Origin of the sequence: Campylobacter sp. RM5004, from assembly GCF_022369455.1 — a bacterium.
Lineage (GTDB): Bacteria > Campylobacterota > Campylobacteria > Campylobacterales > Campylobacteraceae > Campylobacter_E.
This window is the reverse complement of record NZ_CP059599.1, coordinates 115,344-230,686: the sequence shown is the minus strand read 5'-3', so window position 1 is coordinate 230,686 and position 115,343 is coordinate 115,344. Positions and strand designations below refer to the sequence as shown.

Annotated in this window: 111 protein-coding genes, 10 tRNA genes, 3 rRNA genes and 1 pseudogene (2 of these 125 cut by a window edge); 40 read left to right on the top strand and 85 right to left on the bottom strand. The window is 30.1% G+C overall.

The window, feature by feature from the left end; translation table 11 throughout:
- On the top strand, positions 1–772 hold the 3' portion of the coding sequence (locus AVANS_RS01160; protein WP_239817832.1) for an adenosylmethionine--8-amino-7-oxononanoate transaminase. It extends 515 nt beyond the left edge of the window; only the last 772 of its 1,287 coding nucleotides appear in the window; its start codon lies beyond the left edge, outside the window; its stop codon occupies positions 770–772.
- A gap of 13 nt (positions 773–785) precedes the next feature.
- On the opposite strand, the gene AVANS_RS01155 is transcribed toward AVANS_RS01160, so the two are convergent.
- The 3 genes from AVANS_RS01155 to AVANS_RS01145 all read right to left on the bottom strand — a co-directional run bounded on the left by AVANS_RS01155 (position 786) and on the right by AVANS_RS01145 (position 5,452).
- Positions 786–1,865 (bottom strand): FAD-dependent oxidoreductase, encoded by a 1,080-nt coding sequence (locus AVANS_RS01155; RefSeq protein ID WP_239817831.1) that lies wholly within the window; start codon positions 1,863–1,865, stop codon positions 786–788.
- 129 nt (positions 1,866–1,994) lie between these two features.
- Positions 1,995–3,287, bottom strand: coding sequence for an adenylosuccinate lyase (purB, locus tag AVANS_RS01150; protein ID WP_239817830.1), 1,293 nt, complete (start codon positions 3,285–3,287; stop codon positions 1,995–1,997).
- On the bottom strand, positions 3,284–5,452 hold the full coding sequence (locus AVANS_RS01145) for a hypothetical protein (protein ID WP_239817829.1): 2,169 nt from the start codon (positions 5,450–5,452) through the stop codon (positions 3,284–3,286). Before AVANS_RS01145 ends, purB begins: the two co-directional genes overlap by 4 nt.
- A 155-nt stretch (positions 5,453–5,607) precedes the next feature.
- Between AVANS_RS01145 and groES the strand changes: the two genes are divergently transcribed.
- Together groES and groL are read left to right on the top strand one after the other, a co-directional pair.
- Entirely contained in the window at positions 5,608–5,865 is a 258-nt protein-coding gene (gene groES / locus AVANS_RS01140; RefSeq protein ID WP_239817828.1) for a co-chaperone GroES, read from the top strand.
- Between the two features lie 10 nt (positions 5,866–5,875).
- The gene (groL, locus tag AVANS_RS01135) at positions 5,876–7,516 is read left to right on the top strand and encodes a chaperonin GroEL (RefSeq protein ID WP_239817827.1); all 1,641 of its coding nucleotides are present in this window, start codon (positions 5,876–5,878) and stop codon (positions 7,514–7,516) included.
- A 48-nt stretch (positions 7,517–7,564) separates the two neighbouring features.
- On the opposite strand, the gene AVANS_RS01130 is transcribed toward groL, so the two are convergent.
- From AVANS_RS01130 to typA, 7 genes are all read right to left on the bottom strand, one after another.
- Positions 7,565–8,830: an MFS transporter gene (locus AVANS_RS01130; RefSeq protein ID WP_239817826.1), complete on the bottom strand. Its 1,266-nt coding sequence runs from the start codon at positions 8,828–8,830 to the stop codon at positions 7,565–7,567.
- 80 nt (positions 8,831–8,910) lie between these two features.
- Positions 8,911–9,327, bottom strand: a complete 417-nt coding sequence (locus AVANS_RS01125) for a ribosome maturation factor (protein WP_239817825.1) — start codon at positions 9,325–9,327, stop codon at positions 8,911–8,913.
- A complete protein-coding gene (gene rbfA, locus AVANS_RS01120; RefSeq protein WP_239817824.1) occupies positions 9,327–9,686 on the bottom strand; it encodes a 30S ribosome-binding factor RbfA in 360 nt (119 codons plus the stop codon). The genes AVANS_RS01125 and rbfA overlap by 1 nt, the downstream gene beginning before the upstream one ends.
- A complete protein-coding gene (gene infB, locus AVANS_RS01115; protein ID WP_239817823.1) occupies positions 9,686–12,331 on the bottom strand; it encodes a translation initiation factor IF-2 in 2,646 nt (881 codons plus the stop codon). The genes rbfA and infB overlap by 1 nt, the downstream gene beginning before the upstream one ends.
- Positions 12,332–12,580 (bottom strand): DUF448 domain-containing protein, encoded by a 249-nt coding sequence (locus tag AVANS_RS01110; RefSeq protein WP_239817822.1) that lies wholly within the window; start codon positions 12,578–12,580, stop codon positions 12,332–12,334. It lies immediately after the preceding gene.
- Between the two features lie 118 nt (positions 12,581–12,698).
- On the bottom strand, positions 12,699–16,586 hold the full coding sequence (locus tag AVANS_RS01105) for an autotransporter outer membrane beta-barrel domain-containing protein (RefSeq protein ID WP_239817821.1): 3,888 nt from the start codon (positions 16,584–16,586) through the stop codon (positions 12,699–12,701).
- A 460-nt stretch (positions 16,587–17,046) separates the two neighbouring features.
- Positions 17,047–18,852 (bottom strand): translational GTPase TypA, encoded by a 1,806-nt coding sequence (gene typA / locus AVANS_RS01100; protein ID WP_275583448.1) that lies wholly within the window; start codon positions 18,850–18,852, stop codon positions 17,047–17,049.
- A gap of 120 nt (positions 18,853–18,972) precedes the next feature.
- Here typA and AVANS_RS01095 point away from each other — a divergent pair, with 120 nt between their 5' ends.
- Entirely contained in the window at positions 18,973–20,649 is a 1,677-nt protein-coding gene (locus AVANS_RS01095; protein ID WP_239817820.1) for a flagellar hook-length control protein FliK, read from the top strand.
- Between the two features lie 749 nt (positions 20,650–21,398).
- Here the strand turns inward: AVANS_RS01095 and AVANS_RS01090 are convergent.
- The 17 genes from AVANS_RS01090 to AVANS_RS01010 all read right to left on the bottom strand — a co-directional run bounded on the left by AVANS_RS01090 (position 21,399) and on the right by AVANS_RS01010 (position 33,689).
- Positions 21,399–23,993 carry a molybdopterin-dependent oxidoreductase gene (locus tag AVANS_RS01090; protein WP_239817819.1) on the bottom strand — a complete coding sequence of 865 codons (2,595 nt, stop codon included), beginning with the start codon at positions 23,991–23,993 and terminating at the stop codon, positions 21,399–21,401.
- 14 nt (positions 23,994–24,007) lie between these two features.
- Positions 24,008–24,574, bottom strand: a complete 567-nt coding sequence (locus AVANS_RS01085; RefSeq protein ID WP_239817818.1) for a cytochrome C — start codon at positions 24,572–24,574, stop codon at positions 24,008–24,010.
- A gap of 285 nt (positions 24,575–24,859) precedes the next feature.
- Positions 24,860–25,420, bottom strand: coding sequence for a dCTP deaminase (gene dcd / locus AVANS_RS01080; RefSeq protein WP_239817817.1), 561 nt, complete (start codon positions 25,418–25,420; stop codon positions 24,860–24,862).
- A gap of 92 nt (positions 25,421–25,512) precedes the next feature.
- A tRNA-Asp gene (locus AVANS_RS01075) sits at positions 25,513–25,589 on the bottom strand.
- 13 nt (positions 25,590–25,602) lie between these two features.
- A tRNA-Val gene (locus tag AVANS_RS01070) sits at positions 25,603–25,678 on the bottom strand.
- A 2-nt stretch (positions 25,679–25,680) separates the two neighbouring features.
- Positions 25,681–25,756, bottom strand: a tRNA-Glu gene (locus tag AVANS_RS01065).
- 20 nt (positions 25,757–25,776) lie between these two features.
- Positions 25,777–25,852: transfer RNA gene (locus AVANS_RS01060), tRNA-Lys, on the bottom strand.
- 194 nt (positions 25,853–26,046) lie between these two features.
- On the bottom strand, positions 26,047–27,033 hold the full coding sequence (locus AVANS_RS01055) for a beta-ketoacyl-ACP synthase III (protein WP_239817816.1): 987 nt from the start codon (positions 27,031–27,033) through the stop codon (positions 26,047–26,049).
- A complete protein-coding gene (gene plsX, locus AVANS_RS01050) occupies positions 27,011–28,000 on the bottom strand; it encodes a phosphate acyltransferase PlsX (protein WP_239817815.1) in 990 nt (329 codons plus the stop codon). The genes AVANS_RS01055 and plsX overlap by 23 nt, the downstream gene beginning before the upstream one ends.
- Before the next feature lie 5 nt (positions 28,001–28,005).
- The gene (gene rpmF, locus AVANS_RS01045; RefSeq protein WP_239817814.1) at positions 28,006–28,152 is read right to left on the bottom strand and encodes a 50S ribosomal protein L32; all 147 of its coding nucleotides are present in this window, start codon (positions 28,150–28,152) and stop codon (positions 28,006–28,008) included.
- A 10-nt stretch (positions 28,153–28,162) separates the two neighbouring features.
- Positions 28,163–28,513: a hypothetical protein gene (locus AVANS_RS01040; protein ID WP_239817813.1), complete on the bottom strand. Its 351-nt coding sequence runs from the start codon at positions 28,511–28,513 to the stop codon at positions 28,163–28,165.
- 1 nt (position 28,514) lies between these two features.
- Positions 28,515–28,928: a nucleoside-diphosphate kinase gene (gene ndk / locus AVANS_RS01035; RefSeq protein WP_214116937.1), complete on the bottom strand. Its 414-nt coding sequence runs from the start codon at positions 28,926–28,928 to the stop codon at positions 28,515–28,517.
- A 54-nt stretch (positions 28,929–28,982) separates the two neighbouring features.
- Entirely contained in the window at positions 28,983–30,599 is a 1,617-nt protein-coding gene (dsbD, locus tag AVANS_RS01030) for a protein-disulfide reductase DsbD (RefSeq protein WP_239817812.1), read from the bottom strand.
- A complete protein-coding gene (locus tag AVANS_RS01025) occupies positions 30,596–31,246 on the bottom strand; it encodes a cache domain-containing protein (RefSeq protein ID WP_239817811.1) in 651 nt (216 codons plus the stop codon). The genes dsbD and AVANS_RS01025 overlap by 4 nt, the downstream gene beginning before the upstream one ends.
- Positions 31,239–31,802, bottom strand: a complete 564-nt coding sequence (locus AVANS_RS01020; protein WP_239817810.1) for a recombination protein RecR — start codon at positions 31,800–31,802, stop codon at positions 31,239–31,241. The genes AVANS_RS01025 and AVANS_RS01020 overlap by 8 nt, the downstream gene beginning before the upstream one ends.
- Entirely contained in the window at positions 31,789–33,018 is a 1,230-nt protein-coding gene (locus AVANS_RS01015; protein ID WP_239817809.1) for an ArsS family sensor histidine kinase, read from the bottom strand. Before AVANS_RS01015 ends, AVANS_RS01020 begins: the two co-directional genes overlap by 14 nt.
- The gene (locus AVANS_RS01010) at positions 33,018–33,689 is read right to left on the bottom strand and encodes a response regulator transcription factor (RefSeq protein ID WP_239817808.1); all 672 of its coding nucleotides are present in this window, start codon (positions 33,687–33,689) and stop codon (positions 33,018–33,020) included. The genes AVANS_RS01015 and AVANS_RS01010 overlap by 1 nt, the downstream gene beginning before the upstream one ends.
- A gap of 78 nt (positions 33,690–33,767) precedes the next feature.
- On the opposite strand from AVANS_RS01010, the gene dnaJ reads away from it, so the two are divergent.
- The 4 genes from dnaJ to AVANS_RS00990 all read left to right on the top strand — a co-directional run bounded on the left by dnaJ (position 33,768) and on the right by AVANS_RS00990 (position 36,891).
- Entirely contained in the window at positions 33,768–34,853 is a 1,086-nt protein-coding gene (gene dnaJ / locus AVANS_RS01005; protein ID WP_239817807.1) for a molecular chaperone DnaJ, read from the top strand.
- A gap of 256 nt (positions 34,854–35,109) precedes the next feature.
- Positions 35,110–35,688 (top strand): hypothetical protein, encoded by a 579-nt coding sequence (locus tag AVANS_RS01000; RefSeq protein ID WP_239817806.1) that lies wholly within the window; start codon positions 35,110–35,112, stop codon positions 35,686–35,688.
- 15 nt (positions 35,689–35,703) lie between these two features.
- Complete coding sequence (locus AVANS_RS00995; protein WP_239817805.1) at positions 35,704–36,183, top strand: hypothetical protein; 480 nt, start codon at positions 35,704–35,706, stop codon at positions 36,181–36,183.
- Positions 36,184–36,201: 18 nt separating this feature from the next.
- The gene (locus AVANS_RS00990) at positions 36,202–36,891 is read left to right on the top strand and encodes a hypothetical protein (RefSeq protein ID WP_239817804.1); all 690 of its coding nucleotides are present in this window, start codon (positions 36,202–36,204) and stop codon (positions 36,889–36,891) included.
- Between the two features lie 1,062 nt (positions 36,892–37,953).
- Here AVANS_RS00990 and rrf read toward each other — a convergent pair.
- The 5 genes from rrf to AVANS_RS00965 form a co-directional block, all read right to left on the bottom strand.
- Positions 37,954–38,070 (bottom strand): 5S ribosomal RNA (gene rrf, locus AVANS_RS00985).
- Between the two features lie 116 nt (positions 38,071–38,186).
- Positions 38,187–41,097, bottom strand: a 23S ribosomal RNA gene (locus tag AVANS_RS00980).
- A gap of 364 nt (positions 41,098–41,461) precedes the next feature.
- Positions 41,462–41,537: transfer RNA gene (locus AVANS_RS00975), tRNA-Ala, on the bottom strand.
- Positions 41,538–41,637: 100 nt separating this feature from the next.
- A 16S ribosomal RNA gene (locus AVANS_RS00970) occupies positions 41,638–43,146 on the bottom strand.
- Together the 16S, 23S and 5S rRNA genes with 1 tRNA gene alongside form the textbook arrangement of a ribosomal RNA operon.
- A gap of 572 nt (positions 43,147–43,718) precedes the next feature.
- Positions 43,719–44,324, bottom strand: a complete 606-nt coding sequence (locus AVANS_RS00965; RefSeq protein ID WP_239817803.1) for a Crp/Fnr family transcriptional regulator — start codon at positions 44,322–44,324, stop codon at positions 43,719–43,721.
- A 63-nt stretch (positions 44,325–44,387) separates the two neighbouring features.
- Between AVANS_RS00965 and AVANS_RS00960 the strand changes: the two genes are divergently transcribed.
- From AVANS_RS00960 to AVANS_RS00950, 3 genes are all read left to right on the top strand, one after another.
- Positions 44,388–45,329, top strand: a complete 942-nt coding sequence (locus tag AVANS_RS00960) for a 4Fe-4S dicluster domain-containing protein (protein ID WP_239817802.1) — start codon at positions 44,388–44,390, stop codon at positions 45,327–45,329.
- Positions 45,319–45,987 (top strand): cytochrome b/b6 domain-containing protein, encoded by a 669-nt coding sequence (locus tag AVANS_RS00955; RefSeq protein ID WP_239817801.1) that lies wholly within the window; start codon positions 45,319–45,321, stop codon positions 45,985–45,987. Before AVANS_RS00960 ends, AVANS_RS00955 begins: the two co-directional genes overlap by 11 nt.
- Positions 45,988–46,160: 173 nt before the next feature.
- Positions 46,161–47,528 (top strand): MFS transporter, encoded by a 1,368-nt coding sequence (locus AVANS_RS00950; protein WP_239817800.1) that lies wholly within the window; start codon positions 46,161–46,163, stop codon positions 47,526–47,528.
- Positions 47,529–47,583: 55 nt separating this feature from the next.
- Here AVANS_RS00950 and AVANS_RS00945 read toward each other — a convergent pair whose 3' ends face one another.
- From AVANS_RS00945 to infA, 17 genes are all read right to left on the bottom strand, one after another.
- Positions 47,584–48,360 (bottom strand): hypothetical protein, encoded by a 777-nt coding sequence (locus AVANS_RS00945; RefSeq protein ID WP_239817799.1) that lies wholly within the window; start codon positions 48,358–48,360, stop codon positions 47,584–47,586.
- A 23-nt stretch (positions 48,361–48,383) separates the two neighbouring features.
- Positions 48,384–48,746: a hypothetical protein gene (locus AVANS_RS00940; protein ID WP_239817798.1), complete on the bottom strand. Its 363-nt coding sequence runs from the start codon at positions 48,744–48,746 to the stop codon at positions 48,384–48,386.
- A 2-nt stretch (positions 48,747–48,748) separates the two neighbouring features.
- The gene (locus AVANS_RS00935) at positions 48,749–49,180 is read right to left on the bottom strand and encodes a hypothetical protein (RefSeq protein WP_239817797.1); all 432 of its coding nucleotides are present in this window, start codon (positions 49,178–49,180) and stop codon (positions 48,749–48,751) included.
- Positions 49,181–49,212: 32 nt separating this feature from the next.
- Entirely contained in the window at positions 49,213–50,076 is an 864-nt protein-coding gene (locus AVANS_RS00930; protein ID WP_239817796.1) for a hypothetical protein, read from the bottom strand.
- A 51-nt stretch (positions 50,077–50,127) separates the two neighbouring features.
- Positions 50,128–51,495 (bottom strand): hypothetical protein, encoded by a 1,368-nt coding sequence (locus tag AVANS_RS00925; RefSeq protein WP_239817795.1) that lies wholly within the window; start codon positions 51,493–51,495, stop codon positions 50,128–50,130.
- A gap of 48 nt (positions 51,496–51,543) precedes the next feature.
- Positions 51,544–51,822, bottom strand: coding sequence for a hypothetical protein (locus AVANS_RS00920; RefSeq protein ID WP_239817794.1), 279 nt, complete (start codon positions 51,820–51,822; stop codon positions 51,544–51,546).
- A gap of 41 nt (positions 51,823–51,863) precedes the next feature.
- On the bottom strand, positions 51,864–53,585 hold the full coding sequence (locus AVANS_RS00915; RefSeq protein ID WP_239817793.1) for an aminopeptidase P family protein: 1,722 nt from the start codon (positions 53,583–53,585) through the stop codon (positions 51,864–51,866).
- Positions 53,586–53,594: 9 nt separating this feature from the next.
- A complete protein-coding gene (locus AVANS_RS00910) occupies positions 53,595–54,071 on the bottom strand; it encodes a cysteine permease (protein ID WP_239817792.1) in 477 nt (158 codons plus the stop codon).
- Positions 54,072–54,099: 28 nt separating this feature from the next.
- Positions 54,100–54,450, bottom strand: coding sequence for a 50S ribosomal protein L17 (rplQ, locus tag AVANS_RS00905; RefSeq protein WP_239817791.1), 351 nt, complete (start codon positions 54,448–54,450; stop codon positions 54,100–54,102).
- Positions 54,447–55,454, bottom strand: coding sequence for a DNA-directed RNA polymerase subunit alpha (locus tag AVANS_RS00900; RefSeq protein ID WP_239817790.1), 1,008 nt, complete (start codon positions 55,452–55,454; stop codon positions 54,447–54,449). Before AVANS_RS00900 ends, rplQ begins: the two co-directional genes overlap by 4 nt.
- A gap of 13 nt (positions 55,455–55,467) precedes the next feature.
- On the bottom strand, positions 55,468–56,094 hold the full coding sequence (gene rpsD, locus AVANS_RS00895) for a 30S ribosomal protein S4 (protein WP_239817789.1): 627 nt from the start codon (positions 56,092–56,094) through the stop codon (positions 55,468–55,470).
- A 30-nt stretch (positions 56,095–56,124) separates the two neighbouring features.
- The gene (gene rpsK, locus AVANS_RS00890; protein ID WP_239817788.1) at positions 56,125–56,517 is read right to left on the bottom strand and encodes a 30S ribosomal protein S11; all 393 of its coding nucleotides are present in this window, start codon (positions 56,515–56,517) and stop codon (positions 56,125–56,127) included.
- A 9-nt stretch (positions 56,518–56,526) separates the two neighbouring features.
- Positions 56,527–56,892: a 30S ribosomal protein S13 gene (gene rpsM, locus AVANS_RS00885; RefSeq protein WP_239817787.1), complete on the bottom strand. Its 366-nt coding sequence runs from the start codon at positions 56,890–56,892 to the stop codon at positions 56,527–56,529.
- A 3-nt stretch (positions 56,893–56,895) separates the two neighbouring features.
- Positions 56,896–57,009 carry a 50S ribosomal protein L36 gene (gene rpmJ, locus AVANS_RS00880; RefSeq protein WP_214117768.1) on the bottom strand — a complete coding sequence of 38 codons (114 nt, stop codon included), beginning with the start codon at positions 57,007–57,009 and terminating at the stop codon, positions 56,896–56,898.
- Positions 57,010–57,475: 466 nt separating this feature from the next.
- Complete coding sequence (locus AVANS_RS00875; protein ID WP_239817786.1) at positions 57,476–57,700, bottom strand: hypothetical protein; 225 nt, start codon at positions 57,698–57,700, stop codon at positions 57,476–57,478.
- A gap of 1 nt (position 57,701) precedes the next feature.
- A complete protein-coding gene (locus tag AVANS_RS00870) occupies positions 57,702–58,511 on the bottom strand; it encodes a hypothetical protein (RefSeq protein WP_239817785.1) in 810 nt (269 codons plus the stop codon).
- Between the two features lie 104 nt (positions 58,512–58,615).
- Positions 58,616–58,834, bottom strand: a complete 219-nt coding sequence (gene infA / locus AVANS_RS00865) for a translation initiation factor IF-1 (protein WP_214117771.1) — start codon at positions 58,832–58,834, stop codon at positions 58,616–58,618.
- Between the two features lie 118 nt (positions 58,835–58,952).
- Here infA and AVANS_RS00860 point away from each other — a divergent pair, with 118 nt between their 5' ends.
- From AVANS_RS00860 to AVANS_RS00850, 3 genes are read left to right on the top strand one after another with little or no spacing between them, the layout of a single operon-like run.
- The gene (locus AVANS_RS00860) at positions 58,953–60,020 is read left to right on the top strand and encodes a transglutaminase-like domain-containing protein (protein ID WP_239817784.1); all 1,068 of its coding nucleotides are present in this window, start codon (positions 58,953–58,955) and stop codon (positions 60,018–60,020) included.
- Positions 60,017–60,289 (top strand): hypothetical protein, encoded by a 273-nt coding sequence (locus AVANS_RS00855; RefSeq protein WP_239817783.1) that lies wholly within the window; start codon positions 60,017–60,019, stop codon positions 60,287–60,289. The genes AVANS_RS00860 and AVANS_RS00855 overlap by 4 nt, the downstream gene beginning before the upstream one ends.
- Positions 60,286–60,540 carry a heavy metal-associated domain-containing protein gene (locus AVANS_RS00850; protein WP_239817782.1) on the top strand — a complete coding sequence of 85 codons (255 nt, stop codon included), beginning with the start codon at positions 60,286–60,288 and terminating at the stop codon, positions 60,538–60,540. Before AVANS_RS00855 ends, AVANS_RS00850 begins: the two co-directional genes overlap by 4 nt.
- 39 nt (positions 60,541–60,579) lie before the next feature.
- On the opposite strand, the gene AVANS_RS00845 is transcribed toward AVANS_RS00850, so the two are convergent.
- From AVANS_RS00845 to gltX, 4 genes are read right to left on the bottom strand one after another with little or no spacing between them, the layout of a single operon-like run.
- On the bottom strand, positions 60,580–60,972 hold the full coding sequence (locus tag AVANS_RS00845; RefSeq protein ID WP_239817781.1) for a rhodanese-like domain-containing protein: 393 nt from the start codon (positions 60,970–60,972) through the stop codon (positions 60,580–60,582).
- A 1-nt stretch (position 60,973) separates the two neighbouring features.
- Positions 60,974–61,597, bottom strand: coding sequence for a uracil phosphoribosyltransferase (gene upp, locus AVANS_RS00840; protein ID WP_239817780.1), 624 nt, complete (start codon positions 61,595–61,597; stop codon positions 60,974–60,976).
- Positions 61,584–62,831 carry a malic enzyme-like NAD(P)-binding protein gene (locus AVANS_RS00835; RefSeq protein ID WP_239817779.1) on the bottom strand — a complete coding sequence of 416 codons (1,248 nt, stop codon included), beginning with the start codon at positions 62,829–62,831 and terminating at the stop codon, positions 61,584–61,586. The genes upp and AVANS_RS00835 overlap by 14 nt, the downstream gene beginning before the upstream one ends.
- Positions 62,828–64,207 (bottom strand): glutamate--tRNA ligase, encoded by a 1,380-nt coding sequence (gene gltX / locus AVANS_RS00830; protein WP_239817778.1) that lies wholly within the window; start codon positions 64,205–64,207, stop codon positions 62,828–62,830. Before gltX ends, AVANS_RS00835 begins: the two co-directional genes overlap by 4 nt.
- 63 nt (positions 64,208–64,270) lie before the next feature.
- Here gltX and AVANS_RS00825 point away from each other — a divergent pair, with 63 nt between their 5' ends.
- The 8 genes from AVANS_RS00825 (at position 64,271) to AVANS_RS00790 (ending at position 73,294) form a co-directional block, all read left to right on the top strand.
- Positions 64,271–64,837, top strand: a complete 567-nt coding sequence (locus AVANS_RS00825) for a hypothetical protein (RefSeq protein WP_239817777.1) — start codon at positions 64,271–64,273, stop codon at positions 64,835–64,837.
- 8 nt (positions 64,838–64,845) lie between these two features.
- A complete protein-coding gene (locus AVANS_RS00820) occupies positions 64,846–66,573 on the top strand; it encodes an EAL domain-containing protein (protein ID WP_239817776.1) in 1,728 nt (575 codons plus the stop codon).
- Positions 66,573–67,784 carry a hypothetical protein gene (locus AVANS_RS00815; protein ID WP_239817775.1) on the top strand — a complete coding sequence of 404 codons (1,212 nt, stop codon included), beginning with the start codon at positions 66,573–66,575 and terminating at the stop codon, positions 67,782–67,784. Before AVANS_RS00820 ends, AVANS_RS00815 begins: the two co-directional genes overlap by 1 nt.
- A 102-nt stretch (positions 67,785–67,886) precedes the next feature.
- A complete protein-coding gene (locus tag AVANS_RS00810) occupies positions 67,887–68,840 on the top strand; it encodes a hypothetical protein (RefSeq protein ID WP_239817774.1) in 954 nt (317 codons plus the stop codon).
- A 170-nt stretch (positions 68,841–69,010) separates the two neighbouring features.
- Entirely contained in the window at positions 69,011–69,988 is a 978-nt protein-coding gene (locus tag AVANS_RS00805) for a hypothetical protein (RefSeq protein WP_239817773.1), read from the top strand.
- A gap of 140 nt (positions 69,989–70,128) precedes the next feature.
- Positions 70,129–71,613, top strand: coding sequence for a BCCT family transporter (locus AVANS_RS00800; protein ID WP_239817772.1), 1,485 nt, complete (start codon positions 70,129–70,131; stop codon positions 71,611–71,613).
- Positions 71,610–71,759, top strand: a complete 150-nt coding sequence (locus AVANS_RS00795; RefSeq protein WP_239817771.1) for a hypothetical protein — start codon at positions 71,610–71,612, stop codon at positions 71,757–71,759. The genes AVANS_RS00800 and AVANS_RS00795 overlap by 4 nt, the downstream gene beginning before the upstream one ends.
- Positions 71,756–73,294, top strand: a complete 1,539-nt coding sequence (locus tag AVANS_RS00790; protein ID WP_239817770.1) for a choline/carnitine O-acyltransferase — start codon at positions 71,756–71,758, stop codon at positions 73,292–73,294. Before AVANS_RS00795 ends, AVANS_RS00790 begins: the two co-directional genes overlap by 4 nt.
- 70 nt (positions 73,295–73,364) lie before the next feature.
- On the opposite strand, the gene AVANS_RS00785 is transcribed toward AVANS_RS00790, so the two are convergent.
- Complete coding sequence (locus tag AVANS_RS00785) at positions 73,365–73,865, bottom strand: hypothetical protein (RefSeq protein ID WP_239817769.1); 501 nt, start codon at positions 73,863–73,865, stop codon at positions 73,365–73,367.
- A 93-nt stretch (positions 73,866–73,958) separates the two neighbouring features.
- Here AVANS_RS00785 and AVANS_RS00780 point away from each other — a divergent pair, with 93 nt between their 5' ends.
- The gene (locus AVANS_RS00780; protein WP_239817768.1) at positions 73,959–74,846 is read left to right on the top strand and encodes a hypothetical protein; all 888 of its coding nucleotides are present in this window, start codon (positions 73,959–73,961) and stop codon (positions 74,844–74,846) included.
- Positions 74,847–75,096: 250 nt separating this feature from the next.
- On the opposite strand, the gene AVANS_RS00775 is transcribed toward AVANS_RS00780, so the two are convergent.
- The 4 genes from AVANS_RS00775 to AVANS_RS00760 form a co-directional block, all read right to left on the bottom strand.
- On the bottom strand, positions 75,097–75,570 hold the full coding sequence (locus tag AVANS_RS00775; RefSeq protein ID WP_239817767.1) for a pyridoxamine 5'-phosphate oxidase family protein: 474 nt from the start codon (positions 75,568–75,570) through the stop codon (positions 75,097–75,099).
- Positions 75,571–75,635: 65 nt separating this feature from the next.
- A complete protein-coding gene (gene fdh3B / locus AVANS_RS00770; protein ID WP_239817766.1) occupies positions 75,636–76,211 on the bottom strand; it encodes a formate dehydrogenase FDH3 subunit beta in 576 nt (191 codons plus the stop codon).
- A 3-nt stretch (positions 76,212–76,214) separates the two neighbouring features.
- Positions 76,215–79,070 carry a molybdopterin-dependent oxidoreductase gene (locus AVANS_RS00765; protein WP_239817765.1) on the bottom strand — a complete coding sequence of 952 codons (2,856 nt, stop codon included), beginning with the start codon at positions 79,068–79,070 and terminating at the stop codon, positions 76,215–76,217.
- 19 nt (positions 79,071–79,089) lie between these two features.
- On the bottom strand, positions 79,090–79,287 hold the full coding sequence (locus tag AVANS_RS00760; protein ID WP_239817764.1) for a Tat pathway signal protein: 198 nt from the start codon (positions 79,285–79,287) through the stop codon (positions 79,090–79,092).
- Between the two features lie 125 nt (positions 79,288–79,412).
- On the opposite strand from AVANS_RS00760, the gene coaE reads away from it, so the two are divergent.
- The 5 genes from coaE to infC are packed head-to-tail and all read left to right on the top strand — an operon-like array spanning position 79,413 to position 83,814.
- Entirely contained in the window at positions 79,413–80,051 is a 639-nt protein-coding gene (gene coaE, locus AVANS_RS00755; protein WP_239817763.1) for a dephospho-CoA kinase, read from the top strand.
- On the top strand, positions 80,038–80,790 hold the full coding sequence (dapF, locus tag AVANS_RS00750; protein WP_239817762.1) for a diaminopimelate epimerase: 753 nt from the start codon (positions 80,038–80,040) through the stop codon (positions 80,788–80,790). Before coaE ends, dapF begins: the two co-directional genes overlap by 14 nt.
- Before the next feature lie 44 nt (positions 80,791–80,834).
- Complete coding sequence (locus AVANS_RS00745; protein ID WP_239817761.1) at positions 80,835–81,488, top strand: dUTP diphosphatase; 654 nt, start codon at positions 80,835–80,837, stop codon at positions 81,486–81,488.
- Positions 81,485–83,293, top strand: a complete 1,809-nt coding sequence (gene thrS, locus AVANS_RS00740; protein WP_239817760.1) for a threonine--tRNA ligase — start codon at positions 81,485–81,487, stop codon at positions 83,291–83,293. Before AVANS_RS00745 ends, thrS begins: the two co-directional genes overlap by 4 nt.
- Entirely contained in the window at positions 83,290–83,814 is a 525-nt protein-coding gene (gene infC, locus AVANS_RS00735; protein WP_239817759.1) for a translation initiation factor IF-3, read from the top strand. The genes thrS and infC overlap by 4 nt, the downstream gene beginning before the upstream one ends.
- 31 nt (positions 83,815–83,845) lie before the next feature.
- Here the strand turns inward: infC and AVANS_RS00730 are convergent, their stop codons facing one another.
- Complete coding sequence (locus AVANS_RS00730; protein WP_239817758.1) at positions 83,846–84,523, bottom strand: hypothetical protein; 678 nt, start codon at positions 84,521–84,523, stop codon at positions 83,846–83,848.
- Between the two features lie 397 nt (positions 84,524–84,920).
- Between AVANS_RS00730 and AVANS_RS00725 the strand changes: the two genes are divergently transcribed.
- Both AVANS_RS00725 and AVANS_RS00720 read left to right on the top strand, forming a co-directional pair.
- The gene (locus AVANS_RS00725; RefSeq protein ID WP_239817757.1) at positions 84,921–85,220 is read left to right on the top strand and encodes a hypothetical protein; all 300 of its coding nucleotides are present in this window, start codon (positions 84,921–84,923) and stop codon (positions 85,218–85,220) included.
- 416 nt (positions 85,221–85,636) lie between these two features.
- Entirely contained in the window at positions 85,637–86,410 is a 774-nt protein-coding gene (locus AVANS_RS00720; RefSeq protein ID WP_239817756.1) for a hypothetical protein, read from the top strand.
- Between the two features lie 77 nt (positions 86,411–86,487).
- On the opposite strand, the gene rpoC is transcribed toward AVANS_RS00720, so the two are convergent.
- From rpoC to AVANS_RS00645, 15 genes are all read right to left on the bottom strand, one after another.
- Positions 86,488–91,029: a DNA-directed RNA polymerase subunit beta' gene (rpoC, locus tag AVANS_RS00715; RefSeq protein WP_239817755.1), complete on the bottom strand. Its 4,542-nt coding sequence runs from the start codon at positions 91,027–91,029 to the stop codon at positions 86,488–86,490.
- The gene (gene rpoB, locus AVANS_RS00710; protein ID WP_239817754.1) at positions 91,016–95,146 is read right to left on the bottom strand and encodes a DNA-directed RNA polymerase subunit beta; all 4,131 of its coding nucleotides are present in this window, start codon (positions 95,144–95,146) and stop codon (positions 91,016–91,018) included. Before rpoB ends, rpoC begins: the two co-directional genes overlap by 14 nt.
- A gap of 89 nt (positions 95,147–95,235) precedes the next feature.
- On the bottom strand, positions 95,236–95,610 hold the full coding sequence (rplL, locus tag AVANS_RS00705) for a 50S ribosomal protein L7/L12 (protein WP_214118192.1): 375 nt from the start codon (positions 95,608–95,610) through the stop codon (positions 95,236–95,238).
- 18 nt (positions 95,611–95,628) lie between these two features.
- Positions 95,629–96,108 (bottom strand): 50S ribosomal protein L10, encoded by a 480-nt coding sequence (gene rplJ, locus AVANS_RS00700; protein WP_239817753.1) that lies wholly within the window; start codon positions 96,106–96,108, stop codon positions 95,629–95,631.
- Positions 96,109–96,293: 185 nt separating this feature from the next.
- Complete coding sequence (gene rplA / locus AVANS_RS00695; protein ID WP_239817752.1) at positions 96,294–96,995, bottom strand: 50S ribosomal protein L1; 702 nt, start codon at positions 96,993–96,995, stop codon at positions 96,294–96,296.
- Positions 96,996–97,053: 58 nt separating this feature from the next.
- Entirely contained in the window at positions 97,054–97,479 is a 426-nt protein-coding gene (rplK, locus tag AVANS_RS00690) for a 50S ribosomal protein L11 (RefSeq protein WP_214118198.1), read from the bottom strand.
- A gap of 13 nt (positions 97,480–97,492) precedes the next feature.
- Positions 97,493–98,026 (bottom strand): transcription termination/antitermination protein NusG, encoded by a 534-nt coding sequence (gene nusG / locus AVANS_RS00685; protein WP_239817751.1) that lies wholly within the window; start codon positions 98,024–98,026, stop codon positions 97,493–97,495.
- A 9-nt stretch (positions 98,027–98,035) separates the two neighbouring features.
- On the bottom strand, positions 98,036–98,215 hold the full coding sequence (secE, locus tag AVANS_RS00680; protein ID WP_239817750.1) for a preprotein translocase subunit SecE: 180 nt from the start codon (positions 98,213–98,215) through the stop codon (positions 98,036–98,038).
- A gap of 15 nt (positions 98,216–98,230) precedes the next feature.
- A tRNA-Trp gene (locus tag AVANS_RS00675) sits at positions 98,231–98,306 on the bottom strand.
- A gap of 4 nt (positions 98,307–98,310) precedes the next feature.
- On the bottom strand, positions 98,311–98,469 hold the full coding sequence (gene rpmG / locus AVANS_RS00670; protein ID WP_214118203.1) for a 50S ribosomal protein L33: 159 nt from the start codon (positions 98,467–98,469) through the stop codon (positions 98,311–98,313).
- 49 nt (positions 98,470–98,518) lie between these two features.
- Complete coding sequence (gene tuf / locus AVANS_RS00665; RefSeq protein WP_239817749.1) at positions 98,519–99,718, bottom strand: elongation factor Tu; 1,200 nt, start codon at positions 99,716–99,718, stop codon at positions 98,519–98,521.
- A 62-nt stretch (positions 99,719–99,780) separates the two neighbouring features.
- Positions 99,781–99,855 (bottom strand) — tRNA-Thr (locus tag AVANS_RS00660).
- A 111-nt stretch (positions 99,856–99,966) separates the two neighbouring features.
- Positions 99,967–100,043 (bottom strand) — tRNA-Gly (locus tag AVANS_RS00655).
- A 7-nt stretch (positions 100,044–100,050) separates the two neighbouring features.
- A tRNA-Tyr gene (locus AVANS_RS00650) sits at positions 100,051–100,135 on the bottom strand.
- Positions 100,136–100,182: 47 nt separating this feature from the next.
- A tRNA-Thr gene (locus tag AVANS_RS00645) sits at positions 100,183–100,258 on the bottom strand.
- An 89-nt stretch (positions 100,259–100,347) separates the two neighbouring features.
- On the opposite strand from AVANS_RS00645, the gene yaaA reads away from it, so the two are divergent.
- The 6 genes from yaaA to AVANS_RS00615 all read left to right on the top strand — a co-directional run bounded on the left by yaaA (position 100,348) and on the right by AVANS_RS00615 (position 103,375).
- Positions 100,348–101,082 (top strand): peroxide stress protein YaaA, encoded by a 735-nt coding sequence (yaaA, locus tag AVANS_RS00640; RefSeq protein ID WP_239817748.1) that lies wholly within the window; start codon positions 100,348–100,350, stop codon positions 101,080–101,082.
- Between the two features lies 1 nt (position 101,083).
- Entirely contained in the window at positions 101,084–101,305 is a 222-nt protein-coding gene (locus AVANS_RS00635) for a hypothetical protein (RefSeq protein WP_239817747.1), read from the top strand.
- Positions 101,305–101,901 carry a nitroreductase family protein gene (locus tag AVANS_RS00630; protein ID WP_239817746.1) on the top strand — a complete coding sequence of 199 codons (597 nt, stop codon included), beginning with the start codon at positions 101,305–101,307 and terminating at the stop codon, positions 101,899–101,901. The genes AVANS_RS00635 and AVANS_RS00630 overlap by 1 nt, the downstream gene beginning before the upstream one ends.
- A 138-nt stretch (positions 101,902–102,039) precedes the next feature.
- Entirely contained in the window at positions 102,040–102,201 is a 162-nt protein-coding gene (locus AVANS_RS00625) for a hypothetical protein (RefSeq protein WP_239817745.1), read from the top strand.
- Positions 102,202–102,515: 314 nt separating this feature from the next.
- Positions 102,516–102,827, top strand: coding sequence for a hypothetical protein (locus AVANS_RS00620; RefSeq protein WP_239817744.1), 312 nt, complete (start codon positions 102,516–102,518; stop codon positions 102,825–102,827).
- Between the two features lie 23 nt (positions 102,828–102,850).
- A complete protein-coding gene (locus AVANS_RS00615; RefSeq protein WP_239817743.1) occupies positions 102,851–103,375 on the top strand; it encodes a hypothetical protein in 525 nt (174 codons plus the stop codon).
- A 38-nt stretch (positions 103,376–103,413) separates the two neighbouring features.
- Here the strand turns inward: AVANS_RS00615 and AVANS_RS00610 are convergent, their stop codons facing one another.
- From AVANS_RS00610 to nspC, 7 genes and pseudogenes are all read right to left on the bottom strand, one after another.
- On the bottom strand, positions 103,414–104,067 hold the full coding sequence (locus AVANS_RS00610; RefSeq protein ID WP_239817742.1) for a hypothetical protein: 654 nt from the start codon (positions 104,065–104,067) through the stop codon (positions 103,414–103,416).
- A gap of 205 nt (positions 104,068–104,272) precedes the next feature.
- Positions 104,273–104,950 (bottom strand): restriction endonuclease, encoded by a 678-nt coding sequence (locus AVANS_RS00605; RefSeq protein ID WP_239817741.1) that lies wholly within the window; start codon positions 104,948–104,950, stop codon positions 104,273–104,275.
- 21 nt (positions 104,951–104,971) lie between these two features.
- Positions 104,972–105,940 (bottom strand): annotated as a pseudogene (selD, locus tag AVANS_RS00600) (selenide, water dikinase SelD); the annotation flags it as partial.
- Positions 105,941–105,984: 44 nt separating this feature from the next.
- Positions 105,985–106,530, bottom strand: coding sequence for a sulfurtransferase-like selenium metabolism protein YedF (yedF, locus tag AVANS_RS00595; protein WP_239817740.1), 546 nt, complete (start codon positions 106,528–106,530; stop codon positions 105,985–105,987).
- A 1-nt stretch (position 106,531) separates the two neighbouring features.
- Positions 106,532–106,873, bottom strand: coding sequence for a hypothetical protein (locus tag AVANS_RS00590; protein ID WP_239817739.1), 342 nt, complete (start codon positions 106,871–106,873; stop codon positions 106,532–106,534).
- Positions 106,863–107,750 carry a formate dehydrogenase subunit gamma gene (locus AVANS_RS00585; RefSeq protein WP_239817738.1) on the bottom strand — a complete coding sequence of 296 codons (888 nt, stop codon included), beginning with the start codon at positions 107,748–107,750 and terminating at the stop codon, positions 106,863–106,865. The genes AVANS_RS00590 and AVANS_RS00585 overlap by 11 nt, the downstream gene beginning before the upstream one ends.
- A gap of 48 nt (positions 107,751–107,798) precedes the next feature.
- Positions 107,799–108,965, bottom strand: a complete 1,167-nt coding sequence (gene nspC / locus AVANS_RS00580; RefSeq protein WP_239817737.1) for a carboxynorspermidine decarboxylase — start codon at positions 108,963–108,965, stop codon at positions 107,799–107,801.
- 71 nt (positions 108,966–109,036) lie between these two features.
- Between nspC and AVANS_RS00575 the strand changes: the two genes are divergently transcribed.
- From AVANS_RS00575 to AVANS_RS00560, 4 genes are read left to right on the top strand one after another with little or no spacing between them, the layout of a single operon-like run.
- Positions 109,037–111,400 carry a bifunctional diguanylate cyclase/phosphodiesterase gene (locus AVANS_RS00575; RefSeq protein WP_239817736.1) on the top strand — a complete coding sequence of 788 codons (2,364 nt, stop codon included), beginning with the start codon at positions 109,037–109,039 and terminating at the stop codon, positions 111,398–111,400.
- On the top strand, positions 111,387–111,608 hold the full coding sequence (locus tag AVANS_RS00570) for a MoaD/ThiS family protein (RefSeq protein ID WP_239817735.1): 222 nt from the start codon (positions 111,387–111,389) through the stop codon (positions 111,606–111,608). The genes AVANS_RS00575 and AVANS_RS00570 overlap by 14 nt, the downstream gene beginning before the upstream one ends.
- Before the next feature lie 2 nt (positions 111,609–111,610).
- Entirely contained in the window at positions 111,611–112,075 is a 465-nt protein-coding gene (locus AVANS_RS00565; protein WP_239817734.1) for a molybdenum cofactor biosynthesis protein MoaE, read from the top strand.
- On the top strand, positions 112,072–112,536 hold the full coding sequence (locus tag AVANS_RS00560) for a hypothetical protein (RefSeq protein WP_239817733.1): 465 nt from the start codon (positions 112,072–112,074) through the stop codon (positions 112,534–112,536). Before AVANS_RS00565 ends, AVANS_RS00560 begins: the two co-directional genes overlap by 4 nt.
- Here the strand turns inward: AVANS_RS00560 and AVANS_RS00555 are convergent.
- The 4 genes in view from AVANS_RS00555 to AVANS_RS00540 are tightly spaced (at most 1 nt apart) and all read right to left on the bottom strand, a layout consistent with a single transcriptional unit that may run on beyond the window.
- Positions 112,531–113,175 carry a response regulator transcription factor gene (locus tag AVANS_RS00555; RefSeq protein WP_239817732.1) on the bottom strand — a complete coding sequence of 215 codons (645 nt, stop codon included), beginning with the start codon at positions 113,173–113,175 and terminating at the stop codon, positions 112,531–112,533. The two genes, AVANS_RS00560 and AVANS_RS00555, sit on opposite strands and share 6 nt — an antisense overlap.
- Positions 113,175–114,365: a HAMP domain-containing sensor histidine kinase gene (locus tag AVANS_RS00550; RefSeq protein ID WP_239817731.1), complete on the bottom strand. Its 1,191-nt coding sequence runs from the start codon at positions 114,363–114,365 to the stop codon at positions 113,175–113,177. Before AVANS_RS00550 ends, AVANS_RS00555 begins: the two co-directional genes overlap by 1 nt.
- A 1-nt stretch (position 114,366) precedes the next feature.
- Positions 114,367–114,993 carry a sulfite exporter TauE/SafE family protein gene (locus tag AVANS_RS00545; protein WP_275583459.1) on the bottom strand — a complete coding sequence of 209 codons (627 nt, stop codon included), beginning with the start codon at positions 114,991–114,993 and terminating at the stop codon, positions 114,367–114,369.
- Positions 114,990–115,343, bottom strand: the 3' portion of a protein-coding gene (locus tag AVANS_RS00540; RefSeq protein ID WP_239817729.1) for a DUF507 family protein. The gene runs 198 nt beyond the window's last position; 354 of the gene's 552 nt are visible here — the last part of the coding sequence; its start codon lies off the right edge, out of view; it ends in the stop codon at positions 114,990–114,992. Before AVANS_RS00540 ends, AVANS_RS00545 begins: the two co-directional genes overlap by 4 nt.

Genomic DNA, 115,343 nt, shown 5'->3' with positions numbered 1-115,343 from the left:
ATGCTTAAATACCCCTGCACCAAGTGGAATGGAATATGAAAAAGAATTATTTGAGCTTGAAAACTTGCTTGAAAAAGAGCATAAAAATATAAACGCCTTTATCCTTGAGCCTTTAATTCAATGTGCGGGCTCTATGAATATGTATTCAGCTGAGTTTGTTAAAAAGGCTTGTCAGTTAGCAAAATCTTATGATATTGATATTATTTTTGATGAAATTGCTGTTGGGTTTGGAAGAAGCGGGACTATGTTTGCCCTGCAGCAATGCGAAATTGTGCCTGATTTTTTATGCCTTAGCAAAGGGCTTAGTGGTGGGTATTTGCCAATTAGTGTTGTTGTAACAAGCGATGAAATTTATAATGAATTTTATGCTCCATATAACGAATACAAAGCGTTTTTACATTCTCATAGCTACACAGGAAATGCACTTGCGTGTGCTGCTGCAAATGCGACTTTGGATATATTTAGTAAAGATAATGTTATAAACCAAAACAAAATTAAAAGCAAGTATATAAACTCACTTTGGCAAGGTTTTGCTGAGTTTAAAAGTGTAAAAAATATTAGGCATCAAGGAATGGTGTTTGCCTTTGACATAGAACATCCTAATCCTAGATTTGGGCTTGAGATTTATATAAAAGCGTTAGAATTTGGGCTACTTTTAAGACCGCTTGACAATACGATTTATTTTATGCCGCCGTATGTAATAAATAACGATGAAATAAATTATGTAATTAGCTCTATAAAAGAAATCTTAAGATTTAAGAATTTGAAATAGGAATTTCAAATTCCTATTTTAGCGTTTCGCTCCACTCTACTTCGGTTAATTTTTTAAGACTTTTTGCCATAAAATCACTATAAGTTTTGCCTAGAATAACACCTATTGCATAGTCTTTTCCGACCGAACAAATGCTACCTTTATCATTATATTTAAAAGCTTCGTTAAACTCAGTTCCTTCAAGCTTTGCATTTAGTCTTTTTGCTAGGTATTTTCCTTGCTTACAAGCAATTTGTGCAGTAGGTGCGTAATTTGAAACAATCGCCGAATCTCCTAAAACATAGCAATTATCAAAATTAGGCGCCATCAAATATTCATTTACTAAAACTCTATTATTTTTGTGATTAAAGCCACTATTTGCAATCACTTCACTACCCTTAACCCCAGCTGTAAAAATTATAGTTTTTGCTTCTATATAATTATTTTCATCGTTTAAAAATAATTTATCATCAACTTTTTTAATGATTTTGTGAGAGCTTAGAACTTTTACGCCTAGATTTTCTAAATAATTTCTAGCTTTTTTAGCTAAATCTTTAGCATAAACAGGCAAAATCTCATCCATTGCTTCAACCAAATATAAATTAATGCTAATTCCTAGATTTTTGCAAGTTGTAGCGATTGAGCCACAAAGCTCTACTCCGCTAAGCCCTGCACCGCAAATAATTACATTTTTATTTTCATAAAGCTCAAGATTTTTATAAAGTGTTTCAGCAGTATTTAAAGCGTTTTTATAATTTATTATATTTAAACACTCATCAAGCCCAGCAATGCCAAAGGTATTTACACTCGCACCAAGCCCAACATAAAGCTCATCATAATCATAATTTGCATTCTCGCAAACAACCTTGCCGTTTTCAATGCTTTTTACCTTATCGCAAATTAAAGTTACATCTTTAGGTAGTATGCTTTTTAGATTTATTACTATGTCTTTTTCGCTTTCTCTTGCTGCGATTTTGTGTAATTCTGTGGTTTTATAATGATAAGAATTATTGTTTATTAGTATAAATTCTGCTTTGCTTAGATTTTTCTTTTTAATCTTTTTAATTAGGCTTAAATTCGCATACCCAGCACCTAAAAATACAATTTTTTTCATGAACTCTCCTTTAAAATTATTTAATAAATTTTAAATAATTTTTACTTTAATTTACATTAAAATACACTAAATAAATTCTAAAAATTAAATGGAATTTGAAATAGGAATTTCAAATTCCGATTCTAAATTCTAAAGCCCTAAACGCTCGTAGATTTTATCAACATTTTTAAGATGATAATCGCTGTTAAATACGGCTTTTATTTCATCAGCGTTTAGTATATTTTTTATCTCTTCGTTTTCGTTGATAACATCACTAAATTGAAGTTTTTCACTCCATGCTTTTTTGGTTAGGCTTTGCACTAAATCATAAGCGTTTTCTCTTGAATAGCCTTTATTTATTAGCATTAATAATAATTGCTGAGAATAGATTAGCCCGTAAGAATTCTCTAAGTTTTTAAGCATTCGCTCAGGGTAAATTATGAGATTTTTTACAATGCCACTAAATCTTTTTAGCATATAATCAAGCAAAATTGTTACATCAGGAAGCATAATTCTCTCAGCACTTGAATGGCTAATATCGCGCTCATGCCATAGGTTTATATTTTCATACGCCGTAATTAAATACCCCCTAATCACACGGCTAAGACCACAAATATTCTCACTTCCTATTGGGTTTTTCTTATGTGGCATTGCTGAGCTGCCTTTTTGATTTTCACTAAAATATTCAAGCATTTCAAAGCATTCTGTTTTGGCAAGGTGTCTAATTTCAGTTGCAAATCGCTCAAGCGCACTTGCAATTAAGGCACACACGCTTATATAATTTGCGTGCAAATCACGTGGTAGTATTTGCGTGCTTATATTTGCTACTTTTAGCCCTAAACTTTCACAAATTAACTCTTCAATCTCCATTGGCACATTTGCATAAGTGCCAACTGCACCGCTAATTTTACCAACTCTAATCTCTTCACAAGCACTCTTAAAACGCTCGTAATTGCGTCTAATTTCTTCATAAAAATAAGCAAACTTAAGCCCAGCAGTAGTAAGCTCAGCATGAACGCCATGAGTTCTTCCTATTTCAATAGTATATTTATGCTCATTTGCTTTTGTCTTTAAAATATCAAGCAAAATTTCTAAGTCTTTAAGAATAATTTCATTAGCTTTTTTGAGTTGCAAGGCTTGTGCAGTATCTACAACATCAGTGCTTGTTAGCCCATAATGAACCCATTTTTTTTCTTCGCCTAAATTAAGCGATAATGCCCTTGTAAAGGCTATTACATCGTGCTTTGTTTGTTCTTCTATTTCTTTAATCTTTGCTATATCAAACTTAGCATTCTTAAGCAAATTTTCTAAATCTGTGCTTGGCACAACGCCTATTTTATTAAACGCCTTGCAAGCTGCAAGTTCAACTTCTAGCCAAGCATTAAATTTAGACTCTTCGCTCCAAATATTACTCATTTCATCATTGCTATATCTTGCTATCATCTTTTAAATAATCCTTTTAATAAATTTTCAGCAGGTTTTAGTGTTTCATTAAGTTTTTCGCTATTGTTTTTACCTGTTAGTTTATCTAGCACTTTTACTGCGTTTTCAACGGTGTTTTTTGCATCAGGGATGAATTTTACATCTTCATCTATACCTGCGATTTTTCCTTTTACTTCGTTATTGTTAAATGAAACTAAAATAGATGCATTTATAACTTTACTTAAAGTATTATAAGTTCCGTTGCTAACTGCGATTTTTGCATTTGTTGCGCTTATATTTGCATTATAATCAATTAGATTTTTATTTATATTTACTAAAACATCGCCTTTATCAAACACAACCTTAGTTACATCGGTATTTAAAATCGTATTAATTAGCTTAATAGTTTTGTGATATTTTAAATGACCTTTTCCAAGATTTGCTATTAGTTTTCCGCTAGCTTGTTTTAAATCATAATCTAAATTCCCATTCACATTAGCCTTATAAACATCTATTAAATCAAAAGATTTTGCTAAATTTTCTAAAGCTACATTAGATAAATTTGCATTAAATTTATCGCCATTTAGCTTAGCGTTTAATTTACCGCCAAAAAATTCATTTGAGTTTAGCGTAAGATTTAAAATCTTATCAAATACCAAATCACCTTGCACAGCGATATTTCCACTCATATTTTTATTAAGCATTTTATTAAAATTAGCTAGATTTGCACTTGCGTTATAATTTGCATTAACAATGCCTTTTTTATAAGTTCCATTAGCATTAAAGCTATCTACTAAATCTGTGATTAATTTCGCATCTAAAGTAATGTTTTCGGCACCACTAAGCTTAATATTTGCATTTGCATTTACTTTTGAATTAACATCTAAATCATAAGCTTTTTTAAAATAACTTGGAACTGTTTTACCGTTAATCTCAAGATTTGCATTTCCAACTAAGTTTTTTAAATCGCTTAATTTTGCATCGATATTAATGTCAGCATCAAGCATTTTATCTTGATTCAAAAGCCCTAATAAAGCTAATGATTTTAATCCTTTAATACTTGCATTTAAATCATTTTTACCTAATGTAATATTAGAATTTGCACCTAATAAAAGTCCTTTAATATCGGCATTTTCTAAGCCTGATTTACCTAATTTTGCATTAGCTACAAGATTTATTAATTCACCACCTTGAAGTCTAACTAGCTCAGCATTTGCCCTTAAATCGGTGCTAATTGTGGTATTTTCTTGATTTATGGTAACTTTTGTAAGCTTTGTATTTATATTTTTACCACTTAAAACTGAATTAATATTTGCAACTTTATCTTTATAAAGAATATCTGAAGTAATTTTTAAATTAGAATTTAAAGTAGGATTTATAAATGCTAATTCGCTTAAATTAGTAATTACTTGACCTTTAATAACTTGATTTGTTAGATTAATCGGCTCAAAATTACTTGTAAGATTTAAAATATTTGATTTTATTTGTAAATTAGGTGTAATTTCGTTTGCTTTATAAGTGTTTTTTGAATCAATTATAACCTTACCAAATCTTGAAATATCAATACCAAAATCTTTTGTAATGCTAGGTTTTAGTTTAAGTTCTGAATAAATGCTAATTAAAGCTTTTGCATCAAGCTTATCTTTATCAAATTCATTTACATTTGCATTAAGGTTTATAAAGCCACTTGCGTAATCAACCCCAGCAATTTTGCTTAATTTTTCTACATCTAAATTATTTGCATCAAGATTTAGCTTAGTTGGAAAATAATCCTTCACATTAGCATCAAGTGTAAGTGGGCTAGTAAATATCACGCCTTTTCCATCTATATTAAAATCACTAAAATTACCCTTGATATTACCTGCGATATTTAGCGGGTCAGTGATTTTTAGAAGTTCTAAATTTTTGCCATTTAGCTCATATTTTACATCAAGACTTTGAGATAATAATGAAAAATCACCATTTACCTTAGCTTCTAGCATAGCATTAACTAAAACTTTTAAATTAATTTTTGAAATTCCTAATTCAAATTCTTCAATTTTTATTGCTATATTTGAGTTTTCATTCAATTTCTTTTCTGCAATATTTTTTACAAAGTTATTTCCAAATCCTGTAAATAACACACAATAAATTCCGATAAAAAGCACTAAAACAAGTGCTAGTATTGAATACAATAGCTTTTTCATTTGATACCCTTTAAGATAAATTATCAATAAACTTGAGCTGTTATAACTAAAGTTTATTTAGTGTTTTTAACTCATTTTATGATTTGATTTACCAATCTTTATTATAATTTAGCACTCAAATATTTAGAGTGATAAATCACAAGAAAGGAAAGAAAATGAATTTTACTCCATTAAACAAGCGTGTGCTAATCAAATGTGCAAATGAAACAAAAACAACAGCTTCAGGAATTATTATACCTGACAATGCTAAAGAAAAACCACAACAAGGCGAAGTTATTGCAGTTGCAAAAGACATTAGCGATGTAAAAGTAGGCGATAAAGTAGTATTTGGTAAATATGCTGGAAGCGAATTGAAAATTGATAATGAAAACTATTTAATATTAAGTTTTGATGATATTTTAGGAATTTTATAAGGAGATTTAAATGGCAAAAGAAATTTTTTATTCAGATGAAGCAAGAAATAAACTATACGAAGGCGTTAGAAAATTAAGTGACGCTGTAAAAGTTACAATGGGACCACGCGGCAGAAACGTATTAATTCAAAAAAGTTTCGGTGCTCCAACAATTACAAAAGATGGCGTAAGCGTTGCAAAAGAAATTGAATTAAAAGATACTTTAGAAAATATGGGTGCAAGTTTAGTTCGTGAAGTTGCAAGCAAAACTGCTGATCAAGCAGGTGATGGAACAACTACAGCAACAGTTCTAGCTCATGCAATCTTTAAAGAAGGTTTAAGAAATATAACAGCTGGAGCAAATCCAATTGAAGTTAAGCGTGGTATGGATAAAGCTTGCGAAGCAATCATAGCTGAACTAAAAGCTTTAGCAAAGCCTGTTGCAGGAAATAGAAAGCAAATCGCACAAGTTGCTACAATTTCAGCCAATAGCGATGAAAAAATCGGACAATTAATCGCTGATGCAATGGAAAAAGTAGGTAAAGATGGCGTTATCACAGTTGAAGAAGCAAAATCAATCAATGATGAATTAAGCGTTGTTGAAGGTATGCAATTTGATAGAGGTTATTTAAGCCCATATTTTATTACAAATGCTGATAAAATGAATTGCGAATTAAGCAATCCTTTAATTTTATTATATGATAAAAAAATCACTAACTTAAAAGACATTTTACCTGTGCTTGAAACTGCACAAAAAAATGGTCGCCCACTTTTAATTATCGCTGAAGATATTGAAGGTGAAGCATTAGCAACTTTAGTTGTAAATAAATTAAGAGGTATTTTAAATATCGCTGCTGTTAAAGCTCCTGGTTTTGGCGATAGAAGAAAAGCAATGCTTGAAGATATTGCAATCTTAACAGGTGGAACAGTAATTTGCGAAGAAATGGGAAGAACTCTTGAGAGTGCAAATGCAGCTGACTTAGGAAGTGCAAGCTCAATCGTAATTGATAAAGACAATACTACAATCGTAAATGGCGCAGGTAGCAAAGATGCAATCAATGCAAGAATTAATCAAATAAAAGCTCAAATTGCTGAAACTACAAGCGATTATGATAGAGAAAAATTACAAGAGCGTTTAGCAAAATTAAGCGGTGGTGTTGCTGTTATCAAGGTTGGTGCTGCAACTGAAACTGAAATGAAAGAGAAAAAAGATAGAGTTGATGATGCGTTGAGTGCTACAAAAGCTGCTGTTGAAGAAGGTATAGTAATAGGTGGCGGTGCTGCATTAATTCATGCTACAAATAGAATTAATCTAAATCTTGAAGGAGATGAATTAATCGGTGCAAATATCGTTCGCAGAGCTATCAAAGCTCCAATTCGCCAAATCTCTGAAAACGCAGGATTTGATTCAGGTGTTATCGTAAATACAATTGAAACTTGCAAAGATGAAAATAGAGGCTTTGATGCTGCAAGTGGCGAGTATGTAGATATGTATGAAGCTGGAATTATTGACCCTGTTAAAGTTGAGCGCGTAGCATTACAAAATGCTGTAAGCGTTGCTTCAATGCTACTTACAACAGAAGCTACAATTAGCGATATTAAAGAAGATAAAGCTGATATGCCAGCTATGCCAATGGGTGGCGGAATGGGCGGAATGCCAGGAATGATGTAAAAAGCCCTAGCTTAAGGGCTTTTTCGTAAAGAATTTGAAATAGGAATTTCAAATTCTTTTATTTAATCTATCAAAATAAAAAGCACAAAAGATTGCTAAACAAGATATAAAAATCATATAATATCCACTTCCTATATTAAAGTGTTCGTGAGATTTAACAACGATAATAGGAGTTAAAAATCCAGCTATCGCATAAGCTAAATTATAAGAAAATCCTATACCTGTGTATCTTACATTAGCCTTATAAAGTTTGCACATAAATAAAGATGTAAAATTAACAATACCTGCAAAAAATGCCGCAAGAAAATAAAACACGCAAGTAATGATTAAATCTTTTAAAATATATAAAGAATAAAAATAACTAGCAACACTAATTCCTAATAAACAAGCAAAAATTATACAAACTAAACTAGGTTTAAAAGTATCTGCTAATTTTCCGCAAACAACAAGCCCTAACATCATACAAGCACTTGCAATTATTTGAATACTTGTGTTTAAAGTAGCTTTGATTTCTAAAATTTTCTTAGTAAAATTTGGCATCATAATTAGCAAAACAACGACACAAGCAGTAAGAACAAAGGTTAAAAGCATTGATAAAATTATTTCTTGCTTGTAGTCTTTTAATACAGCTTTTATAGGAAAATCATTTAACTTTTTTTCTGCTTTCATTTGTAAAAATACAGGTGTTTCTTGCAAAAATTTTCTTAAATATATACTAATTAGACCAAAAATTCCACCTACTAAGAAAGGAATTCTATAAGCATAATCTGATATTTCTTGCTCGGTATAGTTTAATTGAAGCAATAAAGCACTAAGAGCTCCTAAAGTAATACCACCACAAACGCCACTTGTTAAAACCCCTAAAAATAAAGCTTTATTATTTTCTTTGCTATGCTCGTATATAAAAGCCCATGCAGCAGGCAATTCTCCACCTATTGCAACTCCTTGAACTAATCTAATAAGTAGCAATATTGCGATGGCAAAATATCCAATTTGCTCGTAAGTTGGCATTATGGCAAAAATAAAAGTTGGAACAACCATTAAAATAATGCTTAGTAAAAACATATTCTTTCTTCCAAATTTATCACCAAAATGAGCCATAACAACTCCACCCAAAGGTCTTGCTAAATATCCGGCTGCAAAAGCTCCGTAAGTATTAAGTAATTTTATACTCTCATCAAGTTCAGCTGGAAAAAAATGATGAGTAAAATACGGCGTAAAAATCGCAAAAATGATAAAATCATAAAACTCTAATGTCCCACCCAACGCACTTAAAATAAGCGTTTTAGTATCTTTTTTATTAATAGTATTCATACTTTTCCTTTAAATTGTTTTGTCTTGTTTAAAATGGTTAAATTAATTTGAGTGTGAGAGTATATAGGTAAGGCTTGGCCTTACCAATAGATATAAGTTTTTGTAGATTTAATGTCTGCGTAATTTAAAATAGTGCCGTCTTCTAAAGTGATTTTTTCGTCATCTGCACTAAGTAATTTTGAAATGATTTCTTCTTTTTCTTTAGTTTTTACTTTTACAATTTCGCCTATGCTTAATTTAAAATGCTCTGGTTTTGTTAGCTTTCTCTCAAGTCCAGGAGAACTAACTTCTAAAAAGTATTTTTCATCTGTTGGCGGATTTAAATCTAATATAGGAGAGATTAATCTGCTAAATTTTTCGCAATCATCTAGGCTAACTGATTTATTACTAGAATTTTTCAAAATATAAATTCTGTAAATGAAATTGTCGCCTTCTTTTGCTAATTCAGTATCGTAAATAACTAAATTAAGCTGTTTAGCTAAATCATCTAGCTGCATTATTGCCTTTCTTTATTAATTTGTTTAAATAATTCTTCTATTCTATTGATTTTATCTAAACTATCGTCAAACTTAAAATGAAAATTTGGGCATCTATACATACCCAAAGCTCCCAAACAATGAGCTTGCAATACTTTGCTAACTTTTCTTAATTTTGACAAAACTAAATTTTGTTCATCTTTAGTTAGCCCCATTTTATCTAAATAAATAAAAGCATCATAGCGACCTTTCTTACAATCTACATCATTTACAAGCAAAGAATTAAGCATAGGATCATCTAAATTAGCTAAGGCTTCTCCTATTAATTCTTTTAATAAACTTTGAGTTCTAAGACGCTTGATTTGTGCTTTATCATTCATTATAGACTTACCTTACTTTGAACTTCTTTATAGCTTTCAATAAAATCACCTTCTCTCATATCGTTAAAGTTTGCGATACCAACGCCACATTCATAACCTTTACTAACTTCTTTAGCATCATCTTTAAAGCGTTTAAGAGAGCTAATTTCTCCTTCAAAAACAACAACACCTTCACGAATAACACGGATTTTTGCACCCCTTACAATGCTACCATCTGTTACCATACATCCTGCGATTTGCCCTACTTTTGGAACATTGATTACTTGTCTAATTTCCGCTTGTCCAAGTTGTTCTTCACTAATAATAGGACTCATTAAGCCACCTAAAATAGCTTTGATTTCATCAATTAGATTATAAATTACATTGTATGTTTTAATCTCTACTTTAGCTTCTTTTGCTTTTTCTTTAATATCACCTGTTGGGCGAACATTAAATCCTACTATCACACCGCCACTAGCTTGTGCTAAAGCAATATCTCCTTGAGAAATACCGCCAACACCACCTAAAACTATATCAACTTTTACTTCATCGTTTGATAGTTTTTCAAGGCTTCCTTTAATAGCTTCTAATGTTCCACCAACATCAGCTTTTAAAATCACAGGAAGAGATTTTAAATTGCCTTCTTTAATTTTTGCACTAAGTTCATCAAGACTTACTTTAGTTGATTTACTTAATTCTTTTTGTCTTAGATATTCATGGCGTTTTTGTGCATAATCTCTTGCTTCTTTATCAGTTGCCACGCTAATTAAAGTTTCGCCTGCTTCAGGTATTTCATTAAGACCCATAATCACACCGCACTCACCTGGTAAAATCTCTTTAAGTGCATTGCCTTTACTATCTGTAATACTTTTAATTCTTCCATAAGCAATACCTGCTACAACAGTATCTCCAACTTTTAGCGTTCCGTTTTCCATAATCACGGTTGTTACTACACCACGACCTTTTTGAAGTGAGCTTTCTACTATATTTGCTTTTGCTGCTGCGTTTTTATTAGCACGAAGTTCTAGGATTTCAGCTTGAAGTAAAATGATTTCAAGTAAATCTTCAATTCCTGTTCCTTTTAAAGCACTAATATGAACGAACTCATGACTTCCACCCCACTCTGTTGGCATAATATCAAGCTCTGCTAATTGAGTTTTTACTCTATCAGGATTTGCTGCTTCTTTATCTATTTTATTTACTGCGATAATGATTGGAACACCTGCTGCTTTTGCGTGTGAAATTGCTTCTTTTGTTTGTGGTTTTACACCATCATCAGCAGCTACTACAATGATTACTATATCAGTTACACTCGCACCCCTTGCACGCATTGCAGAGAAAGCCTCGTGACCTGGAGTATCGATAAAGGTAATGTTTTTACCATTTTTATTAACCATATAAGCACCTACGTGCTGAGTAATTCCACCAGCTTCACCACTTGCTACACGGCTATTTCTAATATAATCAAGTAAGCTTGTCTTACCATGATCAACGTGTCCCATGATAGTAACAACAGGAACTTTTATATCATTTAATTCTTCTTGATTTTCTTCATAATCAGCCACATAGTCAAATTGTGCAGTTTCATCAAAAAAGCTAATCTCAATTCCAAACTCAAGACCTAAAATCTCAATTGTTTCTTCATCTAAGAAATCATTCTTAGTTGTCATCATTCCTTGCATAAATAATTTTGAGATTAATTCGCTATCTTTTTTGCCTAGTTTTTCAGCTAATTCATATAATCTTATTTCTTTTGGAATTTTTACGCTAGTAATTTCTTCGTTATTTTGCTCTTTTTTGTAAGCTTTAGATTTTTTACGGCGAGATCTTGCTATTGAATTATTTGTAAATTGATTGATTTGATTATTAAATGCACTTCTTAAAGAATTTTGAGCTTTTGCTGGTTTTTCTTCTTCTTTTTTCTCATTAAATGAAAAATCAGGCATTACAACCATATCATCTTCATCATCATTAATTTCTGCAAAATTAGTATCAAAATCCATTTTAGATGAGCTTTCTTTTTTAGCTGCAGGAACTATTTTTTTTGCTTTTTTCTTTTTTAAACTCTCATCTGTGCTAAAAATTGATGCAAAAGAAACAGGTTCTTGAGATTTTGCTTTAGGTTTAATCTCTTCTTTTGGCTCTTCTTTTACTGCATTTTTTTTCTTAATAATTACTAATCCACGGCGTTTTTCAAGACCACTTTTTGCAAGACTCATAGGCTCTTCTTTAGGTTGCTCTTTTTTTTCTACTTCATTAGTTTTCATTTCTTCTTTAACTTCTACCTTAGTGATTTTTTCTTCTACTATTATTTCTTCTTTTTTTTCTTCTTTAGGTTCTTGTTTAACTTCTGCTTTTACTTCCTTTTGTTTGGTTTCAGTTTTTTTTGTTTTTTCAACCTTTTCAGTTTTAGTTTTAGAATTTTTAGTAGTAGTTGCTTTTGTGTTAGATTTTTTAACGCTTTTTGTAGATTTTGCAACCTCATCTTTTAATACTTGTTGAATTGTGCCATTTTTTAAATATTCATAAATTGCACCTGCAATCTCTTCATTAACTGCTTTTTGAACCGATTTAAATTCAAATCCTAATTCATTGATTTTTTCTAAAGTTTCTTTATTTGAAAACCCTAATTCTGTTGCAATTTCACTAATTTTTACATTCGCCATTTATAAAAACCTTTCTTTTATTTTACTAGCAAGTTCTTTTTTGTCTATGTTATTTTTAACAACCTTATGCAAAGATTTTAAAAATTCATTATCATCTTTAGCTAAGCAAATATCACATAAATACATACTTCTTCCGCTATTAAAGCTAAATAATACTTCATTTGAAAGTATTTGAAAACGCTTTAATTCGCTTTGATTTTTTCTATTCTTACAGATGATACACATTCTAATAGGTTTTGCTTTTTTCATAATGTTTTAATTTTAATTGTTTTTGCTTAACAGAAGTTGTTAAGCTTATGTTTTGTAATTCCTATTTCAAATTCTTTAATTTAAATATCGCCCCTTAATTTAAAAAAGGAGCGATTGGTTAAAATTGATATCTTAAGTTTAAATTAAAATTATAATTTACTTTAAAATCTCCACCAAATACTCTTTCAGCTTCAAGATTAATTCTTGTATTATTATTTAATTTATAAGAACCAAATAAATTAGCATAAGCTCTACTATCTTTACCGGTTCTAGTATCTTTAGTACCAAAAATATCTTTAATTTCATATTTTACTTTACTATCATTTAAGTCAAATATTTCACCAACACCGGCTCTTAATTCAATTTTATCATTAGGCTTAACTATAGCATTAACGCCTGTTTTAATATTAACAAGTACATAAGATTTTGATTTCATAACTAATTTATCACTCTTAATTTCATTACTTGGAATATAACCTGTAATTAACTCAGCTTGTGGTTCTATAATTAGTTTTTCACCTACAGGCATCCTGTATCCTGCTTCTATGCTTGCTAACATAGCATGTTGAGTTTTTGAGCTTAATTTCTTATCATTACTATTGCCTAATAATTCATTTTCATATTTACCTTTTGAATTTAGATACTTAATTACTCCATCCAAATAAAGTCCGCTATTATACAACTTTGAAGCATAAGCACTAAGCACAAAAGTATCTTGTTTACCACTTATTTCTTTACTTAAATCTTGTCTATTGTAACCTAAACTAACTCCAAATAAGGTATCATCACTAATGTATTTGTCGGCACCCATTGTAAATGAATAATACTTAATATCTTGATAATCTTTATAAGAACCTTTTCCAGCATAGCTTCTAAACCATACTCCTTGCTCTCCTTCTAAATCCCTAATTTCACCAAGCCTTTTTGTCATATTGTTAATTTCTAAATTATATGCAAATCTTGCTTGATTTAGTGCTGTATGAGCTAAATTAATAGCTGCTTGATTTTGCTTTGTTTCGCTTAAAGTATAGCTAGGTGCATTTTCTTTTATTAAATTTTCAAAAGTATTAGTGTTGTCTACTACTACACTTCCATCCTCTTTAATAGTTAGCACACCACTTGCTGTTAGGCTATCTACTAAAGTTTTATCAGCACTTTCTGAGATTTTTAAATCACTTGTTAAAATACCTTTATCAACTAAAATTGCTTGTTCTATACTTGCTCCATTTTCTAAAGCTTTAGCAACTTCTGAGTTTTTACTAGGATTTACGATATAAGATACAGTTCCATCTGCTAATGTTTTAACACTTACTTCACTAGTAGTAGCCGCTGCTAATCTTACTACTTGTTCTGCTTGAATGCTAATATCTTCTTTACCAAACTTACCATTTAAATTTTTAATAATTATAATAGTAGCAAATTTATTACTTGCATTTACCTTAAGATTATTTATAGTAGCACCGTCTAAAGCTGTTATTATTGTATCTTTTGTAGCCATAGTTGTATCAATTGTAACATTATCTAAATTTAGTTTGTTTGAAGCTAAGTTTTCTGTTTTAATAACAGCATTTTTGATATTTAACTCATTTGATTTAATGCTATTGTTTTCGATATTTACAAGCTTATTAGTTTGTCCTTCGATATTTAATTTACCAAAAGTTTTATCCATAAATAAATTGGTTTTTTCACTTGCTTTTGAACTATTTAAATCAAAACCTTTAATATTGCTTGTGATATTTAAATTCTTAGCTTCTAGCGTTGTAGCTATTAATCCTGCTCCTGCTTCTAGTGGTTTATTTAAAGTAACATCAGCGTAAGAGATACCAGTGTTTTTATCTTTTGAATTTGCAATGCTATCTAAAAAGCTTTGATCAATTACTTCTGAAGTAATTTTTTTAGTATTATGTACCCCACCTAAAGCACCTAAATTAATATTACCGTCACTATCTATCGCACCTTTACTTGCTAGTAATTTATAAAATTCTGTATCGGTTTTAAGCTTGCCATTAGTTGCATAAAAATCATTTGATGAAAATCCACCTTCACCTAAAGCAATTGCAAGAGCATTTATTTTAAGGCTTCCATCAGTATCAGTAATACTCTTTACCCATTCATCATTACCAATTGCAAATACTTTAAAGCCATCTTTTGCAATGCCTTTAATACCTGCTGGAGTGATACTTGAAATACCTGCATTTGTAGAAGCAATCTTAAAGAAATCATCGGCACCTTCTTTAATAAGTGCTATTGAAATAGGATCTTCTTTATTTACGTTTGCAATTGCTTTTGCACTTGCACTTAAAGTATTTTGCCCACCAGTTGCTCTGCCATAAACAATAGCACCACCATCAGTAATATTTAATTTTGTAGCATTTAATTGATTTGCAAAAATCACACTAGTATTTAAATCAACATCATAAATATTAATAGTATCTGCTCTAGCTTCTGCATTTAATAATCTTGAATTAATTAAATTTATAGTGCCTTTTCCTGTCTTTAAAGCATCTTTAAATACATAATCACCACTAGTATCGCTTATACTAAGTTGCTCGCCACTTCTTAGATTTAGACCATTTAAAGTAGAGTTTAAAACATTTATCGAATTAGTGCTAGCAAACTCAGGAAAATATTGAGAATTATTTGTAATATTTGTAGCTTTAATTGTAATATCGCTTAGTTTTGGATTTGAAATATTTGAGCTTGCTATTTTGCCATCTTCGTAATTTTTATATACCTTAGGTGCTTCATACATAGCATTATATAAAGCTTCTTCATTGCTATCTTTTACAAAGCCATCTACATTAGAATTATCCTTAAATGTCATATTTGCTAAACTATCAAGTTTCATTGATGTGCCACTTATTACATCAGTAACTTTAGGGATATTTATACTAGTTGAAATAGGCTTTGCAGGTGTTAAATCTTCCCAAGGTTTGCTTTCTGGTTTAGGATTTGGTTTAGTATTAGGATTTTCGGGTTTAGTTTCTGGAAGTATTGGAAGATTACTATTAGTGCCTGTAGCTATTTCTTCTAAATTTTGTAATTTCTCAAAAAATTTACTCTCTATAAAATAATCATTCTCATCAATAATCCCTAACTCTTTAAACACTTTGTATTCTTTAGCATCTTTTGATACTTTACCATCATCGGTAAACTCTAAATGATACATTATTTGTTGCAATGACTCCAAATACGATGCCTCAAGTATTTTTTGAGTTTCTAAACTTTTTGCTGAATTATCAAAAATCGTATATCCATCTTTTGATTTAACGTAAACTAATGCAGGTGTTATAGAGCTTATACCTTCATCATTTGCTTTGATATTGAAAAAACTTTTAGGAACATCGCCTTTTAAAAGAATAAATAAATTATTTTCGTCGTTCATAATCAAATCATTATTACTTCCTGTAGTTTTAACAAATACTTTTAAAAAACCACCATTACTAGCATCAAAAACAGAATTACTTACATTTAACTCGTTTGTATTGATATTAAAATTAGCTAAAGTAGAATTATTCATATTTAATTTATTCAAATGAATCCTAGCCCTATTAATCTTTGAATTATTAATAGTAGCTATAGCTTTATTATTATATTGCTTTGCTAAAAAAGTCCTATAATAAGCACCATTTGAAGATTTTAAATAAACATCATTGCCTAAATCCAAAAGCAAATTATCAATATCTGCATAATCTATTGAAACATTATTTCCAAAAACCGCAAAAGTATTTGTTGGCTTAATGTTAAAAATATTTTCTTTGCTTCCATAAATATTAACATCATCTTTTTGAACATAAGTTGGCATGGCTAATTCTCCGGTAGCAAAATCATAAGCAATAATATTATATTGCTTAATAATCTGAGAACCTAATAAAGCAGAATTAGTATAATTCGTAACTATCTTTGTAACAAAATCATCTAAACTATCAGAATTAGTAAAATTAATAGTAGCAGCATGAATACTACTTGCCGCAACAAGACTTAAAAATAAAGATTTTTTTCTCATTACAAGTTTTCCTTTCTTAAAAAATAAACTTCATTCTACTTAAAAATGGGGGGGGGTAGTCAAGGAATTTTATAAATATTTTAAAAAATATTTATTTTTTGTAACATTAATTTATATTTATTTTGTGAAAATAAAAAATTATTAAATTTAAAGCATTGATTAAGTTTGCAAATACTAAAAAATGAAAGTTATTAATGATTTGAAAATACTAATTCAAATTCCTTGAAAATATCTTTGAAATTTAAAGGAATTTAAAATAAGAATTTAAAAATTCTAAAATCAAATTCCGAATTCAAATTCTTTCAAATTTCAAACACTTTTTAGGTAAAAACACGAAATATTTTGAAGTAGTTTTGTTGTGTAAAAGTATGATTAAAAATTTAATTTTAGATTTAAGATGAAGATTTGTAAACTAAAAAATCATCCTATTTCAAAAAGAATTTGAAATAGGAATTTAAAATTAAGATTTAGATTTTTCCATACGGCGTCTTACCGTTGGATCTAAATAACGCTTTCTAATACGAATATTTTGTGGAGTAACTTCTACTAATTCATCTTCTTCAATCCATTCCATAGCACGCTCAAGATTTAGCTTTCTAGGTGGAACAAGCTTAATAGCTTCATCACTTCCACTAGCACGAACGTTAGTTAAGTTCTTTCCTTTAATAGGATTTACATCAAGATCATTCGGACGACTATGCTCTCCTATAATCATTCCTATATAAGTTTTTGCTTGTGGGTCTATAAATAACACTCCTCTATCTTGAAGATTCCATAATGAATAAGCAAGCGCAACTCCGTTTTCCATACTTACAAGCGCTCCATTTTGGCGTTTTTCAACGCTACCTACAAATGGTCTAAAGTCTAAAAAGCTATGATTCATTACACCTTCGCCTTTAGTATCAGTTAAAAATTGACTTCTAAAGCCAATAAGACCACGAGCAGGGATTTCAAACTCAAGTCTAGTTTGTCCATCACCTGTTGGAACCATGCTCTTCATTTCTGCTCTTCTTCTTCCAAGTTTTTCAATAACCGTTCCACTAAACTCATCAGGCACATCTATTACTAAGTTTTCAAATGGCTCAGTTTTTACACCATTTTCAACTTTAACAATAACTTCAGGTCTTCCTAAACAAAACTCAAAGCCTTCTCTTCTCATATTTTCAGCTAAAATTGTGATTTGTAACTCACCACGACCACTTACTTTAAACTTACCTTCGCCGATATTTTCATATCTCATCGCAATATTTGTTTTCATTTCTGCTTCAAGTCTTTCAGCGATTTTATTACTTGTAACATGCTTTCCTTCAGTTCCTGCTAAAGGACCATCATTTACGCTAAATACAACGCTTAAAGTTGGCTCTTCTATATGAAGTGGATCAAGTGGCACAGGATTAGCAGGATCAACAATACTATCTCCAACATCTAAAGCATCAAAACCTGCAATCGCTACGATATCTCCAGTGCTTGCATTATCAATATCCATTTTTTCTAAGCCCATAAAGCCTATTAGTTTTGAAATTCTTCCTGTTTGCTTGCTTCCATCAGCTTTTGCTAACATTACATTTTGATTTTTTGTAATAGTTCCGTTAAAAATCCTTGCGATACCGATTTTACCTACGAAGTTATCATAACCTAATGTGAAAACTTGTAATTGTAAAGGATTGTCATTGCTACCACTTGGAGCTGGAACATGCTCAATAATCTTGTCAAATAGTGGTTGCATATCTTTACTATCATCATCTAATTCTTTTTTTGCAATTCCTTCTTTACCTATTGCATAAATAACAGGGAAATCTAATTGCTCATCAGTTGCATCAAGTGCTGCAAAAAGGTCAAATACTTCATTAATAACCCTATCAGGATCAGCTGCTTGTTTGTCTATTTTATTTACAACAACTATTGGTCTTAAACCTAATGCTAAAGCTTTTTTAACAACGAATTTTGTTTGTGGCATAACACCTTCTTGAGCATCAACGATTAATAAAACCCCATCAATCATCTTTAAAACACGCTCAACTTCTCCACCAAAATCTGCGTGGCCTGGAGTGTCTATAATATTTATCTTTGTGCCTTTGTAATTAATAGCTGTGTTTTTTGAAAGAATGGTAATACCACGCTCCTTCTCAATGTCATTACTATCCATTACACGATCATCAATTTGCTCTCTTTCGCTAAAAGTTCCTGATTGTTTTAATAATTGATCAACCATTGTAGTCTTGCCGTGATCTACGTGTGCAATTACTGCTATATTTCTAATACTCAATGTTTTCTCCTTAATTTAAAGTTAAAGTTTAATTAAATTAAGTTAATTTTTAGATATATAAATACAAAAAATTGGAACGGATTTTGCTAATTCTTGTGAAGTTTTAAACTAAGGATAAAAATGAAAGATTTATTAATTTTACAAGATGTAAAAAACCTAAGTGCAAAAAAAGGTAAAGGTTCAAAAAAATCAGGTGGGGAAGGCTTTGCTGATTTATTATTTAATCAAACAGATGCTAAAAATACTAAAAATAATTTATTAGTTATGCAAAATGTCTTTAAGGCAAAAAATGAGATAAAATACAAAGATTTAAAGCAAGCAAACACTGAAATAAATCTAGCATCATCATTACTTAATGAAAAGCCTAGCAATAAAGAACCTAATTTATTAGCAAATCTTTTACAAAATCCAAAAAATTTAAATGAAAAAGTATCGCAAATTGTAAAAAATGCAAAAGAAGTTAATGAATTTTTGCCTGAAAGATTGCAAATTAGCGAAGCTGAAATAATGCAAGATATACAAAAATCTATGCAAGATTTTGAATATGGAAAAGAATTATTTGATGACTTAAATTTCGTTCAAATATTAGACTTTTTAACCATATTAAAACAAGATAGTAAAAATGCTGAGCTTAATAACTTTTCTAGTTTAAAAAACATAGTAAATAATAAAATAAACCTTGAAACTTTTGCAAATACTACAAGCGTTCATTCTCTTGTTGAACTTGCTAAAGAACATAAATTAGGTCTTAGCAATATAACTTATGAAAAAATCAAAAACAATGAATATAACGAGCAAATTTTTGCTAAGCCATATCCGAAATTATATGAGCAAAACTTCTTCTCACATGCTTTAAATAAAGAGCCTAAAAGCACTAAATTAGAAGATGTAAAAAAAATCAATCTTGAAAATATACTAAATCAAAAAGAAGTAAAACTAGATAATAAAACAACAGAAAAAATAATAACAAACAATCAACAACAAAAAAACATTGAAAGCACTCTAAAAACTGGGGCTTTAAATGAGCTTTTAAGTAAAATTTCAAAAGATACAAACGAAGTAAAACCAAGTAAGGAATTAAGAGCTGAGATTTTAAAAGTAATATCAAACGAAAACGATACGCCTAAACAAAATATAAAAGAAGCTCCTATTACCCTAAAAGATAATAAAGAAATAGCAAAAGATTTCATAAAACCACAAATGCAAACTCAAATTCAAGCAGAAAAACCTATCCAAAATGAGTTGCCAAAAATAGAAAATGAAATAATTATGCCAACTGAAGAAAGTTTTGAAGAGCTAGTTCAAAGTGATGATAAAATAGAAATAAATAAAGAAAAAATAAGCTTACCAGAGAGCTTAAAGCTTGATTTCTTAAATCCTAATAAAGAACTTAGCAAAGAACAAACAAAATTAGTAATTGATAATTTTACAAGAGATTTTAAAGAAGAAATAGAAAAATTTAAAGCTCCAAGCCACAAAGTTAGCATTAATTTAAATCCTAAAGAATTAGGAGAAATTAATGTAACAATGGTTGCTAGAGGAAATAATTTACATATTAACTTAAACTCAAACAACCAAAACACCTTAAACCTATTTATAGCTAACCAGCAAGAGTTTAAAAACAGCCTTGTAAATATGGGCTTTACTGGACTTGCTATGAACTTTGGTGATAAAAAAGATGGACAAAGAGAACAAGAGCAACAAAAAGCTCGTAAAAAATACGAAGAGATAGAAGAACTAGAAGCTACAAGCGATATGCCAAGTGGAATTAACGCTGTGCTTTATAAATATTTTTAAAGGGGTAAAAAATGTTAGTTTCTTTAGTGTCAATAATGTTAATAGGAACAATGATAATTTTAGCAGTAGGTTTTGCAGCCAGGCTATATTTTAAAGATACTTAATAGATTTTCGCTTACTTAATTCCTATTTCAAATTCTTTTAGGTGCTTTATTAATGCTATATGAAAAATAAGTTTATTATGAGAGTTCACTTATTCTAATAATACATTTTTCATACTTTATTTAGAAGAAAAAGATGAGATTAGTAGAAATTTATAGTGATGAGTTTTGCAATTTTGCAAAAGATGTACAAAAAACTTTTCAAATAAGTTTAAAGATAAAACAAATGAAAATGTAATTACAATTGATGAGATTTTAAAATCTCTAAAGAACAAAAAGGCTAAATTTTTATGTATATGATAATGATATAAAGGTCGGTAGAGTTTGTTTATTAATAGATGAAAATACTCAAAATAATAGCCTTGAATTATTTTATATACTTGAAAAATTTCATAGCAAGGGTTATGACTTGACAAATAATAGAAAAAACCTTTCCTAAAACTAAAGTTTAAAGCACAATTACGCCTTATTTTGAAATAAGAAATATTCATTTTTATATTAATAAATGTGGTTTTAAAATAGTTTAATTATCAAATTTATCCGATAAATTTAATAATCTTAAAGAGTTAGAATGGTTCTTTGAGTTTGAAAAAATAATGAATAATTAAATTCCTATTTCAAATTCTTTAGGGGCAAATGCCCCTATTATTATGCTTTTACAGGTTCAGTGAATACTACAATTTCAGGTGCTTTACCTTCAAATTTCTTAATATTTACTAGTGCTGTATGAGAGATATTTCCGTTTGCAAGCTCACTTGTAGGAATATCAATTGTTAGCACGTTTGCACAACCATATTTGCAATCGCCGTTATTGTCAGGATCATACCAGCCACCTTCTTGTAATACAACAACGCCAGCCATTACATCATCGCTAACTTTTGCACCAGCAATTACCTTACCACGAGCATTATACACTTCTACTAAATCGCCATCTTTAATACCCTTAGCTTTTGCATCTTTAGTATTAATTAAGATTGGCTCATGTCCATTTACAGCATAAGTTTCTCTTAAACTTGTATGGCAAAGTTGTGAGTGTAAGCGGCTTGTTGGGTGTGGGCTTACCATGTGAAACTCTGCAGGTTTATCTTTCATACCTAACCACTCGATTGGCTCCATCCAAGTTGGGTGAGCTTTGCAGTCTTTATAACCCATTTTTTCAATAGTTTCGCTATAAATCTCTATAAGTCCACTTGGAGTTCCTAGTGGATTTAAGATAGGATCTTCTACGAAATCTTTAAAGCGAACGAATTCATAAGCACTTTGGTCAGCTTCAAATTCTAATGCCTTGTTTGCTTCCCAGAAATCTTTAAAGCTTGGCATTTCTACGCTTGAGCTTGATTTTGCAGCGTTATAGTATTTTTCTACCATTTCAAACGGAGTTTGATTTTCGCAATATGCGTTATATAATTTATTTGCTAAAGCAGCTGCATCTTTTGCTTTACCACCCTTACTTAATACACAATATTCTCCATAAACTTTTATAAGCTCAGCAAATATGCTAAAGTCATCTTTACTCTCACCTACCGGAGCAACTGCAGCTTTCATAGGAACTATATGCATATTTGAATAATCCCCACTCATAGAAATATCATCTCTTTCATATTGGCTAGTTGCAGGAAGTAAAATATCAGCCATTCTAGCTGTTGGAGTCCAGTAAATCTCATTTACTACTATTGTTTTTGGCTTTTGCCATGCTTTTACTAAAGTTTTTAAATCTTGGTGATGAACGAATGGATTACCTCCTACCCAGTAAATATAATCTATATCACTATAAGTAATCTTCTTACCATTGTGATCAATTGTCTTACCTGGGTTTAGTAGCATATCAGCAATTCTAGCTACTGGAATAGCTTTATCTGTTGTTTTTTGTAACCAGCTTTGACCTGTATTTTTCTCATTATTGTTATCTTTTGATTCAACCAAATGTCCGTTACTATCAAATGTAGCACCAACTACACCTTTAAACTCGCCTTTATCCCACATGCCAACAAGGTTTGCATTAACACCGCCTACGATTGGAGCATTTGTGGTTGCAACACCACCATTTGAATAATGATAGCTTAGACCAAATCCACCACCATCTTTACCAATGTGTCCTAGCATTGCACATAAAGTTACAAGCATCCAGTGAGGTTGCTCTCCGTGATGAGCTCTTTGCATACCCCAACCACTCATTACTAAGCTTAGATTTTCTCTTAATTCTTTTGCTAAATTCTCAATAACACTTGCTTTTACGCCGCAAATCTTCTCAGCCCATTTGCTATCTTTTTTAACGCCATCAGTTTTACCCATTAAGTAGTCTTTAAATTTATCAAATCCTACCGTATAGTTTTCCATAAATTCAGCATCATAAAGCTTCTTATCGATTAGATATGTAGCCATACCCATCATCATAGCCACGTCAGTATTTGGTCTTGGTTTTATCCAATCACCTTTGCCTTCAAAAAACTTAACCGTATTGCTTGCTCTTGGGTCAATGCAAATTACTTTGATTTTGCTTTCTTTGATTTTTTCCATATAAGCACGACCTTCGCCATCGGTTACAGTCCATGCAATTTTTAGTGTATCAATAGGGTTTGCTCCCCAAATAACAATAACTTTTGTATTTTCTAATACCAAATCATAATTGGTTTGTTGCTCATAAACTTCAATTGAACCTACAACATGTGGCATAATAACTTGTGATGCACCAGTTGAATAATCTCCTAATGAACCAACAAATCCACCAGTTAAGTTCATAAATCTATGAAGTAATGTTCTTGAGTTATGAACGTTACCGCTTGATTTCCAACCATAACTACCAGCAAAAATTCCATCAGCACCTTTTTCATCATAAGTTCTTTTTAAACCTTCAGCTACAAGCTTTAAAGCCTTATCCCAGCTTACACGAACCCACTCATCTTTACCACGAAGCTCAGGTTTATTATCTAGTGGATTTTCTAAGAAACTCTTTCTAACATAAGGATATTTTACACGATTAGCATACACTAAATCAGGTGTGTAGTGTTGTAAATCATTTGTTAAAGTCTTTGTTTGTTTTGCGTTAAATGGTTCGCTTTTTACAACTTTACCATCTTTTATAGTTAATTTTAAAATACCCCAGTGAGCACCTGTTACAACTTCGCCATTTTTTACTAAACCACTAGCAACTGCTTTGCTTTCAGCTCCAAGTAAATTAATAGGAGCAAAACTCATAGCACCAACTGCTGCTGAACCTTTTAAAAAACTTCTTCTATTTAACATAATTTCTCCTTTCGTTATTTCATATCTTTTGCATGTTTTTGTAGATATTGCACTACTAATTGTCTGTCTTCTTTATCAATTCCTGTTCTTGTTTCCATTGCTTTGAATGTTGCAGGCCATTGGTTTGCACTAAACTCAGTTACAGGATGAAGTGGATGGCAAATTCCGCAATTTTCTTCAAACATAGCCTTACCTTTTTCAAGAAGTGGCTTAGCTGAACTTTCTAAATCAACTAATTCTTCTTTTTTTGCATAAACTTTAATTGAAGCTATGCTAAAACCATTTTTTAATTCTTTTTCAACCTTAAAATCTACTTTAGAATTTTTACCAAATGCAGCAACTAATATTCTATTTTTGTCATTGAAATATAAAATATTTCCTGAATTAGGATTGTAATATCCTTTAATTGTAAGCTCTGCCATATCGCCATCTTTTGTAATTTCAAAAGCATTTGTTGGAAGTAACTTTCCTTCAGCTTTTTTAGCATCTACTGAAGTGTAAAGATTAATAATCTTACCGCTAAATTGCTCAGCAGCAAACATAGAAGCCACTAAAGCACAGCTTAGAAAAATCTTTTTCATAAATCTCCTTAAATAAAAATTAATTTTTAAAACTTGTTAAAAATTATAAAATTATTGCACTTATTAGTAAATATTTTTATCTTATGAATAATTTATTGAATATTTAATGATGTGTGTAAATTAGATATATTAAGTATGATTTTTAAAATATAAAATAATTAGAAGAATAATATATTATTTGCAAAATAATTTTGAAATTCCTATTTCAAATTCTTTGAAAATTATTAGAAATTCTGTGTAAAAAAGTAAAGAATTTGAAATAGGAATTTCAAATTCTTTAAAAGATTATTTTAATACTTTAGGAAGTGTTATTCCTGTTTGGTTTTGATACTTACCTTTTTTGTCAGCATAAGATGTAATGCAAGGCTCATCACCTTGTAAAAATAAAACCTGTGCTATTCCTTCATTTGCATAAATTTTAGCTGGTAGTGGAGTTGTGTTGCTAATCTCAATAGTAATATGACCACAAAAACCTGGCTCAAACGGTGTTACATTTACAATGATCCCACATCTTGCATATGTGCTTTTACCAAGACAAATTGCTAAAACATCTCTAGGCATTTTAAAATACTCAACCGTTCTAGCAAGTGCAAATGAGTTTGCAGGAACTATACATTCATCGCCTACAAAATCAACCACATTTTTATCGTTAAAATCTTTAGGGTCAATCATTGTGCTATTTACATTTGTAAAAATTTTAAACTCACGACCTACACGAATATCATATCCATAACTTGAAAGCCCATAACTAACTACATTTTTTCCTACATTTTCTTCGCAAAACGGAGTTATCATTTCGTGTTTTAATGCCATTTCTTTTATCCAAACATCGCTTTTAAGTCCCATTATTTATCCTTTATATGATTTTTACCTATTATTGCATTTTTAATTAATCTAAGTGTAAAGTTAAAATGTAAAAGTGATTGTTAAAAAGAAGATGGCGCGGCGGACGGGGCTCGAACCCGCGACCTCCGGCGTGACAGGCCGATATTCTAACCAGCTGAACTACCGCCGCACCGATATTAAAATGGTGGTCGCTATAAGACTCGAACTTATGACATCCACCTTGTAAGGGTGGCGCTCTACCAACTGAGCTAAGCGACCGATGGCGACCCTTGAAAGATTTGAACTCTCGTTTCCAAACGGAGAGAATGGCGTCCTGGGCCACTAGACGAAAGGGTCAAACCTGGATCAAAAATAAATGGTGTCCTGTGCTGGATTCGAACCAGCGGCCCCCTCATTAAAAGTGAGATGCTCTACCTGCTGAGCTAACAAGACTTAAAATAAAAATAAGTTTGGATTATACAATCTAAAACTTAAATTAAAATTAATATTTTAAAAAATTAATTCTTTTTAAAAAGTTTTAGCTTATTTTAGAATATAAGTTATATTTTTTATTATTTTTAAAGAAAACAAATTCCTAATTCAAATTCCTTGAAAATTTTAAAGAATTTGAATTAGGAATTTTAAACTTATAAATCTTTATAATTAATACCGTCAAAATAAGCTAAAGCACTACCCCAAGTAAAGCCACCACCAAAAGCATCTAAAAGCATTAATTTTCCATTAGTCAAACGACCTTGTTCATAAGCTTCATTTATTGCAATCGGAATTGATGCTGCTGAAGTATTGCCAAACTTATCAACACATACAACGCATTGCTCATCACTTAAGCCAAGCTTTTCTTGAACATAGCTTATTATTCTTAAATTAGCTTGATGTGGTATAAATAAATCAATTTCATCTTTTTTAAGATTATTTTTTTCAAGTAAATAAGCAACATCATCGGCTAATGTTTTTACGGCTACTTTAAATACTTCGTTGCCTTTCATCTCAAGTTTTAAAGGTTCTGCTTGCTTTGTTTTATTAGAGCGTTTTGTGCATAATAAATCTTTAAATTCCCCATCACTTCCTGTATGAGTATCTACGATGCCTAAGCCATTGCTAGCGCTTATTACACAAGCACCTGCACCATCTCCAAATAAAACACAAGTTGTTCTATCCGTATAATCAAGCACTGAAGAAATCTTTTCTGCACCTATAATTAAAACATTCTTTTTAGCACCACTTTCTATCATAGCACGAGCAAGCTCAAGCATATAAATAAATCCTGAGCAAGCCGCACTTATATCAAAAGCACTAACACCCTTTAAACCAAGCTTATTTGCTACTATTGTAGCAGTTGATGGCATTGTAAAATAATCAGGGCTTAAAGTTGCTACTATAACCAAATCTATATCTTTAGCATCAATTTTTGCCCTTTTAATAGCTAATAACCCTGCTTTATATGCCAAATCACTTGTGTTTTCATTATCTTCTGCGATATATCTTTGTTTAATACCTGTTCTTTTGATTATCCATTCGTCACTTGTGTCTAAAAAATTTTCAAAATCTTTATTTGTTAATGTTTTACTAGGTAGATAAGAAGCAATACTTCTAATGCAAGCTTTTAATTTCATCTTCAATCACTTTATTTACATTTGAATTAGCAAATTTTAAAGCTTGAAAAATAGCATTTTTTATAGCTTCTTCATTGCTCTTTCCGTGGCTTATAATAGTACAACCATCAACTCCTAATAAAGGAGCACCTCCATATTGGTCATAATCTAAATGCTGTTTTAGTGCATCAAATGCACCTTTGCTAAGCATATAACCTACTTTAGCTAATGATGATTTTTTAATTTCACTTTTTAATAGCTTAGCAAAAATGCCCACAGCACCTTCTGCTGTTTTTAATAAAATATTTCCAGTAAAACCATCACAAACAACAACATCACACTCACCTGCAAAAATCTGACCACCTTCTACATTGCCTATAAAATTACTTAGATGTTCTCTTAATAATTTATGAGTATCTTTTGTAAGTTTATTACCTTTGCAGTCTTCTTCACCATTTGATAATAGTGCTATTTTAGGATTTTTGATATTCATTACTTCTTTTGCATAAGCTTCGCCCATAATTGCAAATTGTAATAAATTTTCTTCTTCGCAATCAACATTAGCACCAACGTCTAATACTAAAACCCTACCATTAAATGTAGGCATTAAAGTAGCGATCGCAGGTCTTAACACACCTTTTACTCTTCCTATTCTAAGAGTAGCAAGGCTCATTGTAGCTCCACTATGTCCTGCAGAAACTACAGCGTTTGCTTCATGATTTCTTACTAATTCTACAGCTTTATAAATACTGCTGTCTTTGCGTTTTAAAACATCAGTAGAGTTCTCATCCATATCAAATACATCAGTAGTATGTAAATACTCTACTCTATTTGATAATTCTTGTGGAATTTGATTTCGGATTTTCTCTTCATCTCCAACTAAAATAACGCTAAAATTATCTTTTTCTTTTAACGCTTTAACTACTCCACTAACAATTGGGGTGAAAGAAAAATCTCCACCCATAGCATCAACAGCAACTTTTATCATAGGTATTAATATTCACCTGTTGTTGGATTAATTCTGTGTGGTAATTTCCAGCTTCCGTCTTTATCTTTTACTGGTCTTACTAACTCAATTTTATAATGAGTGCGTCTTTTCGCTGCTCTTGTTTTACTAACTCTTCTCTTTGGAACTGCCATGTTATTCTCCTTATTTACAATTTTGACAATAAAAATAATCGCTTAAATATAAAGATAATTCGCTTTTTAAAACTTCAATTAAGTCTATTTCACCATCATAAAATTCCATAGTATCACTTAATTCATTTTCTTTATCTTTAAATACACCATCGCTTAAATCTAAGTTGATTTTTTCATTAACTTCAACTTCTAATTCAGCAGCACAACTATCACAATAATGTATAACATTACCAACTAAAGTTGCATCTAGTGTAACCAACTTATTATCTTTTCTTTTTAAAAAGCCTTCTAAAACTAAATTATCAAAATCTAGTTTAAAAGGGTATTTTACCGAATTAATTTTACTAAAAGCAATTTTCATTTTAATTTATTTCAAGTTTATTAAAGAAAAACTCTATTTCAATTTTAGCATTTTCTAAACTATCACTACCATGAACTGCATTTGCATCAATACTTTCAGCAAAATCTGCTCTTATTGTTCCTTTTGCTGCTTCTTTAGGATTTGTTGCTCCCATTAATTCACGATTTTTAGCAACTGCATTTTCACCTTCTAACACAGACACAACAACAGGACCACTAGTCATAAACTCAACTAAATCTTTATAAAATGGTCTTTCTTTATGAACTGCGTAAAATTCTCCTGCTTGCTCTTTTGTTAAATATAGTTTTTTAATAGCTGCAATTCTTAAGCCATTAGCTTCAAAACGACTTAAAATTTGACCTATTACACCCTTTTTAACAGCATCAGGCTTTATGATCGATAAAGTTCTTTGCATTAAATCTCCTTAAAATAAAAGCTCATATTATACAAAAATAAATTAATTTTAGCTTTAAAAATTAAGTTCTTTTAATAAAGTTTTTGCATCAACTAAACCAACTATTCTTTTTATCACTTCTGCTTTATCGTTTAAAACTAGTAAAACAGGTGGTCCGAATATCTTGTATTTTTCAGCCATTTCTTGCTCAAATTTATTTGGATTACTAAGGTCAATTTTAATTAAATTATAGTGATTTAAGGCGTTTATTACATCTTTATCTTTAAAAGTTGTTTTTTGCATAACCTTGCAATTTTCACACCAACTAGCAGTAAAATATACTATATTTTTTGATGATAACTCTAATTTATTTGTAGCTTGAATAAATTCTAATTTTTCTTCTACAATTTCATATTTTTCATAATTTCCAAAAACATTATTTAATAAAATAAATGAAAACACTAAAATTAATACTAAAAAAACTTTAAAAAATAACATAATTTTATTTTTTGAGCTCTCAAATAAACCAAAAAATACACAAAAACAAATTCCTAAAATTGCATATAGGATATTAGTTATCGTTTCATCAAACAATCTTTCTAAGAAATATATAGCAATTGTTAACAAGACAAAACCAAAAAATTTATTAACATATTGCATCCAAGCACCAGTTATAAATCTAAAACCAAAACCTATTGCAATAAGTGGAATTCCCATTCCTATACTCATAGCAAATAAAGCACTAGCACCTAAAACAACATCATTACTATTTGCAATATAAATTAAAATTCCAGCAAGCGGTGCTGCAACACAAGGACCTACAATTAAAGCGCTTAAAGCACCCATTAAAAATATCCCTATAACACCACTTAAATTTGTGCTTTTTTGATTAATTTTATTTACTAAAAAATTAGGCATTTTTAATTCATATAGCCCAAACATTGATAAAGATAAAAAAACAAAAATCAAAGAAAAAATAATAATTACAATAGGACTTTGAAAAAACGCCTGAACTCCACTTCCTAAAAGTGCCGCAACAACTCCTGCGATAGTATAGCTAAGAGCCATTCCTAATACATAAACTATGCTTGAAAATACAGGTTTTTTACCACTGCTTTTAGCTAAAATACTAGAAATTATAGGAACCATAGGCAATGTGCAAGGCGTAAGAGATAGCAATAAACCTGATATAAAAAATGTTAAAATATTAATCAAAAATGAAGAATTTAAAAGCTGAATTTCATATTCACTTTTAGCATTTTGTTCTTCTTTTTTTAGTTTAATTGCTTCTTTGTTTGCATATTCTAAACTAAAAGAATTGTTAAGATAATTAAAAGAAGCAACTAATGGCTGATAACATAAACCTTCAGTTGAACATCCTAAATAAAATATTTTTACATTATCATTATCTTTTAAAATAAAATTAGGCAAATTAAACTCAATTTGATTTAAAAATACTTCAACATTATCTTTTAAGATAGGCTTTTTTAAATCAATATCTTTTGTAATATCATTGTTATTATGAGTAATTTTTAATTCGTCTTTATATAAATATACACTAGAATCTAGGTTTAATTTAATTGTTTTTATGGCAGGAGAATTTGAAATCTGAAATTGAAAAACTTCATTAGGTGGTAAAGCTTCTGCAAATAAAATAACACTTAATAATAAAATTTTAATAATTATTTTCATACTTTTCTCCGTTTTTTATATTGATAAAAGCTAAAAAATAAAATCATAATAATTACTATAAAACTACTGATTAATATTAAATTATTTTCATTTCTAGTGATTTTTTTATTTTCTTTATTTATTTTAAAAATATCTAAATCCATTGTGCAACCATAATAAATATTTAGGTTTTCATCTTTTTTAATATAAGTAATTATGTGTCTTATTGAATGATTAGTCCAAAAAATACTAGCTTCTGTAAAACCTTCATTATTAATTTTATCAACTAAGTCTTTTACATACAATTTATTATTAATATCTGTTTCTTGTAATATATTTTGGTTTTCATAATCTTTTGAATAATGTGCTACATAAAAGCCTAAACTATCAAAAGCATAAGCCTTTTCTTGATATTTATTAAAATTGATTTTATTAATTTCTTTTTTAATTAATTCTAATTTTTCATTATGATTTACAGAAGGTAATAAAGTATTTGAATATTTTTCTATCTCATCTACTATTGTTTTTGCTTGTTTTATAACTTCGCTTTTTACATCTTTATTTTCTTGTAATTCATAAGCATTATTGAGCATATTATAAACATTAACGCTATTAACAATAACGCTAAAGCACGCAAGTAAAGTAAAAAATACAATAACCCTAAGCATCAAAATTAACCTTATTTACAATAGCACTGGTTAAAGAATTAATATCAATATCTTGTATCTTAATTCCATTAGGAACACCTTGAGCGATTTTGCTAATTTTCATATTGTAATTCTTAAAATAATCTTCTAAATAAAAACAAAGAGTATCCGTGCTAACGCTTGGTGTATAAGCTAATAATAATTCTTTAATATCAAACTTAATTATCATTTGTTCTAATTTTTTTAAATAATATTCATTCATTTTTGAAAGTATGAAATATCTTCCTTCATATACATTACATTCATCAATAAAAAACACATCTTTAGGGCTTTCTACTAGACAAATAATCTCATCAAGCTCTAAATTAACACAATAATCACATAATTCATTTTCACTTAAACATCCACAAATTGAGCACTCTTTTATATTTTTTTTAGCGTTTTCTAAAGAATTTACTAATTCTTCTAAAAGATTTTTATTTTCATAACACAAATAATAAGCCATTTTTAAAGAAGTTTTTTTGCCTATTCCTTGAATTTTTCCTATGCTTTTGCATAAATTATTAAAATGTATCAAGCGTTACCTTAAAATTATGATATTCATTAGTATAAAAATACTCTATCTTATAACCTTGAGTATCACAAATATATTTAATCAAATAAAGACCTAAACCAAAACTATTTGCAGTATTTTTACCTCTTATAAAAGGCTTAAAATATTCATTAACATCAAAATCTTGTTCTTCGCCTTTATTTCTAACTATTATCTCATTTGCAAAGAATTCTATAATACACTTACGCTCACTTGAATACTTTAAAGCATTATCTAATAGATTTTTAATCAAAATAACTAATAAAGAACTATCTACTAAAATCTTTTTATTAACATGCATTTTTACATCAACTACACTTAAATCATCTAAATATAAAGCATTAAGAGATTCTTCTAGTAAGGTTGAATAAGTTTTTTCTTCTAAAACCACATCATGATTGCTTGATAAGATTTCTTCTAGATTTTTTAGTTCATTAATTAAACTATTCATATTCTTAAAAACATTTAACAATATTTCTTTATTTTTTTCATTTTCTGGCATACTTGCTGCAAACATTCCCTTAGCAATAGGAGTTTTTAGCTCATGCATAATTGCTCTTAAGAAAAATCTTCTAGCTACTGTTAATTCATTATTTTTTTTAATAGCTTTATTAAATTCTTTATATAAAATTCCTATTTCATTGTTTTTTTCATATACAAAATTACTAGGTCTATTGTTTAATAAATTAATTATGTGATTTTTTAAATGATGCAGCGGTTCTATTAAAAAATAACAAAACAATAAAGATAATATAAAAAGACCTACCATACAAAAAGTTAAAACCAAAACATTATTACTTGTTATATTGCTATCGTGGGTATTTTCATAAACTCTTGTTGTATTGTTTTTAATATTATTAATCTTTAAAAAATATCTATTATCATAAACTATACCACTTACTAAACCAAAATTTGTCTTAATATCAATAGGCTTATCCGTGCTTGTATATATCTCGTTAATAAAATCTTCATCATTAATTTCTTCAAAATCAATGTCTAATAAGTATTTATTTATTTGAGAAGCAACGCCACTAGAATAAAGCTTATCAAGCGTTAAAATCGCAAAATAAAGCCTACTTTCATTCTCTAATCTTAATGCTGTTTGCGTATATTTTAAAATAGTTGCTGAAATTATAGAAGTTAGCAACACACTAACTATAAAAATGGTTACTAACTTTGCTCTAATTGAAGTAAATCGCATTAGCCAATAAGCTTATAGCCTATGCCACGAACTGAAAATATATGTTTAGGATCTTTTGAACTATCGCCTATTTTATTTCTTAATCTTCCGATAATTACATCTAAACTTTTACTGTCTTTTTCCCTTAAAGATCTACAGCTACTAGCTAATTCTTCCCTTGAAACCGAATAGCTATGTCTTTTTACTAAATAACTTAAAATATCGTATTCAGCAGGTGTTAAGCTAAGTGGTTTTTTATCATAATAAATTTCATGTTTTTCATGCTCTACTTTAAATAAAGTGCTCACCTCTTCTTCAGGTGGTAATATAGCTTTTTTATATCTTCTTACAAGTGATGAAACTCTAGCTTGTAATTCAGTAGGCTCATAAGGTTTTGGTAAATAATCATCAGCTCCTAATCCAAGTCCTAAAACCTTATCACTTGTATCACCTCTAGCACTAGAAATAATAACAGGAATATCATATTTTTTACGAATTTCTTTACATACCTCAAGCCCATCCATTCCTGGTAGAGTTAAGTCTAATATTAAACAATCAAATTGACTAATATCTGCTGCTAAACCTTCTGCAGGAGTACTAAAATTAGTCACTTTAATGTTAAACTTTGCCAAAAACTCAGTAATAAGACCAGCATATTCTACTTCGTCTTCAATCATCATTACATTAATCATTTTTTCACCTTTATTTATTAAAGTCTTTTCATTCTAACAATATTTAATTTATAAACGATAAATTGCAAAAGGAAAACAATGCGTGATTTTTATGAAATTCTAGGAGTTAGCAAAAACGCTAGTCCTGATGAAATCAAAAAAGCTTATAGAAAACTAGCCTTAAAATATCATCCTGATAGAAATCAAGGCGATAAAGATGCAGAAGAAAAATTCAAAGAAATAAATGTAGCTTACGAAACACTAAGCGATGATGCTAAGCGTGCTAGATATGATAGATACGGAGAAGCTGGGATTAACGGCGGTGGTGCTGGTGGATTTGATTTCGGTGGATTTTCAAATTTTAGTGATATTTTTGGCGATATTTTTGGTGGTTTTGGTGATAGTGATGATGAAATTGATGAAGATTTATTTATAACTCTTGAATTAAGCTTTAAAGAAGCAATATTTGGCTGCAAAAAGAAAATCAATTATTCATACAAAACAAGTTGCGTAAAATGCGATGGCACAGGTTCTGCAAGTAAAACAACTCATACTTGCTCAAGATGTAATGGTAAAGGCAAAGTAGCTATTAGACAAGGATTTTTCCAAATGGTTAGCACTTGCGATGCTTGTGGGGGCAAAGGTAAGGTTATAAAAGATAAATGCTCAAGCTGTCAAGGAAGCGGACAAGAAAGCAAAAAAGAAGAGCTAGAAGTAACAATTCCTGAAGGAGTAGATAACGGAGTTACTCTAAAGTGTGCTAATAAAGGCAATGAAATTGGCAAAAACGAACGCTCTGATTTATATATAAAATTAAGAGTTGCGAGAGATGATAGATTTATTAGAAAAGGCGATGATATTTATATTGATGTGCCAATATTATTTACTCAAGCAGCGCTAGGCTCTAGCATAATTGTGCCTACAATTAGAGGCGAAGCAACCATTCAAATACCATTTGGCTTAAGCGATAAACAACTTGTAAAAATTAGTGGCGAAGGTGTAAAAAATCATCACACAAGAAGAACAGGCGATCAATTCGTTCAACTTAGCATTATGTATCCAAAACATATAAACGCAGAACAAAAAGAATTATTAGAAAAACTAAACGAGAGTTTTGGTATCAAAAACGATGCGAAAGAACAACAACACGGCATATTTGATACTATAAAATCATGGTTTAAATAATTTCAATTTCCTAATTCAAATTCTGTGAAAATTTTTTTTAGAATTTGAATTAGGAATTATAAAATTTTAACTATACGTTTTATGCAATAACAAATTAAACTAATAAAAAAACTATAACAATAACTGCGATTAACCACAAACTGATTTGTTCTATTCTGCTAAATAACTCTATAAAATCAAAATAAATACTAATATTATTTAAGCAAATTTTAAGAATGGGGGGGGGTATTATACTGATTTTAAATAAAGGATTTTTATGTGTGAAATATCAAAAAATATTTTTGAGAAAATTAAAACAGATGGCTTATATGCGTATAATAAAACTGATTTGTATGATTATCTTATATACCTACTAGATAAAGAAGAAAGACTACTAAACAAATCAAACGACGAATTATCAAGGCTTTTAAAGATAAGCTCTAGTAAAGTAAATGCCTTAAGGGCAAATATAAGCGTTAAATTTATGAATGTTAGTGAATACGAAAGCTTATTTTTAGACTTTTTATCACAGCTTTCAAGTAAAAATATAAAAGAAGACGAAACTCACTATATATTTACCATAGAAAATAAAGCTATAAGAAACTTCATAGAAGCAAAACTAAAAAAGCATTGTAATGATACAGCCGACTACACACTTAATAAAGAAAAAATAAAAATCTTAAAAAGTGATTTCATAACACTTTTAGAAAAGGAGGGTAGCGAAAAAGAAAATATACAAAAATTAGCTCAAAAGCTAAAAACAACAAAAACTCTAGATAAAACTATAGATATTATCGCTGAGTTTTTCCCAGTTTTAAAAAAACTAAAAAATACTTATCAAATCGCACAAAAATAATTTAAGGAGATTTAAATGAAATTAAACAAAATATTATTAGGTTGCCTTTTATTTGCTTGTATTGCAAACTCTGGAGAACTTAAACTTGAAAGCACAACTGGTGGAAATTATTTAACAGTAAAAGATGGTGATTGCTTTACGACTGGATATAATCCAGAAATCGCGGTTGTAAACAATAATATAATAATGAACGATTATTCTATATGTGAGTTTAGTATAACAGCTAAAGAAAAAATAGAAATTTTAAATTTAGAAGTAAATAAAAATATACCAAAAGAAGTAGCTAATTGCACGTCAGATGCCAGACAAATTTATGAAAAATCACCAAATCAAGGTGTTTTAAAAGCAGGAGAAACTAGATGGTATAAGATTAAATGTCTTAATCTAGAAATGAAAGCGGGATTAAAAAGCATAACAATTACCACAGATAAAAATAAAGCAACTTACAAAAATCCTAAAAAATATGTAGATGAAGATTATTTTATAAGAAACTGAAAAAAATAAGGAGATTTTATGAAAAAAATAATGTTATTTATGGCACTAGGGTTAAGTTTATTTGCTTTTGACATAAAGCAAATTGAGCCTACTTGTAAAAATTCAAATAAACAAACAGAATGTCTTGATAAAATATTTGATGCCTGGAATAAAAAATTAATAAATTCTAATCATTTTAATACAGTTAAAAATTTATGTCTTAAATCAAATAGTGCTGGTGCTTGTGCTGGAGCTACTATTTTAGCAGACTATGGAAGTGAAGAAGAATTTAGAAAAATTGGCATGATTGATATTATGTATAAAGTGTGCAATCTAAAACCATTTACAAATCAATCCGGAGTGAGTAGTTATTATGCATGTTTTGAATCAGCAAACTTAGCCCTTATGTTAAAAGATAAAAAGAGTGCAATCAACTTTAGCAATAAAGCTTGTAAGGCTGGCAGGCAAGATGGTTGTGCTTTATATAAAAAATTAACACAAGCTCCACAAGCAAAACAATCAAAACAAGCAAGAATTAAAGAATTAAAAGCTAAAGCCGCAGAACTTGAAAAAAGAGCAAATGCTGCTGGTAATCCTCAAGCCTATCACGATTTAAAAGAGCAAGCAAGCGATTATCGTGCAAGAGCTATAGCATTAGAAATTGGTGGTGAAAACGCAGAAGCTAGTGAAGATATAATAAGAGCACTAGAACAAACTTTTGGTGGCTAATAAAATAGCATAATTTATATACCTACTTTACAAAAAAAATAAACGAAATTTAATTTTTAAATTTCGTTTATTAAATTTATACTTTAATAACTTGTTATTTGAATTAAATAAAAAAATATATAAAAATTGATTATATTTTCATAAAGTCTAAATCCTATATGTTTATCACTATCTCTCAAGAATCAAAATTGCTAAATATAAACATTTAAAAAGTTAACCATTAAATTTACTATATTTTTATAAATGATAGTTTTATTATAACAATTTATAAGATTACTACTAATTTCATATATAAAATCAAAAATACATGAATTATTTTTTAATATATCATATTATTTAATAAAATTATATAGATTTTGAAAATATTGTATATAGTTTTATTTTCATAAATACACTAAACACTAAAACTCATTTAACTTCTTTAGCTTTTATTATTCTTTATTGTATTTAAATATTATTGTGTGATTTATTTGTTTTTTTAACTTAATTTGATTGCAATGATTTTAATTAATAACTTTATTTTTAATAGTTTATTTCTTTTGATATTAGTTATTAATTACTTATATATAATTAACGTCAAACTAATTAAAATAACTTACCCTATTTAATTAGCTTTTTATATGTTATTACCAAACCTCTAAACCATACCTAAATTATTTTATATATCGCTCATCTAACTGATTTTCTTCCTTTGCCTTTTTTATAGCAAAAAACCTTTTTCTAGCTTTCTCATCTTTAAATGCCATTTTATTTCCCTTATATAACTTTTTACTAATTATAATCTCTATAATTTACTATCAAAAACTAATCCATATAAATTCTTAAAGCATAATTTAGCACTCACCACCAACCTTTTAAAAAGATAGTAGCTAAATTAAAAAATTAAATTAAAAAAAGAATTCAATAAAAACAACAACCATAAAAACCAGAAAAATGCAATAAAAACACCTTCTAGCCCTATCCCGTTTTTAAAAAAATAAATAAATATAAAATTGATTTAAAAAAATAAATATGTAAAATTAATTATTATTAAAAAGAAAGGAGTTAAAAAAGATTTTAACAAGTCCGCAACGAGCTACTTTCCCCATACCAGTAAGGTGCAGTATCATCGCCCACAATGTGCTTAGCTTCTTGGTTCGGGATGGGACAAGGCGTTACCACATTTGTATAATCACGGACATTGTTATTTAAATCTATTAGTTTTTAATAAACTTAAATAACAATGTTAAAAGCAAGTAATTTAAACTCTTAAACTTACTAAAGTAATAAACCTTAGCAAGGAAGTAATGCTTATTTAAAGTAAGCGGACGGTCTATTAGTATTGGTCAGCTAAATGGCTTTCACCACTTACACACCCAACCTATCAAGCAGCTAGTCTTGCTGCGACCTTAAGAGAAGATTCATCTTAGAGTTGGCTTCGAGCTTAGATGCTTTCAGCTCTTATCACATCCGAACTTAGCTACGCTGCGATGCTCTTGGCAGAACAACAGCTACACCAGTGGTTCGTTCAACCCGGTCCTCTCGTACTAGGGTCAAATCTCTTCAATCTTCTTACGCCCACGGCAGATAGGGACCGAACTGTCTCACGACGTTCTGAACCCAGCTCGCGTACCGCTTTAAATGGCGAACAGCCATACCCTTGGGACCTGCTCCAGCCCCAGGATGCGATGAGCCGACATCGAGGTGCCAAACCTCCCCGTCGATGTGAGCTCTTGGGGGAGATCAGCCTGTTATCCCCGGGGTACCTTTTATCCTTTGAGCGATGGCCCTTCCACACAGAACCACCGGATCACTAAGACCGACTTTCGTCTCTGCTTGACGTGTTTGTCTTGCAGTTAAGCTGGTTTATGCCTTTATACTCTACAAACGATTTCCAACCGTTTTGAACCAACCTTTGTAAGCCTCCGTTATTTTTTGGGAGGCGACCGCCCCAGTCAAACTACCCACCAGACATTGTCCTACGTGAGGATAACTCACGCTAGTTAGCTACCCGAATAAGAAAGAGTGGTATCTCAACGATGGCTCATTATAAACTGGCGTCTATAACTCAAAGCCTCCCACCTATCCTGCACATTCTTATCCAAGTAGCAGTGTCAAGCTGTAGTAAAGGTCCACGGGGTCTTTCCGTCTTGCCGCGGGTAGGAGGAATTTTCACCTCCACTACAATTTCACTGGATCCCTCTTTGAGACAGCTCCCATCTCGTTACGCCATTCATGCAGGTCGATATTTAATCGACAAGGAATTTCGCTACCTTAGGACCGTTATAGTTACGGCCGCCGTTTACTCGGGCTTCGATCAAGAGCTTCGCATTGCTGCTGACCCCATCAATTAACCTTCGAGCACCGGGCAGGCGTCACACCCTATACATCCACTTACGTGTTAGCAGAGTGCTGTGTTTTTGGTAAACAGTCGGGAGGGACTCTTTGTTGTAAGTTTCCTTGCTTTCGGAGTAAATCCTAATACAAGGCTAACCACACCTTATACCGAAGATACGGTGCTATTTTGCAGAGTTCCTTAAAGAGAGTTCTTCCACGCGCCTTAGAATACTCATCCCACCCACCTGTGTCGGTTTACGGTACGGGCAACATTATCTAAACTTAGAAACTTTTCTTGGCTCGACGGCATCAGCAATTCTTCCTTCCATCCGAAGACTTCAGAAAGCCTTTCAGTTCTCGGTCTAACGTTACACGGATTTGCCTGTATAACAACCTACGACCTTAGACTAGCACTTCCATCAGCTAGCTTGCTTAGCCCTAAGCGTCCTTCCATCGCACAATAATGTTGGTATTGGAATATTAACCAATTTTCCATCGCATACCCCTTTCGGACTTTGCTTAGGACCCGACTAACCCTACGATGACGAGCATCGCGTAGGAAACCTTGGGTTTACGGCGTTAATGATTCTCACATTAATTATCGCTACTCATGCCTGCATGCTCACTTCTATACGCTCCAACGCTCCTTACCGGTACATCTTCAACGCCTATAGAACGCTCTCCTACCACTTAGTAAAAACTAAGTCTACAGCTTCGGTACTTATTTTAGCCCCGTTATATTTTCCGCGCAAAATCACTAGACCAGTGAGCTATTACGCTTTCTTTAAAGGATGGCTGCTTCTAAGCCAACCTCCTGGTTGTTAAAGTAACTTCACATCGTTTTCCACTCAAATAAGATTTAGGGACCTTAGCTGGTAGTCTGGGTTGTTCCCCTCTCGACGACGGATTTTATCACTCGCCGCCTGACTGCTGTGATTACACTATAAGTATTCGGAGTTTGATAGGGTTTGGTACATTGGTGTATGCCCTAGCCCATTCAGTGCTCTACCCCTTATAGCTACTACACAACGCTATACCTAAATATATTTCGGAGAGAACCAGCTATCACGAAGTTTGATTGGCCTTTCACCCCTATCCACAAGTCATCCGGAGCCGTTTCAATGGCCGTCGGTTGGGTCCTCCACTAGCTCTTACACTAGCTTCAACCTGCTCATGGATAGATCACTTCGTTTCGGGTCTGCAGCATCTGACTTATCGCCCTATTAAGACTCGCTTTCGCTACGGCTTCACGTTAGCTTAACCTTGCCAGACACCACAACTCGCAGGCTCATTATGCAAAAGGCAGTCCATCACACTGTATTGCTACATAGTGCTCTGAATGATTGTAAGCAAATGGTTTCAGGTTCTATTTCACTCTGATCACCTCAGTTCTTTTCACCTTTCCCTCACGGTACTTGTACACTATCGGTCAGACATTAGTATTTAGGGTTGGATCGTGGTCGACCCAGCTTCAGACAAGATTTCACGTGTCTCGCCCTACTCAGGATACTGCTAAGTAAAGTAAAGATTTTATGTACGGGAGTATCACCCTCTACGCTCAAGCTTTCCAACTTGTTCTACTATCTTTGCTTAGTCTTTATTGCAGTCCTACAACCCCACTAGTAAACTAGTGGTTTGCCCTCTTACGCTTTCGCTCGCCGCTACTAGCGTAATCTCTATTGATTTCTTTTCCTGTTGGTACTAAGATGTTTCAATTCCCAACGTTCGCTCCATATATGGTAATACATATCTCTATGTATTGGGTTGCCCCATTCGGAAATCTACGAATTAATGCCCCTTGACGGCTCCTCGTAGCTTATCGCAGTCTAGTACGTCCTTCATCGCCTCTGTCTGCCAAGGCATCCGCCATTCGCTCTTATTAGCTTACCTTTATTAATAATGTTAAATATTATTACAATTAAAATTGAAATATATTTGCATGCATTATTGTTATTGTTTTTAGTATTACTAAAACGCATTACTTCCTTGCTAAAGTTTTTATGTAATCATTCTTAACCTTCAAGACGGAAAGCGTCTAAGCTGTGATGCTTAAAAACTTTTTCTTAATATTTAAGAAAGAGATTAAGACTTAATTACCTTTAACAAGCTTATGAAATTGTTTTATATTACTTGCTTGTGACTCTTAACATTGATAAATAAAATAACACTAGGTTAAAACTATATATAAAAATAGAATTAAATTAAATAAAACCTAGAAAGAACATTTGCTTAAATGCTCTGTTTAAGTTTTAAATGGTGGAGAATAGCGGGATCGAACCGCTGACCTCCTGCGTGCAAGGCAGGCGCTCTCCCAGCTGAGCTAATTCCCCATATCAATACTCATTTCAACCTTTGATATCCAAACAAGCTCTCAAGAGCTAGTTAATTATTATCTACTCTTTAGTGTGAGTTAAAGAGTGTGTACTCTAGAAAGGAGGTGATCCAACCGCAGGTTCTCCTACGGTTACCTTGTTACGACTTCACCCCAGTCGCTGATTTTGCTGTGGGCGGTAACTAGTTTAGTATTCCGACTTAAAGCACAATCAACTCCCATGGTGTGACGGGCGGTGAGTACAAGACCCGGGAACGTATTCACCGTAACATAGCTGATTTACGATTACTAGCGATTCCGGCTTCATGCTCTCGAGTTGCAGAGAACAATCCGAACTAAGACATATTTTATAGATTTGCTCCACCTCGCGGTATTGCTTCTCATTGTATATGCCATTGTAGCACGTGTGTAGCCCTGGGCATAAGGGCCATGATGACTTGACGTCGTCCACACCTTCCTCCTCCTTGCGAAGGCAGTCTATTTAGAGTGCTCAGCCGAACTGTTAGCAACTAAATACGTGGGTTGCGCTCGTTGCGGGACTTAACCCAACATCTCACGACACGAGCTGACGACAGCCGTGCAGCACCTGTCTCTAAGTTCTAGCAAGCTAGCACCCTCTTATCTCTAAAAGGTTCTTAGGATATCAAGCCCAGGTAAGGTTCTTCGCGTATCTTCGAATTAAACCACATGCTCCACCGCTTGTGCGGGTCCCCGTCTATTCCTTTGAGTTTTAATCTTGCGACCGTACTCCCCAGGCGGTATGCTTAATCCGTTAGGTGCATTACTAAAATGACTAGCATTCTAATAACTAGCATACATCGTTTAGGGCGTGGACTACCAGGGTATCTAATCCTGTTTGCTCCCCACGCTTTCGCGCCTTAGCGTCAGTTAAGTTCTAGCAGATCGCTTTCGCAATTGGCATTCTTAGTAATATCTACGGATTTTACCCCTACACTACTAATTCCATCTGCCTCTCCCTTACTCTAGAATAGCAGTTTTGAATGCAGTTTAATGGTTAAGCCATTAGATTTCACATCCAACTTACTACTCCGCCTACGCGCCCTTTACGCCCAGTGATTCCGAGTAACGCTTGCACCCTCCGTATTACCGCGGCTGCTGGCACGGAGTTAGCCGGTGCTTATTCTTACAATACAGTCAGTATTCTTCTTGTAAAAAAGGAGTTTACGCTCCGAAAAGTGTCATCCTCCACGCGGCGTTGCTGCTTCAGGGTTTCCCCCATTGAGCAATATTCCCCACTGCTGCCTCCCGTAGGAGTCTGGACCGTGTCTCAGTTCCAGTGTGTCTGATCATCCTCTAAGACCAGATATGCGTCATAGCCTTGGTAAGCCATTACCTTACCAACTAGCTGATACAATATAGCCCTATCCCTTACCGAAAAACTTTCCCGCCCTAACTTATGTTAGAGCGGAGTATAGAGTATTAGCAGTCGTTTCCAACTGTTGTCCTCTTGTAAGGGGCAAGTTAGCTATACATTACTCACCCGTGCGCCACTAATCCGTCTAGCAAGCTAGACTTCATCGTTCGACTTGCATGTGTTAGGCACGCCGCCAGCGTTCACTCTGAGCCAGGATCAAACTCTCCATAATTTAAATGATTATTTTTTAATTTTAAAAAATTAAAAAATAAATAAAATAATGAAGTGAATGATTTAAAACTTAATATAAATATTTAAAAGTTTTAAATGGCTCTTGATCACTTGTTTAGATATCAAAGATTGACGTTGAAATAATTGATATATTTAAAATTAACAATAAAACTATTTAAAAATAACAAGTTTGATAACCTGAAGTTATGCAAACGAAAGCCTGAATTATATACATCAAAACTTAAAGTATTCTTAAACATAGAAAAAATTTTTAAAAAAATTGAAAAAAATGAAAATTAGTGAAAAAGTTTTTAACTTATTTGAAATGGACTAGTGGTAATTGATTGTTGAAAATACTTGGGAAATAAGGGTTTAGTGGGGTTTATAGTCGGTAGGGATTTATATGTGAAGTTTATAATATAAATAATTATGAAAAATTAAATTCCTGTTTTAAATTCTTTTAGATAGTTTTATTTTTAGTGGTGTGGTTAGAAAAATGGTTTATGTTTAAAGAATTTGGGATAGGAATTTAGATTTTAAATCTAACATTATCAAGGCCTTATTTCAAATTCTTTAATCACAAATCCTAATAATTCCCCTTTGCATTGTGATTTTATTTTCACTTTTTAATTCTTTTAATATTTTTGTTACAACTTCTCTTGAGCTACCGACAGCTCTTGCTAATTCTTCATGAGTAATTTTTAATTCATTATTGTTTGCATTATCCTTTATGTATCTTAAAACACGATTTGCAAGTGGCATAAAAGCAAAATCTTCTAAAAATCTCATAATTTCACTAAGTCTTTTTGAAACAATATCTAATTTTAATTGCTTAAATTCTAAATATTTCTCGCTTAATTCTTCTAAATCTTTGCTAGGAATTAGCCATACACTAGTGTTTTTTACAAACTCAATATTCACATCAAAACTAATATTATTTAACACGCAAGAAGCAGACAATAAACAATATTCATCGTTTGATAAATTAAAAATATCAATCTTTCTAATGCCATTATCAATAAATATTTTGATACTTCCATCAATAATAAATATAAGCCCTTGGCATTGCCATAAATCATCGCCCTTTTTATAGGTCTTAAACAAGCCTTTTTCTAAACACTTTTTAATTAGCTCATCGTTTGTAAATATAGAATTTAAAAAATTTTCAACTTTCTTCATTGTAACTTTATCACATACATAATTTTTAAAAATATTTATACTTTATCAAAAACAAGGAATATTATGAGTTTAGATAGAAGAAATTTTTTAAAAATAGCAGGAATTGCTAGTGTAAGCAAGGTTTTTGCAAATACAAATCAAGAAAAAAAGGCAAAACTAATTGATTTAAGCCTTTGCGATGGTTGTGCTGATTTTAAAACACCTTTATGCGTAAGCGCTTGTAAGACAAAAAATAAAGATGTCTTTCCTAAACCAATAAGCAATATACCAAACTATTATCCACAAAAATTTTATGAAGATTATCAAGACAAAAAAGATGAGATAAATAGACTAAATCCTTATAATTTCATCTATGTTGAAAAATTAAACATAGATAATAAAAACATAAATATCCCAAGACATTGCATGCATTGTGATGAGCCAACTTGCCTTAAAATATGTCCGTTTGGAGCAATTAGCAAAGATAATTCAGCTGTTAAAATTAACCCTAATGTTTGTTTTGGTGGAGCAAAATGCAAAGATGTTTGCCCTTGGCACATACCACAAAGACAAGCAGGAGTTGGAGCTTATCTTAAAATAGCGCCCAAATTAGCAGGTGGTGGGGTTATGTATAAATGCGATTTATGTGCTGATATTAGCACCCCTGCTTGTGTGAGTGCTTGTCCTAAAAACGCAATGATATATGCAAATAAAGAAGAAATAAAATTACTAGCCTTAAAAAAAGCACAAGAATACAAAGAATTAGCTAAAGATAATGGCACATATATTTATGGAGATAAACAAAACGGAGGAACTGCTACTTTTTATGTATCGCCGATTTCGTTTGAAAAAATTCAAGAAGCAATAAGCAAAAAACACGCAAACAACACTCAAGGAATAGCACATATGAAAGTAGATGTAAATAACAAAATAACCAGTAATGACAAAATAATTAAAAGTGTTTTATTAAGCCCTATTGCAGGGGTTTTAGCAGGTGTTTTACTAAGGAAGAAAAATGAAAATTAAAAGACAAAGTATATTTAATCAAATAACACATTTAGGAATAATGATTAGTGTTTTTGCATTGATTTTTAGTGGTATTTTGCAAATGCCTGTCGCAAAAAGATATATGATTTACAAGCTACCTTTAATGTCATGGAGCACGGATTATTATATTAGCTTGATGGTTCATTATATTTTTAGCATTAGCTTGATGTTTTTTGTGTTTTTGCATATTACTTTTTATATTTTACGCAAAGATTTTTCAATGCTTCCAAAAAAAGGCGATATTAAAAAAAGCATAAAATTAATCTATGCAATAATTTTTAATAAAGAAGAAGAACCTTGCGAAAAATATCTACCAGAGCAACGCCTTGCATATTTAGGACTTGTAATTATTATGGCTATTATAATAATCACAGGGCTTATTAAAACTTATAAAAATTTAGCAGGGGTTTTGATTAGCGAAAACTCTTTATTTTTGATAGCATTACTACACAATATAGGAATGTTTTTGATAATTTTTTGGATATTTATACATTTATTTGCTTTTGTTTTTAAGGCTAATAGAGCGCTTTTAGGTGCTATGTTTGGTGGAAAAGTTGATGCTAAATATGTATTAAAAAGGCATAAATTATGGCAAGAAGGTGTGAAAGCTGCTAAGAAAGTTTTAAAACTTTCTTAATCTTGCTTATAAAATATACAAACCAAATTCCTATTTTAAATTCTTGTGTCTAAAACAACATAAAAACAACCCAATATTAATAAAAAATTTTTTTAAAGGTAAATCTATAAATTTTATTTTTCTTTAAAAAAACTTGAAATAAAATTATTAAAATTTTATTAAAAGGATTTACTATGTTATCTTTTTTAAAACCTGTCAAAAAAGATAGAAAAATCAAAGATGAAGAGTTGTTAAGCACCTACTATAAATATAGAAAACTTTCTTTAAGTGGTGTTTTTGTTGGTTATATGGGATATTATTTAGTAAGAAACAATATCACCTTATCAACCCCATTAATCAAAAACGATTTAGCAGTTAGCAATACAGAAATAGGACTTATAACAGGCTCGATGCTTATAGCATACGGGATTAGCAAAGGCGTTATGAGTGCTTTAAGTGATAAGGCTGACCCTAAAAGATATATGGCATTAGGTCTTATTTTATGTGCTTTAATCAATGTAATATTAGGTTTTTGCAATGCTCTTTATGCTTATGTTGCAGCAGTAATTGCTCTTGGAGTATTTCAAGGAATGGGAGTTGGCCCAAGCTTTATCACTTTAGCTAATTGGTATCCAAAAAAAGAGCGTGGAATTTATACTGCTATATGGAACATAAGCCATAATATAGGCGGAGGCTTAGTAGCTCCTATAATTTCTAAATCTATTTTAGTTTTATCTCCTGTATTAGGAATAGCCGCTGCTGATTTTAATGCAAATTATTGGAAAATAAATCATTTTTATGTCCCTGCAATCTTGGCAATATTAATTAGTATTTATGTTTTATATGCCGTAAAAGGTAGCCCAGCAAATGAAGGTTTAAAAGAATTAAGCGAAATCAATAAAATGCGTGGCTATGAAGAAGATATTAAAAATCAAGCTTCAAGCACCAACCTTAGTAGCCGTGAAATCTTTGTGCAATATGTATTAAAAAACCCTAATGCTTGGTATGTTGCTTGGATGGATACTTTTGTTTATATGATTAGATTTGGACTTATTAATTGGCTTCCTATATACCTTTTATCTGTAAAAGGTTTTAGCAAAGAGCAAATGCATACTGCATTTTTATTCTTTGAATGGGCTGCGATACCATCTACAATGCTAGCAGGTATTATTTCTGATAAATTATTCAAAGGTCATAGAATGCCACCTGCAATTTTAGCTGTATCAATTATATTTTTTATGATTATTGGATATTTTACAAGCGATAATATTTATTACACGATATTTTTTGCAGCTGCTGCAGGGTGCTTAATATATGTTCCGCAATTCTTAGCAAGTGTTCAAACAATGGAAGTGGTTCCTGCCTTTGCTGTGGGTTCTTGTGTTGGACTTCGTGGCTTTATGAGTTATGTTGTTGGAGCCTCATTAGGAACTATGGTTTTAGGAAAAATTGTTGATGCATTTGGCTGGAATGCTGGTCTTTATATGCTTTTATTTGCTTGTGTTATGTGTATAATTTTTTCATTATTATGCCATTTTGGAAGTTTAAATAAAAAATTCTAATATCTAATTTCCTATTTTAAATTCCTTAAAAAATTCGTGGAATTTGAAATAGGAATTAGCTTTTATTATTTAATCTGTTATAAACAATAATAATCACAAATATACTTAACATAACGGCTAAATGTTTTAATGGCTCTATAACGCCTTCACTACTTGTAAAATAACCATGTGCAAACTCTATAAAATAATGAAATATCAAAGGCATTAATAATAAAAGCAAATAAATACTTCTAAGCCTTATGCAAACTGAAATTATAAGTAAAATCAAAAAAGAAACTAAAATATAAAAAATATCTATTAATTCATAAAGAAGTAATGAGCAAGTAAGATATAAAATAATGCTAAAAAAATAATGCATATTTTCTTTAGAAATTATAAATAACAATATAGATATAAAAACAAACGCTATTAAACAAATAAAGAAAAGTTCATTAGATTGAGTAGCCAAACTTAGGGGATAAAGTATGCTAAAACAAATATGAATACATATTGCAAAGCCTAGAAAAAAATCTTTTAACACATAAGCAAAATTAATTTTATCTTTATCAATTAATAAGTTAAATAAAACCACTATAAAAGATGGGATAAATACCACTAAAAAAATAATTTGAAGTCCTACAAAAGGAATTAATAAAAATATATCTTTATATATTGCTTTTTCATCTATAAATACACGAAATATTTTAGCGATATCATCAGGTTTTATAAGCAAGTATAAAACAAAAAATAAATAATAATAAATATTTAATTTTTTAATAGAAAAAGAAAAAGCTATGAAAGATTTTTCATTTGATTTAATCTCACTTATTAGCCAGTTTAAAAAAGTCTTCATAGCTATCCTTTATTATAAATAAATTATTTTTTAGAAAATCTATCTTTCATTAAAGTTAAGTTTGCAAAAATTAGCAAATCCAAATAACGCTGAATAATAGAAAATACAAAAGATAAAATCAAAAAACTAAGAAAAAATACACAAATAGCTAAACCATCATCACGCACAAAATCCCTAGCTATCAAAAAGGCAATGCTAAAACCTAAAGCACCAAAAATAAAACTTACTATCTCGCTAGTTTTTAATCTTGAGATTTTGCCTTTTAGAATATACGAAGCCTTACAATTAGGGCATTGTAAGGTATGAATGCCTAAGTCTTTTTTATAAGAAAATGATTTTAGTTTTGAAATCTTATAAGAGCAAAGCTCACATTCTTTATAAAACATTTTCATCTTTTTACAAGCTTTATGAAAAAATCTTTCAATTTATTTAATCTAGTTTTTTTAACTTCTAATTTCTCATTATCATCAATTAAGACAAATTTAGAAAATATAAATAAATTTAAATAATGTTCAAGCATACTAAGAAAAAGCCCAATACCTAGAAAAGATACAAGCCATACAAAGATTAAAAAGACAACATTCTTACTCACAAAATCACTACACAAAAACACGCAAAAAAACGGAAGTAAAAACGCAGCCCATCCAAAAATCTCGCTAACAATAGCATATATCATCACAAAAGATATTTTAGGCTTTAATCCATAAGAAGCCTTACAATTAGGACATTGCAAGGTGTAAATTCCTAAATCCTTTTTATAACTATATAGTTTTAATTTTGAAATCTTACAAGAGCAAAGCTCACATTCTTTATAAAACATTTTCATCCTTTCTTGTATTGCAAAAACGCTCTTTATTTAATATTTTCACCGAATTCTCCTTTTAATTTATTTAAATAATTTGTATAAACATCATTAGAGCAATCACTTATATAATTATCTAAACTAAGATAATAGTTATCAATAAATAGTCTAGTAAAAGAATCATAAATTCTATCAAGATTAGGGCTAAAATTTGAACTAAAATTATATAAAATTGTTACTGCATAGCTACAAGGTTTATAATAACCATAAATATCATAATTTATTAATTTATCTTTGCTAAGTCTAGTTGGTAATTTTGAAGCTTCTTCTTCAAAAAAGTTTTTCATATTTTTATTATCTTCATATAATTGCACTTCTTTATCAACTATCAACTTTACACTTTTAAAAAACTTACCATCTATCGTATAGTTTTGCTTTTCAATTGTGCTTAATAATAAGGTATTTGGTTTTTTAAGTTCTGTTACTTCGTGCTTTGGACTTTGATGTAAATTAAAATGACTTATTAATAATATTCCGTGAAAAGCAATCATTAAAAATGAGAAAAAATAAAATATAACTTTAATAAATTTTTGATTTTGTTTCATTACTAACCTATAAAACCACCAAATTAATAATGAAAATATAATTGGTAGTAATAGTTGTAAAAGTGCAAATTCCACACCGATAGCTTTACCAACAAGTTCAGCTCTTATAGTCAAATAAAAAAATAAAATATATAAAGCTATTATAAATCTAGGATAAAGGTTCATTCCTATAAAAAATGTAAGGGCAAAAAGCATAGAATAAGCAATAAAACCTCCATATGGTATAGGAATTAAAATACTAATAATCCCACCAGCTAAATCATGTAAATTATCTAAAAAATATGCTAGATATATTAAAAACTCATTCATATCCTGCCTTTAAAATAAAGTTCATTTAATAATAACACGTTTTTTACTACACTAAATCAAACCAAAAATCTTAAGCAAAACAACAGCCAGTCTAAAAACAACATAAACACAAGCTAACTGCAAACCAAATATAACAACTTTCATAAAAGGATTGTAATATTTGTTAAAAAACTTAAAAGCTTTATCGTAGTATTTATAAAAAAATCTAAAAGTTTTAAAACCACGCATGCCGTATTTTTGATGTATTGATAATTGTTTTAAAAGTAGCTCTGTTTCTTTTATATGCTCCCTAAAAAACTCTTTCTCGCGTCTAAAAGCATCAAGCAAATCCTCATAATACCACGCATACCTGTGATAAAACTTCTTTGGTATATCATTTATCATAGTTATATTTTCATTTTTCATAATCTCACCACAAACTGCATGAACAAAATTATAACTAGGATTATCGCCTACTATAACGCGAACTGCGCCTGATGTCTCTTTTACAAAACGCCTTAAAATAGTTATATGCATAACCTCAAACTCAACACAAGCTTTGTATTCTTTTGTATCATGTAATTCTTTGTTTAAGCGAGAGCTAAACTCATCATAGATATTAACATGCTTAAACATATCGCTTTTTAAAGCTTTTAACAAACTTTGCTCATCTATATCAAAAACCCTTATAAAAGCATTTTTAAGACTTATATTTGTATCAATATCCAAAAACTTTAAAGCGATAGTTTTATCAATACTTCTTGTATCTTTTATATCATTTACCCCTTCGCAAAAAACGGTGTATTTGTTAAAAACTCCAAGATATCTTAAGTCTAAATGCTTTGCTATATAATCAAAATACCTTGTATCATCAGCAATATCCAAAATCTCATTTGCTTCATCTAGCGATAGTTTTGTTCGCTCTAGCTTTTGTTTAGTTATCTCATCTAAAACATATACTTTTTCTCCGTAGCCTTTACAAGCTAACAAAGCATCTTTTACTACGCTAAAGATTTCATCTTTGCTAAGCGGTGATTTCTCCCTAATGTCTAAAACATTACATATATAATCATAACTTATTACATTAAAGCCTTCTTTGTTATCTTTAGTGGTAGCATCAAGCACTTTTATATCTAAAATCTCATAGATATAATCATACATCACGCCTTCAATCATCTCATAAAAATCATAATCTATCACAAGCTCTATAAAGGTATTTTGATACCACATCATATATACAGCCTTGCTAAGATAAAAGTGGTTTAGCTCTGGGTCTTCATAGTGATAGCACTCAAGCAAAAAACACTCTTTATCACTATCAAGTAAAATTTCTGTTCCTTTTGGTATAGCTTGATACCTTCTGTTATAAATATTAAAGATTTTAGATAATTTGTATTTCTCATCAAGTTCTTTTGTAATTACTACATTTTTAAAAGCCATTTGCTTACCCCGTTTTAACCTAAATTCCGATTTTAAATTCTTAAAACATCAATATATTAGCATAAAAAATAAGCCAAATATACCGCAATACAAAAGCAAATATATAAGAGTAAGTAATAAAAACTTAAAGCAATAAATAAAGTTTTCAATAAAATTATATAGCTTGTGATTTTTATCCTTTGGCTTGTATTCTTTTAAGAGTAGTTTATAATAATAAAAACAAAAGATAAATTTTAAAAACAACTTAAATCTGTATTTTTTATATGGATACGCTTCAACTAATAATGCTAATGCAAACACAATCATAGCGATAAATAAATATTTCATTTCGCTCCTAAATTAAAATCAAATTCCTAATTCAAATTCTTTTAAAAATTCGTGGAATTTAAAATAGGAATTTCACGACATTTGTAAGCTAGAAAGTTCTTTAAGTAATCATCTAAATAAGGGTTTAAGGTATTAAAAACTCTTAAATGATAATCATTTAGCCACTTAATTTCATCAGTATTTAGCATATTTAAATCAATTAAACTAAGCTCAAATGGATACAAAGTAACTATATCAAATCTTAAAAAATCTCCATATTCACTACTCATCGCAAACTCACTTATAGCAAGGTTTTCAAGCCTTATTCCGTATTTGTTAGCGTGATACAATCCTGGTTCTATTGATGTTAGCATTCCTCTTTTTACTCTTGTATGCTCGCTAGCATTTGCATTAAGTGATAATACTTGCGGACCTTCATGAACATTTAAAAAATACCCTACCCCATGACCCGTGCCATGCAAATAATCAAGCCCATACTGCCAAAGCTCTTTTCTAGCTATACTATCAAGTAATGGCATTTTGATATTTTCTGGATAAAGTATTTTTGAGATTGCAATATTTGATTTTAGCACTAGGGTGTAATCTCTAATTTGCTCTTTGCTAGCTTTATTTATCTTAAAAACTCTAGTAATATCGGTAGTTCCACACTCATATTGTGCTCCACTATCAAGGAGTAATAAGCCATTTTCATTTAAAAATTTTGCATTATTTTTCTTAGCTTTATAGTGAATTATGGCTCCGTTTTCATTAAATCCTGCAATAGTATCAAAAGAATTGCTTATAAAATACTCATTATCCGCTCTATAATTTGTCAAAACTTCATCAATCTTGCACTCATCAACGCTTGATAAATCAGTATTTTCAAGCCAGTGATTAAACTTACAAAGTGCGATGCCATCTAACAAATGAGCGTATTTTAAATGCTTAATTTCATTAGCGCTTTTGCATGCTTTTTGCATTGTGCTTGGCAAAATCTCATTTATTATATTTGCTTTTATTTGGCTTATAATTTTTGCGTTAGTATTAGAAAAATCACAAATTATATTGCCTTTTAGGGTCTTTAAATCATCGTAAAAGTCAAAATAATCTTTATAAATCAAATCTTCATCTTTAATAATTTCGCTTAATTTATTTTCATCAATATAAAAATAAGCCTTTGTTTTAGAAACAATCAAATAGCTTAAAAAAACGGGGTTGTATTCTACATCTTTTCCACGAAGATTTGTAAGATATGCAATATCACTAAGGCTTGAAATTACACAATAATCTATGTTTTTTTCGCTTAGTTCATTTTGCAATCTTTTTATTTTATTAATGTTATCAACAAATTTAGGATTTTGATAAAATACTTTATCATTTGGCAAAGTTCTTGAATGAAAATCATTGTAATTTATTGTAAAATCAACTATTTTTGCAACTTCGCTTAATTTTAAATAATTTGTATAAGAGATTGTTCTTAAGTCTAATAAAGCAGTTTTATTGTTAAAATTATCTTTAATATAGCTAATGTAATCAGGACTTTTTATTAGCTTAAAATCTTGTTTTAGCTCATTTTCGGCTTGTAAAAAATATCTACCATCAGTAAATAAAAATGCTTCGTTTTTACTAATTAGCAAAGTTCCTGCCGAACCACAAAAACCACTTAAAATTTCTTTAAGTTTAAAATACTCGTTAATATACTCGCTTAGATGAAAATCTGCAGTAAAAATCAGCATAAAATCAGCGTTAAATTCATTTAAAATATTTCTTATTTTTGTAAGCATAGTTAATCCTTAATAATATCCTAAACATAAAGTATTAGTTAATTTGATTTTTTTCTCAAATGGTTCAGGTGCGAAATAACAACATTTTTCAATATAAATATGAGAGTTTTTAGGGATATTTAATTTTTTGAAAAAGTCTTCTAAATCTATAAACTTTATCCCTGAAATTTCTACAAGTTTTATTATTTCTAATAGATTTGAATTATTGTTTGGGTTTAAATGTGATGGGGCTAAATTACTCATAGAACAAAAAGCACTTGCTAAAACCAAACCACTTAAATTAGAACATTCCGAAATCAAATTCTCATATTTTTTTGCGATAGTGCTTTTATCCAAAAATACAATTCTAGAATTAGGATATTGAGCGTATTTGATATTTTTCCAAAATTTATAAACATTTTGTGAAATATTTGCTAATTCGTAAAGCTCTTTGTTGAGTATGTAGTTTTCTAAAGTTTGATTATAAGGAAGTGTGATTTTATTCATAATACTTGAGTGCCGAAGCACTCAATAATTATACTAGCTCAATATAAGCCATTGTAGCCGCATCACCACGGCGAGTTCTTGTTTTGATAATTCTTGTATAGCCACCATTTCTTTCTTTGTAGTTTGGTGCTATTTCTGTAACTAATTTATTTGTGCATTCTTTATCTTGTAAAGCTGCGAATACTGCTCTGTGAGCGTTAAAATCTCCAACTCTAGCACGAGTGATTAATTTCTCAATATAAGATCTTAATTCTTTAGCTTTTTCTAAAGTTGTTTCAATTTTACCATTTTTGATAATTGCAATACTTAAATTTTTTAATAAAGCTGCACGATGAGTGCTAGTGCGACCTAGCTTTCTGTATCCGTGTCCGTGTCTCATTTATTATCCTTTATTTCTTTTATTTTTTCAATAAGTTTATCTTTATAAGCCTCAACAGAGTTAGAACCTATTGGATAGCCTATTTCTTTCATAGCATTTAAAATTTCTTCTACTGATTTCTTACCAACATTCTTTAAATTATTTACATCGTTTTCGCTCATTAAAGCTAATTCGCCTATAAATTCAATGCCAGCTTTTTCTAAACCATTGTTACTTCTTACGCTTAAACCAAGTTCTTTAACACTCTTAAGTAAAGCAGAGAAATCAAACTCTTCTGTATCTTCTTCGCCAATTAATCTTGGGCTTGTAGTTGCTATTTTGTTAAATACCATCATTTGTTGATACATAGCATCTAAAGCATTCTTAAACGCATCTTCAGGAGTTATTTGACCATCAGTTGTTATTTCAAATACAATTTTTTCATAGTCAGGATTATCTTCATGTAAAACCTTTTCTATTGAATAGTTTGCATTTCTAACTGGTGTAAAAAACGCATCAAGAGCTATAAAACTACTATCAGTTTTCTCTCTTAAATCTTCGCTTGCTACATAGCCAATACCTTTTTCAATAACTAATGTAAAATCTAACTCAGTATCTTCATTTATAGTAGCAATGTAGTTATCAGGATTTACAACTTCAATTACATTATTAGCTAAATCACTACCTTTAATTTCTCTTGGCCCTTTAAAGCTAAAGCTTACTTCTTCTCTCTTACTATCTTCGTTTTTAATTTTAAAACGCATATTTTTAATATTGATAATAAATAAAGAAATATCTTCTACCATACCTCTTTTGCTATCAAACTCATGACTTACACCATCAATTTTAATAGCAGTTGCTGCATAGCCAATTGCACTAAGGCGTAAAAGCCTGTGCAGTGGATGTGCTAATGTAATGCCAAAACCAATTTCAAAAGGCCAAGCACTTATGCGTGCTTTGTTTTCGCCGATATTTTCAATAGTAAATTCATTTGGCATATGAGCTGTTGTAACTACTTTTCTCATGTGCTACTCCTTATTACTTAGAGTATAGCTCTACTATGAATCTTTCCTCAACAGGAATGACAACTTCTTCTCTCTCAGGTTTTCTTGTGAAAATTCCGTATTTTTTATCTTTTTCAACATCTACCCACTCAACAATACCTGTTTGATTTGTAAGTTCTACTGCTCTTACGATTTGAGGATTGTTTTTGCTCTTCTCTACAACTTCAACTTTAGCACCTGGCAATACTCTATAACTTGGAATATCTACTCTTTTACCATTTACTAAAATATGTCCGTGAGTTACAAGTTGTCTTGCAAAACGGCGAGTTGTAGCAAATCCCATTCTATAAACTACGTTATCTAGTCTTTGCTCTAAGAATTGAATTAAAATAGCACCTGTGTTGCCATCTTTTCTTGCAGCTTCTTGGAATAATTTTCTAAATTGCTTTTCGCTTACACCATACATGAATTTAGCTTTTTGCTTTTCTCTTAATTGTAAGCCGTATTCGCTAATTTTACCTCTTCTTTGACCATGCTGACCTGGTGCATAAGGTCTTTTATCTAAAGCACTCTTACCAGCTAGTCTTCTTTCACCCTTCATTGCAAGGCTAACGCCTAATCTTCTTTCAATTTTCTCTACTGGTCCAGTATATCTTGCCATACTATTTTCTCCTATATTCCTATACTTATATTATACACGACGGCGTTTTGGTGGTCTGCAACCATTATGTGCTAATGGTGTAATGTCTTTTAAGAAAGTAACTTTAATACCTTCAACTGCACCAACACTCTTAACAGCAGTTTCTCTACCGCTACCAGGACCTTGAACACGAATACCTACTTCTTTAATTCCGTGTTCTTTAGCTTTATTTAAAGCATCTTCAACAGCTTGTTGTGCTGCGAATGGAGTTGATTTTTTAGAACCTTTAAAACCTAATCCACCTGCACTACTCCATGCTATCGCATTTCCCATTTCATCAGTAACTGTTACCATTGTATTGTTAAAAGTTGCACTAATATATACTACACCTTTTGCAATATTCTTTTTAACTAATTTTTTCTTAACTACTTTTCTCTTAGCCATTATCTATCCTTACGCTTTTGCACCAACGGTTTTTCTCTTACCCTTGCGAGTTCTAGCATTTGTCTTAGTCTTTTGACCACGCACTGGTAAACCTTTTCTATGTCTTAAACCACGATATGAACCTAAATCCATTAAAGCTTTAATGTCCATAGCAACTTGTTTTCTTAAATCACCCTCAACTAAATAATGTTCTTGGATTTCTTTACGAATAGTTGCTGCCTCATCTTCGCTTAGTTCATAAACACGCTTGTTTGGATCAATACCAACAGCAGCTAAAATTTTGCGTGAAGTAAATAAACCTATACCATAGATATAAGTTAAGCCATATTCAATTCTTTTTTTCTTTGGTAAATCAACACCTGCAATACGAGCCATACCTTATCCTTGTCTTTGTTTGTGTTTTGGATTTTCGCAAATAATACGAACAACGCCTTTTCTCATAACGACTTTACATTTGTCGCACATTTTCTTAACAGATGGTCTTACTTTCATCTTGTCTCCTAAAAAATAATTTGCTTTCCACTTTTTTACAATCTGCATTTTTAGGTATCACGAATTACCAACTAATATTTAAACGGTGGAAAATTCACTTAAATATTACTTCTTCACACAGATAAATTGCAAAAATGTTGATGATATCACAACAAAATTAATATAAGTTTAAATATTAGATTTATTTGTATTTCCGAATTCAAATTCTAAAGATTTTTTAGCAATTTAAAATCAAGATATAATTTAAAAAAGTATTTTGAAATTTTACTTTGATCATAAGCTTTTATAATGAATGAAAAATGAAAAAGACCAAGAAAATTATAAGCGATTACAAAATAAGTGTTTAAGTAGAATGTCCTAATATAAATGAAGTTTCAAAAATACTAGCTAAAAATAAAATAGAGCATATTATAAAAATAATCTAGCACTAAAAAATGCTAGATTGCTTAAAGTTTGTAGTTTTTTACTAAAACAAAAAATGACCAATAAGATATAAAACTGGATAAATTACCAGTGATTTAAGAGTTAAATTTTTTGCTTTCTCAAAACAAGTCTTTGGTCTAGCCATGTTGATTAATACATTTTTATCGGTTATATTTGTATTGTTTTCAAAAATCATTTTATGAAACGCTACACAAAATTCACCTTCTTTAAACTCTGAAACATTATTTATAACTTCTAAACTATTCATTTTAATCTCCTATGTGTTTAATTGTTGCATATGGAATAGAATTATAAACAGCTACTAATTCACTACCATAATTACTTGCAAGGTTTTTGAAATTTGTCTCATATTCTAACAAAGCTCTCTTTTGTAAGTCTATTTTTCTATCTGCTGATTTAGAATTCCATACAGCAATCAACCATATAGGAATGCTTATAAATTTTACAAATGATAAAAACCCAATTACAAATGATAAAAAAGTAGCAAACCCTGCACCTACTATAATTAAAAAAACAGTTCCATATTCACTTTCTATGGTTTCTTCTAACTCGTAGTTAATATTATAAACCTGATAAGCCGCATATACACATTCTAAAATTATTTCATCCTTTTTTGATAGCTCATCTACATCTATGCTTTCACCATTAGGATTTGGCTTACCAATAATTGCAAGAGTACCTTTTATATTAAAGCAATTATTTACTTGAGTTTCTGAATTAATTGTGGTTTCTGCATCAATTTTAGAATAATTATTATAAGAGCCAAACAAACCTTTACTAATCTTACCATCTATACTACCTTCTGTACGTGCAGACCCAAAAGTTTCCGTACTTTCAACATAATTATCTCTTACTATGTTTAAAACACAGTTGTAACCCAAAGAACTAGCCACATCTTTAAGTGATTGCTCTGCATCTTTGTAGCTAACACTAGAAGTAACCGTAATTTCAAGTTCGCTAATATGAATTAAACTATATTTCGTTACAGCACCAACATCTACTAATAAAACACCCTTAAACAAATCATATTTGTTTTCATTTGTTGTTAAATCACTCATTTAATCTCCTTTCAAAAGAGCAATTATGCCCCCCCCCAAGATAAATAAATGGTAAATAAAATGAAAAAATAAATTAGAAGTTTAGCACCATAAAAAGTGCTAAATTATTTGTGTCTATAAGTAATACGACCTTTATCAAGACTATAAGGAGTTAATTCCACTCTTACTCTATCTCCTGGCATAATCTTAATATAATGCATTCTCATTTTACCTGCAATGTGGCATAAAATTACATGCTTGTTATCAAGCTCAACCTTAAAAGTAGCGTTAGGAAGTGCTTCAATAACTTCGCCATCAATTTCTATTACATCATCTTTAGCCATAATTTTCCTTTAAAAAAATGTAAAAAATCAATAATAACATAAAAACTATTAAAAAACTAAATTTATTATTAAATAAAACAATTTAAAATTAAACTTTATTTCACACAAGGATAAAGTTATGAAAAGAAGAACATTTTTAACTTTATCGTCTGCAGTTGCAGCAAACACTTTACTAAGTGCGAATGAAACCACTTCAATAAATTGTAATCAAGCAACAAAAGACGATAGTAAAGAATACTCAGTATGTTTAAAGCATAATCTAAATGAATCAGGCGAAGTTAGCAAAATCTGGCTTCCATTACCAAAGTCACGCCCCTATCAACACCTTACGAGTGATATTATAAATAGTGGTAATTACAATGAAATTTATTTAAGTGATTTTGAAACAAATAGTTTATATGCAAGTTTTTCTAATGTAAAAGCCGAGTTAATTACAAAATTTAATATTAAAACTCACGATAGAATTACTGATTTTTCAAAAGTCAATTTTAACGAAAACGAAAAGCTAGACGAAAGCATAGCAAAATATTTAAAACCAAGCGAACATATTTTCACTAGCGGAATAGTAAAAGAATACGCTCTAAAAATTACAAAAGGAATAAAAGGTGATTTAGAAAAAGCAAGAGCGATTTATAATTGGGTAGCGCTTAATTTTACTCGTGATGAAAGCGTAATTGGATGTGGAATTGGCGATGCTAAAGCTATTTTAGAAAGTAAAAAGCTTTATGGAAAATGCACTGATATTAGCTCGGTATTCGTAGCACTTTTAAGAAGTGTAAATATACCTGCTAGAGAATGCTTTGGAATTCGTTTGGGCGAAAGTAGATTTTACGCTGCAATGGGTAGTAAAGAAAACATCACAAAAGCTCAACATTGTAGAGCGGAATTTTATCTAAAAGGCTATGGCTGGATTCCATGCGATCCTGCTGATGTAGCTAAGGTTAAATTATCACTCAAACTAGATAATAACGATAGCCAAATACAAAAATTAATAGAATTTCAATTCGGAAATTGGGAAATGTGTTGGTGTGAATTTAATACGCAAAGAGATTTTGTACTAACTCCACGCCCAGCTCAAGCACCACTTAATAATTTTGGCTATGTATATGCTGAAGTTGATTCAAATACGCTAGATTATTATTCACCTAGCGAATTTGTTTATGAATACACTTCAAAACAAATATGAAAAAATATTTAATTTCAATATTTTTATTGGCTATTAGCTCTAGCCTTTGTTGTGTTGGAGCTATTAGCTTTTTAATATTTGGGGTAAGCCTTGTTAATTTTGATTTTTTAGCACCTTTGAGATTTTATTTAGGTATTGCTACTTGCGTGCTTTACTTTGTATTTTTATACAAAAAGCTAAACAAAAACAATAAAACAAAACTATTTGTAATAGGAATAATTTTATTATTAATTGTATTTTATCCTGAAATTATAGGAGCAATGATTTGAAAAAATTAATATTTTTAAGCTTATTTTTTAGCATTTTAAATGCCTATGAATACACACTAGAAGTTCCTAAAATGCATTGTCCATTATGCACTGCAATTGTAAGAAAGGCACTACTAAAAATTGATGGCGTAACAAAAGTAAATGTGAGTTTAGATACAAAAAATGCAATAATTAAAAGCGATAAAGAACTTAATGAAAGCATGATAAATCAAGCCCTTTTTGACACGGGCTATCAAGGAATACTTAAATAAGCTCCTATTTCAAAAAGAATTTGAAATAGGAATTAAGAATTAGTTTTTATAAGGAACTAATTTTATATTAGTTTTAAGTAGCTCGTTCATTCCGCCGTCAAGATTTAAAATATCATTAAAGCCGTTTTTTTCAAGCATTTTAGCAGCTGCTAAACTTCTTTTACCGCTTCTGCACATAATGGCAATTTTGCTATCTTTAGAATAGTTTTTCGCTACCTCATCTATAAATTCAGCATTTATAGTGCCATCTTCTTTTAAAAATGTGATTAATTTAGCACCATCTACTACACCTGTTGCAGCGTATTCGCTAGGCATTCTAACATCAATTAAAGCATAATCTTTATTAGAAAAATCATACTCGCTAATATTCATAGTAACAATATCAGCATTTAAAAACGAAAATAAACCTAAACTTAACAATAACTTTTTCATATTAGTCCTTTAAAGTATTAAATATTCTATCTCCAGCATCGCCTAAACCTGGAACAATATAGCCTTTTTCATTAAGCCCTTTATCAAGACAAGCAGTAATTAAAGCCACATCAGGGTGAACTGCTTTCATCTTATCTCTTGCTTCAGGTGCTGCAATAATACTTGCAAAAATTATCTTTTTTACACCTATTGACTTTAATCTATTTACCGCTGCAATCGCACTTCCACCCGTTGCAAACATAGGATCAATTATAATTGCAGTTTTATTTTGCATATCTTGTGGATATTTTTCAAAGAAAAACTCAGGCTCAAGCGTTTCTTCATTGCGTTGAATTCCTAAAAATCCCACACTAGCTTTACCTAATAAATCAAGTGCAATATCACTCATACCAAGTGCAGCCCTTAAAATAGGAACTATTACAATATCATCACTTATTACATCGCATTCGCAAGGCATTAACGGAGTTTGAACTACTACTTTTTCAGTTGCTAAAAACTCACAAGCTTCATAAATCACAAAACCACTAAGCTTTTTGATATGCTCACGAAAATCCCTGCAAGATGTGTTTTTATCCCTAATTTTCGCTAGATAAGTTGAAACTAAAGTATTTTTAATTACCTTCATTTAAAAGCCTTTCAAAATACGCTTTCTCATCAAAATCTTTAACTAAAGCTATTCCTTCATCAACCGCAGCCTTTGCAACTGCTGTGCTAACATAAGCTTTTACCCTATCATCAAAAGGTTTTGGAATTATTAAATCTTTTCCATATTTTAAATCTTTGCCATATAATTTTTTTGTTTTTTCACTAACTTCAAGTCTTCCTAATTCGCTTAAAGCCCTTACAGCAGCAATTTTCATAGCCATAGAAATCTTTCTAGCTCTAACATCTAAAGCTCCACGGAAAATATATGGAAAGCCTAAAACATTGTTAATTTGGTTATCATAATCGCTTCTTCCTGTTGCAATAATTACATCAGGGCGAACCTTTTTTGCAAGCTCAGGTAAAATCTCAGGATCAGGATTTGCTAAAGCAAATACGATAGGATCTTTTGCCATAGTTTTTAGCATTTCTTCGCTTAAAGCTCCTGCTTTGCTAAGTCCTAAGAAAACATCAGCACCTTTGATAACTTCGGCTAAAGTATCTTCATCACATTCTCTTACGAATTCTAATTTATGCTCGTTTAAATCAGTTCTTTTTGTATTGCAAACGCCTTTTGAATCTACTAAGAAAATCTTATTAACACCTAAAGTTTTGTATATTTTAGCACTTGCAATTCCTGCTGCACCTGCTCCACAAACAACTACTTTTAAATCTTCTAATTTTTTACCTATTAAATCACAAGCATTTATAAGACCTGCAGCACTAATAATCGCAGTTCCATGCTGATCGTCATGCATTACAGGAATTCCTAAATCTTGAAGTCTTGCTTCAATCTCAAAGCATTTAGGAGCTGCTATATCTTCAAGATTTATTCCACCAAAACTAGGAGCAATCGCTTTAACTGCTGCTATTATTTCTTCGGTATCTTGAGTGCTAAGCTCAATATCATAAGCATCAACGCCTGCAAATTTTTTAAACAAACACGCCTTGCCTTCCATAACAGGCTTACCTGCAATACCACCGATATTGCCAAGACCTAAAACAGCCGAACCATCGCTAATAACTGCTACTAAATTACCTTTGCTAGTGTATTTGTAAGCTAAATCCGCATCACGAGCAATCTCTTCGCATGGATATGCAACCCCTGGAGAATACGCTAAACTTAAGCTTTCGTATTCTTTCATAGGCGTTTTTATCGCCGTTGCTAACTTACCACCTAAGTGATACTCTAATGCTCTTTCTTTTAAATTATTCATACAATCTCCTTTAAAAATTTATTAAATCTTGCCTTTATTTCTTCATTTCCTAAAAATTCCATCATAGCATAAATACTAGGACTTACAGTAGTTCCTGTTAATGCTAATCTTATTAATTGAGCTATGTCTTTTAGTTTAGCGTTATTGTTTTCTAAAAATTCTTTAATTCCTAATTCAAATTCCGCTTCAGTTTTTGCATCTTTAAACTCATTTACAAACTTAGCAAATAATGCTTTGCTATTCTCATTTACAAATTTTGCAACTCCACTTTCTTCATAAGTACTAGGAGCATTTACTATAATCTTTGCACTATTAATTAATTCTATTAAAGTCTTTGCTCTTTCTCTTAACATAGTTAATAAAAACGAATAATTTTTAATACTTGAAAAGTCAAATCCTAAGTCCTTACAAGCATTCACTAATCTTTCATCGCTTAAAGTCTTTATATAATGAGCGTTTATCCATTCTAGCTTTTGTGCGTTATATGTGCTTGCACCTTTGCTTACATTATCAAAAGTAAAGCAATCTAGCATTTCTTGCATAGAAAAAATCTCTTGGTCTTTATTAGAAAAACCAAGTCTAAGTAAGAAATTAAGCAATGCTTCAGGCAAATACCCCATAGCTTTGTATTCCATAACATCGGTTGCTCCGTGTCTTTTACTAAGCTTTTTGCCATCTTCTCCATTTATCATTGCTAAATGATAAAAATTAGGAACTTTAAAGCCTAATGCTTCATATATAATTATTTGTTTAGGAGTATTAGAAAGATGGTCATCTCCACGAATTACATCAGTTACACCCATTAAAGCATCATCAACAACCACAACGAAATTATAAGTAGGTGTGCCATCAGCACGAGCGATTACAAAATCATCTAAAATATCAGCAGCATTAAATCTTATTTCGCCTTTTACACCATCATTTACGATAATTTCTCCATCAAGTGGTGCTTTAATTCTAACAACAGGTTTAATTCCTGCTGGTGGCTCTCCTTTAAAATCTCTATATCTTCCATCATATTTAGGGCGTTCTTTTCTAGCTTCTTGCTCTGCTCTTAGCGAGTTTAATTCGTCTTCACTCATATAACAATAATAAGCATTTCCGCTATCAAGTAATTTTTGAATGTATTCTTTATAAATATCCATTCTTTTACTTTGATATGTGATTTCTCCATCAACTTTTAAATCAACCCATTTAAACGCTTCTAAAATAGCCTTTGTTGCCTCTTCGCTATTTCTTGCCATATCTGTATCTTCAATACGAAGAATAAACTTACCATTATTTCTTTTAGCATAAAGATAAGAAAAAAGTGCAGTTCTAAGCCCACCAATGTGTAAAAACCCCGTTGGAGAGGGTGCAAATCTAGTAACTATCATTATTATTAGCCTTTTGTGAATTTTTTGTAGTTATAATCACTTAAAATCACTTAAAGGTAAATAATGAGAAAAATTTTATATGTGCTAATTATTAGTGCATTTTTAAAAGCAAATCCTATTGCTTCAATAATTGCTAGCGTAAATAATGAACCTATTACAAACATTGATATATTAGAAGTTTCACAATATATGAATATAGACCAAAACGAAGCTTTAAAACTTTTAATTCAAAATAAAATATGCACTTCACTTGCTAAAAATTTTAAATTAGGAGTAAATCAAATAGAAATAAACGAAGAATTATCAAAAATAGCAGCAGCAAATAATGTAAGTTTAGACACTTTCATAGAACATAATCAAGATAAGATAAAAATCTTAAGTGATAATATAAAAGATGAGATTTTAAAGAGAAAATTATTTGATTTAATCGCACAAAATTATATGAAAGATGTAAGCGATGATGAAATTATAAGATTTTATAACCTAAATAAGGATAAAATGAACGGCGCATCTTATGAAATGGCAAAAGAACAAATAAAAAATTATTTAATAAATAAAAACGCTCAAGAGTCAGTTCGTAATTATATGGAAAAAGAAGAAGCAAAGGCGTCAATAAAAATGTTTAGGTAGGGTAAGGTATGAAAAAAACACGCTCAATTTTATCTAATTCTTTTAAAAATTTTGTTGTTACAACTTTTTTGTTAGTTGAGATTGCGGGAGCAGTTTTTGGGACTTTTAGATATTTTAGCGAAGTTAAAAGAATTGAAGAGCATCATAGAGTGCATAATATAAGCAATGAAAGCCTAAAAATTAGATTACAACAAAACAAAGACCAAACCTTATTTCAATTTTTTGTATTCACTATAACCGTTTTTGTAGCAGCCTTAGCAAGTAATAGAATATATCAAAGAAGACTAAGAAAAGTAAAAAAAGATTTTGATAATTTCGCTGAGCTTTTGGCAAATTCTGTTAAAAAACATAAACCATTAAACCTATCAAAAGACTTAACATATAGCGAATTTCAAAAAATCGCTGATTCTTTAAATGAAGTTTTAAACGATATATATTATCAAGAAAATTACAATTCTTTAACCAAATTACCAAAAAAACAAAAATTCTTATTAGATATTTTAGAGCTTTACGAAAAATCAGATTGCCCTATAATAGTAAGCTATATTTATCTAAAAGACTATCAAAACCTATTAAAAAGTAGAAGTTTTAATCTAGCCGATAAGATTATTTTAGAATTAGCAAATAGATTTTCTAGCTTTTCAACCACATTAACGGATTCAAAAATTGCAAAAATTAGCGGTAATGGAGATTTCTTATTAGCATTCCCTTGTGCGAATGAAGTTCAAAAATGTTTTGATACTATGGCAGTTAAACTACACGAATGCTTTAGCGAAAGCATTAATTTTGGAAGTGATGGAATATATGAGCAAAGCGTAGGGATTGGCTTTAGCATACTAACAAGCGATAATTATAGTCAAATAATAAATGATACTTATAAAGCTGCACTACTTTCAAGCGTTCAAAAGGATAAATTATATTGCAATTATTCAGAAGAAGTAAAAGCTCAAATTGATAGTGAAGCTAAATTAGAAAACGATTTAAAAAGAGCTTTAGAAAAAGGCGAGCTTGATGTATTTTATCAAGCAAAAATCGGAGCTAATGACAATCTAGTAAAAGGTGCAGAAGCTTTAATTCGCTGGAAGAGAAATGATAAATTTGAAAATACAGAAAAATTCATAAGAATTGCAGAAAAAACCGACCTAATTATAAAGCTTGAAAAATTTGTAATCGCAAGAGTATTTCAAGATTTAAAATATTTACAAACTATCGGAATAAATATTCCTATTAGCATAAATATTTCAGCAAAACATCTTCATCATAAAGATATGATAAATTATCTAGTAGCAAATATGAAAAAATACAACATTTGCCCTAGCCTAATAGATATAGAAATTACTGAAAGATATAGATTAAGAGAAAATAGCGAAACGATATTAGAAAAATTAAAAGCGATAGGATTTTTAATAAGTATTGATGATTTTGGTAAAGATTATAGTTCTTTATCTTATATTAATAATCTTCCTATTGATACTATTAAAATTGATAAAAGTTTTATAGATGGATTAAATACTAAAGATTGTGATTTGATAAACGAAAACTCAAAAGCAATCATAATAGGGATTATAAAAATCGCAAAAACTATGAATAAAAGAGTTGTAGCTGAAGGCGTTGAAACAATTGAGCAAGTAAATTGTCTAAAAGAATTAGGCTGCGATGAATTACAAGGATTTTATTATCATAAAGGTGCAACACCTATGAATGAGTTTTTACAAATATATAAAAACAGATTTTAATGAAATTACATATAGATTTTGATAGCTATTTTGTAAATGCCGAAAGACTTATAAACGAAGAATTACGCAATGTTCCTTGCGTAATTTATGCAGGAAGTAATGAAGATTTTTTCACACAAGATGCAAAATATGTAGAAAACAAAATCGCTTTTATGACTTCAATAGAAGTTAATAAAACCCCCATAAAAAATATTGATTACAAGCATTTTACAGCCATTGCAGTATCTTATGAAGCTAAAAAATACGGAATAAAAGTAGGAGATAAATTAAATATCGCTTATCAAAAATGCCCTAATTTAAAAATCGCAAGAAGCAATATAAGGCATTATAAAGAACTAAGCTTTAAGGTAAAGACTTTTTTAGAAAGCAAAATCCCTGTAATTGAGCAATTTAGCATTGATGAGTTTTTTGGAGATTTAGAAGGCTTTAAAAAAGATACCGAAGCACTAGATTATGCAAAATATTTGCAAAAAGAACTCTTAGAAAAATTTGGCTTACCAGCTAGTATAGGGATAAATCATAGCAAATGGGGTGCGAAATTTTTAACAGATTTAGCAAAACCATTCGGCATTAGAATGGAATACGATATGCAAAACGCAATTAAAGGCATTGATATAAAAGACTTTGCTGGAATTGGTAAAGAAATTCAAAAATATCTAAGAGCTTATGGTATAAATACTTTAGATGAATTATTGCAAAAAGAATATTTATTAGATAAATACGGCAAACACGGCAAAAAAATCATCGCTAGAATTAAAGGCATTGATAATGAAAAAGTAGAAGAGATAAAAGATATTAAAAGCCACGCAATATCAAAAAGTTTTAAACCTATAAGTGATTATGAAGAGCTAAGGCGTAGGATAAAAATCCTTGCTAGATATTTAAGCGTTTGGATAAGCAAAAACGGCTTTCATCCTAGAAAAATTGATGTAAGCATAAAATACGGAGCTAATTACGAGCATACAAGCCTAAACCTCATCCAACCTTTTAGCGAAAAAAACCTACTAGAAAACTCATTAAAAGGCTTTGAAATACTAATGAAAAACGCTAAAAACAACAATATTTATTATCTTGGAATAAGTGCAAATAGTCTTGATAAAACTTATTGTGAAGATATTTTCAATACTAATGAAAAAAGCAAAAAATTAAACGAAACCTTATCAAAAATAAGAGATAAATTCGGAATAAACTGCATAAAATACGGAGATTAAATTCCTATTTCAAATTCCATGAAAATTTATAAGAATTACGAAATAGGAATTAAGATTTTTGTAATCTAGCCGATTTAAAGCAATAAACATTAAGGATTATTTATGATACACGATATAAGTGCTAGTAAAAATATGCCGGTAGCTTGGAAAATTGATGTTAAAAAGCACGAGTTAAATGAGGTTGAGCTAAAAGATTTAAATTATCATATAGAAAAAAATAATTTTGAGATTAAAACAAATAAAGAGCAAGATTATAATGTATTTTTTAGATTTGATAAAGATAATATCGGTGTAAAAATAAATGAAAAAAATCTAAATAGATTAAAAGAATTTTTTGATAGTGATAATTTCATTGAAAACGACAAAGGCACCATCTTAGATAAAGATGCAGCTAGCTTTGTAGCTGGGTGGTTTAGTGATATTGCATATAGAAGAAATCTTCTAGCAGCTGATATGAATAATGATGGAGAATTAAGGGGCAAGGAATTTAAATATACATTTACGGTATTTAGTGAAGCTTCCGAAATAGTAATAAACGAAAAAACACTTGAAGAAGAACTAATTTCATATGCTATAGTAGGTACATATTTACCTAGTATGGTAGCTTTGCCAGAAGGTGAGAGTATGGATATTAGCAAGGCTTTAGATATAAGCTTAAATGATGATAAAAACCTTGATGGAGTGATAACATTTGGCGAATATTTAGGAGCTGATGGTAAAAATAAAATTCATACATACATAGCTGATTGCAAATCTAGTGATGAGCGAATTGAAATTGGCAATATTTATAAAATTATGAATATAGATAAATTAAAAGAAAAAGAATTAGAAGAATTAAAAAAGTTAGCAGCCTTAGCAAAGCTAAAAAATCAAGGCTTAGAAAGTCTTACAAATGATGAAAAGAAACTCTTAAAAGATTTTTCTATAAATCTTAAAATAAGCGAAGATAAATTAAAGGATTTGATTAATAACGATAAGCTAGGAGATTTTATATCTTATACAAAAGACTTTATAAATGAACTTAGCGAAACAAAATTGCTTGATATTAAAGCTTAATTCCTATTTCAAATTCTTTACAAATTTTAAAAGAATTTGAAATAGGAAATAGCTAATAGTTACTTATAGTTACAAACTAATTGTTTTTTAAACAAAATTTCAATATGATTTACTTAAACTAGTTTTAATAATTTAAATCAAAATAATTATTGATAATTTTCGGAGATTTTATGAGAATTAGTGGCTTTGATGTGGATATTTCAAAAGTTTATGATAAAAGTTACCACAAAACAAACTTAAATAATTTTCAAAATCTTAGCAATGATAAAATTAATACCATAAAAGATGATATAACAAATCATAATTATTCTTTAAAAACAAGCGATAAAGATAATATAAATATAGTTTTTTGCCTTGATAACAATACTCATGGGCTAAGTCTAAGCAAAACAACAATAGAGCAATTAATGGCTCATTTTGATAAAGATAATTTCATTATTAGTGATGATAAGATTATTCTAAACAAAGACGCTGCTAATTTTGTATCAAGCTGGTTTAAAGAAATCGCCTATGATTTAGGACTTGCTGATGCTGATAGCAATCAAGACGGCAGAATAAATAATGATGAGCTAAGCAAAGCAAGGCTTGAGGTTGGTATTTATGGCGAGTTTGATGGGTATCTTTATGTAGTAAATAAATTAAGCGATGAAAGATTTATAAACACCAAAAATTACGATGCAATAAGGCTAGAAATTGGCACAAGTATTAGCGAATATTTAGATTATGTAATATCTAGTGATAGAGATTTTAATGGCGAGCTTAGTTTTGCTGAGCTTAATTTTACTAATGCTAATGAAGAACAAGAGTATAAAAGTGAGCTTAAAGAAAAATACGCAGATATTAAACGCTACAAAAGTGATTTTAAAAGAGCATTTGAGTATCACACCAAAGAAGGACAAAGCGCCGAAGAGATTAAAAACAAACAAAAAGAAAAAGAATTAGAGCAAGCCGAGCTTTTAGCAAAACTTATGCAAATAACTTTAAAAATCAAAAAATTAGGTGCAAGCTCTCTTACAAACGATGAAAATAAAGTCTTAGAAAAATTAGGCAAAAATGCAAATGCAATAGAAACTTCTGTAGCATTAGAACTTAGCTCAAGCTTAGTAAAAGACATTGTAAGTAACAAGCACTTAGATATAAAAATCTAATTCAAATCTTAAAGAATTTGAATTAGGAATTACAAAACTTTTATATTTCAAAATATATAAATTAATTTTAGTTTATGGATAAAGTTATATAATCTTAATATAATTTTAAAAAAATTATTTAATTAAAAGAAAGGAAAGTTATGGAAAAGAATAAGCTTTTTCTAATTTGTGCTCCGATAGTAATTATCATTGCTATTTTTGCAATTATTTTTCCAAAGGAGCTTACGAATTTTATTATTTCAAGCACTCAATTTTTTTACGTTGTGTTTGATTGGTTTATTATTTGGTTGCCTTTGCTTGGGCTTGGGCTTGGATTTTATTTTGCATTTTCAAAATACGGCAAAATAAAGCTAGGAGATGCCGAACCTGAATATTCTACATATTCATGGATGAGTATGCTCTTTACTGCTGGAATTGGTGTTGGGATTGTGTTTTATGGACCACTTGAAGCTCTTTGGCATTATCAAAGTGCTCCTATTGGAATAAATGGCAATTTTGACCAGCAACAAGCTATGGAAAATGCTATGAGTATTTCTTTATTTGTTTGGGGCTTACCTGCTTGGGCTTTATATACTTTTGGCGGTGTAGTTGTTGCTTATTTTGCTTATAGACACGGCGGTTCTTTTAGCCCTGATTCTTGCGTTAGAATTGGTTTTAAAGATAAAAAATTTGCTAAACCACTTGCTATATTTATTTTAGTTTTTGCTATTGTTGGTATTGCTTTATCGGTTACTGCAAGTATTGCAATGGCTACAGGACAAATTAGTAGTGGTTTAAAAATTATCACAGATGGTGGCGATTTTACTTCAATGACTTGGAAAATGGCTATCATGATAGCTTTATTTGCTGCATTTACGCTTGCTGCTATTTTGCCGATTGCAAAAGGTATGAAATTCTTAGGCGATTGGACTATGATTTTTGCTATTGCTTTATTATTATTTGTATTCTTTACAGGACCAACGCATTATTTTGTAAGCGTTATTACAACTTTAATAGGAAAAATCATAACAGATACTATCCCACATAGTTTTGAATTATATATATTCAAAAGCCGTGATTGGCTTGTATGGTATCCATTAAGCTATATTGTTTGGTGGATTGGTTGGACTCCTTTTGTTGGGGTTTTCTTAGCAAAGATTTCAAGGGGTAGAACTTTAAAAGAATTTATTCTTTGCTCAACTTTAATTCCAACGGGCTTTATGGTTGTTTGGTTTAGCGTATTTAGTGGATATGGTTTATTAGATGAAGTTCAAATGAGTAAAGAAATAGTAGCAATGGCAAACTCAAACGGCTATGAAGGCACAATTTATAGAATATTGCAAGACTTTCCATTTACAAAACTTACTCAAATAATTACCGTATTTTTATTCGTATCATTCGTAATTACAACTATTACTTCAGCAGCAATTTCGCTTGGAATTATGACAAACGATGGTAAGAATGAAAGCAAAGTAAAAGCTGCATTTTGGTGCATAATAATGGCTATTGTTGCTTCTGCTGTTGTAATTACAGGTAAGATTGAAGGAATTAAAGCTATGGGTTCATTTACTGGCTTTCCTTTTGTGTATTTATTGTTTATTATGGGTGCTGCATTTATTAAGCAGATTAGAAAGGATAACAAATGAATAATTTTGTAAAAATTCTTGATGAAAAATCTATGTTTTATTATGTAAATACTGATATTAGCTCTAATTTAATTGAAAGCTCTCTTATTACTTTAACTATTATTTTTATTGTATGGAGCATAAAGCTAGCAATGGAGAAAGAATGAAAAAGTTAAATATTCCTAGCCTTGAGATTACCAAGGCTAATTTTATTAAGCACGCTAAAGCTTATGATGATTTTAATGAAGATTTATGCGATAAGTTTTTTGCAAATGATGCTATTGTTTTACAAGAAAAATTACTTGAATACGATGAATTAATGCAAAGCTCTTATCTTGAACGCAACTGGACTAAATCATATCTTAGCACTAGAGCGCCGCTTGCAATTGCAAGTAATTTTTGCTTTAAATTACCTAAACAATATGATTTAAATGATTTTATTTGCACATTTTCAAATCTAATAATAGCTTATGAAGAAGGTAAATTAGAGTATAAAACAGCTCGTGGAGATGAGATTTTTCCTAGACAATTTGATATTTTAAAAGGTGGAGCTAGAATTCCTAAGCCTTTAAGTGATGAATTTAGGCTAAATTATAAAAATACAAGATTTTTTAGCGTTCTTCATAATAATAATTTATACAAGGTAGATATTTGCAAAAATACAGGACTTAAAAATAATTTTAAAGATATTACAAAACCTATAAGTTTTGCTCATCTTAGTTTATTAAATAGTGATGATGCTGCAAAGCTTTATCAAAAATACGAAGATTATAATCCATTTTTTGAAGTGATAGAAAACTCAAGATTTAATATTTGTATTATCAATAAAGACTTTAATAGCATTAACGAAGAAGTTCATTATATGCAATATCACGCACCTTGCTATCATTATAAAACTCTTAATTTTATTTATAATGAAAAAAACAAGAATATTTATATAAATGCCGAACATAGTTTCTTAGATGGTGGCACAATTGCATATATTTTAGAATATATTGATACAAATCTAATAAGTCCAAATGAATTAAAAGAGCCTTATTTTGTGGAGCAATATTTTGATGATGAATATATAAAAAGCATTCAAGAAGGCTTAAAAGCTTATAACAATTTAAGCTTTAATGCTAATTTTAGCTTTGATTTAGCAAAGGATTTTGGCTTTTCAAAAGATTTTATTTTGCAAGCTGCAATTGTAAATGCAAGCAAAAATGCTTATAAAAAATACGTATGTCAATACGAAGCTGTTGATATGAGAGATTATGATTATGGTAGGACTGAGTGCGTAAGAGCTATTAGCCTTGAACTACAAGCTGCTTTAAAAAGCTTTAATAAAGATGATTTTGTTAAGGCAAATAATGAGCATAAAACTCGCATAAAAGACTGCAAAAAAGCTTGCGGAATTGATAGACATTTATTAGGATTAAAAACTCTCATTCCTTGCATTGAAAACAAATACGCAAAAGAATTTTTTAATTCTAAAATGTATAAAAATACTTGCGAAACCATTGTTTCAACAAGCTCATTAGGTAAATCAAACTTCGTTGATGTTTTTTATTTTCATCCTGTTTGTGAAAATGGAATAGGCGTTTCTTATGCTTATTATGAAGGCAAATGCTATTTCACGCTTACATATTTTGATGAAAAGATTTTAAATGGCTTTAAGGACGGCTTAGCTGAGTTTTTTGATAAATTTAATAATCTATAAACACTAAAAATCCTAATTCAAATTCTCTAATAATTAATGTGGAATTTGAATTAGGAATTACAAAACTTACTTATTTAATAATTTTTTGTAATTGTTCGTATTTTTTGCAACCTATATTAGAATTAGCATCACAAGCTTTTTTATAATAATTCAAGGCTTTTTGTGGATTTGCTTCTAAGCCGTAATCTTTAGCATCTTTTAAGAACATTCCATCGCCTGCTAAAACGCAAAATTTTTCATGAGATGATACACCTTGTGCTATTACAGCAGGCAATTCGCATAATTTACTTATAGCTTTTTGAGCATCAACATAAGCTTCTTTAGTATCAATTGCTTGTGTTTGTATTAATTTTACATTTGCAGTAGCTGTCATTAAACAAGCACTAAAATTATCTTTAGCACATAAATCTTTTGAATATTGATAACAAGCTTTTAAATCTTCTTTGCAAAAGTTCGCAAGCTCGGCAGCGCAAGTTGATTGGTCTTGACTTTTGCAAGCTTTATCAACACTATTAATATCAACAGCAAATAAACCCGAAATTAAAGCTAAACTTAATAATATCTTTTTCATAAACTCTCCTTAAAATAAATATTTAAATTATATATTTTTTTTATCAATTTTTTATCAAATTAACCGATATAAGTTAAATAAAGGAGAATAAAAATGGATTTAAGTATTTGCGATATGGGAGGGTTCTTAAACTCTAGCCTACATAAAATAAAAAATGTAAATAGCACTATTAATCTAAGCCAAATAAGACAAGATATAAAAACAAATAATTTTGAATATAAAACAAGTGATAAAGAATTAAATGTATTTTTTAGCCTTGATAATAAAAGCGTAGGAATTAGCTTAGATAAAGATATTTTAAAAGATTTAAAAAGCTTTTTTAATAAAAATGATTTTTTAGAAGAAAATGGAAAAACTATTTTAAAAGGCGATGCGGCTAATTATGTAGCGGGTTGGTTTAGTGAAATTGCATTTGATTTAAATTATCTTGAAAGTGATAGTGATAATAATGGGGTTTTAAATAGTGAAGAGTTGATGAATACTTTAATTGATGTCTGTTATTTTGATGAGAATAAAGATGGGATTTATGTCTTAAGCGAGATTGTGAAAAAAGACAAAATATTAGAAGAAGACATTAATGAATTTGGCGAAAAAAACATAAACACTATTTCAAAAATGATTAATAATAGAATATTTTTTGATAAAGATAAAGATGGAGAAATATTAGTAAAAGAACAATATATTGAAGATGAAAACGAATACTTTAAAAACTTAAATCAAGCAAAAGAAGAATTAAAAGATAAAAAAGAAAAAATAGAAATTAATCCAAAGCTAAAAGAATACGCAATAAATGAAGAAAATAATCACATAAGAAAACTAAAGCAAGATATAAAACTATTTAAAAACTCAAATGCTTTAAAAATAAATGAAGATAAAGAAAAAGAATTAAAAGATAAAAATACTTTAGAAGATTTTTGCGAGTTTAGTATAAAGCTAATTGATGAGCTTAAAGATTATAAACTGCTAGATTTAAAAGCCTAATTAGTTTTATAAATAAATGATTTATATAATAATTTTTAATATTCTCTATTGCTGGTTTATCTATTAATAAAATACAAGCAATGAAAATTGCAATTTAGTGAAAATATAAAAAAACAAAATAAGCACATGGTTTTTAATTGAGTTTTTGGGTATTCAAAATACTAGTATGTTAAGGTAATAATTAAACAAAAAAAGCGTTTTATAAGTGCAAATATTAATTCAGAAGTTGAAATTCCTATTTCAAATTCTTTTAATTTTTTGCTGTTTTATGAGGGGTATTTACTAGACTTAAATTATTGAAAGTATCAATATCATAAGCTTTGCCAAAGCCTTTTACAAATCTTCCGCTTTTAATTTTAAGCTTTATAAAGTGAAAATCTAGCATGGTTTTAAACACTTCTACTTCATTTCCATGAACTTCTTTTAATGCTTCAAATAATTCTTCTTTTCTGTCATCAACTATCGTTGCATTAACTTGATAGCTTAGTCTTTTTCTAGCAAATATGCTTGCAGCTTTGCATTCATCTTCTAAGAACATTATTTCTACATTGTTAGGGTTATTTTTAATATTTGCAAAATGTTTTGCAACTTCGCTTATGAAAATAAACATTTCATTGTTTTTAAAAATTATTGGAGCATAAGAGCAAAGGACTTTATTATCAATGCTAAGACTTGAGATATTTACGCTTTTAAAAGTTTTTATAAATTCTTGTAATTCATTCATTGTATTCCTTCATAAATATAAAAGAATTTGAAATAGGAATTAGCCCCTAAAAAAGGGGCTAAAGTTTAAATAAACATATTGCTTAGATTAACATTTGCGTTTTTAGTTAAAACACGCTTTCTATAAACGTTAGAAACTTCACTCTCATCTCCAACTAAAAGTGCGTTTGTAGCACATACAGCAGCACAAATCGGCACTCTTCCTTCGCTTATGCGGTTTTGTCCATAAAGCTCTCTTTCAGCTTCGCTGTTAGTTTCTTCAGGACCACCAGCACACATTGTACATTTATCCATTTCGCCTTTAATTCCAAATGCACCATCTCTTGGGAATTGTGGTGCGCCAAATGGACAAGCGTATAAGCAGTATCCACAGCCTATACATACTTTTTTATCATGTAATACAATACCATCTTCACGGATATAAAAGCACTTAACCGGACAAACTTGCGCGCAAGGTGCATCTGTGCAGTGCTGGCAAGCAATAGTCATTGATACTTCTTTGCCTTCAATTCCGTCATTTAGGGTAATTACTTTTCTTCTTTTAATTCCAACAGGAACTTCGTGTCCGCTTGAACATGCAACTTGACAAGCAAAACAACCAATACAGCGATTTTTATCTACAAAAAACTTCATTCTAGCCATTTATTAAGCCCTCTCAATTCTGCAAAGTCCAGCGTTGTATTCGCTAATTTGCGTATTTGGGTCAAACCCGTAGTTTGTTACTGTGTTTGACATTTCGCCTATTGCATAAGGCTTTGTTCCTTCTGGATAGTTATGGCTTAAGTCCACACCTTGTAAAACACCCGAGAAGTTATAAGGTAAGCATATTCTATCAGGAGTTACGCTTCTATTATGCACGCATTTTACTTTAATCTTAGTGCCTTGTGGAGAATGTATCCACATCATTTCACCATCACCAATATTATGCTTCATAGCAAGTTCAGGATGCACATTGGCAAACATTTCAGGTGTAATATCAGCTAGGTATTTACTTGTTCTTTCAAGCATACCAGCACCACTTAAATTCACTAAACGCATTGAGCTAATAATAACAGGGAAGTCCTTGCTCCAGTCTTGTCTTTGTTGCTCGCTCTTATACATTGTAGTAACACGGAAATTTGGAGTTGTTTGATCATCAAAGCTAGGATATTTTTGAACTAAATCCCATCTTGGTGAGTGAATTGGCTCTCTGTGTTTTGGAATTGGGTCGCTAAATTCCCAAACTATTGTTCTAGCTCTTGCATTACCTAAACAACAAGCACTTTTCTCACGGCATTTTTCTAGGATAATTCCTGAAATATCAGTGCTCCATGAGCCACCCATTAATTCTTTTTCTTTATCGCTTAATTTGATTCCGAAAACTTTTTCTATATTATTTTTATCAATTTGTGGGAAACCTCCCTTAACTTTAGAACCAACAGGAGTAAAGTTACTATCTGCTAATTGACTAACGCCATTATGCTCAAGTCCAAATCTATTTCTAAAGCCCATTCCACCTCTTTCATAAGGCACATTTGGGTTCCATAAAATTGGAGTTCCTGGGTGTTGTTTATCCCATACAGGCCATGGAAGTCCGTAATATTCACCTTTTACTTCGCCACCTAATCCTTCTAGCGTATTAGGGTCAAAGTTTGCCCAGTTTGCTTGATGTTTTCTTAGTCTTTCTGCGCTAATTCCACGAAGACCTATTGATAAAAGTCCGTTACTCATCTCTCTTGTTGCATCATCAGGCCATTTAGCATCTTGATCATCAGGGATTACTTGAACTAACTTATGGTCTTGAAGCTCTAGTTTCATACCACGAGTATATTCTGTATAAAAACCAAATTTCTTAGCAAACATAAACATAATTTCATGATCTTCTTTGCTTTCATAAATAGGCTTAATAACTTGGCTTCTCCATTGCATTGAGCGGTTTGTTGCGGTTACATAACCTTCTGTTTCAAATTGAGTTGTCGCAGGAAGTATATAAATACCATCAGGACGATCTGCTAAAACAGCAACCTCATTTACAAATGGTTCAGCTACTACTATTAAATCAAGTTTTTTAAGTGCTTCTTGAATTTTAACAGTGTGAGCCATTGAAGTAATTCCTGTTCCTTGAACCCAAAGAACTCTAACAGGAGCATTTGAATGTGTTGTATCGCTTCCATAAGGAGTTACACCTTTAACGCCTTGCCACCATCTTGATAAGCTAAAGCCTTTTTCGTGCATCCATTTTTTACCGCCATTTGCACTATCATCTACGAAGCGTTTTTGCATATCTTCATATTTTACGCCCCATACATTACAAAAATGCTTCCAAGCACCTTCAGCTAATCCATAATATGCTGGAAGTGTATCAGCTAAACAGCCCATATCAGTAGCACCTTGAACGTTGTCGTGACCACGGATAATGTTTGTTCCACCACCAGGCTTACCGATATTTCCTAACACTAATTGTAAAATAGCTAAGATACGAGTATTTGAGCTACCAACTGAGTGTTGAGTAATACCAAGCGACCAGAATAGTGTAGCTGGTTTTGTAGTTGCAAATAATTTTGTTACTTGATGTAAAATTTCTTCGCTACATCCACAAATGTCAGCAACTTCGCTAGGAGTATATTTTTTCGCTTCTTCACGGATTAAATCTACACCATAAGTTCTATCTTTAATTAATTCTTTATCTTCCCAACCATTTTCAAAAATGATATTTAGCATTCCATATACGAAAGCTATATCAGTTCCAGGACGAATTCTTACATAAATATCAGCGTGAGCTGCACTTCTTGTAAATACAGGGTCTACTACGATTAGTGGAGCATTATTTCTATCTTTTGCTTGTAAAATATGCTTATATCCAATAGGGTTTGCTACCGCTGTATTTGCACCAAACATAATCATACATTTTGTATTACCTACAACGTCACCAAAGTGATTTGTCATAGCGCCATATCCCCAAGTATTAGCCACACCGGCTACTGTTGCGCTGTGTCAAATTCTAGCAACGTGATCTATTGAGTTAGTTCCCCAAAATGCTGCAAATTTTCTAAAATAATAAGCTTGTTGGTTGTTAAATTTCGCTGAGCCTAAGAACATTACGCTATCAGGACCACTTTCTTTTTTGATTTCAAGCATTTTATCGCCGATTTCATTTACAGCTTGTTCCCAGCTAATTCTTTCCCATTTACCATTAACTCTTTTTAGTGGAAATTTAACACGACATTTTGATTTAGTTAAATCAATTTGATCAATTCCCTTACAGCAATGACTTCCTAAAGAATGTGGATGGTCTATTGCATTATGTTGTCTTACCCATACGCCGTTATGAACTTCAGCTTCAATACCACAGCCTGAACTACAAATTGTACAAACAGTTCTTACTATTTTGCTTCCTTCGTAAGGCATTTTTACATTTTCATCAGCCTTAACGGTAGCAGTAGTAGCACCGAATGCGCTAGTAGTTGCACCAGCCATAGCAGTCAGCTTTAAAAAGCTTCTTCTGCTTATACTTTTACGCATTTATTTTCCTTTCTTTTAATTAATATGCAATTTTGTAAAATTTTTCCCAGTGAAGGGTTTTTTTGTATAACACTTCTTTTTTCTTTGCACGTCCAGCTACTACGCCTGAGGTGTTGTTTTCAGTGCTTACTGCAGCGTTTAAACTAACACTAGCAACAGCACCAATGGCACCAGCGCTTAGAGCCTTTTTAAGAAACGCTCTTCTTTTGTTTTCCAAGACTGCCTCCTTATTTAAAATTTTGAGTAACCTAAATAATACTAAATTGCCTTAAAATTAGGCTTAAGAAAAATTAATAATATTGTTATAAAATAATATTATGATAATGATAAAAAGAGTCAATTTTGCTAAGAAAAAATAAGATAAAAAAAGACCTAAAATTAAAAAATGTTTATGTAGTAACTTCTAGCATTGCGTGTGGAAAATCAACATTTTTAAATTACGCTAGAAAAAATGGTATTTTTTGCATAAATGCTGATGAAATTTCTAATATTGTATTTCGTTACAAATCTAAACAAATTGCTAAAAAATTAAAGATTTGTAATTCCGATTTCAAATTCCTTTCGTTAAAAGATAAAAAAAAGCTTGTAGCTAGTATTGTTTTTAAAGATAAAATTTTAAAGAAAAAATTAGAAAAAATAATGCACTCAAAAATAAAAAAAGAAATCATCAAAAAGATAAAAAACTCAAAACATAAAATTATTTTTGTAGAAATTCCTCTTTATTTTGAAAATAGAAATTATAATTTTTTGCTTAATAAAATCGTTATATATTGCCCTTATGACTTGTCTTTAAAAAGGCTAATGAGTAGAAATAATCTAAGTTTAGATGAAGCAAAACTTAGACTAAATTCTCAGCTAAATATTGAAGAAAAAATAAAACACGCAACTTATCTAATCAAAAACGATGATAATTTAGAAGATTTTAAAGAAAATTCGCTAAAACTTATAAAAAATTTAAAGGAAAAACATGGAATTTCATAAATACTACGCAAATGGCAATGATTTTATTATTTTTAAAAGTGATAATTTAGACTCAAAATATCTAAGTAATTTAGCTAAAAATTTATGTAATAGATACAGTGGAATAGGTGCTGATGGGCTTATTGCTATTAAAAAAGAAGAAAATAAAGAATATGATTTTTCATGGGGTTTTTATAATCAAGACGGCTCAAGTGCTTCAATGTGTGGAAATGGAGCAAGAGCAGCAGCTCATTTTGCCTACTCAAATAATTTAGCAAAAGAGAAAATGAGTTTTTTAACAGGTGCAGGAATAATAAAAGCAAATATCTATAATGATGATTTTGTAGAAATTAGACTTACTAAAGCTAAGATTATTCATGAAAATTTAGTGGAATTTGGCAATGTGTTTTGTCTAATTGATACAGGTGTGCCACATTTAGTAACCCTTGATGGAGTGCAAAATTACAATGAAGAAAACGCAAAATATTTAAGAGAAAAATATGATGCTAATGTAAATTACTCAACTTTTAAAGATGGGGTTTTATATGTTAGAACTTATGAGCGTGGAGTTGGAGAAACTCTAGCTTGTGGGACTGGAATGAATGCTTGTTTTTATTATGCTAGAATGCTTAAATTAGTTGATGAAAAGGCTACAATTTATCCAAAAAGTAATGATATTTGCGAAGTTAGTTTTAAAGATGATTATTTATATTTCAAAGCACAGGTTAAAAAAATTTTTATCACTACGCTTGATTGTTAGTTTATTTTGCTAGTATTTTAATATTTTTTTATATAGAAGGGATAATGAAAGAACTAAGTTTGATTGATGAAATGCTTAATCTACAAAATAGCTTAAATATAGCTACTTGTGGCAATGATTGGACAAAAGGTTTTACAAAAGAAAATCGCTTAATTGATTTTGCTCGTTGTATTTATATGGAATGTGCTGAGCTTGTTGATTCTATGCCGTGGAAACACTGGAAAAGCATAAATGCTAGTTGGGATTTAGAAAATATTCAAATAGAACTTGTTGATATTTGGCATTTTATTTTAAGTCTTGCTATTATGCAAAATAAACAAATAGAATTAAAAAATACAATTTCCGATTTTAAATTCTACAAAACTGATAAAAATCTAAATGAAATCTTAGAATATTCAAGAGAATTAATACATTTTAGCAGCGCTAAAATTGTTAATATAAACGATATATGCAATACATTTTTACACCTTACTTGCAAATGTGATTTAGAGTTTAACAGACTTTATAAAATCTACATTGGAAAAAATGTTTTAAATAAATTTCGCCAAGATAATGGCTACAAAGATGGAAGTTATAAAAAACTTTGGAATGGTAAAGAAGATAATGTGATTTTATATGAATTATTAGAACAAGATGAAATAAATTATGATAGTTTGTATAAAAATCTTGATGATATTTATAAAAATTTAAAGGATTGATAATGGAAATAATAGGATATTACGATAAAGACAAAAATATTTATGATACTTTAAGCACTGATGGAGTAGGGCTTGAGCCAATTTATTATGATGATAGCCCAATGGCACTTGAAATCATTCGCCATAGCTGTGCTCACCTTTTAGCAGAAGCTATTACAAAATTATATAAAAATGCTAAGTTTTTCGTAGGACCTTGTGTTGATGAAGGTTTTTATTATGATTTTAAAGTTGATGAAAAAATTAGTGAAGAAGATTTAAAAGTTATTGAAGATAAAATGAGAGAGCTTTCAAAAAAAGGCTCTCCTATGGTAAAAAATACAATGAGCTATGAAAAAGCTTGTGAAATGTTTAAAAACGATGAATTAAAACAAGCAGTATTAAGCCGTCTAAGTGGAGAGATTAGCACTTATTCTCAAGGCGAATTTACTGACCTTTGCCGTGGGCCACATCTTCCACATACAAAAATGCTTAAAAACTTTAAGCTTACAAAATTAGCAGGTGCATATTTAGGTGGCGATGAAAAAAATGAAATGCTAGTTAGAATTTATGGTATTGCATTTGCAACAAAAGAAGCTTTAAAAGATTATTTAACAATGATAGAAGAAGCTAAAAAAAGAGATCATAGAAAACTAGGAAATGATTTAAAATTATTCACATTTAGCGAACAAATAGGCGGTGGCTTACCATTATGGCTTAAAAATGGTGCAAGAGTTAGAAGTAAATTAGAGCATATTTTATATAAAGCTCATAGAACTAGATTTTATGAGCCTGTAAGAGGTCCTGAATTACTTAATTCAAGCGTTTGGAAAATTAGTGGACATTATGATAATTATAAAGAAAATATGTATTTTACTAGAATTGATGAGCAAGAATATGGCATTAAGCCAATGAACTGCGTAGGTCATGTGTTTTGCTATAAAAGTGAAGGTAGAAGTTATAAAGATTTACCTATTAAGTTTTTTGAATACGGAATGGTTCATCGCCACGAAATGAGTGGGGCTTTACATGGGCTTTTAAGAGTTCGTGAATTTACTCAAGATGATAGCCATATTTTCTGTATGCCAAGTCAAATAAAAGGCTTAGTAAAAGAGATTTTAGATTTTGCCAAGAAGATTATGACAACTTTTGGCTTTGAATGGGAACTAGAAATCTCAACAAAACCAGAAAAATCAATCGGAAGCGATGAGATTTGGGAAATCGCTACAACAGCGTTAAAAGAAGCTTTAGATGAAGAAGGTATAAAATATGGTGTTGATGAAGGTGGTGGAGCATTCTATGGTCCAAAAATTGATATAAAAATACTAGATGCGTTAAAAAGAAAATGGCAATGCGGGACTATTCAAGTAGATTTTAACTTGCCAGAAAGATTTGAGCTTGAATATACAGATGAAAACAATGAGAAAAAACGCCCTGTAATGCTACATCGTGCATTGCTTGGAAGTTTTGAAAGATTTTTAGGAATATTGCTTGAGCACACTGCAGGAGAATTGCCATTCTTTATAGCACCTATTCAAGTGATGATTTTACCAGTTGGAGAAAAACACATTGAGTATTCAAAAGCATTACAAAAGGCATTATTAGAGCTAGGAGTTGATGCAGATATTAACGAAAAAAATGATACCTTAGGTAAAAAAATAAGAAATGCAGAAATGATGAAAGTGCCATTTATTGCAGTAATCGGTGATGAAGAAGTAAATAACAATCAAATAGCTTTAAGAGATAGAAGAGCTAAACAACAATCAACACTAACAATGGAGGAATTTTTGAAACTAATTAAAGAAAAACAAAACGAGGTAGTATTTTGAGTAAAGAAAAAGATGTATTGTTAAATGAAGAAATAGATTTAGCACAGGTAAGATGTATAGGTGATGATGGCACTCAGTATGGGATAATTAGCAGTGATGAAGCAAATGCTCTTGCTAATCGTTTAGGACTTGATTTGGTATTAATCGCAAAAGATGCAAAGCCACCTGTTTGTAAAATTATGGATTACGGTAAGTTTTGTTATCAGCAAGAAAAAAAGCTAAAAGATGCTAAGAAAAAGCAAAAAGTAGTAGAAGTTAAAGAGATAAAACTTTCTGTAAAAATTGCTCAAAATGATATTAATTATAAAGTTAAACATGCGGTTGAGTTTTTAAAATCAGGGAAGCATGTTAGATTTAGAGTGTTTTTAAAGGGTCGTGAATTAAGCAATCCACAATCAGGAGAAGAACTACTTTTAAAAATTTATGAAGAAATTAGCGAAATTGCAAATATGGATAAAGCTCCTTTATTTGAAGGTCGCTATATAAATATGCTTTGCACCCCAAAAAGCGCTAAAAAATAGGAAATTAATTCCTATTTTTAAGAATTAGGAATTAACTAATTCCTAATCTTATTTTATTGTTTTCCCCTAGTTTTAAAAGTTCATCAAATAATTTATCCTTTTCTTTATCAAAATCAAATTTAAAGCTTTGTTTCATTAGCTTTTCTTTATCTACAAATTCATCCATTGAAATTCCATGTTTGTTAAAAATAGCTTGTAATTTAGGGTGATTTAGTCCAATATTTCCTGCAGGTGCATCATATTTCTGCATAAATTCTTTTGATGATTTTTTAGCAAATTCAATTATTTTTAATTCTAAATCAGGTGTGATTTGATAGTTTTCTAATACTTCTTCTGCTCTTTTAAAAAATTGTTCGTCTAAATTATTTTTAATTGGATCTAATTTCCTAGTTTCAATTTCTCCACAAGCTTCTAGGAACATCATTACCCCTACATCTTCTTTAGGAATTCTATTTAAATACTCGCTATCTAATTCTTTATCTTTTCTAGGAGTATGCCATTCGGTTGGAAAGTAAGTACAACAACCAAACATAGACCAAGCAAAATCATCTTCAGCATTTGATATACACTTATTAATTAGTTCATCATTTATAGTGTTTGCTGCTTTACTTTGAGCCTGCAAGGCTTCTTCAAATGAAGCGTTTTTATTATCTTTTAAATTATTTGTCTTAGTGTAAGAACTAAGAACAATCCTATCATTTATTATCATTTGCTCTCCTTTATTTGATAAGAAGTAGCAAAATATGTTCCTTTTAATTAAAAGAATTTAAAATAGGAATTGCTTTTAAGCGTAAAGTTTAATTATGCTTAAAAGCAATATAATAACTTTACATTAGTTTTTGCAACTTACTCCTTTTAGCGTATTATAATATTTTCTAAACACCTTAACTTTACATACTTTATATATTATATAAGGATTTCTAAGTGTTTTATCAAGGTCTAATAATTAGCTACATTAGATAAATTTCTTTCTATAAATCCTAATATCACTACACGCAAAAAATAAAAACTTAAATAATCTCAATTATTACAAAAATTTAAAAATATTTACAAATTGTTGTTTCTTTTCATATATTTTTCTAAAAAAATTAAAAAAGGAGACAATTATGTCAAACAATACAAAAACGATGATATGTCCTTTTTGTGACGAAGAATTAAGATTTGGTGTAAAAGTATGTAGAGGTTGTCAAGCTGAAATTACTTACGAATATGAAAGGATTTTTTCATTTGTCTTTTTAGTTGCTTTTTGTATACTAACTTATATACTGTTTCATTTTTATGAATCAATAAATGGTTGGATTTTTTGGGTACTTGTTGTTATTGATTTAGGATTATTTGGTTGTATTTACCCCATAGATCCAAACATAGAACCTATGACAAAATTTGAAAGAAGGAAGTATAGATAATTTTAAGAAAAAAAGGAAGGGGGCAATGAGAGGTTATAAAAAGCTTCTCATTGCACTAAAATACAAACAAATAAACTCCTAAATCTAAATATCTATAATGATTAATTATTAAATTAAGTTTTACTCGACACTAATAGTTAAATATCAAAAAGTTTAAAACGCCAAACAAAGCAAATAAAAACGATATTTATATAAATATGAATATTTGTAAATTCGTTTTTTGTGAAAAATCTATATCTTTTTTAAATACACCATTAAATAAAGCTGTTTCAATGCTAAATATAAAATGTATTCATATCTAAGATAAATTTGTGTGATTTTAATAAATGCTTTTGATTTTGTAATTCCTATTTCAAATTCGTTAAAAAATATTAATTTTTTCCAAAACTTACCGATATTAAATAAAAGGGGTAAAAATGCAAATTAATTCTATAAATCAAACATCAATAAACAATCTAAACTCTAAAGCAAATCAAAATAATTTAAAAGAACAAATCGCAAAGATTTTAAAAGACGCCCCGCAAGATGAGTGGGGCACATATGATCCTAATGCTGTGCTTAGTAAAATAGGAGCTTACGAAAAAGATAGCAAGATTTATGAAGCCTTAGAAAACGAAATGTTAAAAGGAATAATTACTTATGGAAAAGATCCAAACGAAGAAATATTAAGCACAAAAGATTCGCTTACAATAAATAGTAGTGATCCTGCTTGGGTTGTAGCACTAAAGCTAGAAGTTCAACCTTTGTTTAAATTTGAAAATAATTCAATATATCAAAGAGCTTTTTATCAAAATAACGATGATTCAAAAGAACTTTTAGAATTTTTAAAAGAAAATCCCATTGACAAACTATCTTTAAGTGATAAAAAATTTAAAAAATCTTTTGAAGATAATGATAATAGATTAGAAATGTTATTTGCAAATGAAGAAATCAGCATAGAAGACTTTAAAAAAGAATATTTGAAACTAAAAGCTATTTATGATGAAAATAAATTAAGAGAAGAAAAAGAAGAACAAGCTAAAGAAGAAAAATCATTCAAAGCCATAGAAGTAAAAGGCATTGATGTGAGTGAGAGTATGAAAGATATTTTAAGTAAACTTGATATTCATAATATTAAAGATGAAAGAGATTTATTAGCTTTATTTTTAGCTTATAAAAATGGTGGGAATTTATATGATAAAAGGATTTAAATTCCTATTTCAAATTCCACAAAATTTTAAAAGAATTTGAAATAGGAATTAAGTTAGGGGCATTTACCCCCTATTTATTAGTCGTTTTTGCGAATTTGAAGTTTTGCTCTTGAATAAAGACCTGTTCCAACAGGAATCATTCTACCTAAAACAACGTTTTCTTTTAAGTCTTCTAGGTAATCAATCTTACCAGTTACGCTAGCTTCTGTTAGAACTTTAGTAGTTTCTTGGAATGACGCAGCTGAAATAATACTATCACTACTTACTGATGCACGAGTAACACCCGTTAGTTTTGGCTCAGCTATCGCAGGTTGTCCGCCAAACTTCATAACAGCTTCGTTTTCTTCTGCAAATCTACGCTTGCTTACAACATCACCTACTATGAACTTAGTATCGCCACTATCAATAATGGTTACTTGTCTTAGCATTTGCGAAATAATAATTTCAATATGTTTATCGGAAATTGCAACACCTTGACCGCTATAAACTTGTTGAATTTCGCTAATTAAATAATGGTGTAATGCTTTTTCGCCTAATATTCTTAAAATATCATTACTTGTAATTGTTCCATCAGTTAAACGCTCACCCGCATGAACCATTTCGCCATCTCTTACTTGAATTTGGCTGTGTCTATCAATAGTATGCTCAACTAAACTTCCATCAGCACCTTCAATAGTAATAATTTGTCTCATACGGCTAGCTTGTCCTAATCTTACAATACCATCTATTTCAGCTAAAGTAGCAGGGTTTTTAACCTTTCTTACTTCAAATAATTCAGTTACCCTTGGAAGACCTCCGGTAATGTCTTTTGACTTAGTTGCTGCTTTTGGTGTCTTAGCTAAAATTTGAGCTACTTTTACCTTTTGATTATCATTTACATAAATAACGGTTTTTGACTCTAATTGATATCTTATTGTACTTCCATCATCTTTTGTAATGATAATAGCTGGTTTCATACTAGCTGGTAAATATTCATTAACAACTAAAGAACTATTTCCTGTTAATTCATCAGTTTGCTCTTCAACGCTAAATCCTGGTTCAATATCAACAAAGCTAACAACGCCATCGCTTTCTGCAATTATAGGGTTGTTATATGGGTCCCACTCAGCAATTATATGACTTTCTTTGCTTGCGTCTGTTACTATCAAATCGTTTGCATTTTTTACTATTTCATTGCTTGCAAACTCAATTTTAGACTTTCTTGGAACATAATGGCGAATTGCTTCTCTGTCATTTCCATCTGAAATAATTACAAATAAGCCTTTTTCATTTACAATATGACCTTTTTTAAGCTCAATTTTTTCTAAGCCATCGCTCTTTTGGATAAAGTAATTAATCTTACCTGTTGCATTTGCTCTAATATCTTGAGCTATTGGCGCACCATCTTCAATCTTAAGCTCTGATGCATAAGGAATACGTCTTGGAATATTGTAATCTTCCTTAATTACTTCAACGATACTTTCGTTTTCAACTACCTTATCACCTTCTTTATATGGTAAGTATAATTTACCTAGTAAGTTTCCACTAACTCCGGCTAATTCATTAACCTTAGCTACGTCATGCTTTCTTAGGATGTATTTTTGCTCTTTTTTGCCTGATTTTACAACGATTGTTATATCATCATGAGAGTTGATATAAGAAACCACTCCATCAAAAGGTGCTTTAATCTTTGGCTCAACTAAAAGTATGTTTGCATTTCTTCTATTTGCAATGATTTTCTTACCTTCATTGTTTGTGTAAGTTTGAACATTGTAAAATCTTATGAAACCTTCTTTTTTAACTTCTACTTGTCTATCTTGCATATCAGTTGTAGCAGTTCCTCCGCTGTGGAAAGTTCTAAGTGTTAGCTGAGTTCCTGGCTCACCGATTGATTGAGCTGAAATAATACCAACAGCTTCACCAGTTTTTACTAGCTTACTTTCTGCAAGGCTAATTCCATAACATTTAGCGCAAATTCCTTTTTTAGCTTTACAAGTAATTGGAGTTCTAATAGTAACTGATTTGATATTGCTTTGAACGATACTTTTTGCTTTTACTTCATCAATTAAAGTGCCTTCATTAAATAATACTTCATTGCTAATTGGATCAATTACATCATCTGCTAAAACTCTTCCGATAATTCTATCGTGTAAGTTTTCAACCACAACACCATCTGCCGTAATTTCACTAACTTCAATACCTTCATGAGTTCCACAATCATGCATTGTAATCTTAACATTTTGAGCAACATCTATTAGCTTTCTTGTTAAGTGTCCAGCACTTGCAGTCTTAAGCGCTGTATCTGCAAGACCTTTTCTAGCTCCGTGAGTTGAAATAAAGTACTCAAGAACGTTTAGACCTTCTCTAAAGTTTGAAGTAATAGGAGTTTCAATAATCGAACCATCAGGTTTAGCCATAAGACCACGCATTGCTGCAAGCTGTGAAATTTGAGCAGTTGAACCCCTTGCACCTGAGTCAGCCATCATATAAATTGAGTTAAATCCTGCTTTATCATTTTTCATTAGGTTAATCATATTCTTTGATAGCTCATTATTTGTATTTTTCCAAATATCAATAATTTTGTTATAGCGTTCGCTTGCTGTAATTAGACCTTGGTTAAATGAGTTTTGAATTTCTCTTACTTTTGCTTTTGCATTTTCAATATTATCGCTCTTTTCTTCTGGAACAATAATATCAGCAATAGAAATTGAAATACCTGCTTTTGTAGCATACTCAAATCCTAAATTCTTAAGATTATCAAGGAAACTTGCGCTAATTTCTAAGCCACCATTTTTATAAACATAATCAACTAATGCGCCTATGTCTTTTTTCTTTAAAACTTTATTCCATAACTCTTCAGGAACAAAATCAGGTAAAATTGATTTAATAATTAAACGACCTGCTGTAGTCTTAATGCTTTTGCCATTTACAACTGATTTAATACTTGCGTGAATATCAAGTGAGCCTGTTTGCATTGCCATTAATACTTCATCAACACCTGTGCAAATCTTATTAGCACCTTTTGCATCAGCTTTTTCAAGTGATAGATAATAAATACCTAAAACCATATCTTGTGATGGAACCGTAATAGCTTTACCACTTGCTGGTAATAAAATATTCATTGAGCTAAGCATTAATATCTTACATTCAGCTATTGCTTCTTGACTTAATGGAACATGCACAGCCATTTGGTCGCCGTCAAAGTCAGCGTTAAATGCAGCACAAACTAAAGGATGAAGCTGAATTGCTTTACCTTCAACTAATACTGGATGGAAAGCTTGAATTGAAAGCTTGTGTAGTGTTGGCGCACGGTTAAGCATTACAGGATGATCTTTTACAACTTCTTCAAGACATTCCCAAACCTCATTAGTCTTTTCGCCTATCATTTTATGAGCTTGTTTAACAGTAGTTGCATAGCCTTTTTCTTCAAGTTTAGCTAATAAATGTGGCTTGAATAATTCTAAAGCCATTTGTTTTGGCAATCCACATTGATCCATTCTAAGTTTTGGACCAACAACAATTACGCTACGACCTGAGAAGTCAACACGCTTTCCAAGTAGGTTTTGTCTGAAGCGTCCTTGCTTACCTTTAATAATTTCAGTAAGTGATTTAAGTGTTCTTTTGTTTGCACCTTTTGCAGCACCTGTTTGCTTTCTAGCGTTATCAAATAAAGAATCAACTGCTTCTTGAAGCATTCTTTTTTCGTTTCTTATAATAATTTCAGGCGCATCAAGTTCAATTAATCTTTTTAAACGAGAGTTTCTATTGATTACACGGCGATATAAATCATTCACATCAGAAACTGCAAATTTTCCACCATCAAGTGAAACTAATGGGCGTAAATCAGGTGGTAAAACAGGTAAGCATGTAATCATCATCCACTCAGGGCGATTTCCTTCTCCACTTTGAGAACTAGCTAAAAAACTTTCTACAATTTTTAATTTTTTTACAATTGCAGGTTTTTTTGATTTTGGAGCTAATTCGCAAGCTTCTTTAAGTTCTCTTACCATATCAACTAAATCAAGTTCAGCTAATAAGTCATGAATTACTTCTCCACCCATTCTAGCTTTAAAGCCTGTATCTTCATATCTTTCATTTAATACTTGGAATTGTTCTTCACTAATTACGCTATATTTTGAAACTTTTTTATTATCATCATAAGTTGCTGTATGAGCATCTCCAACTGCTTCAACAATATAAGCTTCATAGTATAAAACACGGCTTAAATCTTTTGTTGAAATGTCAAGTAAAGTTGAAATTCTTGCAGGAATTGCATTTGAATACCAAGTATGAGCTACTGGAGTAACTAACTCAATATGACCCATTCTTGTTCTTCTTACCTTACTTGTAGTTACTTCAACACCACATTTTTCACATTTAACGCCTTTAAAACGCATTTTCTTATATTTACCACAAAGGCATTCGTAATCTCTAATAGGTCCAAAAATCTTAGCACAAAATAAGCCATCTCTTTCTGGCTTAAGTGTGCGATAATTGATAGTTTCTGGTTTCTTTACTTCACCAAAAGACCATGAACGAATAGCCTCAGGGCTTGCTATTTTAAACCCTATGGCATCAAATTGACTTGGTTTTTCTTCTTCATTAAGTTGGATTTTTTTATATTTTTTATTCATTATCATTATCCTCTTTATAAATCTCAACATCTAAAGCTAATGATTTTAGCTCGTTTGTAAGAACAAAAAATGTTTCAGGAATTCCAGCTGAAGTTACATTTTCACCTTTTGCTAATGCCTTATATGCTGCAAATCTTCCATCAATATCATCTGATTTTATAGTTAGCATTTCTCTTAGAGTATGAGCAGCTCCATAAGCTTCAAGAGCCCAAACTTCCATTTCTCCAAATCTTTGACCTCCAAATAATGCTTTACCACCAACTGGTTGTTGTGTTACTAAGCTATATGGACCTGTACTTCTTGCGTGAACTTTTTCATCTACTAAGTGGTGAAGTTTAAGCATATACATAACACCAACATTTACACGCTCTTTCATCTTCTCGCCTGTGCGGCCATCGTATAATTCACTCTTGCCGTCCATATCAATTTTAGCCATTTCAAATAGCTTTTTAAACTCTGCTGCTGTAACACCTTCAAAAACAGGAGCACCAAATTTAACGCCCTTACTCCAATCTCTTGCATGGCGAATAAATTCTTCATCACTCATATCTTTTAGATATACCTTAGCATCCATAAGTCTTGAAATATCACAAATATCAATCATTTTTTGGCGTAATTCTTTTATAAAATCAGCTCTTTTTGCATCAAAAATTTCTTGAATTTGCTCTCCTAATCTAAGACCTACTAAACCTAAATGGCTCTCTAAAATTTGACCTATATTCATACGACTTGGAACGCCTAGTGGGTTTAGAACAATATCAACAGGTCTTCCGTCAGGTAAATATGGCATATCAACTTCAGGAACTATGCAAGAAACAATACCTTTGTTTCCGTGACGACCTGCCATTTTATCCCCTACTTTTAATTTACGCTTAGTAGCAATATAAACTTTAACAAGTTTTACAATACCATTTTGTAAAATATCATCTTTTTCTAATATTTCTAGCTTTTCATCATGCTCTTGTTTTAAATTTTTCTTTTCATTTTGGAAATGATTTTTTAAATTCTCATAATATGATTGAACATCTTTTGGATAAGCTTTAATAATACTTCCTATTGCAAAACGATTTAAATTAGATAAATCTTCTTCTTTTACAATATCTCCTTTTTTATAAGAAGTTCCACCAATGGTTTCAGCTTTTTCTAAAGGAGTTTCTTTTAATAGCTTAGCAATTTTTAGATTTTCTTCTCTATCCATCATTAATAATCTATCATGATAGTCTTTTTCTAATACTAAGCGTTCTGCATCTTGAGCTGCTTTTGCACGTGCATCCTTTTCGTGTCCTTTTTTAGTAAATACTTTTACATCAATTACAACACCTTCAACACTAGCTCCAGCATATAAAGATTTATTTACAACATGACCTGCTTTCTCACCAAAAATAGCTCTTAATAATCTTTCTTCAGGAGTTGGTTTAACCTCGCCTTTAGGAGAAACTTTACCAACCAAAATCATTCCTGGTTTAATATGTGTTCCTATTCTTACAATTCCGCTTTCATCAAGGTGAGCAACATCTTCATCTTTTACGTTTGGAATATCACGAGTTATTTCTTCTACACCGTCTTTTAATTCACGAGCTTCTATTTCTTTTTCATAAACATGAACGCTAGTAAATGCATCTTCACGGATCATTTTTTCGCTCATTACAATAGCATCCTCGTAGTTATAACCATTCCAAGGCATAAATGCAATTAAAGCATTCTTACCAATAGCAAGTTCGCCTTGATCCATAGATGGACCATCTGCAATTACTTGTCCTTCTTTTACTAAATCACCTTTTCTTACAATAGGCTTTTGTGAAAATGTTGTATTTTGGTTAGTTCTTAGATTTTTTTCTAACTTGTAATGGTCAATATATAAACCATTTTCATCTTCTCCAAGAATGAAGATATTATTACTATCAACCTTTTCTACCTTACCTGCTCTTTTTGCCTTTATAGCTTCCCAAGCATCTCTTGCAACTACTCTTTCCATACCTGTTCCAACTATTGGAGCTGTTGCTGTTAATAAAGGAACTGCTTGGCGTTGCATGTTTGAACCCATTAGAGCACGGTTAGCATCGTTATGCTCTAAGAAAGGAATTAAAGAAGCTGCAAGTCCAACAATAGCTCCTGAAGTAAGGTCTATAAGTCCTATATCTTCACGCTTTGCTAATATTGTTTCTCCGTCAATTCTTGCTTCAAGCAAGTCATCAACAATATTGCCTTTTTCATCTACTTTTGTTGAAGCTGGAGCAATACAAATTCCTTCTTCTTGAGTTGCTGTTAAATATACAATTTCATCACTAACTTTTCCATCTACAACTTTTCTATAAGGCGCTTCAACAAAGCCTAAATCATTTACTTTTGCATAAGTAGAAAGTGAGTTAATAAGACCGATATTTTGTCCTTCTGGTGTTTCAACAGGACAAATTCTTCCATAATGAGTTGTATGAACGTCACGAGCCTCAAAACTTGCTCTTTCTTTTACTAAACCACCTTCTCCGAGTGCTGATAATCTTCTTTTATGAGTAACTTCACTTAATGGGTTAGTTTGATCCATAAATTGCGATAGTTGACCACCTGTAAAGAAATCAAGTAAAGTTGAAGTAATCATTTTTGAATTAACTAAATCACTTGGCATTAACTCTTCAATAGGAGTTGTGATAGAACTTAACTTATCTTTAATACCTTTTTGAATTTTAGCAAAACCTATATGAAGCTCATTTGTTAAAAGCTCTCCAATAGCTCTTATTCTTCTATTTCCTAAATGGTCTCTATCATCTAAATATCCACGACCTGATTTTATTCTGTAAAGATATTGAATAGTTTTTACTATATCTTCTCTTGTTAAAACTGTAACATATTCAGGAACATCAAGACCTAATTTATGGTTCATTTTCATACGACCAACTCTTGTGATATCGTATCTTTCAGGGTTAAATAACATGTCTAAAATATATGTTTTAGCAGCATCTAAAACAACAGGATCACCAGGTCTTAATACTCTAAATATTTTTGCAATTGCAAATTCTTCTTCAGTTTCATAATTTTCAGAACGCTTAAATGATTTAAACATATCCAAATCATTTTGAAGAGTTTTTAACATTGAATCATCTACGCCAGACCCAACATCATTTGCTATTTTAAAATCACTACCATTATGAACAAGTGCTATTAATTTATCTTCATCAAGCATTGTTAAAGTATCAAACAATAACTCGCCTGTGTTTTTATCATAAACAGGTTCAGCTAATTGACGATTTGCTAATATATCAACAGGATATTCAATTAATTTTAATCCCGAATCTTCTAATTCTTTAATTTTCTTTTTAGTTAATTTTTTACCTGCTTCGTGAACTACTTCACCTTTTTCATTTACTAAATCAAATTCTACTCTATCACCTAATGAATTAACATCAAATTTTGTATAAAATTTATGCTTTTTAAGTGTAATTGTTTGAATAGGATAAAATAATTGAATTATATCTTCTTTGCTATAGCCTAAAACTCTTAAAAGTAAAGTAGCTTGGAATTTTCTTCTTTTATTAATTCTTGCATATAAAATATTTTTTGAATCAAATTCAAAATAAATCCAAGCACCTCTATCAGGTATAATTTGGCTAGAATATAAAAGCTTATTGCCTTCTTCACTCTCTTTGAAAATAACACCTGGACTTCTATGAAGTTGATTTACAACTACTCTTTCAACCCCATTGATAACGAAAGAAACTCTATCAGTCATTAAAGGAATATCACGAATAGTAATATCTTGTTCTTTAATATCTTTTATGCCGATTTTTTCTCCAGTTTTTTCGTCTCTATCATATAGCGTTAAACGTATTTTTGCGCGTAAATTCGCTGCATATGTAAGACCTCTTTCCATACATTCTCTAACTGTATATTTTGGTTTTACAAATTCACAAGATACGTAATCTAAACTTAATCTATTTTGAGAGTCACTAACAGGAAAGAAAGATTTGAAAACTTTTTCTATACCACTTTCTCTGTTTTCATTACCAATATTTAAAAAATAATCAAAGCTTTTTTGCTGTAATTGTAATAGATTTGGAATCTCAATTTGTTGTGGAACGTTTGAAAAATCCACCCTTAATCTGTTTCCTGAATGTAAGCTATTTAACATATATGTACCTCTTGGTAAGTTTTGAAAGAATAGTTTTGTTGTTAAAACAACACAATATTAAAAAAGCCCTATAAAATAGGGCTAAAAAATTATTTAAGTTCAACCTTAGCGCCAGCTTCTTCAAGTTGCTTTTTAGCTTCTTCTGCGTCTGCTTTACTAACACCTTCTTTAAGTGTTGATGGAGTTCCTTCAACAGCATCTTTAGCTTCTTTTAAGCCTAGTCCTGTTAATGCGCGAACTACTTTAATTACGTTAATTTTGTTTGCACCTGAATCAACTAATACTACGTTAAATTCAGTTTTTTCTTCTTCTGCAGCAGCTGCAGCACCACCAACAGCACCTGCAACCATTACAGGAGCTGCACTAACACCAAATTTTTCTTCAAATTCTTTAACTAATTCTGATAGTTCAAGAACACTTAGGTTTGAAATATATTCTAATACATCTTGTTTTGTAATTGCCATTTTTTATCCTTTATATAATTATTCTTTTTCTTTTTTTTCTTTAAGAGCATTTAATCCGATTGTAAAATTTTGAATCGGAGCATTCCAAACTTGCAATAACATAGCAAGTAGTTCTTCACGTGATGGCATTTTAGACAATGCAATAATTTTATTAGCATCAGCAACTTCACCATCAATGTGACCAAATTTAACTTCAAAAGCATTATTTTTTTCTGCAAATTTTGCAGCAACTTTAGTAACTGCTAAAGCATCTGCACCCCAAAGATATATATTAGTATCTTTAAGAGTTAAACCTGTTTTACCAGCTTTATCTAATGCAATATTAGCTAAAGTGTTTTTAATTACTTCAACTTTTACATCAGCAGTTCTTGCAGAATCACGTAATACTTCTAATTGCTTAGTAATAATTCCTTTATAGTTACAAACTACAACAGCATTATTAGCAGCAAATTCATCAGAAAGTCTAGCTATTAATTCTTCTTTTTGGTTTCTTGTCATCTTTTCTCCTTTCCGATTTATGATTTAAGCAGAGAGACAAAAGTCAATTAAGCAAAACACCTCGGCTGTCACAAATCAAATTTTTATCTTAATTTTCGTAAAAAACTAAAATAAAAATTCATAAAAAAACAATAAGCCGTATTTGTAACATAAATTTATTACAAAACGGCTATAAACTAAAAAAATTATTTTAAATCTAGTAATTCTTGAGTTTCTAATTTTAAACCTGGACTCATTGTTAAAGATATAGTTGCACTCTTAATATATCTACCTTTTGCTGTTGCTGGTTTATGCTTATTAATAGCTTTCACAAAAGCACTTATGTTGTTTAATAATTTTTCTTCTGAAAAACTAACTTTTCCTAAACCTGCATGAATGTTTCCTTGTTTATCAACACGGAAATTAACCTGTCCTGATTTAGCATTATTTACAGCTTGTGCAACATCCATAGTAACTGTTCCTGTTTTAGGGTTTGGCATTAAACCTTTTGGTCCTAAAATACGACCAACCTTACCTACAAGACCCATTAAATTTGGTGTAGCAATTAAAACATCAAAATTGATATTACCTTTTTGAATTTCTTCAACTAAATCATCATCACCTACAATATCAGCACCAGCTTTTTTAGCTTCATCAGCTTTAATATCTTTAGCGATTACTGCTACGCGAACTTTCTTACCAGTTCCTTCAGGTAATACAACTGAACCTCTAACCATTTGATCAGCATGTCTTGGATCAACATTTAATTTCATAGCTATTTCAACAGTCTCATCAAATTTTGCAGATGAAAGAGTTTTGATAGTTTTAATACCTTCGTTTAATGAATATTCTTTTGTTAAATCAACTTTTTTTAATAATTCTTGAATTCTTTTTGCTTTTTTTGCCATATTAATTTCTCCGCATTTTTTAAAGTGCTTCCGCCTTTACCCGGCGGTTGGGTTTTAATTAATCTACTACTTCAACACCCATAGATCTAGCAGAACCTGCGATAATTTTAGCAGCTTGCTCACGATCTTTAGTATTTAAATCAGCAATTTTTCTATCTACAATCTCTAAAATTTGAGCTTTTGTTAATTTACCTACTTTATTTTTTAAAGGATTATCAGTTCCTTTAGAAATTCCTGCAGCTTTTTTAATTAAATCTGTTGCAGGTGGTTGTTTTGTAATAAATGTAAAACTCTTATCAGCATATACAGTGATAACAACAGGAATATTATAACCTGCCATATCTTTTGTGCGCTCATTGAAAGCTTTACAAAATTCCATAATATTAACACCTTGCTGTCCTAAAGCAGGTCCTACCGGTGGTGATGGATTTGCCTTTGTTGCAGCTATTTGTAATTTGATTTCCCCAACAACTTTCTTAGCCATAATGACTCCTTATTTAAATAATTTTCTCAACTTGTGAATATAGAATCTCAACTGGAGTACTTCTACCAAATATAGAAACATTTAGTTTTAAAGTACCTCTTACCATATCGTATTCTTCTACTATGCCTGTAAAATTCGCAAATGAACCTTCTATGATTCTTACACTCTCTCCATTTTCAAAATAAATTTTTGGTCTTGGAGCTTTTCTATTATTAGCTTTTTCTAAAATTAAATTAACATCCTTTTCGCTTAAAGGAGTTGGTTTTTTAGATTCACCAATAAATCTACCTACTTTAGGTAACTTTTGAATTTTATGCCACAGTTCGATATCCAAATCTATGTTTGCAAAAACATAACTTGAATATAAACATTTTGCTGTAATTTTTTGTTTTCCATTCTTTCCTGTTTCAATAACATCCTCAGTAGGAACTAAAACTTCTTTAAGTCTATCAGAAATACCATTTTCATAGCATAATTTCTCAATAGCTCTTTTTACAGCCATTTCGCTTCCCGCGTAAGTCTGAATTGCATACCATTTAAAATTCATCTAACGCCCTTATAAAATACTCTTTAATGAAAAAGACATAATAAAATCAACAAAAGCTAAAAATAATGATATAACAGTTACAACTACTGCAACAGTTATAAAAGCATTTTTTACTTGACCTTTAGTTGGAAAAAATACCTTTGCTAATTCAGCTTTTGACAACTTAAAATAATTTATTAATTTTTCCATTTTAAAACCTTTAATTGGCAGGGCAAGAGGGATTCGAACCCCCAACCATCGGATTTGGAATCCGGCGCTCTACCGTTGGAGCTATTGCCCTAAAATTAACTCTTTAATTTAACTTCTTTATGAACTGTATGTTTTCTTAATCTTGGACAATACTTTTTAAGCTCCAATTTTTCTGTTGTATTTTTTGAATTCTTAAAAGTGCTGTAATTGATATCACCTGTTTCTTCACATTTTAAACCAATTTTAATTCTCATAACATTTCCTTTTATTTTTATAGAGTAGGTTTAAAACCTACTCATCAAATTACTTAATAATTTTTGATACAACACCTGAACCAACTGTTCTACCACCTTCACGGATAGCAAAACGAGTACCTTCTTCAAGTGCTACCGGTTGAATTAGTGATACTGTAATTCTTACGTTATCACCAGGCATAACCATTTCTGTGCCTTCTGCTAATTGAATTGAACCAGTAACGTCTGTTGTTCTTACATAGAATTGTGGTCTATAGTTATTAAAGAATGGAGTATGTCTACCACCTTCTTCTTTAGTTAGAATATAAACTTCTGCTTCAAAATCTGTATGTGGAGTGATAGTTTTTGGCTTAGCAAGAACCATACCACGAATTACATCTTCTTTTTTAGTTCCACGTAATAACACACCTACGTTGTCACCAGCTTCACCTTGCTCCATTTCTTTTCTAAACATTTCAACGCCAGTTACAGTTGTTGTTTGTGTATCTCTAATACCAACGATTTCAATAGTATCACCAACTTTAACAACACCTTTTTCAATACGTCCTGTTACAACTGTACCACGACCTGAAATTGAGAATACGTCTTCAATTGGCATTAAGAAATCTTTATCTGTATCACGAACTGGAGTTGGGATATAAGCATCTACTTGAGCCATTAATTCTATAATTTTTGCTGACCATTCACCATCTTTACCAGCTTTTGCTTCTTCTAAAGCTTGTAATGCAGAACCCGCAACGATTGGTGTATCATCACCTGGGAAATCATATGAACTTAATAATTCTCTAATTTCCATTTCAACTAGTTCTAATAATTCAGCATCATCAACCATATCAGCTTTATTCATAAATACTACGATATATGGAACACCAACTTGGCGTGATAATAGAATGTGCTCTCTAGTTTGTGGCATTGGGCCATCTGCTGCTGAAACAACAAGAATAGCACCGTCCATTTGTGCAGCACCTGTAATCATATTTTTAACATAGTCTGCGTGACCTGGGCAGTCTACGTGAGCGTAGTGACGATTTTCCGTCTCATACTCAATATGAGAAGTAGCGATTGTAATACCTCTTTCTTTTTCTTCTGGAGCATTATCAATATTATCATAATCTTTAAGCTCAGCAAGACCTCTTCTTGATAAAACAGCTGAAATAGCAGCAGTTAAAGTAGTTTTACCGTGGTCAACGTGACCGATAGTTCCGATATTCACGTGTGGTTTATTACGTGAGAATTTTTCCTTTGCCATAATACTTCCTCCGTATTAATAAAATTAATTACTAATCTAAAATTATTACCTTTTTGAATAAATGGAGCTCATAGTGGGACTTGAACCCACGACCTCTCCCTTACCAAGGGAGTGCTCTACCTCTGAGCCATACGAGCGCTCAGAAAAATTATAATTTTAGACAACAAAAACTAAAAACATCATAAAAACTTATTTTGGAAAAACTTGCGAAGCGATAAAAATACAGCTCCCAGTTTTTACAAAAAAGTTGGAGCGGGAAACGAGACTCGAACTCGCGACCCTCAGCTTGGAAGGCTGATGCTCTAGCCAACTGAGCTATTCCCGCATCATAGTGGTGGTGAGTCGTGGATTCGAACCACGGAAGGCAAAGCCAGCAGATTTACAGTCTGCCCTCGTTGGCCACTTGAGTAACTCACCTTAATAAAAACCTTTTTTGTTCTGGTCAAACACTGCTAAAAATAAAATGGAGCTGGTTAAGGGACTTGAACCCCCGACCTGCTGCTTACAAGGCAGCTGCTCTACCAACTGAGCTAAACCAGCAATTAAACTAAAAATGAAAGACGGCATTATATGTAAAAAATTTTCATTTGTCAAGAGTAAGTTATAATTTTTTTAAAAAAAGGATAAAAATGTATATTTTATTTTCACCAAGCGAAGAAAAATTAAAAAGCGAAAACCATTGTAAAATAGAAGAAATAAAAGAATTTTTTCTTAATTTAAATATGAATAATTTTTTTATAAAATCTAGCTTTAGAAAAGAAATTATTGAAAAATATATAAATAATTTTGATAATTTAGAAGAGATTTTTGGAGTTAAAGATACAAAATCAATACTAAATAACTTTTCAAAAATACTTCATAAAGCTATTAATTTATATCAAGGTGTTAGTTATAAAGAATTAGATTATGAAAGCTTATCTAAAGATGCAAAAACTTATATTGACAATAATTTAATCATTTTTTCTAATCTTTTTGGACCTATTTTAGCAAGTGATAAAATACCATTTTATAAACTAAAGCAAGGCGTAAAATTAAATAAAATAAATCAAGCTAAAGAATATCTAAAAGATACAACAAGTGCTTTAGACGAAAAGATAAAAGAATTTGTAATAGACCTTAGAGCTGATATTTACAAAGATTATTACCGAATTCAAATTCCACATGCTACTTTTGTTTTTATGAAAAACAATAAGCAGTTATCCCATAGCTCAAAAGTCTATCGCGGCAGGGTTTTAAGACTATTAGCACAAAATAATATTACTAATATTAAAGAATTATCTAATATGATTTTAGATAATTTTAATGTTATAAACATTGAAAATAAAGATATTCAAACAATTTTTTACATTGATATAAAGGATTAAAATGGGAAGTTTATATTTACTAGTAGTTCTAGCGATATTTTTATTAATTGTATTTTTAATTATCCAACACTTTAATTCAAGAATATTATTATTAAAACAAAAAATCACAGCACTAGATGAAAAAATAAACGATGCTATGAAATTAATAGAAAAAAATAGGCTATTAATTGAAGACAACAAAGAAAGCATAAAAGCTCAAAACAAAACTATAAAGGAGGAATAATGGATTATTTACACTTACTTAAAACTCGTTTTGCTTGCAAAGAATTTAATAATGAAAAAGTTTCTCAAGCAAAAATTCATACTATTTTAGAAGCTGGAGTGCTAAGCCCTAGCTCATTAGGACTTGAGCCTTGGACTTTTTATGTATTGCAAAGCCCAGAAAAAATTGAAAAATTAAAGCAGTTTTGTAATTCTAAAAGACAATTTGAAACCTGCTCTTTTGCTGTGATTTTAGCTGCAAAAAATGATTTTAATCCACAAGGACAGGTGGTTCAAAAAGCATTAAGAAGAAGAGAAGATTTTGATAAAGTTTATGAATTATATTCGCCATATTTAAAGCGTTTAGAAACTAGAAACGCTCATGAATATGGAGCATTACAATGCTATACAGCAGCTACAAATATGGTAAATTGCGCTCATACTTTAGGCGTTGATTCTTGCATTATAGGTGGATACGACGAAGCACCGATTAATGAAGAATTTTTACCAAAAGATGAATTTTGTGCTTTGGTTTTAACTTTTGGTTATAGAGCAAACGGACAACCAAAACATAAAAAAATGAGATTTTCGTTTAACGAAAAAGTAAAATTCATGTAAATCTTACGAAATAGGAAAATTCAAATTCCTATTTCAAATTCCACAATTTTTTTAAGCATTTTAAATAGTTTTAAGCATAAATTAAGAATTGGGGGGGGGGTATTATCTCGTTTTTATTTTATTTTAAAAGGATTAAAAATGAATGCGACGATTTTATTCTCTCAAATTCAAGACAAGTTGCCTAAAAAAATAGGTAGATTTAGAAAATTTCTCATAAAAAATATAAAGTCATCAGAACCTATTATGAGTAATGAAGAATTATTAAAAAAAACTAGAAAGTTTAAGCGAGACCGAGCTTAACGAAGTTGCTAAAATACTAAAAAAAGACAAGCTTGATAGTCCTGTTACCTGCTTTTGGCTTTATAATCTATTATTAGGTAGTTATGGTGTAGCTTGGTTTAGAATTAATATGTTTTCGGTAGGTTGTATGAAATTAATTTTATTAATAATAGCATTTAATCTCAAGGAAATAAATCCAGAGATATCGGGTATTTTAGATTTAGACAAATTCATTGCTTTTTGGTGCCTATTGGATTTATTTATAATAGGTGCAATTTTAAGAAATAAAAACTTAGAAAAGGTTAATAATATCATAGACTTAGTAAGGGCAAGAAATGCAAATTAAAAAGCCTTTTATTGATAGTAAAAACTATCCTTTCAAGCTAATTTATAAAGATAAATATTTTGAAGTAGTAGTCGGAGAAGCACAGACAAATAAGGGTGAATTATCAATAGGAATAAGGACAAATCATTTTCCTAAGGATAATTTTCACAATGATTGTTATTTTATTTTCCCATCGCACTTTGGCGTTGAGTTTTTAAAATTATTTATATTAGACAACAACCCAAATAATGAAAATATCTCTCAAGCAATTGCAAAAATATTTGAAGATAATAGGGGCAACAATGAAAAAAATAATAATTAGTTTATTTTTAAGCACATATTTAAGTGCTTTTAATTTTTCTTTTTTTTGATAACAAACCAAAATGTAATGATGAATTAGTGCTTGAAGTCCTAGAAGAGCTTATAAGAAAAAATGCTCCTGAAGTAATATTTAAATACGGCGTTATTAAAGCATTTCAAGATGAAGTAGAAGATACGATAATTAAAGTACAAGAGTTTAAAGATTATGATTATTCATATAATGGTAATTTTGCCGAAAGCTACGCAGCAAATGCTTATAAGCCCGTAATTGATTTATTAAATCAAATAATAAAATATGTAAGCACTAATGTTAAGATGGATTTTTCTAGCTTTGTAACACTAAAAAACGAAGATGATAGAGCAAGATATTGTAATGCTAATTTGAAATTTGTTTATCCAACTATGCCAAACGAATTAAGCAGTAAAATAATAGATGGCAAGATAAAAGGCATAGTTGTAAATGGTGGAGAAAGCGAAACTACAATAGAATATAAAACTTATTACACCGATGATAAAGAGCAAGTTTATGTAGAACTAATTGATTATTAAAATATTTTTACTCAAACCTTTAAAGGCTTGAGTAAATCTTAGAATTTATAGCTTAATCCAAGTCCTGCACTACCGCCTTTGCTAATATCATTAACATAAGCAAATTTTACTCCTGCATAAATATTGTTTGCAAATGTGTAGCCTAAAGAAATATCAAATTCTGCATTCAAATCTTTTTCTTTTATAGTGTCAAAATAATATTTTAAATACACACCACCACTCATTGTAAAATTATTCTCAAATTGTTTTCTAGCAGCAACACCTGTCTTTAAAAACATTGAATTAGCACTAACATTAATATCATTTAAACTAATGTTGTAAAACTTAGTTTTAAAACTTCTACTAGCATAACCTAAGCCACCTAAAAATGATAAAGATACATCATTACTAACCAACATTCCATAACCACCAAGAGCTGAAAAACTATTAAAACTATCTTTGATTTTGCCTTTAACATTGTATGAATTTATAAAATCACTATCAATTTCGGCATGAGTAAATCTAATATCATATACAAAATGATTTTCTTCATTTGTATAAAATTTATTTACATATAAATCTGCTCTACCAACAAAGCTATCTTCTAAGCTAACTCCATTTTCTTCAGCAACCCTGCTTCCATAAATATCCAAGCCAACAAAATTACTCGCAAAAACATTTGCACAAATTAATGAAAAAGCTAATTTTTTCATAAAATCTCCTAATAATAATTTAAAAGAAGAATAATACCCCCCCCCATTCTTAATAAAAGCTTAAAATTATAAAAATAAGATATGAAATTAACTCGTAATTCCGATTTTAAATTCCACAAAATTAAAAAGAATTTGAAATAGGAATTTTAAAAATATCTTGTAGGTTAAATTCTTTTAGGCATTAAATTAAATAAATATGATTTATTTATTCGTTAGCAAATCTTTTGATTTGATAATTTATTTCTTCGGGATTTTCTTTCAAAAATTCACTTACTCCATAATCAATCTCTTCGCAACTTGTAATAAAATCTTTGTAAATATCTTTATTTTTTAAAAATTTAATATTTTTCTTAATATGTAAAGTGCAATCTCCTACAAATAATCTTAACAAATGCTGTCTTGGAGGATTTTTATAACATTTCGTTTGAATTAGTCTTACTTCACTACCTTTATAAGCAATCAAATCCACTCCGCCATCACGCTTACCATTAATATATCCGTTTGGAAATACTCTATAACCTAAACTCTCATAATATAACTTTATTTTATATTCGTATATTTTGCCTTTTTCGTAATTTGCTTGTAGATTTAGCTTTGGTTTTTCTTGCACTAGGGTTTGAATATCTTGTTCGTAAGCTTTGATTTTATCTTTATACTTTTGCGTTATTGATTCGTAATATTCTAAACTTTCTTGATATTCTTTATTTGTTTTTTCTAATTCTTTAAGTTTTTTATTTTTACCTTTTATAAAAATTTCAAGTTTTTTTATAAAGAATACATAAAAAGTAAAAAAACTAAAAAACATTACTAACATTATAGTAAATCTATATTCATGCAAATAATATAAAGTCCATTTGAAGCAATAAATCACACTATCAATCATCTAATTCCTATTTTAAATTCCTTAATAGATTATGATTTTTTCGTTTTGTCTTTGAGTAATATTTGCAAAAGCATAGGCATTTATACCTGCGTTATTTAGCAAATCCAGTGCTTTTTGGCTATCTTTTTGGCTTAGACTTATTATTAGCCCACCACTTGTCTCAGGTGAATAAAGCAACAAATCATCTTCTAAAAATGATTTTACAATGCCTTTTAAACTAGATTTATTTGAATAACTAGCAGCCCCAAACAATCCTAAAGCAGCGAATTCTAAAGTGTTTTTATAATACCTTATCGCCGAGCTTTCAACTTCAATGCTAATTGCATCGTTTAGCATTTCGCTTAAATGACCTAATAAACCAAAGCCTGTAATATCAGTGCAAGCATTGATTTTAATATCTTTTAAAACTTCTAAAGCTTTATTATTTAAGCTCTTCATACCATTTATACATTCGCTAAAATCATTATCAATATCAGCTTTAATAGCCATTGCACTAAGGCTTGTTCCAAGTGGTTTTGTAGCAATTAAAACATCATTTATTTTAGCAGTATTATTGCTTAAAAACTCATCTTTTTTTACATAGCCAGTTGCACTAAGACCTAAAAAAACTTCCTTTGAGCTAATCGTATGCCCACCAGCACAAAATCCACCAGCCTTATTTATAGTATCGTTAAGCCCTGCTATCATTTCGCTTAGCATAGCCTTAGGCAAGCAATCGCTAAAAGCTACAATATTTAAAGCACTAATAAGCTTTGCTCCCATTGCAAAAACATCGCTTAGAGAATTTGCCGCAGCAATTACAGCATAATCATAAGCATTATCAACAATAGGTGCAATAAAATCAAGCGTTTGAACTAAGGCAAAATCACTCTCTTGCTTAATAATCTTAGGATAATCAATAACACAAGCATCTTCATTGCTAGTAGTTGAGCTTAAAACAAACTCGCTAGGTTTAATCGAGCCTAAAGCATTGTGTAAGTCAGCCTGACTTAGTTTAGCCCCTCAACCTGCGTGCATACTAAGGCTTGTTAGTTTCATAGAGTTACCATATTTGTATCAAATAATGTATCAATTATCTCAACTGCATTTGAACTTCTGCCGATTTTTGGACTTTGTGAGAAATAATTCAAGCAATTCGCACAACATAAAACTTCTACTCCATCATCTGCTAAAGTTTTTAAAGCATTAAAAGCAGGATGGTTTTCATCACAAGCTATAAAAATCGCATCGTTTATGAGTACTACTTTTTGAATATTTCTTTCCTTAACAGCAGTTAAAAAACCAACTAATAGCATTGCACCTAGTTCTCCATCGCCTACTTTTTGAGATTTTAAGAATATTCCTTCTTGCTTTTTGCTTTCGCTTTTTGTTTTATTTATCTTGCTTTTTTGAAGTTTAAAAGTAAAGCCGTCATTTTCAAATTCCTGATTTAAATTCTTTAATAATCTTGTGATATTTTCTTTCGCCGCTTCGTTATCTACGATTATTTCTAGTGTTTCATTTAAATCTAGGTTTAATAAAGCTTTTTTTGTTTCAATTACAGGTATCGGACAAGCCTTGCCGCTAAAATCTAATTTCATTTTATTCCTTTCTAAATAATTCATCAAATCTTTTTTCTACAAATTCTTCTAACTCTTTTTCTAAAAGTTCATATTTTTGCATAAATTCTTTTGCTTTAGCACTAAGAATTGTTCCGCTATCTTTACTAGCACCTTTTTTGCTAATAAATATATCGCCTTCTAAGAATTTTTCTGTGCTATTTTTCTTGCTCCAAGCTTTTTTATAACTCATGTGAAGTTGCTTAGAGCTTTCGTTTATTGAGCCATATTTTTCAATGGCTTTTAATATTTCATAATTTCCTTTTCCAAAAATTTCGCCGTTATCTTCAAGCCAAAATTTAATTTTAGGTGTTTTATTTTTCATAGCTATAACTTGGGCTTATTTCGCCTTTTTTAGTAAGCTCTTTATACCAATATGAGTGCAGGATATAAACTTCTTCTTCTTCCTTATAGCCTGTAATCATTGCATGAATTGAGCCTTTGATAGCAAAAACAGCCATGTATAAATGAACAAAAAACATAGCAGCACAAACAATTCCTAAAATATTATGAACTATTGCACTAAGTCTTAAAATATTAATATGACTTAAGCCAAACGTGCTTTGTAAAAATTCACTTTGAAAATCCAAAAAGAACATAAAAGCACCGGTAATTATCATAATAGCACCACCAAATACTGCAATGTAGTACCACATTTTTTGACCGAAGTTAAATTTACCAGCTGGAACAGGTCTTTTAACCTTGCTTAAATATCCACCAACTATCATAAGCCATCTTATATCATAGCTTGCAGGTAGCATTCTTTTTATCCAGCAAAAAAACATAGGAATAATTGAAATAAAAAATAAAATCGTAGCAATTCCATGAAGATTTTTGCAAAGCCTAACGAATACACCGCCACCAAAAAAATGACCATTCATTATAATTAAACCCGTTGGAATTAGAATTATCCAAGCAAGTGCAGCAATGAAGTGAAAACCACGCTCAAACAATGAAAAGGCATAAATTTTCTTGCCTTCATGACTAAATGTCTTTGGTCCTATTACCATATAATGAAGAGCAAAAGCACTTAAAACTGCAATTAATACAATAAGCGCTAAAGGTGCAATATAAGTTGAAGCTAAAAGCGTCCATAAATGCCCTAATTTGTAGCTAGTGATATTTTCAACTCTTCCTATTGTAGTTAAATCACTAGCACTAAGACAGGCAAATAAAAATGCTGGTAAAAAAAACTTTCTCATAATATCTTCCTAAAATAAAATATTTTTTTAATTTATATCAAAATAATTTTAATTTCTCCTTGAATAATCATTAAAATTAAAATCTTTTTGATTTTTAATGTTACCTTTCTCATCAACATAGATTAAACTAGGTAGTTTTACCCCATTAAAAGTTGTATTTTTTACTATCGTGTAATGAATTTGATCGCAAAATACTACCCTATCTCCTATTTTTAATTCTTGATTAAACTCATATTCTCCCATAATATCGCCTGCAAGACAAGAATTTCCCGTTAAAACATAGCTAGTTGTAGTGCTTTTAACATCTGCTAGCTCATCACGACTTGCTAAGATTTTTGCATTCTTTACTTCGCTTGTATAAGGCATAATGATTGTATCTGGCATATGAGCTTCTGCACAAATATCTAAAATAGCGATTTTTTTCTCATTTTCAATAATATCTAAAACACTAGCTACTAATTCGCCCGTTTGCCAGCCAACAGCTTCGCCTGGCTCAAGATATATTTCAAGCTTATATTTAGATTTAATTTCTTTTAAAAACTTAATTAATTCATCAATCTTATAGCCTTCTTTAGTAATATGATGACCGCCTCCAAAGTTAATCCATTTTAAAGGGTGTTTTGCTAGATATGGCTTTAAAAATTTTTCTTCAAATACTGCAAAAACACTTTCTAAACTCTCAAAACTTTCTTCACAAAGTGCGTGAAAATGTAAGCCATCAACCACAATATCACTTTCTAATAAATCTTTTGCTTTAATTCCTAATCTTGAATATTTTCCGCAAGGATTATAAATCTCTCTTGGAGCTAGAGAAAACTCTAAATTACAACGAATTCCTAAAGAATTTGAAACAGGAATTTCGTTTTGCAATTTTTTAACCTTTTTGTATTCATTTAATGAATTAACAACTAAATGATTGCTTATTTTTATAATTTCTTTTAAATCTTCTTCATTAAATGCAGGAGCATAAGTATGTACTTCTTTGCCAACATATTCTTTAGCAAACATACTCTCCCACAATCCACTGCAAGTGCAACCTTGAAGGTATTCTTTAACTAAAGGCATAGCAGCACTAAATGCAAAGCCTTTTAAAGCTAATAATACTTTTACACCGGTTTCTTCTTGAATTCTTTTGAAAATCTCAAGATTATTTTTAAGCTTGTTTTCATAGCAAACATAAACTGGAGTATTTATTGTATTTTCATTATAAATCATCAAAAAATCCTTTTAATATTAATAATTTTGCTATAATATCATATTTAATTTTACAATATATCAGGTATTTTATGAAAGAAAGAAAGTCAATTTTAGAAGAGTCAATTAAGAGCTTAACTCTTTATTCTATAGTATTTTTTGTACTTATTTTTATAATAGGAATCTTCGTAATTAAAGCAAATTATAACGAAGAAATCAGCAATTTAGAAAAAGATTATAACGAACAAATCAATCTATCATCTAATAAATACATAAAAGAAGAAATAAAAAATATTAAAAAATATTTAGATGCTGAATATAACTATATTTTCGATAGCACAAAAGAGATTATTGATAGCACTTATAATTTTATTAACGAATATATTACAACCCATGAAAACAAACAAGAAGCTTTAAAATTCGTTCAAGCTAACACGAAATATCCTATCAGAATAGATGTATCAAATGGAATTGATCCAAACTACATTTATTATGCAAGATATATGGAAATTGCTGATAATCAGATTGTAAAATTTAGTATAGATGAAAAAAAATATCAAGAAAGCCAAACAATAGTTGCTTTGAATAATATAAAAAATCTTCATAATGCTCAAATTTCAAACTTTAAAGTAAGAAAATTAGATGATAGTTTTAATTTCCTAGGTAATGAAAAATGGTATTGTGTATATGAAAGTAAGGCTTTTACTTGTTATGATAAAAACTGGTGGCTAGCTTTAGAATTTACAATTAAAGAAGATGTATTAAAAGCTAATTTAGAAGAAGCTAAAAATAAAAGATTTAAATCATTCTTGATGCAAGGAATGTTTTTATGCTTTTCTATTTGCATAGGCTTTGTTGCTTTATGGATTTTTTTGGTTAGAAAAAGAAGAGAAGTAAAATCACAAATAGAGCTCGCGGCTAAGCATTTTGACGTTGCGTTAAATAAACAAATTTCTAATTTTAATAAAGATAAAAAACTTAATAATGATTTTGCATTTAAAGAGTTTAGAACCTTAAGCTACGCATTGCTTAGATTTATTAGACAAATCCAAACAAAAGATACAAATATTAAAAAACAAGCTTATGTAGATGGTGTAACAGGACTTATGAATATGATAAGCGTTAATGAAAGCCTTAAACAATACGCTAAAAAAGATGATAAATTACTATTATTTTTATTTTTTAATATTGATAAATTTAGAGTTTATAACTCTATGTATGGCAGACATTTTGGAGATGAAATACTTAAAATAGTTGCTTACAGACTTTATGCTAATTTAAAAGGCTTGGCAATAGGTGATAATGAACATTTAGAATGCCTAGATTATATAAAATATGATAAATACAAATTCACACAAAATAAAAATAAATTTGAATGCTTAGCAAGAATTTCAGCTGATGAATTTTTATTAATAGTAGAAGTTAATAAAGATGAAGATTATTACGCAATAGCTAAAAATTATCATCAAAAACTAACTGCAAGAAGTATTAAAATCACATCAAACGATGATTTGATAGAATATGAACCATTTAGAATAAATGCAAGAATAGGTTGTAGCTTGTATCCAAAAGATAGCGAAGACTTACATGAATGTATAGGAAATGCAGATTTAGCAATAGAAAACGATAAAGCTAGTGGTGATACTTGTGTTTTCGTATATACTAAAGAAATAGGCAAACAAAATGAAGAGAATCTAACTCTTCAAAGAGATATAAGAAACGGCATAATTAATAAAGAATTTTTATTACATTATCAACCAAAAGTTGATTGTAAAACTGGCAAAATAATAGGAGCAGAAGCTCTTGTTAGATGGCAAAAAGGCGATACTTTAGTATATCCGGATCAATTTATTAATATTTGTGAAAAAAGCAACCTAATCATAACATTAGGTAATGAAATTATAAAAATGGCTTGTGATGCTCAAAGAAGATGGCTAGCAAAAGGACTTGAATTAAAATTAAGTATAAACTTAAGCACAAAACAACTATTAAGCGAAGGTATAGTTCATACAATTGAAAAAAACATTCAAGGAATACCGCCTAGATTAATTGAGTTTGAAATCACAGAAAGCTTTTCAATAGAAAATGCAACAAGTAAAGCTATCATAGATAAAATTAAAAAGCTTAATGTAGGCTTATCTATGGATGATTTTGGTAAAGGATATAGCTCTTTATCTTATTTAAACGATCAAGATTTGGATTTTGATGTTGTAAAAATTGATAAATGTTTTATACAAAACATTGACACAAACGAAAGAAATAGAAAATTAGTTGAATTTATTGTAAATATCATCAAATACTTAAATAAGCGTTCAGTTGCTGAAGGCGTTGAAAATATTGAAATATTAAATTTCTTAAAGCATTTAGGTTGCGATGAGTATCAAGGTTATTATTTTAGCAGACCTGTTCCTGAAAATATTTTATTAGAAAAGGTGTATGAAAATGGTAAAAATTAATTTTTTAGGACCTATCAATAAAGATAGTTTGGAATTAGATGTAAAAAATATTTACGAACTAAAAGAAGAATTATTAAAACACGAAGATTTAAAAGAATGGTTAGAAATTAGCGCAATAGCTGTTAATGATGGTTTCATTGATAGTTTAGAATATGAATTAAAAAATGGAGATATCATAAGCATACTACCACCTGTATGCGGGGGTTAAATATGAATAATTTTCAAATACATACAAAAGCACTTGATGAAAGAGCTTTATATAATGAATTTTGTGGGATATGTAAAGAATTAAATTACGGAGCTTTCTTAAGCTTTAGTGGGATAATTAGAGCTGAAGGTGATATTAATGGTCTTAGTTTTGATATATACGAACCTCTACTTAAAAAATGGTTTAATGCTTGGTGTGAAAAAACAAAAGATTTAAATGTAAAATTATTTTTTGCTCACACTAAAGGTGATGTTTTAGTAGGCGAATGCTCTTATTTTGCAGGAATTGCAAGTTCTCATAGAAAAAATGGCTTAAGTATTTTTGCTGAATTTGTTGAAGACTTTAAACAAAATGCACCTATTTGGAAATATGATTTAATTAATAATGAAAGAATTTATGCTAAAGATAGAAGCTTTAAACTACCAAACGCCGGAATTTTAGGAATTTCAAATAGGAATTGCAAGTGAAAAAGAAAGCCTTAGCAATAGAAATAATAGTAGTTTGTGTAGTAGTTTTAGCTTTATTGGTATTAATATTTTTAAAAGTAAATAGCTCAAAAAGCGAAGCAGAAATGTCAAAATCTATAAGAAATCTAGCAACCTTAATCAACGATATAGATACTTACTATTCTACAAACAATGAATTCATTGATATTGCTCTAATGACTAAAGTTGGGCTTGATAAAAACAAATGGTTTTTTATTAAATCAGAACAATGTTTGCAATTTAGCACTTTTAAAGAATATATTGTTATTAAAAAGACAGATAATCCTGGTGAGCTTTGCAAAACTTTATTAAATTACGATTCAGTAAAATCATTACTAATAGGAAAAGCAACACCTAATGAAGAAGCAATAAATACAAACATTCATAATTCAAATATTATTTATATAAAAGCAGGAAATAAATATAATAGTTCTATTTTATAGAACTATTTTATATCCTGTTGAAGTTATATTTTTTATTATATTTACCCCTAATTTATCTCTAAAACGCTTTATGAAAGTTCTTACCGAACCATCTTTTACATCGCTTTTACCCCAGCAAATTTCTTTAATCTCTTCAAGACTAACAACCTTGCCGATAGGCTCACTAAGTGCTTTTAATAAAGCTAATTCTTTTCTTGTAAGCTCTACTTCGTAATCTTTTGTTTTAAAGCTAGATTTTACATAATCTATTGTGTATTCGCCTAGACTAGCTGTTTTGTTTAGATTTTTTATTAGGCTTTTTACACTTGCGATTAATTCTTCAGGAATAATTGGTTTAATCAAATATTTATTAACATTAATATCAATTGCTTTAAGTAATTTTTCTTTATCACTATGTGCTGATATTATGATTATAGGAGTATTCGGACTTAAATCCTTAATACTTTTTGCAAGACTAAGTCCATCTTTTAAAGGCATTAAAACATCGCAAATTACCATATCAGGTCTTAATTTTTTAAATTTATTTAAACCACTTACACCATCATTTGCATAATAAATCTCTGAAAATATAGAAGAAAGTATATCTTTCATTAAAAGTGCTATATTTTTTTCATCTTCAACTATTAAAACACTTAGCATTAATCTCCTTTAAAAATTATCTCAAAACAAGTTCGCCCATTTTCACTAGAGCAAAAAATTTCAGCATTAATTTTATTTAAAATTTGCTTACAAATATATAGACCCAAGCCAACTCCTTGTTTTTTATGCTTTGTTGTAAAATATGGGTCAAATATATGCTCAATTATATTACTTTTTATTCCACCTGCATTATCAATTATCCTTAAAATTTGTTCCTTGTCTTTTACAAGCACTTCAAATCTAAGTTCTTTATTAATATTAGTTTCAAGCAAGGCATCTTTTGCATTATTAATAATATTTACTAAGACCTGCACTAATTCATTAAAATTGCATTGAATAGGAGTTTTGTAAGCATTTTTATCAATATTAAAAAATAATTTTATATTAGCTTTTTTAAGTGCTTGATTGCTTATATATAAACTTTGCTTAATAATTTTAGGAAGATTACAGCTTTGTAATGGTGTATTTGGGTTGATAAAATTTCTAAAATCATTAATGGTTTGGCTCATATTTTGAATTAATTTTTGACACAATTTATAATGTTTATCTTTTTTCTCATTATGTAATAAATAAATCGCTAAAGATAATTCATTTAAAGGTTGTCTCCATTGATGAGCTATATTTTCTAGCATTTGACCTAAAATTACTTGGCGATTTTGTTGAAAAATGATTTTTTGCTGAGCGTTATTTTGACTTATAGCATCTTCTATTTTTTTCTCTAAATTTTCATTTAAAATCCTTAGCGAATTAGTCTTTTGGGCTACAACTTGTTCTAAATTCTCATTTAATCTCATAAGCTCTTGCTTGGTCTTTGTAAGCTCTTCGTTTAATGTAAAAAGCTTTGTTACATCGCTTCTAATTGCGATAAATTCAAAAATACTTCCATCTTCATCAAAAATCGGAATAATAGTAGTTTGAGCGTAAAATGCTTCTCCGTTTTTTTTCTTATTTTTTACAATGCCTTTATGAACCTTGCCTTGCAAAATAGTATTCCATAATTTCTCAAAAGCACTTTTTGGCGTATCTGGATGACGAATTATATTATGATTTTGCCCTATTAATTCTTCTTTACTAAAGCCGCATAGATTGCAAAATTCTTCATTTACAAAAGTGATAATGCCATTTATATCTGTCTTTGAAACTATATTTGTATTTTCTATGGCGTTTTTATACTCATTTAATCTATACATATTACCTACTTAATTTAAGTGCTAAATAGCATAAATAAAATCCATAAACTATAATTAAAGCAAATAAAAAATATTGAATATTTTTAATTTTTCTAATCTCTTTTACAAATACTCCGCCTAAAAGCATAGCAGGTAAAGTGCTAAGCCCAAAAACAAACATATTAAGCCAAGCTTCATTAAAGCTTTTTGCTATCATTGATTTTGCTACAAAAAAATAAACCAAACCGCAAGGAAAAAGCCCATTTAAAAAGCCAAATATAAAGCCTTTATATTTAGAAGTTTTTTTATTTGATAATAAAAGAATTATTTTTTTATAAATAAATTGATTTTCTATTAGGGCTAATAAATTGCCTTTAACTATCAAGGCAAAACCCAAAAACACGCAAAACGCACCCAAAAAGAAATATAAAAATATCTGTAAATTAAGTGAGTTTATAAAATACCCTAAAAAATAAGCAATAATTCCTATTAAAACATAGGCAATTATTCTAAAAAAATGATAGGTAAATATATCAAAATAAGTGCTTTTATTGTGGTTAAATAATATCAAAATCCCACCGCACATAAAAAAGCAGTGGGTAAGACTAAGACCTAGACCTAGTGCAAAGGTGCTAAGGAGATTATTTATAGCATTTTCCTTTTCTTAAGCTCTTCTTCATAAAGCTTTTCATAAATTAAATCATATTCTTCACTACCAGGAATAATCTTTCTTTTGTAGTTACTAATCTTATCATAAACTAAATCTTCAATATCTTCATAAGTTTTTAAATACTCAATCATACTTGAATAAATTACATTTTTTACTCTATTTTCCGATACATTGAAATTAATTAAATCTTCATCTACTAAAGCATCTAAAATAGCGTGAGATAAAGCATTGTATCTATCTTCATAATTCATTTGGATTTTATACTCATCTGCTAATTTTTTCTTAAGTAGCCAAAACATATTTTTTCTATCAACTTGCATTAAATCCAT

Excerpts from the sequence above, each read along its gene's own strand:
- AVANS_RS00940 (WP_239817798.1), bottom strand. The coding sequence starts at position 48,746 with ATGTTTTATAAAGAATGTGAGCTTTGCTCTTATAAGATTTCAAAACTA.
- AVANS_RS00965 (WP_239817803.1), bottom strand. The coding sequence starts at position 44,324 with ATGAAGAAAGTTGAAAATTTTTTAAATTCTATATTTACAAACGATGAG.
- AVANS_RS01040 (WP_239817813.1), bottom strand. The coding sequence starts at position 28,513 with ATGAAAATTGCTTTTAGTAAAATTAATTCGGTAAAATACCCTTTTAAA.
- gltX (WP_239817778.1), bottom strand. The coding sequence starts at position 64,207 with ATGATAGTTACTAGATTTGCACCCTCTCCAACGGGGTTTTTACACATT.
- rpsD (WP_239817789.1), bottom strand. The coding sequence starts at position 56,094 with ATGGCAAGATATACTGGACCAGTAGAGAAAATTGAAAGAAGATTAGGC.
- AVANS_RS01130 (WP_239817826.1), bottom strand. The coding sequence starts at position 8,830 with ATGAATACTATTAATAAAAAAGATACTAAAACGCTTATTTTAAGTGCG.
- rpmJ (WP_214117768.1), bottom strand. The coding sequence starts at position 57,009 with ATGAAAGTAAGACCATCTGTTAAGAAAATGTGCGACAAATGTAAAGTC.
- AVANS_RS01110 (WP_239817822.1), bottom strand. The coding sequence starts at position 12,580 with ATGAAAAAAGCAAAACCTATTAGAATGTGTATCATCTGTAAGAATAGA.
- dsbD (WP_239817812.1), bottom strand. The coding sequence starts at position 30,599 with ATGAAAATAATTATTAAAATTTTATTATTAAGTGTTATTTTATTTGCA.
- AVANS_RS00800 (WP_239817772.1), top strand. The coding sequence starts at position 70,129 with ATGGAAAAGAATAAGCTTTTTCTAATTTGTGCTCCGATAGTAATTATC.
- dapF (WP_239817762.1), top strand. The coding sequence starts at position 80,038 with ATGGAATTTCATAAATACTACGCAAATGGCAATGATTTTATTATTTTT.
- nusG (WP_239817751.1), bottom strand. The coding sequence starts at position 98,026 with ATGAATTTTAAATGGTATGCAATTCAGACTTACGCGGGAAGCGAAATG.
- AVANS_RS00835 (WP_239817779.1), bottom strand. The coding sequence starts at position 62,831 with ATGAATAATTTAAAAGAAAGAGCATTAGAGTATCACTTAGGTGGTAAG.
- AVANS_RS00605 (WP_239817741.1), bottom strand. The coding sequence starts at position 104,950 with ATGATTGATAGTGTGATTTATTGCTTCAAATGGACTTTATATTATTTG.
- fdh3B (WP_239817766.1), bottom strand. The coding sequence starts at position 76,211 with ATGGCTAGAATGAAGTTTTTTGTAGATAAAAATCGCTGTATTGGTTGT.
- dcd (WP_239817817.1), bottom strand. The coding sequence starts at position 25,420 with ATGGGACTTAAAAGCGATGTTTGGATAAAAGAAATGGCATTAAAACAC.
- nspC (WP_239817737.1), bottom strand. The coding sequence starts at position 108,965 with ATGATTTATAATGAAAATACAATAAATACTCCAGTTTATGTTTGCTAT.
- rplJ (WP_239817753.1), bottom strand. The coding sequence starts at position 96,108 with ATGACAAGAAACCAAAAAGAAGAATTAATAGCTAGACTTTCTGATGAA.
- rpmG (WP_214118203.1), bottom strand. The coding sequence starts at position 98,469 with ATGAGAATTAAAATTGGTTTAAAATGTGAAGAAACAGGTGATATCAAT.
- rpsK (WP_239817788.1), bottom strand. The coding sequence starts at position 56,517 with ATGGCTAAGAGAAAAGTAGTTAAGAAAAAATTAGTTAAAAAGAATATT.
- AVANS_RS00635 (WP_239817747.1), top strand. The coding sequence starts at position 101,084 with ATGGGAAGTTTATATTTACTAGTAGTTCTAGCGATATTTTTATTAATT.
- AVANS_RS01155 (WP_239817831.1), bottom strand. The coding sequence starts at position 1,865 with ATGAAAAAAATTGTATTTTTAGGTGCTGGGTATGCGAATTTAAGCCTA.
- AVANS_RS00930 (WP_239817796.1), bottom strand. The coding sequence starts at position 50,076 with ATGAATGAGTTTTTAATATATCTAGCATATTTTTTAGATAATTTACAT.
- AVANS_RS00625 (WP_239817745.1), top strand. The coding sequence starts at position 102,040 with ATGAATGCGACGATTTTATTCTCTCAAATTCAAGACAAGTTGCCTAAA.
- AVANS_RS00780 (WP_239817768.1), top strand. The coding sequence starts at position 73,959 with ATGGATTTAAGTATTTGCGATATGGGAGGGTTCTTAAACTCTAGCCTA.
- AVANS_RS00910 (WP_239817792.1), bottom strand. The coding sequence starts at position 54,071 with ATGAATAAAATCACACTTCCTTATAATCAAACTTTAGAAAACTACATA.
- AVANS_RS00935 (WP_239817797.1), bottom strand. The coding sequence starts at position 49,180 with ATGTTTTATAAAGAATGTGAGCTTTGCTCTTGTAAGATTTCAAAATTA.
- upp (WP_239817780.1), bottom strand. The coding sequence starts at position 61,597 with ATGAAGGTAATTAAAAATACTTTAGTTTCAACTTATCTAGCGAAAATT.
- groL (WP_239817827.1), top strand. The coding sequence starts at position 5,876 with ATGGCAAAAGAAATTTTTTATTCAGATGAAGCAAGAAATAAACTATAC.
- AVANS_RS00775 (WP_239817767.1), bottom strand. The coding sequence starts at position 75,570 with ATGAATGAATTACAAGAATTTATAAAAACTTTTAAAAGCGTAAATATC.
- AVANS_RS00630 (WP_239817746.1), top strand. The coding sequence starts at position 101,305 with ATGGATTATTTACACTTACTTAAAACTCGTTTTGCTTGCAAAGAATTT.
- AVANS_RS00585 (WP_239817738.1), bottom strand. The coding sequence starts at position 107,750 with ATGAGAAAGTTTTTTTTACCAGCATTTTTATTTGCCTGTCTTAGTGCT.
- AVANS_RS00825 (WP_239817777.1), top strand. The coding sequence starts at position 64,271 with ATGAGAAAAATTTTATATGTGCTAATTATTAGTGCATTTTTAAAAGCA.
- infB (WP_239817823.1), bottom strand. The coding sequence starts at position 12,331 with ATGGCGAATGTAAAAATTAGTGAAATTGCAACAGAATTAGGGTTTTCA.
- rplQ (WP_239817791.1), bottom strand. The coding sequence starts at position 54,450 with ATGAGACACGGACACGGATACAGAAAGCTAGGTCGCACTAGCACTCAT.
- AVANS_RS00845 (WP_239817781.1), bottom strand. The coding sequence starts at position 60,972 with ATGAAAAAGTTATTGTTAAGTTTAGGTTTATTTTCGTTTTTAAATGCT.
- rpoB (WP_239817754.1), bottom strand. The coding sequence starts at position 95,146 with ATGTTAAATAGCTTACATTCAGGAAACAGATTAAGGGTGGATTTTTCA.
- AVANS_RS01105 (WP_239817821.1), bottom strand. The coding sequence starts at position 16,586 with ATGAGAAAAAAATCTTTATTTTTAAGTCTTGTTGCGGCAAGTAGTATT.
- AVANS_RS00555 (WP_239817732.1), bottom strand. The coding sequence starts at position 113,175 with ATGCTAAGTGTTTTAATAGTTGAAGATGAAAAAAATATAGCACTTTTA.
- AVANS_RS00805 (WP_239817773.1), top strand. The coding sequence starts at position 69,011 with ATGAGAATTAGTGGCTTTGATGTGGATATTTCAAAAGTTTATGATAAA.
- yaaA (WP_239817748.1), top strand. The coding sequence starts at position 100,348 with ATGTATATTTTATTTTCACCAAGCGAAGAAAAATTAAAAAGCGAAAAC.
- AVANS_RS00815 (WP_239817775.1), top strand. The coding sequence starts at position 66,573 with ATGAAATTACATATAGATTTTGATAGCTATTTTGTAAATGCCGAAAGA.
- AVANS_RS00745 (WP_239817761.1), top strand. The coding sequence starts at position 80,835 with ATGAAAGAACTAAGTTTGATTGATGAAATGCTTAATCTACAAAATAGC.
- yedF (WP_239817740.1), bottom strand. The coding sequence starts at position 106,530 with ATGAAATTAGATTTTAGCGGCAAGGCTTGTCCGATACCTGTAATTGAA.
- rpoC (WP_239817755.1), bottom strand. The coding sequence starts at position 91,029 with ATGATAATGAATAAAAAATATAAAAAAATCCAACTTAATGAAGAAGAA.
- rplL (WP_214118192.1), bottom strand. The coding sequence starts at position 95,610 with ATGGCAATTACAAAACAAGATGTATTAGAATATATTTCAAACCTAAGT.
- AVANS_RS00860 (WP_239817784.1), top strand. The coding sequence starts at position 58,953 with ATGAAAAGAAGAACATTTTTAACTTTATCGTCTGCAGTTGCAGCAAAC.
- purB (WP_239817830.1), bottom strand. The coding sequence starts at position 3,287 with ATGATAGCAAGATATAGCAATGATGAAATGAGTAATATTTGGAGCGAA.
- AVANS_RS00575 (WP_239817736.1), top strand. The coding sequence starts at position 109,037 with ATGAAAGAAAGAAAGTCAATTTTAGAAGAGTCAATTAAGAGCTTAACT.
- plsX (WP_239817815.1), bottom strand. The coding sequence starts at position 28,000 with ATGATAAAAGTTGCTGTTGATGCTATGGGTGGAGATTTTTCTTTCACC.
- AVANS_RS00550 (WP_239817731.1), bottom strand. The coding sequence starts at position 114,365 with ATGTATAGATTAAATGAGTATAAAAACGCCATAGAAAATACAAATATA.
- AVANS_RS00570 (WP_239817735.1), top strand. The coding sequence starts at position 111,387 with ATGGTAAAAATTAATTTTTTAGGACCTATCAATAAAGATAGTTTGGAA.
- AVANS_RS00925 (WP_239817795.1), bottom strand. The coding sequence starts at position 51,495 with ATGGCTTTTAAAAATGTAGTAATTACAAAAGAACTTGATGAGAAATAC.
- AVANS_RS01085 (WP_239817818.1), bottom strand. The coding sequence starts at position 24,574 with ATGAAAAAGATTTTTCTAAGCTGTGCTTTAGTGGCTTCTATGTTTGCT.
- AVANS_RS00875 (WP_239817786.1), bottom strand. The coding sequence starts at position 57,700 with ATGAATAGTTTAGAAGTTATAAATAATGTTTCAGAGTTTAAAGAAGGT.
- AVANS_RS01090 (WP_239817819.1), bottom strand. The coding sequence starts at position 23,993 with ATGTTAAATAGAAGAAGTTTTTTAAAAGGTTCAGCAGCAGTTGGTGCT.
- AVANS_RS00565 (WP_239817734.1), top strand. The coding sequence starts at position 111,611 with ATGAATAATTTTCAAATACATACAAAAGCACTTGATGAAAGAGCTTTA.
- rpmF (WP_239817814.1), bottom strand. The coding sequence starts at position 28,152 with ATGGCAGTTCCAAAGAGAAGAGTTAGTAAAACAAGAGCAGCGAAAAGA.
- AVANS_RS01010 (WP_239817808.1), bottom strand. The coding sequence starts at position 33,689 with ATGATTAATGTAATGATGATTGAAGACGAAGTAGAATATGCTGGTCTT.
- AVANS_RS00855 (WP_239817783.1), top strand. The coding sequence starts at position 60,017 with ATGAAAAAATATTTAATTTCAATATTTTTATTGGCTATTAGCTCTAGC.
- AVANS_RS00795 (WP_239817771.1), top strand. The coding sequence starts at position 71,610 with ATGAATAATTTTGTAAAAATTCTTGATGAAAAATCTATGTTTTATTAT.
- AVANS_RS00945 (WP_239817799.1), bottom strand. The coding sequence starts at position 48,360 with ATGAAGACTTTTTTAAACTGGCTAATAAGTGAGATTAAATCAAATGAA.
- AVANS_RS01145 (WP_239817829.1), bottom strand. The coding sequence starts at position 5,452 with ATGAAAAAGCTATTGTATTCAATACTAGCACTTGTTTTAGTGCTTTTT.
- AVANS_RS00785 (WP_239817769.1), bottom strand. The coding sequence starts at position 73,865 with ATGAAAAAGATATTATTAAGTTTAGCTTTAATTTCGGGTTTATTTGCT.
- AVANS_RS00995 (WP_239817805.1), top strand. The coding sequence starts at position 35,704 with ATGAAATTAAACAAAATATTATTAGGTTGCCTTTTATTTGCTTGTATT.
- AVANS_RS01025 (WP_239817811.1), bottom strand. The coding sequence starts at position 31,246 with ATGCTTAGGGTTATTGTATTTTTTACTTTACTTGCGTGCTTTAGCGTT.
- tuf (WP_239817749.1), bottom strand. The coding sequence starts at position 99,718 with ATGGCAAAGGAAAAATTCTCACGTAATAAACCACACGTGAATATCGGA.
- AVANS_RS00990 (WP_239817804.1), top strand. The coding sequence starts at position 36,202 with ATGAAAAAAATAATGTTATTTATGGCACTAGGGTTAAGTTTATTTGCT.
- rpsM (WP_239817787.1), bottom strand. The coding sequence starts at position 56,892 with ATGGCTCGTATTGCAGGTGTTGATTTACCAAAGAAAAAAAGAATTGAA.
- AVANS_RS00870 (WP_239817785.1), bottom strand. The coding sequence starts at position 58,511 with ATGAGTGATTTAACAACAAATGAAAACAAATATGATTTGTTTAAGGGT.
- AVANS_RS00610 (WP_239817742.1), bottom strand. The coding sequence starts at position 104,067 with ATGAAAAAATTAGCTTTTTCATTAATTTGTGCAAATGTTTTTGCGAGT.
- AVANS_RS00720 (WP_239817756.1), top strand. The coding sequence starts at position 85,637 with ATGCAAATTAATTCTATAAATCAAACATCAATAAACAATCTAAACTCT.
- secE (WP_239817750.1), bottom strand. The coding sequence starts at position 98,215 with ATGGAAAAATTAATAAATTATTTTAAGTTGTCAAAAGCTGAATTAGCA.
- AVANS_RS00730 (WP_239817758.1), bottom strand. The coding sequence starts at position 84,523 with ATGATAATAAATGATAGGATTGTTCTTAGTTCTTACACTAAGACAAAT.
- dnaJ (WP_239817807.1), top strand. The coding sequence starts at position 33,768 with ATGCGTGATTTTTATGAAATTCTAGGAGTTAGCAAAAACGCTAGTCCT.
- AVANS_RS00790 (WP_239817770.1), top strand. The coding sequence starts at position 71,756 with ATGAAAAAGTTAAATATTCCTAGCCTTGAGATTACCAAGGCTAATTTT.
- AVANS_RS00725 (WP_239817757.1), top strand. The coding sequence starts at position 84,921 with ATGTCAAACAATACAAAAACGATGATATGTCCTTTTTGTGACGAAGAA.
- AVANS_RS00960 (WP_239817802.1), top strand. The coding sequence starts at position 44,388 with ATGAGTTTAGATAGAAGAAATTTTTTAAAAATAGCAGGAATTGCTAGT.
- AVANS_RS00915 (WP_239817793.1), bottom strand. The coding sequence starts at position 53,585 with ATGCTTACAAAAATAAGAAATATTTTAAATGAATTTAACGCTGATTTT.
- AVANS_RS01000 (WP_239817806.1), top strand. The coding sequence starts at position 35,110 with ATGTGTGAAATATCAAAAAATATTTTTGAGAAAATTAAAACAGATGGC.
- AVANS_RS00955 (WP_239817801.1), top strand. The coding sequence starts at position 45,319 with ATGAAAATTAAAAGACAAAGTATATTTAATCAAATAACACATTTAGGA.
- ndk (WP_214116937.1), bottom strand. The coding sequence starts at position 28,928 with ATGCAAAGAACTTTATCGATCATAAAGCCTGATGCTGTTAAAAAGGGT.
- infA (WP_214117771.1), bottom strand. The coding sequence starts at position 58,834 with ATGGCTAAAGATGATGTAATAGAAATTGATGGCGAAGTTATTGAAGCA.
- AVANS_RS00810 (WP_239817774.1), top strand. The coding sequence starts at position 67,887 with ATGATACACGATATAAGTGCTAGTAAAAATATGCCGGTAGCTTGGAAA.
- AVANS_RS01125 (WP_239817825.1), bottom strand. The coding sequence starts at position 9,327 with ATGCAGCTAGATGATTTAGCTAAACAGCTTAATTTAGTTATTTACGAT.
- rplK (WP_214118198.1), bottom strand. The coding sequence starts at position 97,479 with ATGGCTAAGAAAGTTGTTGGGGAAATCAAATTACAAATAGCTGCAACA.
- AVANS_RS00950 (WP_239817800.1), top strand. The coding sequence starts at position 46,161 with ATGTTATCTTTTTTAAAACCTGTCAAAAAAGATAGAAAAATCAAAGAT.
- AVANS_RS00820 (WP_239817776.1), top strand. The coding sequence starts at position 64,846 with ATGAAAAAAACACGCTCAATTTTATCTAATTCTTTTAAAAATTTTGTT.
- AVANS_RS01095 (WP_239817820.1), top strand. The coding sequence starts at position 18,973 with ATGAAAGATTTATTAATTTTACAAGATGTAAAAAACCTAAGTGCAAAA.
- rplA (WP_239817752.1), bottom strand. The coding sequence starts at position 96,995 with ATGGCAAAAAAAGCAAAAAGAATTCAAGAATTATTAAAAAAAGTTGAT.
- AVANS_RS00620 (WP_239817744.1), top strand. The coding sequence starts at position 102,516 with ATGCAAATTAAAAAGCCTTTTATTGATAGTAAAAACTATCCTTTCAAG.
- rbfA (WP_239817824.1), bottom strand. The coding sequence starts at position 9,686 with ATGAATGATAAAGCACAAATCAAGCGTCTTAGAACTCAAAGTTTATTA.
- AVANS_RS01015 (WP_239817809.1), bottom strand. The coding sequence starts at position 33,018 with ATGCGATTTACTTCAATTAGAGCAAAGTTAGTAACCATTTTTATAGTT.
- groES (WP_239817828.1), top strand. The coding sequence starts at position 5,608 with ATGAATTTTACTCCATTAAACAAGCGTGTGCTAATCAAATGTGCAAAT.
- AVANS_RS00920 (WP_239817794.1), bottom strand. The coding sequence starts at position 51,822 with ATGAAATATTTATTTATCGCTATGATTGTGTTTGCATTAGCATTATTA.
- AVANS_RS00900 (WP_239817790.1), bottom strand. The coding sequence starts at position 55,454 with ATGAGAAAAGTAGTTACAACAGCTCATATGCCAAATGAATTTACTATT.
- AVANS_RS01055 (WP_239817816.1), bottom strand. The coding sequence starts at position 27,033 with ATGAAATTAAAAGCTTGCATTAGAAGTATTGCTTCTTATCTACCTAGT.
- AVANS_RS00590 (WP_239817739.1), bottom strand. The coding sequence starts at position 106,873 with ATGAAAAATAAAACACCTAAAATTAAATTTTGGCTTGAAGATAACGGC.